The organism is Bradyrhizobium sp. SZCCHNS1022, from assembly GCF_032484835.1.
Classification (GTDB): Bacteria; Pseudomonadota; Alphaproteobacteria; order Rhizobiales; family Xanthobacteraceae; genus Bradyrhizobium.
Window position 1 is genome coordinate 227906 of the sequence record NZ_JAUETT010000007.1, and the last position, 115343, is coordinate 343248.

General features: G+C 63.0%; 99 protein-coding genes, 1 tRNA gene, 2 pseudogenes and 1 riboswitch. Of the genes and pseudogenes, 60 read left to right on the top strand and 42 right to left on the bottom strand.

The annotated features are described in order from the left end of the window. Positions 1 to 947 precede the first annotated feature (947 nt). The 4 genes from QX071_RS31365 to QX071_RS31380 all read right to left on the bottom strand — a co-directional run bounded on the left by QX071_RS31365 (position 948) and on the right by QX071_RS31380 (position 5664). Complete coding sequence (locus QX071_RS31365; RefSeq protein WP_315707334.1) at positions 948 to 1334, bottom strand: hypothetical protein; 387 nt, start codon at positions 1332 to 1334, stop codon at positions 948 to 950. Between the two features lie 486 nt (positions 1335 to 1820). After that, on the bottom strand, positions 1821 to 2429 hold the full coding sequence (locus QX071_RS31370; RefSeq protein ID WP_315707333.1) for a restriction endonuclease: 609 nt from the start codon (positions 2427 to 2429) through the stop codon (positions 1821 to 1823). A 1569-nt stretch (positions 2430 to 3998) separates the two neighbouring features. Beyond that, on the bottom strand, positions 3999 to 5537 hold the full coding sequence (locus QX071_RS31375) for a tyrosine-type recombinase/integrase (protein ID WP_315706494.1): 1539 nt from the start codon (positions 5535 to 5537) through the stop codon (positions 3999 to 4001). A gap of 42 nt (positions 5538 to 5579) precedes the next feature. Beyond that, positions 5580 to 5664 (bottom strand) — tRNA-Leu (locus QX071_RS31380). 202 nt (positions 5665 to 5866) lie between these two features. Here QX071_RS31380 and QX071_RS31385 point away from each other — a divergent pair. Further along, positions 5867 to 6361 carry a disulfide bond formation protein B gene (locus tag QX071_RS31385; protein WP_409977563.1) on the top strand — a complete coding sequence of 165 codons (495 nt, stop codon included), beginning with the start codon at positions 5867 to 5869 and terminating at the stop codon, positions 6359 to 6361. Here the strand turns inward: QX071_RS31385 and QX071_RS31390 are convergent. Next, positions 6358 to 7443, bottom strand: coding sequence for an AbrB family transcriptional regulator (locus QX071_RS31390; protein WP_315706492.1), 1086 nt, complete (start codon positions 7441 to 7443; stop codon positions 6358 to 6360). The two genes, QX071_RS31385 and QX071_RS31390, sit on opposite strands and share 4 nt — an antisense overlap. Positions 7444 to 7643: 200 nt before the next feature. Beyond that, positions 7644 to 7934 (bottom strand): PsiF family protein, encoded by a 291-nt coding sequence (locus QX071_RS31395; protein ID WP_315706491.1) that lies wholly within the window; start codon positions 7932 to 7934, stop codon positions 7644 to 7646. A gap of 192 nt (positions 7935 to 8126) precedes the next feature. On the opposite strand from QX071_RS31395, the gene QX071_RS31400 reads away from it, so the two are divergent. The 5 genes from QX071_RS31400 (at position 8127) to QX071_RS31420 (ending at position 11381) form a co-directional block, all read left to right on the top strand. After that, a complete protein-coding gene (locus tag QX071_RS31400) occupies positions 8127 to 8630 on the top strand; it encodes a hypothetical protein (protein ID WP_315706490.1) in 504 nt (167 codons plus the stop codon). Positions 8631 to 8745: 115 nt separating this feature from the next. Continuing rightward, positions 8746 to 9150: a CidA/LrgA family protein gene (locus QX071_RS31405; RefSeq protein ID WP_315706522.1), complete on the top strand. Its 405-nt coding sequence runs from the start codon at positions 8746 to 8748 to the stop codon at positions 9148 to 9150. After that, the gene (locus QX071_RS31410; protein WP_315706489.1) at positions 9147 to 9872 is read left to right on the top strand and encodes an LrgB family protein; all 726 of its coding nucleotides are present in this window, start codon (positions 9147 to 9149) and stop codon (positions 9870 to 9872) included. The genes QX071_RS31405 and QX071_RS31410 overlap by 4 nt, the downstream gene beginning before the upstream one ends. 43 nt (positions 9873 to 9915) lie before the next feature. Next, positions 9916 to 10701 carry a sulfite exporter TauE/SafE family protein gene (locus tag QX071_RS31415; RefSeq protein ID WP_315706488.1) on the top strand — a complete coding sequence of 262 codons (786 nt, stop codon included), beginning with the start codon at positions 9916 to 9918 and terminating at the stop codon, positions 10699 to 10701. 17 nt (positions 10702 to 10718) lie between these two features. After that, the gene (locus QX071_RS31420) at positions 10719 to 11381 is read left to right on the top strand and encodes a DsbA family protein (protein WP_315706487.1); all 663 of its coding nucleotides are present in this window, start codon (positions 10719 to 10721) and stop codon (positions 11379 to 11381) included. 121 nt (positions 11382 to 11502) lie between these two features. Here QX071_RS31420 and QX071_RS31425 read toward each other — a convergent pair whose 3' ends face one another. The 4 genes from QX071_RS31425 to QX071_RS31440 all read right to left on the bottom strand — a co-directional run bounded on the left by QX071_RS31425 (position 11503) and on the right by QX071_RS31440 (position 15177). Beyond that, complete coding sequence (locus QX071_RS31425) at positions 11503 to 11709, bottom strand: hypothetical protein (protein ID WP_315706486.1); 207 nt, start codon at positions 11707 to 11709, stop codon at positions 11503 to 11505. Positions 11710 to 11793: 84 nt separating this feature from the next. After that, positions 11794 to 12612, bottom strand: coding sequence for a hypothetical protein (locus tag QX071_RS31430; RefSeq protein WP_315706485.1), 819 nt, complete (start codon positions 12610 to 12612; stop codon positions 11794 to 11796). Positions 12613 to 12615: 3 nt separating this feature from the next. Beyond that, complete coding sequence (locus QX071_RS31435; RefSeq protein ID WP_315706484.1) at positions 12616 to 13965, bottom strand: hypothetical protein; 1350 nt, start codon at positions 13963 to 13965, stop codon at positions 12616 to 12618. A gap of 141 nt (positions 13966 to 14106) precedes the next feature. Further along, complete coding sequence (locus QX071_RS31440) at positions 14107 to 15177, bottom strand: phospholipase (protein WP_315706483.1); 1071 nt, start codon at positions 15175 to 15177, stop codon at positions 14107 to 14109. A 341-nt stretch (positions 15178 to 15518) separates the two neighbouring features. Between QX071_RS31440 and QX071_RS31445 the strand changes: the two genes are divergently transcribed. After that, positions 15519 to 17462 (top strand): Mbeg1-like protein, encoded by a 1944-nt coding sequence (locus tag QX071_RS31445; RefSeq protein WP_315706482.1) that lies wholly within the window; start codon positions 15519 to 15521, stop codon positions 17460 to 17462. Positions 17463 to 17515: 53 nt separating this feature from the next. On the opposite strand, the gene QX071_RS31450 is transcribed toward QX071_RS31445, so the two are convergent. After that, the gene (locus tag QX071_RS31450; protein ID WP_315706481.1) at positions 17516 to 18487 is read right to left on the bottom strand and encodes a S1C family serine protease; all 972 of its coding nucleotides are present in this window, start codon (positions 18485 to 18487) and stop codon (positions 17516 to 17518) included. A gap of 78 nt (positions 18488 to 18565) precedes the next feature. Further along, positions 18566 to 18796, bottom strand: a complete 231-nt coding sequence (locus tag QX071_RS31455; protein WP_315706480.1) for a hypothetical protein — start codon at positions 18794 to 18796, stop codon at positions 18566 to 18568. A 200-nt stretch (positions 18797 to 18996) separates the two neighbouring features. Here QX071_RS31455 and QX071_RS31460 point away from each other — a divergent pair, with 200 nt between their 5' ends. After that, entirely contained in the window at positions 18997 to 19293 is a 297-nt protein-coding gene (locus tag QX071_RS31460) for a hypothetical protein (protein ID WP_315706479.1), read from the top strand. After that, entirely contained in the window at positions 19269 to 20717 is a 1449-nt protein-coding gene (locus tag QX071_RS31465; protein WP_315706478.1) for an ABC transporter ATP-binding protein, read from the top strand. Before QX071_RS31460 ends, QX071_RS31465 begins: the two co-directional genes overlap by 25 nt. A 2-nt stretch (positions 20718 to 20719) precedes the next feature. On the opposite strand, the gene QX071_RS31470 is transcribed toward QX071_RS31465, so the two are convergent. Beyond that, a complete protein-coding gene (locus tag QX071_RS31470; protein WP_315706477.1) occupies positions 20720 to 22237 on the bottom strand; it encodes an AMP-binding protein in 1518 nt (505 codons plus the stop codon). A gap of 253 nt (positions 22238 to 22490) precedes the next feature. On the opposite strand from QX071_RS31470, the gene QX071_RS31475 reads away from it, so the two are divergent. Further along, the gene (locus QX071_RS31475) at positions 22491 to 22895 is read left to right on the top strand and encodes a four-helix bundle copper-binding protein (protein WP_315706476.1); all 405 of its coding nucleotides are present in this window, start codon (positions 22491 to 22493) and stop codon (positions 22893 to 22895) included. A 71-nt stretch (positions 22896 to 22966) separates the two neighbouring features. On the opposite strand, the gene QX071_RS31480 is transcribed toward QX071_RS31475, so the two are convergent. After that, the gene (locus QX071_RS31480) at positions 22967 to 23143 is read right to left on the bottom strand and encodes a Flp family type IVb pilin (protein ID WP_315706475.1); all 177 of its coding nucleotides are present in this window, start codon (positions 23141 to 23143) and stop codon (positions 22967 to 22969) included. Between the two features lie 146 nt (positions 23144 to 23289). Then, positions 23290 to 24840: a winged helix-turn-helix domain-containing tetratricopeptide repeat protein gene (locus QX071_RS31485; protein WP_315706474.1), complete on the bottom strand. Its 1551-nt coding sequence runs from the start codon at positions 24838 to 24840 to the stop codon at positions 23290 to 23292. 168 nt (positions 24841 to 25008) lie between these two features. On the opposite strand from QX071_RS31485, the gene QX071_RS31490 reads away from it, so the two are divergent. Next, the gene (locus QX071_RS31490; protein ID WP_315706473.1) at positions 25009 to 26058 is read left to right on the top strand and encodes an alpha/beta hydrolase; all 1050 of its coding nucleotides are present in this window, start codon (positions 25009 to 25011) and stop codon (positions 26056 to 26058) included. Positions 26059 to 26219: 161 nt separating this feature from the next. Further along, positions 26220 to 26720 (top strand): cytochrome P460 family protein, encoded by a 501-nt coding sequence (locus QX071_RS31495; RefSeq protein ID WP_315706472.1) that lies wholly within the window; start codon positions 26220 to 26222, stop codon positions 26718 to 26720. 391 nt (positions 26721 to 27111) lie between these two features. Here the strand turns inward: QX071_RS31495 and prfH are convergent, their stop codons facing one another. The 3 genes from prfH to QX071_RS31510 all read right to left on the bottom strand — a co-directional run bounded on the left by prfH (position 27112) and on the right by QX071_RS31510 (position 30409). Continuing rightward, complete coding sequence (gene prfH, locus QX071_RS31500; protein WP_315706471.1) at positions 27112 to 27738, bottom strand: peptide chain release factor H; 627 nt, start codon at positions 27736 to 27738, stop codon at positions 27112 to 27114. After that, positions 27735 to 28874, bottom strand: coding sequence for an RNA ligase RtcB family protein (locus QX071_RS31505; RefSeq protein WP_315706470.1), 1140 nt, complete (start codon positions 28872 to 28874; stop codon positions 27735 to 27737). The genes prfH and QX071_RS31505 overlap by 4 nt, the downstream gene beginning before the upstream one ends. 278 nt (positions 28875 to 29152) lie before the next feature. Beyond that, a complete protein-coding gene (locus QX071_RS31510) occupies positions 29153 to 30409 on the bottom strand; it encodes an Hsp70 family protein (RefSeq protein WP_315706469.1) in 1257 nt (418 codons plus the stop codon). Positions 30410 to 31434: 1025 nt separating this feature from the next. Here QX071_RS31510 and QX071_RS31515 point away from each other — a divergent pair. From QX071_RS31515 to QX071_RS31530, 4 genes are all read left to right on the top strand, one after another. After that, positions 31435 to 32748 (top strand): hypothetical protein, encoded by a 1314-nt coding sequence (locus tag QX071_RS31515; RefSeq protein WP_315706468.1) that lies wholly within the window; start codon positions 31435 to 31437, stop codon positions 32746 to 32748. 112 nt (positions 32749 to 32860) lie between these two features. Further along, the gene (locus QX071_RS31520; protein WP_315706467.1) at positions 32861 to 33403 is read left to right on the top strand and encodes a GDSL-type esterase/lipase family protein; all 543 of its coding nucleotides are present in this window, start codon (positions 32861 to 32863) and stop codon (positions 33401 to 33403) included. A 210-nt stretch (positions 33404 to 33613) separates the two neighbouring features. Beyond that, a complete protein-coding gene (locus QX071_RS31525; RefSeq protein WP_315706466.1) occupies positions 33614 to 34606 on the top strand; it encodes a phosphatase PAP2 family protein in 993 nt (330 codons plus the stop codon). Positions 34607 to 34835: 229 nt separating this feature from the next. Next, positions 34836 to 36638, top strand: coding sequence for a hypothetical protein (locus tag QX071_RS31530; RefSeq protein WP_315706465.1), 1803 nt, complete (start codon positions 34836 to 34838; stop codon positions 36636 to 36638). 478 nt (positions 36639 to 37116) lie between these two features. Here QX071_RS31530 and QX071_RS31535 read toward each other — a convergent pair whose 3' ends face one another. Next, positions 37117 to 37350, bottom strand: a complete 234-nt coding sequence (locus tag QX071_RS31535) for a hypothetical protein (RefSeq protein WP_315706464.1) — start codon at positions 37348 to 37350, stop codon at positions 37117 to 37119. A gap of 1559 nt (positions 37351 to 38909) precedes the next feature. Between QX071_RS31535 and QX071_RS31540 the strand changes: the two genes are divergently transcribed. From QX071_RS31540 to QX071_RS31605, 15 genes and pseudogenes are all read left to right on the top strand, one after another. Next, positions 38910 to 39935 carry a phosphate/phosphite/phosphonate ABC transporter substrate-binding protein gene (locus tag QX071_RS31540; RefSeq protein WP_315706463.1) on the top strand — a complete coding sequence of 342 codons (1026 nt, stop codon included), beginning with the start codon at positions 38910 to 38912 and terminating at the stop codon, positions 39933 to 39935. A 71-nt stretch (positions 39936 to 40006) separates the two neighbouring features. Continuing rightward, a complete protein-coding gene (locus QX071_RS31545; protein WP_315706462.1) occupies positions 40007 to 42589 on the top strand; it encodes a PAS domain S-box protein in 2583 nt (860 codons plus the stop codon). A gap of 78 nt (positions 42590 to 42667) precedes the next feature. Continuing rightward, the gene (locus QX071_RS31550) at positions 42668 to 42919 is read left to right on the top strand and encodes a hypothetical protein (protein WP_315706461.1); all 252 of its coding nucleotides are present in this window, start codon (positions 42668 to 42670) and stop codon (positions 42917 to 42919) included. Beyond that, the gene (locus tag QX071_RS31555; protein ID WP_315706460.1) at positions 42916 to 44493 is read left to right on the top strand and encodes a sensor histidine kinase; all 1578 of its coding nucleotides are present in this window, start codon (positions 42916 to 42918) and stop codon (positions 44491 to 44493) included. The genes QX071_RS31550 and QX071_RS31555 overlap by 4 nt, the downstream gene beginning before the upstream one ends. Continuing rightward, on the top strand, positions 44486 to 44950 hold the full coding sequence (locus QX071_RS31560; protein WP_315706459.1) for a response regulator: 465 nt from the start codon (positions 44486 to 44488) through the stop codon (positions 44948 to 44950). Before QX071_RS31555 ends, QX071_RS31560 begins: the two co-directional genes overlap by 8 nt. Before the next feature lie 15 nt (positions 44951 to 44965). Beyond that, positions 44966 to 45310 (top strand): annotated as a pseudogene (locus QX071_RS34160) (response regulator); the annotation flags it as partial. 27 nt (positions 45311 to 45337) lie between these two features. Continuing rightward, the gene (locus QX071_RS31565; RefSeq protein ID WP_315706458.1) at positions 45338 to 46936 is read left to right on the top strand and encodes an HD domain-containing phosphohydrolase; all 1599 of its coding nucleotides are present in this window, start codon (positions 45338 to 45340) and stop codon (positions 46934 to 46936) included. Positions 46937 to 47161: 225 nt separating this feature from the next. Beyond that, positions 47162 to 48112 carry a Flp pilus assembly protein CpaB gene (gene cpaB, locus QX071_RS31570; RefSeq protein WP_315706457.1) on the top strand — a complete coding sequence of 317 codons (951 nt, stop codon included), beginning with the start codon at positions 47162 to 47164 and terminating at the stop codon, positions 48110 to 48112. After that, positions 48112 to 49311: a CpaE family protein gene (locus QX071_RS31575; RefSeq protein WP_315706456.1), complete on the top strand. Its 1200-nt coding sequence runs from the start codon at positions 48112 to 48114 to the stop codon at positions 49309 to 49311. The genes cpaB and QX071_RS31575 overlap by 1 nt, the downstream gene beginning before the upstream one ends. Position 49312: 1 nt before the next feature. Further along, complete coding sequence (locus tag QX071_RS31580) at positions 49313 to 50713, top strand: CpaF family protein (protein WP_315706455.1); 1401 nt, start codon at positions 49313 to 49315, stop codon at positions 50711 to 50713. A 3-nt stretch (positions 50714 to 50716) separates the two neighbouring features. Next, complete coding sequence (locus tag QX071_RS31585) at positions 50717 to 51676, top strand: type II secretion system F family protein (protein ID WP_315706454.1); 960 nt, start codon at positions 50717 to 50719, stop codon at positions 51674 to 51676. Positions 51677 to 51695: 19 nt separating this feature from the next. Beyond that, positions 51696 to 52658, top strand: coding sequence for a type II secretion system F family protein (locus tag QX071_RS31590; RefSeq protein ID WP_315727531.1), 963 nt, complete (start codon positions 51696 to 51698; stop codon positions 52656 to 52658). A gap of 467 nt (positions 52659 to 53125) precedes the next feature. Then, positions 53126 to 54634 (top strand): type II and III secretion system protein family protein, encoded by a 1509-nt coding sequence (locus tag QX071_RS31595; RefSeq protein WP_315706452.1) that lies wholly within the window; start codon positions 53126 to 53128, stop codon positions 54632 to 54634. Positions 54635 to 54663: 29 nt separating this feature from the next. Continuing rightward, entirely contained in the window at positions 54664 to 55023 is a 360-nt protein-coding gene (locus QX071_RS31600; protein ID WP_315706451.1) for a hypothetical protein, read from the top strand. Between the two features lie 271 nt (positions 55024 to 55294). Further along, positions 55295 to 55822 (top strand): tetratricopeptide repeat protein, encoded by a 528-nt coding sequence (locus tag QX071_RS31605; protein ID WP_315706450.1) that lies wholly within the window; start codon positions 55295 to 55297, stop codon positions 55820 to 55822. A gap of 95 nt (positions 55823 to 55917) precedes the next feature. On the opposite strand, the gene QX071_RS31610 is transcribed toward QX071_RS31605, so the two are convergent. The 4 genes from QX071_RS31610 to QX071_RS31625 form a co-directional block, all read right to left on the bottom strand. After that, positions 55918 to 58740: an EAL domain-containing protein gene (locus QX071_RS31610; protein WP_315706449.1), complete on the bottom strand. Its 2823-nt coding sequence runs from the start codon at positions 58738 to 58740 to the stop codon at positions 55918 to 55920. Positions 58741 to 58979: 239 nt separating this feature from the next. Continuing rightward, a complete protein-coding gene (locus tag QX071_RS31615) occupies positions 58980 to 59399 on the bottom strand; it encodes a pilus assembly protein (RefSeq protein WP_315706448.1) in 420 nt (139 codons plus the stop codon). A gap of 3 nt (positions 59400 to 59402) precedes the next feature. Beyond that, on the bottom strand, positions 59403 to 59912 hold the full coding sequence (locus QX071_RS31620) for a TadE/TadG family type IV pilus assembly protein (RefSeq protein ID WP_315706447.1): 510 nt from the start codon (positions 59910 to 59912) through the stop codon (positions 59403 to 59405). A gap of 13 nt (positions 59913 to 59925) precedes the next feature. Next, on the bottom strand, positions 59926 to 61215 hold the full coding sequence (locus QX071_RS31625) for a TadE/TadG family type IV pilus assembly protein (RefSeq protein WP_315706446.1): 1290 nt from the start codon (positions 61213 to 61215) through the stop codon (positions 59926 to 59928). Positions 61216 to 61657: 442 nt separating this feature from the next. Here QX071_RS31625 and QX071_RS31630 point away from each other — a divergent pair, with 442 nt between their 5' ends. The 4 genes from QX071_RS31630 to QX071_RS31645 all read left to right on the top strand — a co-directional run bounded on the left by QX071_RS31630 (position 61658) and on the right by QX071_RS31645 (position 63865). Further along, positions 61658 to 61846 (top strand): Flp family type IVb pilin, encoded by a 189-nt coding sequence (locus QX071_RS31630; RefSeq protein WP_315706445.1) that lies wholly within the window; start codon positions 61658 to 61660, stop codon positions 61844 to 61846. A gap of 149 nt (positions 61847 to 61995) precedes the next feature. Beyond that, positions 61996 to 62256, top strand: a complete 261-nt coding sequence (locus tag QX071_RS34165; protein WP_409977553.1) for a Flp family type IVb pilin — start codon at positions 61996 to 61998, stop codon at positions 62254 to 62256. A gap of 9 nt (positions 62257 to 62265) precedes the next feature. Continuing rightward, positions 62266 to 62820, top strand: a complete 555-nt coding sequence (locus QX071_RS31640; RefSeq protein WP_315706444.1) for an A24 family peptidase — start codon at positions 62266 to 62268, stop codon at positions 62818 to 62820. A 124-nt stretch (positions 62821 to 62944) separates the two neighbouring features. After that, on the top strand, positions 62945 to 63865 hold the full coding sequence (locus QX071_RS31645; RefSeq protein WP_315706443.1) for a diguanylate cyclase: 921 nt from the start codon (positions 62945 to 62947) through the stop codon (positions 63863 to 63865). Positions 63866 to 64064: 199 nt separating this feature from the next. Here QX071_RS31645 and QX071_RS31650 read toward each other — a convergent pair whose 3' ends face one another. From QX071_RS31650 to QX071_RS31670, 5 genes are all read right to left on the bottom strand, one after another. After that, on the bottom strand, positions 64065 to 65345 hold the full coding sequence (locus tag QX071_RS31650) for a sensor histidine kinase (RefSeq protein WP_315706442.1): 1281 nt from the start codon (positions 65343 to 65345) through the stop codon (positions 64065 to 64067). Then, positions 65323 to 66489 carry an alcohol dehydrogenase-like regulatory protein ErcA gene (gene ercA, locus QX071_RS31655; protein ID WP_315706441.1) on the bottom strand — a complete coding sequence of 389 codons (1167 nt, stop codon included), beginning with the start codon at positions 66487 to 66489 and terminating at the stop codon, positions 65323 to 65325. The genes QX071_RS31650 and ercA overlap by 23 nt, the downstream gene beginning before the upstream one ends. Before the next feature lie 155 nt (positions 66490 to 66644). Then, positions 66645 to 67202, bottom strand: a complete 558-nt coding sequence (locus QX071_RS31660) for an HNH endonuclease (protein ID WP_315706440.1) — start codon at positions 67200 to 67202, stop codon at positions 66645 to 66647. Between the two features lie 246 nt (positions 67203 to 67448). Further along, complete coding sequence (locus tag QX071_RS31665; protein ID WP_315706439.1) at positions 67449 to 68540, bottom strand: DUF2855 family protein; 1092 nt, start codon at positions 68538 to 68540, stop codon at positions 67449 to 67451. Positions 68541 to 68557: 17 nt separating this feature from the next. Then, positions 68558 to 69304 carry a DNA-3-methyladenine glycosylase 2 family protein gene (locus QX071_RS31670; protein ID WP_315706438.1) on the bottom strand — a complete coding sequence of 249 codons (747 nt, stop codon included), beginning with the start codon at positions 69302 to 69304 and terminating at the stop codon, positions 68558 to 68560. Positions 69305 to 69418: 114 nt separating this feature from the next. Here QX071_RS31670 and gluQRS point away from each other — a divergent pair, with 114 nt between their 5' ends. Beyond that, positions 69419 to 70288, top strand: a complete 870-nt coding sequence (gene gluQRS, locus QX071_RS31675) for a tRNA glutamyl-Q(34) synthetase GluQRS (protein ID WP_315706437.1) — start codon at positions 69419 to 69421, stop codon at positions 70286 to 70288. A 517-nt stretch (positions 70289 to 70805) separates the two neighbouring features. Then, on the top strand, positions 70806 to 71954 hold the full coding sequence (locus QX071_RS31680) for an ATP-binding protein (protein WP_409977561.1): 1149 nt from the start codon (positions 70806 to 70808) through the stop codon (positions 71952 to 71954). Here QX071_RS31680 and QX071_RS31685 read toward each other — a convergent pair. Next, entirely contained in the window at positions 71881 to 72774 is an 894-nt protein-coding gene (locus tag QX071_RS31685; RefSeq protein ID WP_315706435.1) for a YihY/virulence factor BrkB family protein, read from the bottom strand. The genes QX071_RS31680 and QX071_RS31685 overlap by 74 nt on opposite strands. Before the next feature lie 134 nt (positions 72775 to 72908). Here QX071_RS31685 and QX071_RS31690 point away from each other — a divergent pair, with 134 nt between their 5' ends. The 6 genes from QX071_RS31690 to QX071_RS31715 all read left to right on the top strand — a co-directional run bounded on the left by QX071_RS31690 (position 72909) and on the right by QX071_RS31715 (position 76943). After that, a complete protein-coding gene (locus QX071_RS31690) occupies positions 72909 to 73103 on the top strand; it encodes a twin transmembrane helix small protein (protein WP_315706434.1) in 195 nt (64 codons plus the stop codon). Between the two features lie 58 nt (positions 73104 to 73161). After that, positions 73162 to 73734, top strand: a complete 573-nt coding sequence (locus QX071_RS31695; protein WP_315706433.1) for a cob(I)yrinic acid a,c-diamide adenosyltransferase — start codon at positions 73162 to 73164, stop codon at positions 73732 to 73734. Between the two features lie 268 nt (positions 73735 to 74002). Further along, positions 74003 to 74752: an electron transfer flavoprotein subunit beta/FixA family protein gene (locus tag QX071_RS31700; protein WP_315706432.1), complete on the top strand. Its 750-nt coding sequence runs from the start codon at positions 74003 to 74005 to the stop codon at positions 74750 to 74752. Further along, complete coding sequence (locus tag QX071_RS31705) at positions 74752 to 75696, top strand: electron transfer flavoprotein subunit alpha/FixB family protein (protein WP_315706431.1); 945 nt, start codon at positions 74752 to 74754, stop codon at positions 75694 to 75696. Before QX071_RS31700 ends, QX071_RS31705 begins: the two co-directional genes overlap by 1 nt. Before the next feature lie 100 nt (positions 75697 to 75796). Further along, on the top strand, positions 75797 to 76675 hold the full coding sequence (locus QX071_RS31710; RefSeq protein ID WP_315706430.1) for a 3-hydroxybutyryl-CoA dehydrogenase: 879 nt from the start codon (positions 75797 to 75799) through the stop codon (positions 76673 to 76675). A gap of 70 nt (positions 76676 to 76745) precedes the next feature. Beyond that, positions 76746 to 76943: a putative motility protein gene (locus QX071_RS31715; protein ID WP_315706429.1), complete on the top strand. Its 198-nt coding sequence runs from the start codon at positions 76746 to 76748 to the stop codon at positions 76941 to 76943. A 34-nt stretch (positions 76944 to 76977) separates the two neighbouring features. Here QX071_RS31715 and tlpA read toward each other — a convergent pair whose 3' ends face one another. Further along, positions 76978 to 77679, bottom strand: coding sequence for a thiol:disulfide interchange protein TlpA (gene tlpA / locus QX071_RS31720; protein ID WP_315706428.1), 702 nt, complete (start codon positions 77677 to 77679; stop codon positions 76978 to 76980). 98 nt (positions 77680 to 77777) lie between these two features. Between tlpA and argH the strand changes: the two genes are divergently transcribed. The 3 genes from argH (at position 77778) to lysA (ending at position 81094) form a co-directional block, all read left to right on the top strand. Then, on the top strand, positions 77778 to 79169 hold the full coding sequence (argH, locus tag QX071_RS31725; RefSeq protein WP_315706427.1) for an argininosuccinate lyase: 1392 nt from the start codon (positions 77778 to 77780) through the stop codon (positions 79167 to 79169). 100 nt (positions 79170 to 79269) lie between these two features. Then, the gene (gene lptM / locus QX071_RS31730) at positions 79270 to 79551 is read left to right on the top strand and encodes an LPS translocon maturation chaperone LptM (RefSeq protein ID WP_315706426.1); all 282 of its coding nucleotides are present in this window, start codon (positions 79270 to 79272) and stop codon (positions 79549 to 79551) included. Positions 79552 to 79828: 277 nt separating this feature from the next. Beyond that, positions 79829 to 81094: a diaminopimelate decarboxylase gene (lysA, locus tag QX071_RS31735; RefSeq protein WP_315706425.1), complete on the top strand. Its 1266-nt coding sequence runs from the start codon at positions 79829 to 79831 to the stop codon at positions 81092 to 81094. A 316-nt stretch (positions 81095 to 81410) separates the two neighbouring features. On the opposite strand, the gene QX071_RS31740 is transcribed toward lysA, so the two are convergent. Then, on the bottom strand, positions 81411 to 81950 hold the full coding sequence (locus QX071_RS31740; protein ID WP_315727534.1) for a hypothetical protein: 540 nt from the start codon (positions 81948 to 81950) through the stop codon (positions 81411 to 81413). Between the two features lie 1093 nt (positions 81951 to 83043). Here QX071_RS31740 and QX071_RS31745 point away from each other — a divergent pair. From QX071_RS31745 to QX071_RS31765, 5 genes are all read left to right on the top strand, one after another. Then, entirely contained in the window at positions 83044 to 83304 is a 261-nt protein-coding gene (locus tag QX071_RS31745; protein WP_315730361.1) for a hypothetical protein, read from the top strand. Between the two features lie 1659 nt (positions 83305 to 84963). Beyond that, complete coding sequence (locus QX071_RS31750) at positions 84964 to 86064, top strand: IS4 family transposase (RefSeq protein ID WP_315701243.1); 1101 nt, start codon at positions 84964 to 84966, stop codon at positions 86062 to 86064. 455 nt (positions 86065 to 86519) lie between these two features. Next, positions 86520 to 89150 carry a TIGR02302 family protein gene (locus tag QX071_RS31755; protein WP_315706422.1) on the top strand — a complete coding sequence of 877 codons (2631 nt, stop codon included), beginning with the start codon at positions 86520 to 86522 and terminating at the stop codon, positions 89148 to 89150. 178 nt (positions 89151 to 89328) lie between these two features. Then, positions 89329 to 90366 carry an efflux RND transporter periplasmic adaptor subunit gene (locus tag QX071_RS31760; protein ID WP_315706521.1) on the top strand — a complete coding sequence of 346 codons (1038 nt, stop codon included), beginning with the start codon at positions 89329 to 89331 and terminating at the stop codon, positions 90364 to 90366. After that, entirely contained in the window at positions 90359 to 93523 is a 3165-nt protein-coding gene (locus tag QX071_RS31765) for an efflux RND transporter permease subunit (protein ID WP_315706421.1), read from the top strand. Before QX071_RS31760 ends, QX071_RS31765 begins: the two co-directional genes overlap by 8 nt. A 1-nt stretch (position 93524) precedes the next feature. Here QX071_RS31765 and chrA read toward each other — a convergent pair whose 3' ends face one another. After that, positions 93525 to 94772 (bottom strand): chromate efflux transporter, encoded by a 1248-nt coding sequence (gene chrA / locus QX071_RS31770; protein ID WP_315706420.1) that lies wholly within the window; start codon positions 94770 to 94772, stop codon positions 93525 to 93527. A 275-nt stretch (positions 94773 to 95047) separates the two neighbouring features. On the opposite strand from chrA, the gene QX071_RS31775 reads away from it, so the two are divergent. Next, positions 95048 to 96367 carry a multicopper oxidase family protein gene (locus QX071_RS31775; protein WP_315706419.1) on the top strand — a complete coding sequence of 440 codons (1320 nt, stop codon included), beginning with the start codon at positions 95048 to 95050 and terminating at the stop codon, positions 96365 to 96367. 370 nt (positions 96368 to 96737) lie between these two features. Here the strand turns inward: QX071_RS31775 and QX071_RS31780 are convergent, their stop codons facing one another. Beyond that, positions 96738 to 97562: a helix-turn-helix transcriptional regulator gene (locus QX071_RS31780; RefSeq protein ID WP_315706418.1), complete on the bottom strand. Its 825-nt coding sequence runs from the start codon at positions 97560 to 97562 to the stop codon at positions 96738 to 96740. Positions 97563 to 97652: 90 nt separating this feature from the next. Here QX071_RS31780 and QX071_RS31785 point away from each other — a divergent pair, with 90 nt between their 5' ends. Beyond that, positions 97653 to 98543, top strand: a complete 891-nt coding sequence (locus tag QX071_RS31785) for an SDR family oxidoreductase (protein ID WP_315706417.1) — start codon at positions 97653 to 97655, stop codon at positions 98541 to 98543. Positions 98544 to 98722: 179 nt separating this feature from the next. Here QX071_RS31785 and QX071_RS31790 read toward each other — a convergent pair whose 3' ends face one another. The 3 genes from QX071_RS31790 to QX071_RS31800 form a co-directional block, all read right to left on the bottom strand. Next, positions 98723 to 98953 carry a cysteine rich repeat-containing protein gene (locus QX071_RS31790; RefSeq protein WP_315706416.1) on the bottom strand — a complete coding sequence of 77 codons (231 nt, stop codon included), beginning with the start codon at positions 98951 to 98953 and terminating at the stop codon, positions 98723 to 98725. Positions 98954 to 99744: 791 nt separating this feature from the next. Next, a complete protein-coding gene (locus tag QX071_RS31795) occupies positions 99745 to 100119 on the bottom strand; it encodes a response regulator (protein ID WP_315706520.1) in 375 nt (124 codons plus the stop codon). A gap of 51 nt (positions 100120 to 100170) precedes the next feature. After that, positions 100171 to 101022 carry an MJ0042-type zinc finger domain-containing protein gene (locus QX071_RS31800; protein WP_315706415.1) on the bottom strand — a complete coding sequence of 284 codons (852 nt, stop codon included), beginning with the start codon at positions 101020 to 101022 and terminating at the stop codon, positions 100171 to 100173. Between the two features lie 370 nt (positions 101023 to 101392). Between QX071_RS31800 and ftsE the strand changes: the two genes are divergently transcribed. The 4 genes from ftsE (at position 101393) to QX071_RS31820 (ending at position 104670) form a co-directional block, all read left to right on the top strand. Continuing rightward, positions 101393 to 102052 (top strand): cell division ATP-binding protein FtsE, encoded by a 660-nt coding sequence (gene ftsE / locus QX071_RS31805; protein WP_315706414.1) that lies wholly within the window; start codon positions 101393 to 101395, stop codon positions 102050 to 102052. After that, complete coding sequence (locus tag QX071_RS31810; protein WP_315706413.1) at positions 102045 to 103013, top strand: ABC transporter permease; 969 nt, start codon at positions 102045 to 102047, stop codon at positions 103011 to 103013. Before ftsE ends, QX071_RS31810 begins: the two co-directional genes overlap by 8 nt. Positions 103014 to 103176: 163 nt before the next feature. Further along, on the top strand, positions 103177 to 103890 hold the full coding sequence (locus tag QX071_RS31815; RefSeq protein ID WP_315706412.1) for a YdcF family protein: 714 nt from the start codon (positions 103177 to 103179) through the stop codon (positions 103888 to 103890). Positions 103891 to 103902: 12 nt separating this feature from the next. Then, the gene (locus QX071_RS31820; RefSeq protein ID WP_315706411.1) at positions 103903 to 104670 is read left to right on the top strand and encodes a lysophospholipid acyltransferase family protein; all 768 of its coding nucleotides are present in this window, start codon (positions 103903 to 103905) and stop codon (positions 104668 to 104670) included. A gap of 2 nt (positions 104671 to 104672) precedes the next feature. On the opposite strand, the gene QX071_RS31825 is transcribed toward QX071_RS31820, so the two are convergent. Further along, positions 104673 to 105272: a gamma-glutamylcyclotransferase gene (locus tag QX071_RS31825; RefSeq protein WP_409977552.1), complete on the bottom strand. Its 600-nt coding sequence runs from the start codon at positions 105270 to 105272 to the stop codon at positions 104673 to 104675. 99 nt (positions 105273 to 105371) lie between these two features. On the opposite strand from QX071_RS31825, the gene QX071_RS31830 reads away from it, so the two are divergent. Next, positions 105372 to 106556: a DUF2125 domain-containing protein gene (locus QX071_RS31830; RefSeq protein WP_315706409.1), complete on the top strand. Its 1185-nt coding sequence runs from the start codon at positions 105372 to 105374 to the stop codon at positions 106554 to 106556. 18 nt (positions 106557 to 106574) lie between these two features. Here the strand turns inward: QX071_RS31830 and QX071_RS31835 are convergent, their stop codons facing one another. From QX071_RS31835 to QX071_RS31845, 3 genes are read right to left on the bottom strand one after another with little or no spacing between them, the layout of a single operon-like run. Continuing rightward, positions 106575 to 107510 (bottom strand): prephenate/arogenate dehydrogenase family protein, encoded by a 936-nt coding sequence (locus tag QX071_RS31835; RefSeq protein ID WP_315706408.1) that lies wholly within the window; start codon positions 107508 to 107510, stop codon positions 106575 to 106577. Further along, positions 107507 to 108604, bottom strand: a complete 1098-nt coding sequence (gene hisC / locus QX071_RS31840) for a histidinol-phosphate transaminase (protein ID WP_315706407.1) — start codon at positions 108602 to 108604, stop codon at positions 107507 to 107509. The genes QX071_RS31835 and hisC overlap by 4 nt, the downstream gene beginning before the upstream one ends. A 45-nt stretch (positions 108605 to 108649) precedes the next feature. Further along, the gene (locus QX071_RS31845; RefSeq protein ID WP_315706406.1) at positions 108650 to 109483 is read right to left on the bottom strand and encodes a chorismate mutase; all 834 of its coding nucleotides are present in this window, start codon (positions 109481 to 109483) and stop codon (positions 108650 to 108652) included. Positions 109484 to 109661: 178 nt separating this feature from the next. After that, positions 109662 to 109741: riboswitch (SAM riboswitch) on the top strand. 91 nt (positions 109742 to 109832) lie between these two features. Here QX071_RS31845 and QX071_RS31850 point away from each other — a divergent pair. Next, positions 109833 to 111050, top strand: a complete 1218-nt coding sequence (locus QX071_RS31850) for a homoserine O-acetyltransferase (RefSeq protein WP_315706405.1) — start codon at positions 109833 to 109835, stop codon at positions 111048 to 111050. 2 nt (positions 111051 to 111052) lie between these two features. Next, complete coding sequence (metW, locus tag QX071_RS31855; RefSeq protein WP_315706404.1) at positions 111053 to 111718, top strand: methionine biosynthesis protein MetW; 666 nt, start codon at positions 111053 to 111055, stop codon at positions 111716 to 111718. A gap of 947 nt (positions 111719 to 112665) precedes the next feature. On the opposite strand, the pseudogene QX071_RS31860 reads toward metW, so the two are convergent. Both QX071_RS31860 and QX071_RS31865 read right to left on the bottom strand, forming a co-directional pair. Then, a pseudogene (locus tag QX071_RS31860) lies at positions 112666 to 113706 on the bottom strand (acyltransferase family protein); the annotation flags it as partial. 504 nt (positions 113707 to 114210) lie between these two features. After that, positions 114211 to 115077, bottom strand: a complete 867-nt coding sequence (locus QX071_RS31865; protein ID WP_315706402.1) for an alpha/beta hydrolase — start codon at positions 115075 to 115077, stop codon at positions 114211 to 114213. Positions 115078 to 115343 lie beyond the last annotated feature (266 nt).

The following is a 115343-nucleotide window of genomic DNA, read 5'->3' on the forward strand; positions in this document are numbered from 1 at the left end:
GATCTCGCTCATCATATGATTGTTAGGATGTTTCGACCGCCTCAACTGGTAAACAGAGGCGGTGCACATGTTGCTGCCATCGCCCGTTCGGCTAAGTTCTGACGTTTCTTACATTCGTTATCGTGTCCCGGTGAACCTAGTTTCCAAGGCTCGCGGCAGGAGGCTGCGCGTGCCTATTTGCGATGATTTCGCGCCGGTGACCACGAAGACGCAGCGTTGGTCACACCGGAGACTTCGTCAGGTGGAAGGATAGGCGGTTCGCTGTCGGATGGGCGACGGAGAGCCGGCGCTTGACTGCAAACCCAGTGCCGAAACCGAAGCTGGGTCGCAAGATCCGCGAGCGGCCAGCCGGCTTCCTCTTGCGCGAGGCCTTGGCCATCCTGAAGGCGTGCAACTCGCACGTCGGCGCTTCCCAAGAGCTACCTCAGACGGTCTCAGCCAAGCGATGGGTCCCGAGGCTCTACGCCTATACGGGCGCCCGTGTCGGCGAAATGGTGCAGCTACGCCGCGAGGACGTGGAGCGGCGGGGCCGTACTTCGTTGCGACCGTCACACTCGAAGCGGGTCCAGTTAAGGACAAGCAGGTCCGGCGCGTGGTGCAGCATCCGCATCTGATCGAGTTCGGCTCGTGGAAGTAGGGAATGCGGTTGGCCTCGCACAAGGCGAGCATGGTCAGCTCGTTGTCGCGGTACGCGGCCTCCGCGTCGGTCAGCAGCTCGAAGGGTTCGTCCATCTCGTACCACCAATCCCGGATGGTCAGGAGCCGCGATGGATCACCTCCGATGCCTCAGGACGGTTGTTGAGTGCAGCGGTGATGTTGTCTTGGTGACTTGTGCATGGTGCCCCAGCGTCATAGTGTTGATGATTGCCATTTGGCAGATGTCTGCGAATGGCAGGGGCGCACCTCTCACAGGAAGCGGCGCCGCAATCCCTGGAACGCGTAGGAAGTTATGACGCGCGCGACGGGTCATGTTGACGCTCCTCGGTATGTGGACATTTGTCGCATCTCATCGTCCTGAGCTGCACGCCCATTACCCCGAATACGGGGTGTTTCCTTGATTGGACGACCTTCATCCGACCTTCGCGGCAAATTGGGCAGACATCGCCTGATGTGAGTGCCGCGATCTGATCCTCAAGGTCTTTGATCCGCTTGTCTTTCTCATGGATCGTCTCCCGTGCATCGGAGAGCGCGATTTTTAGGTCGGCCAGCTTGCCATATAGGTCGGCCATCGACGATTTGAGCTCGCCTTCACTAACGCCTTTTTCGATCTCGCGTAGTTGTTTGACGATGTTGAGCGCCTGCGAAGCCGAGGCGAGAGCAACTGCGAAATCCATGTTCATCCCCGATGGTTTTTCACACAATACTAGAGCGCGGAGAATTGTTGGATGGGCTGGATTTGGCTCAGAAACGACATGCCGTGGGCTGCGGGCCAGATTAGACAGCAGCAATTCAACGTAAATCAGTAATCCGTAACTCGACCTTACGTTCTCTGTATGTTCAAATTTGCGTCAAACTTGGGAGGTGGATCCATGGCGGACATGGAGCCGTCCGTGCGGGAATCGATCGCGCGCGAAAGCTCGTTAATCGGCAGCGTCGGGACATTCTCAAGCTTCAGCGGGCTGGCCGGTCGGCAGCGAACGCGGAGCTGATCCTTGTGCCGCAGCGATCGCTGCAACCAGGGCAAACGCAGACAGTCGCTCGCTTCGTGGCTGTACAGGCTCCTCAAAGCCGGCGATCTGCGGGCGGCGATCGTGCGCTCTTGATTGACTGAGTAACGGCGCGGGGAGTTCAGTCCCACGCTCTCTCGCAACGAGGAGCCGTCAGCCATCAGAGCTTTGAAGCGGCCTCGCAGCGCTTAACTCTGACAACCATTTCTGAAGTTCCATCCCGTTCATCAACTGGATCCGAGTAGGCAGGAAAGGTGCGATGGACGGATCCGTCGGAATTTTGGGCGCGAAATCCGAAGTCGTGGTAAGGATGCCTTTCGAGGCCGCTTGGTCAGCGGTCACTACGCCGATCAGCGATCTGACCGCCTCAGCCGTGACAAGATGACCTGGCGCATAGGCCTTCACCGATCCTAGAATTTTAACGCAGCCAAAACCCGCTCGCGTCGCAATGATGTCGCGGCCGCCATCACCAGACCGTGGAGTCAGGATGACCTTGTATCCAGCTCGATCATAAGCCCCGGCGATCATTTCCTCCCATTGAGTCGGCGTAAGTTCGCCGGCTCGCGACCAGTCCGCGCCAAGCTTTGAGGCGATCTCAACCCAAATCGCCGATGTCGACCTAACCAGAATACCTTCCTGAAGCTTTTGTTCGGGGACGATTAGCGCGGAAACAGTGAGTGTCGCTTGATTAATTCCCGAGCCGATAGCGCGCCGCGGAAGCTCACCGACCGCAAGCTCGCCTGTAGCACCGAAGCCTAACATCTTGGACGTTCTCCTTGAGAACCGACCGGGTGGGATTCACGTCTTGGTATCATATATCATGACTAGACCGCGGCATCTGCGTGAAGCTCTCTCGGGTTTAACGAACCGCGCAGCCGCTGCCGTCGGGAGCGTCAATTGCTGTTTAGGGCCGACCGCAACCGGCGAGCAGTATCGAGCTGCGATCCGGACGGCCAGGCTGCTCGAGCACCGCGGCGGCCAGGCGACCGGAGCAGCGAGGGCGATCAGCACCAGCGTTTAAAGTTACGTCCTCAAGCTGGTTAGACCTTTCCGCGGAGCTAAGCAGATCCTCGGAGCTGACAATCGCCGTCCGATTGGCGGATGAGCTGGCCACTGGTTGACCACCGAAACCCCGTGAACAAACCGGGGTGAAGATGGTCAATAGTAAATAAACGTCGTTGTTTTGTTGATCGTTTCGCAAGCTATTTACGTTCGGGACGCAGGGTCGCAGGACTGTTGCGAGCCCGTGATTTAAACCTAGAACTACTGCCAGCCTGCCGATCGGCAATGGCCTTTGGTCGCAAACACTGAAAACGGCAGGGATTTGCCTGGCAGCTTTGATGGAAACGCTCCAGCGACTCGAACCCCCGACAATCTGAGGGTGTCCGGAAAGGGCCGCAACCGGCTCGTTCCGATAAAAGGAAGATCCTTTGCGCGCTCAATGTAGGTTTGAGGACGCGTTGGTCGGAATGACCGTTCATTTTCGAGGTGATCCTGTGGCTCTTAATTGGCCGCTCTGTCGGAGCAGATCCAACCGATGAGTAGGCGACTGTTACATTCGCCATCGCCTACGTCGATCCAGCGGGATCGAGCGGATGCGCGAACTCGCGCACGAACGAAAAGTGGACGTATCTGGTGCGGTTTCTGGTGCGGTCGTCGTGAACAGGGCAACGAAGACCAAGCAAGATACTGATATTCTTGGTGGGCCCGGCAGGACTCGAACCTGCAACCAGACCGTTATGAGCGCTCGACTGATGCGACCGAGCAATATCCTTGTGCGGCACTCTTCTCTCGTTCTTTCGCGGCAGGTAGTTTATATCGCTTGGATAGCTCACGCCTTGTTGAGCAGTTTCATCACATGTGCCGAAACTTGCCAGAGCTTGATGTGCATATGGCGTAACTCGATTGAAATTCCCGCAGCTCAGTTCTCGAAGTTTCAAAGCTGTTGAAGTGCCTTCATTGTTGCGTTTTGTATAATCCGATCGGTCTCCGGCTCGCTGCAACCAAGCGACTACTTTCGTGACAAGGAGAGACTATGACGGATGACCCACCGGAAGAGGATGGGCGGAGATCGGCTAGAAGCCTGTTTTCACCGACGAACGATCACGACGGGAAAGTAGTTCCGTTTCGCGAACGACTCAGCTGCACGGTGGACGAAGCTTGCATGGTAACGGGCTTGGGACGCACAAAGCTTTATGAGTTGATAGGATCCGGTCAACTTATCACGACGACGGTCGGGCGTCGACGCTTGGTGATAGTGCGGTCGCTTCTGGAGCTTGTGGACACAACTATTTCGGTGTAACCAAGCCTCAGTCAGCCTGATCGGCTCGCTCAGCGCTGCGCGCCCCCCTTGATCGGAATGACCCTCTTGGGATCGAGCCAGTGGTCAATCCGATCAGCCCAATGCTGCATCAGCTTTGTGCGCGAGCCGATCAGCGCGAGTGGCCCGTGCTTCTTGTAGAGACCTTCGACGGTAGAGTTATCGAGATGCGCGAGCTGCAGCTCGACGACATCGCCATCCCATGCCTTGACGTCCTTGATCTCTTCGTGGTGAGACAGGGTCGAGAAGGTGGTCCGGAATCCGTGGGCACAATGATCAGTCTTGGTATTGATGCCAAGCAGCCGCAAGCGCTTGTTGAGCGTGTTGTTCGATAGCGGCGCGTCCTTTGAGCAGGAAAACGCGTATCGGCGATGGCCGGTTAGCTTCTGAACGCTGCGCAGGATTGCGAGTGCCTGCCGTGACAAAGGCACGACATGGTCCCAGCCGGTCTTCATCTTGGCGGCTGGAACAGTCCAGCGCTCGGAATCCCAATCGACCTCGCTCCACTCCATTTCATTGACCATGCCTGGGCGCGGAATGGTCAGCGCATCGAAGCGCAAGGCGAGGCCTACAACGTCACCAAATCTCGCTCTCGTCCACGGTGCGCTGATGAGCTTGAAGACGCGCGTAACGTCACGTGGTTCGGTGACGCCGGGACGTGGCGTCGATATATTCGCAATCATCTGCCCATTCAGGTTACGGAATGGATTGTAGCCGTCTCCTTCGACATCGGCATAGTCGCAGATTTGCTCACCGATGCTGCGCACGCGGTCGCGGGTTTCCAGCTTCCCGTCGGCTTCATATGAACGCATGAAAGCGAGCACGTCCGGACGCTTGATGTCCTGCCTGCACAGCTTGCCGAAGCGATTCTTGACGTAGCCGACGCGCAACTCGAGCACCTCGATGGTCTTAGGGTCGCGCACCGCAACGATCCTGCCGCGTTTGACCTTCTCGACCTTCTTCTTCGCGAGCCACTCGTCGGCCCATTGCCCGAAAGGTCGGGTGGCCGCCTGCCTGTGCTTGTCGAGTTGCTTCTCGGTGCTCGGGTCTTTGCCATCCTTGAGCAGCTCTTTGGCCTTGTTGCGCTCGCGCCGCGCGTCGGCGAGCGAGAACGTGCCATCGCTGCCATTGCCGTAAGGGCCGATGGAGTAGGTTTTCTGACGGCCGTGGAAGCGGTATGCCATCCGCCAGAGTTTGGAAGCAGCGTTGCCGGGCCTGCTTACGTCCGGCGTGACGAATAGATAGAGGCCACCGCCGGTCACGTCGGAAATCTTGGCCGGGCCCCACGCGCCCTTGGTGAAATTCGGTCGGGCGGCGCGGCAGTCGACGTCGGTCCTGATCTGCTTTGGATTTGCGTGCGCGCCGTCCTTCTTGCGGGCCATCTGCTCAATTCCTTCGTTCGGAATAGCGGAAGTCACCGTGAACGTCTGTTCCCCCGATACCAACAAAAATACCAACAAATCGAGCGGCTGGGATCGGATAAGAACAAACGGTGACGAACACCGATCTATGCAGAAGTGCCTGTTTTTCAAGGGCTTGGAGCGTTGCACGGTCGGCTGCGGACGCTTACGAACGGGCCCGAACAACCTAGTTGGTGCCCCTGGCCGGAATCGAACCAGCACTCCTTGCGGAACTCGATTTTGAGTCGAGCGCGTCTACCAGTTCCGCCACAGGGGCATTCGCGGCTCCCCGTGGCCGGGGGTGGCGAAGCGGGCGGACTATAGCGGGCGGCCGGGCAGGGTCAACCCGCGCGGACGTGATTGTTCCCGATCTCGACAGGATCGCGCCGCAGAGTTAGGACGCGGGCAATGGACCGCAGCCGAAGGAGACGAAGGTGGTGACCGAGACCTCAGCGCTGGCGCGCCCGGCCTCCCGTGTGCTGAACCCGGCCGTAACCGCGGCGCTGCTCGCCGCCGGCATTGCCGCCGCGGCCCTGGCCGGCGCCTGGTACATGCAGCTGGTCTGGGGCCTGCAGCCCTGCGAACTCTGCCTGAAGCAGCGCTATGCCTATTACGCGATCGTGCCGCTCGGGCTGCTGCTGGCGCTGGCGGGAAGCGTCGCGCCGCGCGGACTGCTGGTGGCGGGGATCGTGCTCATCGCGCTGGCTGCGCTCGGCAATGCCGGGCTCGGCGTGTACCACGCCGGCGTCGAATGGGGCTTCTGGCCGGGCCCGACCGAATGCACCGGGCCGGTCGGCAATCTCGGCAGCGCCAGCAGCCTGTTGGAGCGGCTCGATAGCGTGAAAGTGGTGCGCTGCGACGAGGTGCAGTTTCGCTTCCTCGGCCTGTCGCTCGCCGGCTACAGCGTGCTGATCTCGCTGCTGATCGCCGCGATCGCGGCCTGGGGCATTCGCGGCACCGCGCTCAGGGCTTAGTCGTCCACATCGTCCTGCGGCCGTCCGAACAGATGGACGATGCCGGGGGTGGCGATGGTGACGAACACGAAGCGCGACAGATGGTGCGCGCCGACGAAGATCGGGTCGATGTGCAAGGTCAGCGCCAGCGCCATCATGGCGTCCATGGCGCCGGGCGCGAAGGCGACGATGGCGTCGGAGAACCGCACATGCGTGGTCAGCACGATCAGGACCACGAATAGCGCCGAGATCATCACGGCGACGGCGAACGAGCCGAGCGCGGCATGGACGTGGCCGAGCAGCGTCTTGACCCGCATGCGGGCGAAGCGGCTGCCGATCAGGGCGCCGATGCCGATCAGTGCCACGCCGCGCATCCAGGGCGGCAGGCCGCCGTCGACCCAGCCAAGGCCGTGCAGGAGGCCGGCGCCGAGCATCGCGCCGAACAGCCAGCTGGCCGGAAATTTGATCAGCTGCAGCAGCACCGAGACGGCAAGCGAGCCGACCAGCATGGCGGCGAGCCCGAGCGCCGACGCAACCGGCATGGCCATGGCCGGCGAGGACGAGGGCGTGACGCCGGCGATCGCCAAGACCAGCGGCAGCGCGGCGGTCAGGATGATGACGCGCAGGGTCTGCACCACCGCGATCGCCGGCAGGTCGGCGCCGCGCTCCACCGCGAGGATGGTGATCTGCGACAGCGCTCCCGGGCTGCCGGCGAGGAAGGCCGAGGTGCGGTCCCAGCCGTGAATGCGCTGCAGATACAGGCTGGAAGCGAAGGTCGAGCAGAACGTCGCGAGCGCGAGCAGGCCGATGGTGACGGGATAGGCGCTGACATGATTGATCAGGTCGCGCGACACGACCGAGCCGATGGAGATGCCGAGCAGGAGGAGCAAGGTCTGGGTGACGATCGCCGGCACCGCGAGCGGCCGGCCGGCAATCGCTGCGATTCCCGTCGCGACCATCGCGCCCGAGATCAGGCCGCCCGGCAGGTGGGCAAAGAGAAAAACAAGGCCGCCGGCGGTGCCGATGGCGAGCGTCTCGATCGCGCTCAAGGTCTTGGCGCGGCTGGGCAGATCGATCGGGAGGGAGGAGATGATTTGGCGCACGCCGCCTTATGCCAAATCCCGCGTTTGCGAACAATTATCGCGGCTGCGGAGCAGCAATGCAGGCCGTTGCAGCCGGCAACATGAATCCGCCCCGGAGACGGGTGGCCGCGCTCCGGGATCGTGCTTGGAGGACGCTCGGGCGGCGGGGTCATCAGTGGAGAACGTCAGATCCGCCGCCCCAGGCTCACTTGATCAGCTGATCACTTGGATTTGGCGTCGGTCTTGGTCTCGGCGGCGCCGCCCGCGGCCTTTTCTTTCTTGCAGGCGGAGCGGAATTTCCGGCGCTCCTTGCCCTTCAGGCCCTTCTCGTCGGCTTCCTTCGAGCATTCGAGCGAGGCGGCGCTGCGCGCCTTCTTCTCCACTGGCGCAGCCTTGTCCGAGGCGGGAGCCTCGGTCTTGGCCGGAGCCGTCGTGGTCGATTGCGCCAAGACGGGGCCGGCGAGCAGGAGCGAGGCAAAAGCGGCGATAGCCAGACGGGTGGTGAGAGTCATGTCGAAACCCTTGTGTGGCGAAAGCGTGAAGGCTCAGCTTTCGATACTGAACGGTACATGAATGACGCAATGCGGGATATGGATTCCGCCCGACTATATTTTCGCCGCGGGATACCGCCGCGGCTTGGTCACCCCCCTTGCCCGTGGCTACAATCGGGATCTCATTCGTCATGCCCTTCAGGGAGACCAAGGATGACCTTTCAAGCCAAATTATTGATTGCCGCCGTTTCGAGCTTGGCGGCTTTCGCCGTCGTCGCGCCAGCACAGGCGCTCACGATGCAGGAATGCAGCGCCAAGTATAAGCAGGCCAAGGAGGCGGGCACGCTCAACGGCCAGAAATGGAATGACTTCCGCAAGGCGCAGTGCGGTGCCGATGCCGCGGCGGCGGCTCCCGCAGCTGCGCCTGCTGCCGCTCCGGCGGCGGCGCCTGCCGCCGAGGCCAAGCCGGCGAAGCAAGCGAAGGAGGCCGCCCCTGCCGCTGCTCCTGCGGCGCCGGCTGCAGTCGGCAACGCCGTATTCCCCTCGGCTGTCGATCCGAAATATGCCAAGGAGACTCCTGGCAAAGCGCGCATGCATACCTGCGTCGACCAGTACAACGCCAACAAGGCCAGCAACGGCAATGGCGGGCTGAAGTGGATCCAGAAGGGCGGCGGCTACTACAGCGAATGCACCAAGCGCCTGAAAGGAGCGGCCTGATCGGCCCATTGACCAAGCGGCCGGATCGTGACAGCCGGCTGCGGTCATGTGAACGTCTTGAGTGAATTTCTTGAGCGGGCGCGCTGCGATCGGCGGCGCGTCCGACAGATCGACGATGATTGCGAGTCTCAGTCTTATTCTGCTGTGCCAGCTGATTGGCGAAGCCGTGGTCCGCTCCGTCGCGCTGCCACTGCCGGGACCGGTGCTCGGGCTGGCGTTGCTGCTCGGGTTGTTGTTGCTGCGCGACCGCAGCAAGTGGCTGGCGATCGGGCCGCTCGTCCGGGACCCCACGAGCGCCAAGGACGGCGTCGAGGACGTTAGCCGGGTGCTGCTTGCCAATCTGTCGCTGCTGTTCGTGCCGGCCGGGGTCGGCGTGGTGCAGAGGCTCGATATCATCGCGGCCCATGGCCTCGCGATCGCGGCGGTGCTCCTGCTGTCGGTCGTGATTACGCTGCTCGCCACCGTCGCGGTGTTCGTGGCGACGAGCCGGTGGCTGGCGCGGGGCCGAGCCAAGCCATGACGAGCAGCAGCCCGTTCTCGCTCTGGGTCTATCTTTCGCAGTCGCCTCTGCTCTGGCTGACGGTGACGCTCGTCGTCTACGCGTTCACGGATGCGATTTCGCTGCGCACGCGGCGGCATCCGCTCGCCAATCCCGTGCTGCATGCGATGTGGATCATCGCCGCATTCCTGCTGCTGACCGGCACGCCCTATACGGCCTATTTCGCCGGTGCGCAGTTCGTCCACTTCCTGCTCGGGCCTGCGACCGTGGCGTTGGCCGTGCCGCTCTACCAGAACCGCAAACTGGTCGCGCAGGCGATTCTGCCGATGCTGGCCGCATTGATCGTCGGCGCGATCACCGCGATCGTCTCGGCGGTGTGGCTGGCCGAAGCCTTCGGCCTGCCGCGCGAGGTGGTGCTGTCGCTGGCGCCGAAATCGGTAACGGCGGGCGTCGCGATGGGCATCAGCGAATCGCTGCATGCCGACCCGTCGCTGACAGCGGTGGCGGTGGTGTTCACCGGTATCATCGGCGCGATCATCGTCACGCCGTTGATGAACCGGACCGGCATCACCGATTTCCGGGCCCGCGGCTTCGCGGCCGGTCTCGCCGCGCACGGCATCGGCACCGCACGCGCCTTTCAGGTCGATCAACTGGCCGGCACCTTTTCCGGCATCGCCATGGCCCTCAACGCGCTGGTCACCTCCTTTCTCGCTCCGCTCGCGGTCACATTGCTGCTCCGCTGATGCAGACTTGCCTTTCATTTCAAGACATGAGCCTGCTGCTGCGATGATCTCGACGACACAAGGCATCCTGGGACTCATCTGCGGCGCGATGGTCGGCTTCTCGCTCGGGCTGGTCGGCGGCGGCGGCTCCGTGCTGGCCGTGCCGCTGATGGTCTATGTGGTCGGCGTGCCCGAGCCGCACATCGCGATCGGCTCGAGCGCAATTGCGGTCGCGACCAATGCGGCGGTCAACCTGTTCAATCACGCCCGCGGTGGCACCGTGATCTGGCCGATTGCTGCGGTCTTTGCCGTGGCCGGCATCATCGGCGCGTTCTTCGGCTCGTTGCTCGGCAAGATGATCGACGGCCAGAAGCTGCTCGCGCTGTTCGCGCTGGTGATGCTCGTGATCTCGATGCTGATGCTGAAGACCCGCGCCCGGGTCGGCATCCCCGACGTCAAGATGAGCATGGCCAACCTTCCGGCCGTGATCGGTTTCGGTCTCGCGACCGGTTCGCTGTCCGGATTTTTCGGTATCGGTGGCGGCTTTCTGATTGTGCCGGCGCTGATGGCGGCAACCGGCATGCCGATCATGAACGCGGTCAGCTCTTCGCTGGTCGCGGTGACCACGTTCGGGCTGACCACCGCGGCGAGCTATGCCTGGTCGGGCTTGGTCGCCTGGGATCTCGCCGGGCTGTTCATTGCGGGCGGCATTCTCGGCGGCATAGCCGGCACGTGGTCGGCGCGCCGGCTGTCGGAGCGGCGCGGCGCCTTGAACATCGTCTTTTCTGTCGTGATCACGGCCGTTGCGCTCTATATGCTGACGCACAGCCTGCTGCAGATCTGGGGCTAGGCGAAATGGAGACGGCTGTGAGACAGGTTTCCGATCGCATCGTCCCTGCCACCAGCCGGCGCAGCGTGCTGGCCTTGCTGGCGGCCGGTACTTTCACCCTGCCGTTCAGACCGCGCATCGCCATGGCGCAGGACGCTGACGAGCCGGACGAAGCCTCGGTGCTGCGCGATCCCGAGGCCCCGGTGGTGGGCAATCCCGATGGCGACATCGCCATCGTCGAATGGTTCGACTACAACTGCCCGTATTGCCGCAAGCTGGAGCCGGAACTGCAGCAGGTGGTGCACGATGACGGCAAGGTGCGTTGGGTGTTGAAGGAGTGGCCGATTCTGGGGCCGGCTTCGGTGGCGGCTGCGCGCATGGCGCTCGCCTGCAAATATCAGGACAAGTATGTCCAGGCGCACGATGCGCTGATCGGCACCAATTCGAAGCTGACGGAATCCAGGATCGACGAGATCCTCGCCGGTGCCGGGATCGACATCGATCGCGCGAAGCGCGATCTTGCCGACAAGGCCAAGGCGATCGACGCCATGCTGGCGCGCAACGACGCACAAGCTCGCGGCTTGCGCTTCCGCGGGACGCCGTCCTTCATTGTCGGGAAATTCAGGGTGCCGGGCGTTCTCACCATGGCGCAGTTCGAGCAGGTGATCGCCGATGCGCGTCAGGCAAAGGGCGCAAAGTGAGGATTGCACATAACGAAGGCGCCATCGCATTCCGCGATGGCGCCTTGCGTCTTGAGAAGCCTTGCAACGTTACTTCGCTAATTTACGCTGCCAAGTTGCCCTGCTGAGTTACTCTGCCGAGCTATTTGGACGAGATGCGAACCCAGTCATCGTGCGCGCGCTCTTTGAGTGCATGCCAGTTCGCAGCGGCGACGTCCCAGTTTACGATCGTGCGATGCGTCTCCGCGGTCTGACCGTTGGCGACCCCCGACGTCTGCATGGAATCGTAGATATAGACGCCAAAGCCCAAGAGCAGCGCACCCAGGATCATCCCCAAGAAGGTCTGCATGACGGAACTCCTCCAGTGACGGCCAATAACGCCGACATCGGATGATGGTTCCGCGCCGCGTCGACCTCGTCCTCAGCTAAGGCGCTAAGTGCGCGCTTTTTCGGGTGCCGAATTCGGCCCTGACGTGACCAGATTGAGCGCTTTCAGCTCCTCCGGCTTGAAGATGAACAGCTTGTCATGCGGCGTCTCCATCGCGTGCATCCATACGTCGAGCTTCACGCCCATATCGGCCAGATAGCGCTCGACTCGCGCGGAAATATTTTGCGCCACGCTCATCTCGTCGCGTGTCGCTGCGTTCGCGGACCGCACAGCGGCGACCTGTTGCACGCCGATCACGGCGCGTTCGCCCGCCCGACGCTCGGTCCCGCCGGCAAGCACGAGCGGGCAGGACGAGGCGCAATACTTTCCGGCTTCGACCTCGGTTGCGAAATTTCGCCCGCGGATCAGCCGTCCCATCGCCAGCGCATCGGCGACCGAGCCGCCGGGCGAGTTCAGGACCACCGTCTTGATGTATTCGCCGTGCCGTTCGACTTCAGCGGCGAAGGCCTGCGAACTGCCGGCGGTGATCGTGCCGGTGGCCAGCAGCCGCCCGCCGCCGCCCAGCTCGAACGTAATCGGTCGCGCCAGCGCGGGATCAGGCTGCGGTAGCGGGATCAGCCGCTTGATCAGCGGCGCCAAAATCGACGGTGAATCGGACGGCGAGCCCGTGATGGGCGTATCCTCTCGGACCTCCGTCTGCGACAATGGATCTGAGCTGGCGACCCAGCCGGCGCGTTCGGCGAGATCAGCTGCGAGCGCGCTGATGGCGACAACGAGCACCAAACGAAAGATCCAGCGCAGGATGCTCTCGTCCAGATTGCCTGCAAGCCAGGTCTGAACCCGGTCTGAGACGGCCGCACGCATCGCCTATTTCCCGCCGCGCGCCGATGACAAGGAGGTCACGTTCTCGTCCGCGGCCGGCGTGGCTGGAGATGCCTCCGCGCCAGGCTCCGCCTGCGATGCGGCCGCCGGGCTGCGTGGTGCAGCCGCGCGCCGCGCATCCTCGACCTCGCGCGCTACCTGCAGCGCTGCCAGCAGATCTCCGGCGGTAAGGTTGGAGGCGTTGACGGCCGGCAATCCCTCGCGGCGGATGGCGGCATGTACAACACAGAGGATGAGCACCAGCACCGCCGGCATCAGGTCGATCGAGATCGCGCCGGCCCAACTCGGGATGAAATCGCCGGCATAGCGGAGCACGGCTTCGGCCGGAGACAACGTCTGGAATCTCGCCGTCTCGACCCGCGGCATCGCCAGGATCTTGTCGGCGGCGCCGGCCAGCGAGGCGGCTTGGCTGGCGATCGAGCTCTCGACCTTGCCGACGACGGCGGTCTGGCGCTCGGCGAGATCGCCGCTGCGGCCGCCGGCAGCCGGCGCAATGAAGCCCGATGACAGCGATGTCGCTGCGCGTTTGACCGCCGGTGCCACTGAGGTCTGTTGCAGGTTGGCGATCACGCCCATCAGGTTCAGCGACTCCGCCGAGAATGCGTCACTGCGTGCGGCGATCGGTCCGCGATCCGAGATCAGCTCGCGCATCTTGGCGAGGCTCTTGCTGCCCTGGTCATAAAGCGCTGAGACGCGCTTGGCCGAATCCTGGACCTGCTGGCCGAGGCCATCGAGCTGGGTCGACATCTGGGTCAGGAGCTGCACCACCGTTCCCGACCCGGCGGTGCCCGTCAGCGATCCCGCGCGCTCGGCCTCCGCGAGCTTGGCGAACCGGGAGGAGGCGAGCTGAATGTCCGGCAACAGCCCTTGCGCCGCGATCGCATTGGTGTTGGCCTGATCGAGGTCGCGCGTGTAGTTCTGCACGGTGATCGAAAGATGCTGCTGGATCGCGGCGGCGCCGGCGAGTGCGGACGCATTCAGCCACGACGACATTGCGACGATCATCAGCGCGCCGAGCAGCATGCAGCCCGCCATCAGCCCGCGGCCGATCCCGTTGGTCACGTGCGGCATGAACTGCATCATGAACACCCAGAACGCGTAGATGCCGACCGAGACGGCAACTGAATAGATCACGGCCGCGAAGAAGACCGTCGTCGGGCTGCCGTTCAACAGCTCGCGGACGCCGAGATAGGTGTAAACGCCGGCCGCAAGCGCCAGAATGGCGGTGGTGAGTTTGAGGGTGACTTCGAGGCGCTGCACCCCGCTGACGAGCACGACGGAGGTGGGCGAGCGGGCCAGCGAGAGCTGGGAAACGGGTGCGGACGGCGAGGGCATAGGCGTTCCTTGGCGGCATCGTGGCCGCGTCAAGCGGCGCCCCCGCTGTTCGGCTCAATGGTCATCAATGCGGAAAAAATCCGCCGAGATTATGTCGCTATTGACTGTCGATCGGCCAAGTGAGCGGGCACTACGTGAAGATCACCCTTTGGTGAGCCACGCCAGAAGCTCACTGTTGATCTCGCGCGGATAGCAATGGCTGAGATCGTCGATCTCGCGATAGCTGACGTCGGCGCCGGCCTTGGCCAACGCAGCGCTGGTATGCCGCGCGACCTCGACCGGAAACATCCAATCGAGCCGGCCGTGGGTGATGCGAATGGGCAGTCCGCGCAGGCGATCATGATCGGCGAGTTCGGCCATCAGCGGATGAAACGTGGTGGCGATCGGCGCCAGATGCGTGAAGGGAGATGCGCGTTCCAGCCCACTGACATAGCAGAAGGTGCCGCCATCGCTCATGCCGGTCAGCAGCATGCGGCTGAAATCGACATTGAAGCGGCTGCGGACGAGATCGAGAATGCGCGCGAGGTTGGGGCTGTCGGTGTCTTCGCCCATCAAGGCCCAGGTTCGCCCTGTAGCGGTTGGAGCCGCTACGATGGCGCCCAGGCTCCTGGCGTCGCGCAGCCAGGTCCAGAGGAAGTCCCGTCCATGGCCGCTGCCGCCATGCAGCGCCATCACCAGCGGCCAGCGTCGATCGGGCGTGTAGTATTCCGGGACGTAGAGCGAGAAGCCGGCGCGTTCGCCACGGTCATTATGATCGTGAAAGACGCCGGTGTTCTTGGCCGCCGGACCGCTCAAGCGCTCCTTCAGCGTGTCATCGTCGCGCGCAGCTTGGGCGAGGAAGAACTCGCTCACGGGCGGCAGCTTGCCAGCGAGCGGATAAAGTGCCTCCAACGCGCGCGGGCCGTGCCGAAGTGCGCGGAAGACATCGACCAGATCCCCGTCTCCGTGCTGGACAGTGCGCAGGCCGGCGAAGGCCGCAAGTGCGGCTTCGCTCGCGCCATCGAACGCAACGCGCGCGTCGGAAAACTCCTCAGGCCAAGCCGTGAGCTGCGCACACGCCGCCTGCAGGGCCTGATCCGGCGTGCCGACATCGGACATGATACGGTCGAAGTCCGGCGGATTCAGATAACGCGCGACGTAGGACAGCGCCTCGAGCGACTGCAGCAGCGGCGGCAGCACGGCCATGATATCGTCCACCACTGCATCGGTCATGGCGCCTTCCTCGCATTTCTATGAAGCTGTCTGGATCGAAGCGCACGCATGCGGCGAGCGGAACGCTAACTTTTCAGTGTCATCGGTGCTGCGGAACGACCATACGATCGCGCGACCAGCCAGGTGGATGATGGTTTGCAATCGTCGCGTGTGGCCGTGTTTGCAACGATGTCACGCAGTCTCGTTCTCTGCCGTTGGCTCGGGTCATTCCGATTGACAAAGAATAGACGAGATAGGCTGCTTAGAGAAGCAGCCGCAGGGCGAGGTTCCGGCAAGGAGCGCCATGCCTCGAGGGCATAAGCCTTGCGGAAAAACCTGCCGCCAAAAGGGGGGATCGGATCATGACGCAGCAGCCATCGGCCGCATTGATCAACGCAGTCCTGGCCATGGACGTGTACAACAGGGGCGTCAACCCTGCGCTGGTCGTCAACTTCGAACGGATCGGTAACTACGAGCTGATTGCGGGAAGCGTGACGTCCACTGCCGACAATTTCGAGGCCGCAACCTACCAACTCGCCGGCGATCCCTCCACTCGGATCATCTCCTTTCGCGGCACCGACAGCGTAGCCGATGTTCCGGCGTGGCTTGGCGGCGCCGGTCTCACCGGCTGGCCGACGCAATTTCCGGACGCGGAGGCCTACTACAAGACCTGGGCGACCACGTCGAACGTGTCGCTGACCGGACATTCTCTGGGTGGAGGTCTTGCGGGCTACATCGCCGCCCTCAACGACAAGCCGGCCTATGCGTTCGATGCGATGCCGTTCGAATTCGCCGCCGAAGTCCGCTACGATCAGCTTCACGGTTTTTGGGGCGCGCTCACCTCGAACCCGATTCCCCGCTATTCCGATATTCACATGGTGTCGGTCTCCGGCGAGGTGCTGCAATATGTGCGCGATGCCGCGCCCATCGTAGAGGCGCCGCTGGCGCTGCTGCAGCTCGGCCCGGTCGACGGTGCTATCGCGATCGCCCACGCGGCGGTCGGCATCGCCTCTGAAAGCGACAGCGTGCTCGGCTCTGGAACCAATCTCGGCCTCGATCCGGTCAGCCTCCACTCGATCGCGCTGCTGACCATGATGCAGTGGGCGAGCGACAACGGCCTTTCAGACTGGAAGCAGGCGGCCGCCGCGCTGTTGGCGCCGCTCCAGGACGATGCCATCGCGTCCGCGGTCGGCATTCCCGGAGCCAGCGCCACCGCCGGCGAAGGCTCGCCGTCGGCCAAGATGAAGGACATGATCGCCTATTCGACGGTGACCGATGCCAGCGGCTACGGCAACAGCGCGGTGCAGGCCCTGTTCCATGGCGGCGATGTGCTCGGTGACGCGGTCGGGGCGAGCTCGGCCGCCGGCTATCTGAAAGCCAGCGGTGTGCAAGCGGCCTTTGCCGATGTCGTCGTCGAATATTCGGCGCTGCTCGCGCAGAACCATGACGAGGTGCCGGGTGCAACGCCGGGCGTCATCGGCCACGAACATGGCGTGATCTATAACGATACCGCGGCGAATCTGCTGGTCGCGGATTTTTCGCCGGATCTCTGGCTGCGCGCCGACACCGGAACGACCGTCGATGTCATCGGCAAGATGGCACTGATCGACGCCATCGCGACCGGAGATGGCGAGAACGCAGGTCTGATCGACAGCGCGATCACGACGCTGTGGGGCGGGCAGACCGGCAATCTCGACTGGCTCAGCGCGGCATTGAGCGATGCGGCCACCACCGTTGCGCTCGATGCGCTGCCGGGCGTCACGGTCGCGGCGTCCGCCGGGGCGCTGCTGGTGGCCGGTGCCGGCAACGATACGCTGCTCGGCACCGGCAACAACGATCTGCTGATCGGGGGCGGCGGGAGCGACAAGCTCGATGGCGGCGCCGGCAACAACATCCTGGTGGGCGGCGCCAACGCCTTCTATTTCTACCAGAGCGGCGACGGCAGCGATGTCATCATCAATGGCACCGCGTCGGTCTCGACTCCGACCGGTACCCTGGACTTCAGCAATGCCGCCACGGCCGGCTCGCTCTGGTTCGTCAAATCGGGCAATGACCTGCAGATCGATCTCCTGGGTACCCATCAGCAGGTGACGGTGGCCGATTGGTTCCTGGGCGGCTCCTATCAGTTGCAGGAGATCAAGGCCGGCGGTCTCGAAATCGATGCCAATGCTGCTGCGCAGCTGGCGCAGGCGATGTCGGCCTATGCGCAGAGCCATCCAGGCTTCGATCCGACGGTTGCCTCGCAGATGCCTTCGGATGCACAGTTGCACGAGATCATCGCTGGCGCCTGGCATATCAACGCCTGACGCAAAGCTGGTGCGGCGCGGATGTGACGTGCCGCCGTCTTCGACTGCCGGCTTCAGTGCAGGCGTGGACCCTTCAACAGCTTGGCGCGGTCGGTCGAAGCCACCGTGACGTCAAAGGTCACGCCCTCGTGGTGCACCGTCAGCGGCACGTCGACGCCGGCGGAACCGAGCGCCCAGAGCTTGCGGTAAAAGTCGCTCTGCCCGGTCACCTTGTCGCCGTTGATGCCGAGGATCACGTCACCGGCCTTCAGCTCGGCGCGCGCGGCCGGGCCGTTGCTGGAGACGCCGATGATGACCACGCGGTCGTCGATCTCGGTCGAATACATGCCAAGCCAAGGACGCGCCGGCTTGTTGACGCGCCCGAAGCGGCGCAGGTCGTCCATGACAGGCTTCAACAGATCGATCGGCACCACCATGTTGACATGCTCGGACCGGCCATCGCGCTCACGTTCGAGTTGCAGCGAGCCGATGCCGATCAACTCGCCTTTGGCCGAGATCAAGCCGGTGCCGCCCCAATTGGGATGAGCCGGAAGGGTGAAAATGGCTTCGTCCAGGAGATATTCCCAATAGCCCGCGAATTCCTGCTTGGCGACGATCTGGCTCGCCACCGAGCGGGTGCGGCCGCCGGCGCCTCCGAGCACGACCTGCTCGCCGACCCGGGTCGCGGCGGAGGAGCCCAACGGCAGCGGCTCGAGGTCGAGGCGGCCCAGCGCCTGCACCAGTCCGAAGCCGGTGGCGAAGTCGAAGCCGAGAACATGGCCCTCGATGACGCGGCCATCGTTGAGGTGCAGCCATACGCTTTCTGCTTCGGTGATCAGATAGCCGATCGTCAGCACCAGCCCGTCATCGATCACGACCGCATTGCCGGCGCGTTCGGTGCCGAGCGTCTCCGCGCTGAAGGCATCTGAGGGAATGATTGCATGCAGGCCGACCACCGAGGCCAGCACGTGGTCGAGATCGAATTTGTAATCGCTCGGACGAGGCTGGAATGCGAACGGCACCTTCCATTCGGTCAAAGAGGGCATTCTTCAATCTCCCACTCCGTCGGCGCGCGGCTTGCGCCGATACGTCTGCGATCCACGGCTTCGATGGGCGCGGCCGAGCTACGACTTCAGTTTAACACCATTGCTGCCAGTCGTTCCAGTTCTGAGCCGTGGTGTCTTGGCGATGACGGCTTGATCGCCGGCCACGTGGAACGTGACGGATATGCTCGCTCGAGCGGTGTCCGCAGAATGGAAACGCTCGTCGTCGGATATGGCTCCGTGAGAAGCCGCACCGGCCAACGCCAGGGCCGCAATGTCATCGGTACCGGGATTCAGCGCCATGATGGCCATCGGCGCGACCGTCTCCGCCCAGTGCGTTCCCCTGGAACCGCTCTTTTAACTTGCGATTGTCGCAATGGCGCGCGCACTGGGAGACGGACGTTGCAGCGGCGGGCAGGCTGAGATCTGCCGCCGGTGAGACGGCATCGGCGCGGCACGATCGCGCGTGCCGCGCCTGAGCGGTGACCGGCGCATCAGGCGAGGTGGCATTGATGGCCCAGGCAAGGACCTCCAACTCCAACTCCGAGGCCGCCGGCGAGATGCTGGCGCGGCTACGGCGGCTGCACGCGGCGGTGCGGTTTGCGCTGCCGCAGCGACATGCGATTCTGGTGATCGTGTTGTTGGTGCTGGCGGTTGCGGCCATCAATGCGTTCGAGCCCTTGGTGCTCAAGGGTGTGTTCGACCAGCTCACCGACCGGAACATGCCGGGGCCATCCTCGCCGGCATCCTGTTGCTGCTCGGCTTCGCGCTGGCCCGCGAGACGATGGCTGGCTTTTCCAACTGGCTGACCTGGCGCACCCGCATCGGCCTGCAATATGCGCTTCTCGAAGCGACCATCGGCAAGCTGCACCGGATGCCGCTGCGCATCCAGCGCAGCGAAGGGATCGGCGCCATCATGACCCGGCTCGATCGCAGCATCCAGGGCTTTACCAGCGCGGTCACCGCGATCCTGTTCAGCATCATGCCATCCGTCATCTTCCTGGTGATCGCGGTCGTGATCATGCTGCGGCTGGAATGGCGGCTCGCTTTGCTGGTGCTGCTGTTTGCGCCGTTGCCGGCGCTGATTGCCGCGCGCGCCGGCCCCGAACAGATGCAGCGCGAGCGCACGCTGCTCGACCGCTGGGCGAAGATCTATTCGCGCTTCAACGAGGTGCTCTCGGGCATCATGATCGTCCGCAGCTTCGCGATGGAAGATACCGAGAAGGCGCGCTTCCTGCGCGATGTCGCTGCGGCGAACAAGGTCGTGATCCATGGCGTTGGGATCGACGCCGGCTATTCCTCTGCAAGCAACCTGGCGGTGGCGCTGGCGCTACTCGGCGGTCTCGCATTCGGTGCGTACCTCGTCCTGCAAAGCGACATCACAGTCGGGACCGTGGTTGCGTTTCTCGGCTATATCGGCGGCCTGTTCGGCCCGGTGCAAGGCTTGAGCGGCGTCTACTCCAGCCTGCGCAAGGCCTCGGTCTCGCTCGACGAGATCTTCGGTATCCTCAATGTGCAGGAGCATCTCGGCGACAGCCCGGATGCCGTCGAGCTCACCGACGTCAATGGCGATGTCAGTTTCGAGAACGTGCATTTCCGTTACGAGCAGCCGCAGCGTCCGCGGCTCGATGGCGTGACCCTGCATGCCGCCCCCGGTGAGACCATCGCGATCGTCGGCCCGAGCGGCTCCGGCAAGAGCTCGCTGGTGCGTGCCATCGCCGGCTGCTGGCCATGGGGCAGAGGCCGGATCGCGATCGCGGGCGGCCAGCGCGTGCTGGTGATCCCGCAGCGGCCTTATGTGCCGGCCGGGAGCCTGCGCGACGCCGTGAGCTATCCGCGCGCGAGCAGCGATCTCGACCGTGAGCAGGTCGTCGCCGCCCTCGCAGCGGCTGGCCTCGGTCCATTCCTGCCCAAGCTCGACGAGGTCGCGGCCTGGGACAGGATGCTGTCCGAAGGCGAGAAGCAGTGGCTGGCGATCGCGCGGCTGCTGCTGCACCGCCCCGACATCGTCGCGCTCGACGAGGCGACTTCGGCGCTGCATGTCGAGGGCCAGGCGGAGTTGACGGCCACCCTCGCGCGCGAGTTGCCGGAGGCCACTATCATTACCGTCGGGCATCGGCCGGAGCTCGAGGCCTTTCATGACCGCAAGCTCACGATCGCGCGGCGGGTCGGCGGCGCCGTCATCGTCGCGGATACCCCGCTCCCGGTGGCCGGCGAACGGCGCGTGGGTTGAAGCTACCCGGCCTCCACTTGGGCACGCACCGGCAGGATACGGAAATCGCGTCCTTCCTTCAGCCAGGCAGCACGCTCGTCGCGCAGCAGCGTCCGGCGGACTTTGCCCGAATCGTCGCGCAGCATCGTGTTCACGATCTCGTAGCTTTCCGGATGTTTGTAGCGGATGAGCCGATCGGCGAGGAAATCGCTCATGCCATCGACGATCGCACGAACATCCTTGCGCTCGTCGATCTCGACGATCGCATGCACGCGCTGGCCGAGTTCGGGATCGGGCAGCCCGACCACGACGCAGGAGCGGATCTCCGGATGCGCCATCAGCGCCGCCTCGACCTCGGCCGGATAGATGTTGGCCCCGCCGCGCAGCACCATGTCGGCGAGCCGATCACCGAGATAGAGGTAACCGTCTTGGTCGAACCGGCCGATGTCGCCGAGCGACTCCCAGCCGTCCGGCCGCCGTTTGGGCTCGGCGCCAAGATAATGATAGGTCGTGCCTGGGCCGTCCTCGGGCAGGAAATAGATCTCGCCGCTCTCGCCGGGCGCGACGTCGTTGCCGTCAGGACCGATGATCCGCAGCTTGCAGGACTCGTCGATCTTGCCGACCGACCCTTTGTGCTCGAGCCATTCGGTGCCCGAGATCACCGTGCGCCCTTGCCGCTCGGTGCCGCCATAGAGTTCGTAGATTTTCTCCGGACCGAGCCACTCGATCCACTTCTCCTTCAGCCATGGCGGCATCGGCGCCGCCATGTGGAAGACGATTTTGAGGCTGGAGACATCGTAGGAATTGCGCACCTCTTCCGGCAACGCCCAGATCCGATGCATCATGGTCGGCACGAAATTGACCCATTGGATGCGCTCCGCCTCGATCAGGCGCAAGGTCTCCTCGGCGTCGAACTTCACCATGCCGGTGACCCGGCCGCCGGCGAACAGCGCGAAATGCGACACGATGAAGGGCGCGTTGTGATAGAGCGGCCCTGGGTTGAGCAGCGACGCGCCTTTCGGCATCCCGAGCGGCGGCTCGGCCGCGGTGTCGGTCACGGCGGGAAGATGGTCGAGGATCACCTTGGGCCGCCCCGTCGAGCCGCCCGAGGTCATGGCCTTCCAATAGCGCGCGACCGGTGCCGTCAGCGGCTCGTCGGAGAAGCCTTCGGGCACGAAATTCGCGGGCAACGAATTCGGTGCGTTCCAATCGGCCTCGCCGCCGACCACGAGCGAGGGTTTCAGGATATCGAGCACCGCAGCCGCTTCGCCGCGCGGCAGCCGCCAGGACAGCGACGTCGGCGTGGCGCCGCACTTCCACACGGCGAAGCTGGTCTCGAAAAAGGCATTGCCGTTGGGCAGGCCGATGGCGACGAAATCGCCGGGCTTGACGCCCTTGGCCATGAAGGCGTGGGCGCGGCGGTTGGCTGCGTGCTCAAGCTGCTCCCACGTCAAGGTGTCGTTGCCGTGACGGATCGCGATCGTGTCCTTCGGCTTGCGCTCGGCATACCAGCGCGGCACATCCGCCAAGGGAATCAGCATAGGTTCCTCCGCATTGTCAGGCGTTCAGATCGCCATCTCGTTGTCGTCGCGGCAGGTCGAGCCGGCCGCGCGTCCCGTGATGAGAGACGTTGTGCCTCAACTCATGTTGGTTCGTCCATATGCACACTGCTCATGATTGGAAATGCCGCGTCGCGAAATAGAGCTGCATGTTGCGGCCTATTGCGAGATCAGCTCGAACCTTTAGCGTCAGCAATCATTGAGGCGGAAGGGGGCGAACTGATGGGAGTTCCCTATGCACGCTCAAGAAATGATCTCCAGCCATCCGCAGGTCCGCGGCCAGACCAATGACGCGCTCATCCGCTGCATCGAGGAGTGCTATTCCTGCGCCCAGACCTGCACGTCCTGTGCTGACGCCTGCCTCGCGGAGGACAAGGTCAAGTCGCTCACGCAATGCATCCGGCTCGACCTCGACTGCGCCGACATCTGCAACATTACCGGGCGCATCGCGACGCGACGGACCGGGTCGGATCAGGAGGTGATCCGGCGCATGCTCGACACTTGCGCCGCGGCCTGCCGCCTCTGCGCCGCGGAATGCGAGAAGCACGCGCGGATGCACGAGCATTGCCGGATCTGCGCCGAGGCTTGCCGGCGCTGCATGAGCGCTTGCGAGGAGGCCGGGCGCGGCATGGCACATTGATAACGCGGTGGCCGGACCGGGTGTCAGCCCCGGCCCGGCCGCTCAGGATGCTTTCCAGATTATTTGACCGGTCAGCCGAGCAGGTTGGTCAGCGACGTGAAAATGCCGAGCAGCGTCAGGCCAAGCTTGTTCATGATGGTAATGAGCGCGAGCGCAATTCCACAGGCAATCAGGCCGTATTCGATCGCCGTTGCGCCGGACTCGTCCTTCAGCAGCTTCAGCGCCAGTCTTTTCAGAATCTTTTTCATTCCGCACCCGGACGAACGTCGTTGTCCATCTCACGGGCCGGGAAACTACGGGTGATAACCTAAGGTCGTATAAAGATGATGCCGCCAACTTTCCGCACTCGCCGGGATTTCCTGAAGACAGATGGTCGGCGCAAGCCGCGCAGGCCTCAGTCGGGCACGCCCGCGGCCTTGAGGGCCTCAGCATAGGTCGCCGCCATCGTGCCCACCGGGAACGGAATTCGGGACAGGAAGCCCGAGACCGTCAGGTCGGGCTCTACGATCAGCAGCTGCTGCGCGATTTGGGCGGCGCGGTCGCGGCGGTTCGTGTTCACCAGCGCCACCAGGAGTGCACGCAAGGCGACCGCGAAGCGCCGGTTCTGCGCCAGCGCCTTCTCCGCCCAAGCGATCGCTTGGGCAAAATCGCGGTCAGCCAACGCGCAGATCGCCATGGCGCCGGATGCGAACCAGCCGCGCGGATCGCGCGGGTTCAGCCGCATCGCGCGTTCGATCATGGTGCGGCCGGCGACCTGATGGCCGCTCATGGCTTCGATCCAGCCGCCAAGCGTCAGCGCCATCGCGGAATTTGGATTGATCGCTAGCGAGCGGCTGAAGAGCTCGCGGGCCGGCTCGATCTCGTCGGCCATGTTCCAGATTGCAAAGGCCGCCATCCACAGCACCTGCGGATCGTTCGGCGCGAGCTCGGTCGCGCGCCAGGCGCGTGCGACGGCCTCGTCGCGATAGGTCTCGTCTGGCTTGATCCAGCCCTGGAAGTGACGCAGCGCGTGGCAATAGGCGGCTGCCGCCATCGCCGGCGCGTAGAGAGGATCGATCGTCAGGGCCTGTTCGAGGCAGTCGATCGCAGCCGCCATGCTGTCGGCCGTGAACGCGTCGCGAAGGCTGGCGGCGCGCAGGAGCAGGTCGTAGGCGTGAAGGGCGTTCGCCGGTAGCGATCGACGCCGCTCAGCCTCCGCCAATTCCAATGTCGGCTCGATCGCCGCCACCACGCATTCCGTGATGGAGTCCTGCAGCGCGAACACGTCGCTGGCATCGCCATCGAACCGGTCGGCCCAGAGATGAGCTCCGGTCGCGGTGTCGATCAGCTGACCGGTGATGCGCAGGCGGGACCTGTCACGGCGAACGCTGCCTTCCAGCACATAGCCGACGCCGAGATCGCGTCCGACCTGGCGGATGTCGACTGGCTTGTTCTTGTAGGTGAAGGATGTGTTGCGCGCGATCACGGCAAGCCCACCGCAGCGGGACAGCGCCGTGATGATGTCTTCGACCATGCCGTCGGCGAAATAGTCCTGCTCGGGATCGCCGCTCATATTGGCGAAGGGGAGGACGGCGATGGACGGGCCTTCGAACGGCGGAGCTGCGATCTCGCCTTGGTCGTTCGGTTCTGCCGCCGCCGGCTCCCGCACCTCGCCGACGAAGCGAAAGCCCTTGCGAGGGATGGTCCGGATCAGGCGCTGCGCCTCGCCATCGTCGCCGATCGCGGCGCGCGCAGCACTGATCCGGCTGCTCAGGGTAGCCTCCGAGACGATGCGGCCGCCCCAGACCGCCGCCAGCAGATCGTCCCGGCTCACCACGCGGTCGCGGTTGCGGATCAGGAACTCCAAGAGATCGAAGACCTGCGGCTCCATGGCGACGAGAGCGTCGTCATGGCGGAGCTCGCGCCGCTCTGGATCCAGGGCGAAATCGTTGAAATGATAGGACAAACGTCAATACCCGCCGACTTGCTGTTGGGGCGGAGCCAGATCTAGCACGCTTCGGGGACGCTGAAATCAGGACGATCTCAAGGAAAACTCCAAGGCGTCTCCAAGCCATCTCCAAGCAGAGTGATCGGGGTTCGGGCACAAGGTGGCCAACAGATCAAGGAGATCGTCATGTCAGAGACCATCGACAATCGTCGCCGTCGTTTCCTCGGCGTTGCCGCCGCGGGCGTCGCAGCCGCCCAGTTCGGTGTGATCAACCCGGCCAGGGCCGAGACCTTCAAGGCCAAGGCCGCGCTGCCGGCGATCAGGCCGGGAATGACGACCACGTTTGGCCCGCTCAAGCAGATCGACGCCGGCGTGCTCAACACCGGCTATGCCGAAGCCGGGCCCGCCGACGGCCCCGCGGTGATCCTGCTGCATGGCTGGCCCTATGACATCCACAGCTATGCCGACGTGGCTCCGGCACTCGCCTCCGCAGGCTATCGCGTCATCGTTCCGTATCTGCGCGGCTACGGCTCAACGCGCTTCCTGTCGCCTGCGACGATGCGGAGCGGTCAGCCGGTGGCGGTCGCGGCCGACATCGTCGCGCTGATGGATGCGTTGAAGATCCAGAGCGCGACGCTCGCCGGCTATGATTGGGGCGCGCGCACCGCCAACATCATCGCCGCGCTGTGGCCGGAGCGCTGCAAGGCGATGGTCTCGGTGTCGGGCTATCTGATCGGCAGCCAGGACGCCGGCAGAATGCCGCTGCCGCCCAAGGCCGAGCTGCAATGGTGGTACCAGTTCTACTTCGCGACCGAGCGCGGCCGCGAGGGCTATGCGAAGTATCGGCACGACTTTTCCAAGCTGATCTGGCAGATCGCCTCGCCGCAATGGAAATTCGACGACGCCACTTTCGACCGCAGCGCAGCCGCTTTCGATAACCCCGACCATGTCGACATCGTCGTGCACAATTATCGCTGGCGGCTCGCCCTTGCAGAGGGGGAAGCGAAATATGACGCGCTGGAGAAGAAGCTCGCGACATTCCCGATCATCGCGGTGCCGACCATCACCCTGGAGGGCGATGCCAACGGCGCGCCGCATCCGGAGCCAGAGGCCTACGCCACGAAGTTTGCAGGTCGCTACGAGCACCGGCTGATCAAGGGCGGCATCGGCCACAATCTGCCGCAGGAAGCGCCGCAGGCCTTTGCGCAGGCCGTACTCGACGTGGCGGCTGGCTGAGAATGGTGTTGTCTCAGTTCTTGCAGCCGTCATTGCGAGGAGCGTGAGCTCCGAAGCAATCCAGAGCGACAGGCGAGACTCTGGATTGCTTCGCTATCGCTCGCAATGACGGTGAGAGACCGAAGGATCCAAGGTGAAGTGACGGATGTCAGGCTAAGCAAATGAATGAACTCGCCAAGATGGCCATCGCCGCCGCGGTGGCAACAGCAGCCGTGCTGCTTCTGCCTCTGGCGGGAGTAGCCGATGACGGCGCCTCGCCGATCTTCGGCGTCACGATTCCGCAAGGTTATCGCGACTGGCCGTTGATCGGGGTAGGGCGCGAGGACAGTCTCGGAGAATTGCGCGGCGTGGTTGGCAATGCCATCGCGCTCCAGGCTTATCGGAACGGCAAGCTGCCGTTTCCCGATGGCAGCGTGCTGGTCAAGCTGGCCTGGAAGCAGGTGCCGATCGCAGGCCTCGAGGGCGCCTTCACCTCTGACACGCCGACCACGATCCAGGTGATGGTCAAGGACGCCGCGAAATATGGATCGACGGGCGGTTGGGGCTTCGGCCGGTTCGTCGGCGGCAGGCCGGCCGACGAGGCGCAGCATCGGACCTGCTTCGCCTGTCATCAGGCGCATGCGAAGGATCACGACTTCGTCTTCACGCGGTACGGTCGATGACGGGCGCCTCTTAATGCAGGTCATCATCGCAGCTTCAATGGTTGGCGGCCCCAACCCATTGGCGCGCGTCACGATCCATTGTTCGGATCTGGCCTCGCCGTTGTGTGATGTGGGAGGTCGATAAAGCCGACGAATTCCGCGCCAGTTTTCAAATGATGCTCCAGTCGTTGAAATGACGCTGAATGGCGGTGCGTCCGCACAGCAACGGTTGCAGAAACATGCGCGCGGTTTGCAGCAGGGCGTGCGCATGCTGCAGAGCTTGTCTGTGGCTCAAGCGCAAAGCGAGGCGATTGGACCTGCTTCATATGACATGGCGCGGCACACTGGACGCGTTATGAGGAATGTCGGCGACCAGGGACCGTGAGGAGCCTGGTCGCCGCCTGTTACCGCTTCAACGCCCAGCAGGCTCGAAGTCAGGGCCCTCGAAGCGAAGGCCGCCGGAGCCACGTTCCACCCCGTGATGTGCAGCCTGGATCAAGCGCTCCTCTCCGTCGCGGACGAGACGCGCCTGCGCATCAAGCAGTGCTTCGAGGCGCCTGAGGGCGAGCGCTTTGTTGCGATGTTGGGAGCGGCCGTCGCGCGCGATTGCAGTGAGCCCGGTCAGCGCATGCACCGCGCGTACCGCGCTTTCGGTCGTGTTCTGGTGCTGGCCGCCCGGACCACCTGCGCGGAAGCTTTCGAACCGGATGTCCGCGTGTGCAGGAACGCCGAGAGCCTCGGGTGCCGGCAGTGTGACCACGCCGATGAACCAGTTCTTGCGGCCGTGGTTCGGCCGCAACGGGCTTTTGCACACCCATAGCACGGTGCCGGACGTCCATCGCGCCGCAAGCGCGGGGGCCGGCTCGCCATCGAGCACGACGATGGCGCAGGCCGGACCGTGCTGGTCGGCATGCTGCTCGGCAATGGTGCAGCCGCAGTCGAGTGTCGCGGCCTCGCGTGCCAGCCGCCGCAACGCATGCGCGACAGCGATCCGGCACTCGGCTGGACCGCGTCCTGAAGTGAACAGCAGGCGGATCATCGCCGGTCCTCGCTGCGCGGGCGCTCGGCTGCGATCTTCTTGACGGTCACCAGCGGTCGGAACGAGGCAACCACCCGGGCGAGGCTAAACGCTTCGAGATCGGCGATCACGCCTCCGATCGGCTTGTAGGCTTCGGGCGCTTCCTCGGCGAGGAGAGCGCGATCCTCGCAGATCACGCGGCCCCCGAACGGGTTGCGTGCCAGTCGCTCACGCTCCGATTTCGTTGCGCCAACACGTCCGATCATCGACGAACGGTCGTACTTGCGGCCGGCGCCATGGGCGAGCGAGGACAGCGCCTCGGGCGGAGCCGTGGCAAGCGGCTCGACCAGATAGGACAGCGCGCCGCGTGATCCCGGGACGACGACCAGGCCCTTGTCGGCAGGCGCTGCCCCTTTGCGGTGGAGCAGACCGTCGCTGCGATGCTCGACGCAATTGTGCGAACACTCGCAAACCGGTGCTGGCTCGCAGCGCAGCGCCCCGGCGGCGCGCCTTGCGATCAGCCGGCGGTTGAGTGCGGCCCAGCGCAGCGCGTGGTCGTGCGCCTGCAAGTACGCACGGCCGCTTTCGCTCTCGGGATCGAGCGGTCGCAGTCCGTCCACGATGTGCGTTTCGAGCAGCGCGTGGCCGAGACCGCGTGAGCCCGAATGCACCAGCAGATGCGCGCGATCGCGATCGATGCCGAAAGAGGTATCAAACACCTCCTCGACCGCCTGCAGCTCGCAGAAATGATTGCCGCCGCCGATGGTGCCGAGCGATTCGTCGAAATCGCAGGATGCCAACTCCTCCGCTGCGAGTTCGCCGGCAATATCGCCGTCATAGGGCCGGGCAACGTCGCGCAGCCGTTCGGCGGCCTTGTCCAGGCGGATTCTCCGCACGGCGAGGTCGAGCGCAAATAGCGCCATGCCGCAACCGGCGTCGGAGCCGACGAAGGCCGGGTGGATCTTGTCCGCGAGGATCGCGCAGCCGACCGGACCGAACTTGCCGGGATGCAGATCCGGCATGCCGGCGACAGCGATGATGCCTTCGATGTCCGCAACCGACTGGAGTTGGCGCACGGCGGCGCCCTCGATCCAGGAACTGGACGAGTAGAAACCGTGGACTGGCACGCGGCCGTCCACGAGATGGGAATTGCCCATGTGAGAAACCTTGGAAGAAACAGAGAGAGCCGCGCGCTCTAAGCGCGCGAAGAGTCCGGCTCAGCCCCCCCGCCTCACGCGAGGATCAGGCTCGGTGGCTCCGGATGGAGCAACGAACGATCGCGATCATCGTCTGTCTCCTCGGTCTTGAATGCGGAGCGGAAGTGCTCGACGCAGAGCGCTACTAATCACATCGGTGACGGCATGGCAATTCCCACGTCTGGGTATGCCGATCGGATCGGACTGACCTGTTGCAGGAAACGCACGTTCGACGGCCGTCAGCCGAACTTCCGTCGCGCGTCGAGCGCGAGCCCGATGCCGACGCTGCCGAGCAGGTCGGTTTCGGCGACGCGTGCACCGGGGAAGGGGGCCAGAATTGCCTGGCGCAGCAACGGCACCATGCTCGATCCGCCGGTTAGGAAGATCGTGGTGACATCGGTCGCCGCGACGCGTGCGTCTTTCAACAGCCGCTGCACCGTTGCGACGATGCGTTCGACGGCGTCAGCGATGGCGGCGTCGAACGCGGGCCGCGTGAAGGAGAACTTCGCCCATGCGCCATGATCGGCGAGCGCCGAGACCGCCGTCTCCGCGCGCGTCAGGGCAATCTTGGCCTCCTCGACCCCGATGGCGACCGCATGGCCCTGGCGCGCCTCGACCAGCGCGATGAAGCGATCGACGAGGTCGCGTCGCGCGGCCTCGTAGCGGATTTGCCGCAGCTCCGGCATCACGTTCTTCTTGTAGAGCTGGTTGATGCGGTGCCAGGTCGCGAGCTCATGATAATAGAGCGAGGGCAGGCTGCGCTTGCCGTCGGCGGTCGGGCTGCCGTAGCCGAGCTCGGGCATCACGCTTTTAAGGCTCAGCAGCCGGTCGAAATCGGTGCCGCCGATATGGATGCCGCCATTGGCCAGGATGTCGCCGGCGCGCTCGGCCCGCTTGCGCCGCTCGGGCGAGACGCGCACGATCGAGAAGTCGGAGGTGCCGCCGCCGATGTCCGCGATCAGGACCAGTTCTTCGCCACGGACATGCTGCTCATAATCGAGCGCGGCGGCGATCGGCTCGTATTGGAAGGCGATGGTCCGGAAGCCCTGCGCACGGGCGATGTTCTCCAGCGCATGTTGCGCCTCAGCGTCGGCCGCATCGTCCTTGTCGACGAAGCGCACCGGGCGGCCGAGCACGACCTCCGTGATCTCTCGGTCGAGCTGGCGTTCCATCTGCGACTTCAGATGCGCGAAATAGAGTCCGAGAATCCCTGAGAACGGCACCGCCTTCTGGCGAATATAGGTCTTCTCGTGGATCAGCGCCGTGCCCAGGATGCTCTTCAGCGCGCGCATGAAGCGCCCGTCATGGCCCTTCAGGTAATGATCGACCGCGCTGCGTCCGAAATGGGTGCGGTGATCCTCGAAATCGAAGAACATCGCGCTCGGGAGCGTCAGGTGGCGGTCTTCGAGCGGGAGCAGGCGGGCTTTCTCTGGATCGCTGATGCCGATGGTGGTGTTCGAAGTGCCGAAGTCTATGCCGCAATAGGCCGCAACCATGCTCGTCTTGCTCGTGTCAGTCCGGGGCGACGGCTTACCCGCTCGGCGGCGTCGTGTCATCCGGCGAATGCCAGGGCTACTGCATATGGGGAAAAACTCGGCCGACGGATCTCTTCCGCGGCCGTCCTTCGAGACGCTCGCCTCCGGCGAGCTCCTCGGGACGAGGGCTGGTTTGCGGCAAAATGGCAGACCCTCATGGTGAGGAGCGCCGCATGCGGCGCGTCTCCGGACGATGCTACGCATTGCCGGGAGAACCATGAGGCCCGATCCAGTTTGCGCCATATGCGATCGCCCTGCGGCGAATGCGGTTCGCGCCATGCGGCTTTACGAACGATCGTGCGATGTCGGCGTCGGCCGCGGCAAGCACCGGCAGAACGCGCATCGGACGGCGGCGGCAGGCCCGTCGAATGAGAGGCCGACGTTTGGCGCCATCCCGGGATCAGCTTGGGCGCCTTACGACGGACTTCCGTCGCGCCGCGCTCTTCGCGCCGAATGTCGGCACGTCACGGTCTATCAATGTCTGTTAACCATCATATCAAGGGCGCGGACCGGCGTCGCCCTGGTGCTGGCTGCTCGAGCCCGGCGGGGGCGAGCTACACACACAGGTTGTAAAATTAACGATCGGTGCATTTTCCGAACGCATTTTTCTCAATCTGGAACCGGATACTTCCAGGTCGCGGCAAATTTGAGACATTCTTGACGCGTCAGTTGGTGCGGCTGTCGTGCTCGATGCTCGTCGCCGTAGCCAGCTGGTGCTGAGGTCGACCCGGATCGGGTGCAGCTCGGCGTCATCGGCGTGATGCAGTGTGTGGCGTTGTGAGTTGAGTAACCGGATGGAAGATTTCCATTCTCTCCCTGAAGAAGTGCCGCGGACCTTTGACCCCCGGTCGTGGCGGGAGGTGAACGGCCCCACGATCCATCCCGGCGGCGCCGGGAACGCGCTGCAGCTCTGCTGCCCGCCGGTCGCTTCCTTCGTGGGGGCTTTCCTGGGCTGCCTTCTTACCCTGGATCTGAGCAGTTCCGGGGTGCCTCCCGCAATTGCATCGGCAACCGTCACGATCCTCTTGTGCGCCTCACTGATCTTGTCGGGGTGGGCCGAACTGGTGCCGAGCGCTTTCTTTTCCTCGGCCTATGGAGGAAGCTTCGGCGGGATGACGCCGGTTGCGGTCCTCAGCGAGAGCGTGGCCCGATCGGGCCTGCCGGTCAGTGCGTCGTTCTCTTTGCTGTCGATCTTTTGCGGGCTGGTGTTCTGTCTCGCCTGCGCAATGGACCTGCGGCGGAGGGGGATCTTGCGCGGCTATGGCGGGCGGCTCGGTGGGCTCGCGGCCATCGCGTCCTTTCTCTTCGTCGGCCTCGGGCCCTTGCTCGGTTCGGATGGCGAGTTGTTTCGCGTTGCTCGTGTCGACGCCTTCGACAGCGATCCCGGCGCGGTGGCACGGATCTTCGCGGTGTGCGCGACCGGCATGCTCGCCACCCTGTTGGTGCTGCGGCAACCGCGGGTGGCCGCGTCGCGCCGCGTGATCAGGATCTTCGCCGCCGCGACCGTTGCGTTCGTCGGCCTCGTCGCGCTCCATGAAATGCAGCCGAATGATCCATGTCTGCAAGACGCATTCTATGCGGGGTGCTTTCTCGGCATGTCGTCGCCGGAGCGGTTGGCAGGTCCGATCCGGCCGGTGTTGGTGTCGTTGGTATTGACCGTCCTTCTTGCCGAGACCTGTCCGATCCTGCCCGCCGTCGGCGGCAGCCTCGGCTTTCTCGCATGCCTGACTGTGCTGGTGTTGGACACCTCGCGCCGCGTCCTCCGCTCGGCGACCTCTGCGATCGTTGCGGGAGAGTGCGATAGCGGCGTTCGGGGACCCGGCGCTGGCCGAGGCTCGTCGGCGGGGATGCCGGCTTGGCGCGCGATACGGTCCTTCGCGACGCTCGCAATGTCGCCTCGCGCTGCGCCTCCGCTTGCGAAAGGGCTGGCGGCAACGCTGCTGTTTGGCGCCGCGCTGGTGCCGTTCGGTTCTGTGCCGGAGCAAGAGGAGCTGTGGACCACCGGATCGATCCGGGGCGTCGAGACCCAGCTCCCGGCGGCCCAGCCGAGATCGGCAGGCATGGTGCCTATGCTGATGAATCCCGGCGCTCTCAGCGAAGCACGAATCGTTGGCACCGCGGATGCCGCCCTTGCGACTGATGGTCCGGCGCAGAGCCGCGCCGAACTCGCGCTGCGGCCGAGCGCGGATGTTCGCAGGGTCGGCTCATCCGATGGGCGTTCGGGTCAGGTCCGGTCGCCGCACACCAAACGCGCTCACGTCGTGGCGCAGCCGGTCTCTCGCAGGAGCAACGCACACTAAACTTTTCGATTGAAATGGGTGATCGAATTTAGGTTACGTTAGCTACTGAACCGGGGCTTGGGCGAGCAAAGAGCCGGAATACAAGCGGACATAAAACCGAAGGGGATTTTATATGATTTTGAACCGAAGACTTGCCGCCTTTTCTGCGGCGTTGCTCTTGTTGACGATGGAAGCGGGCCGACCGGCCTCGGCCGCCCAAGTCGTCGCTATCGGTGCGAGCAATACGATCGGCGCAGGACGGGGTAGCCACCATGGCGGGGTGGTGCCTTCGGACGCTTGGCCCGCTCAACTTGAACAGCTGCTCCATGCCCGCGGCATCGGCGTCGAGGTGAAGAACGCCGGTATTGCCGGAGACACGACTTGCAACATGCTATCTCGATTGGACAGCGAAATCGGGTCCGACACGAAGGTGGTCATCATTCAACCCGGCGGCAACGACGCCTGGAAAGGCACTTGCAGGTTCGACACAGCGAAGAATGTGGCTGAGATGCAGCAACAACTTCGGGCACGCGGCATCAAGTCGATCTTGCTCGTTCGCCTGGGAAGCATTGCCGGCAAGAGCAATCTTGAGGTCGACGGTCAGCACTTCAACAAAGCGGGCCATGCGGCGATCGCAGCCTGGTTGCTTCCGAAGGTCGCTGCTGGGTTGCGATAGCCTGCCATTGCAGCAGCAATTCATTGGCCGGTCCTGGCGCCAAGCGTGCGTCTCGGGATACAAAAGAGCGTCAAGCCGACCGGAAACGTAAAGGCAGCCCCCGACGAGGACTGCCGGACGATCGGAATACAATGTAGGGGGGCGTCTTTAGTCTACATTAGCAAATGCCGATAATAGTCGCCGCCAAGAGCAATTGCAATTTGGTCGGAAATGAACAGCGACGAGGCCGGTCTTGCTTGGCGCACATTCAACTTGAATTGGATACCCGTCGCGATTCTCGGGGCTGTGCTGTTCTGCGTCACACTGTGTACGAACTTTTCCCTGGAACCGATGGCCTTCGGCGTTGCCGTTGCAATTGCTCTTCTACTTGCGGCTGTCGCCTATGGTTCCGCGCTCATAAAGCCGGATGTTGCAGATCCTAAGCTCGTCTTCTGGTTTGGCGCGACGGCCCAGATCATAGTGGTCACGGCGATTGTTGGACCGCTGAGCTACGTCGCAAACGCGTTGAACTGGCCGCTGCAGGACCAGACGCTATTGGTAATTGACCGTGCCATCGGGATGGACCCTCAACCGATCGCAGCCTTTTTCAACGAGCACAGTTGGCTCGTGAAGTACCTGAACGTCGGTTATGGCTTCATCAAATGGCCGCTGCTGGGCATCCCCATCATTTTGACGATGACGCTGCGATTCACGAGGCTTCAGCAGTTCGTACTTGCGTTGAACCTTGCGCTCGCCGTGACGATCGTCATTTCAGTGTTCGTTCCGGCCGTCGGGACCTACTATGGTCTTGGCTTGTCGCCGGCAGAGCAATTTCCGTTGATTGATTCGACCAATTATGCGGCGCAGCTTCGTGATATCCTGGCGCTACGCGATGGGTCGCTCCGTCATCTTGAACTGCTCAGGTTGTCGGGCATCGTCTCCTTTCCAAGTTTCCATACGGCGTCGGCGGTTCTCTATATGTGGGCGGTGTGGCCGGTCCGAGCTTTCCGGTGGGCAACGATTGCGCTCAACACATGGATGATTGCGGCAACGCCCTTGATCGGCGCGCACTATATCATCGACGTCGTGGGCGGCGCCGTCGTGGCTGCCGGAGCCGTTCTTCTGACCAAACATCTCTTCAGATCCTTGCTTCTCGGATCCAGGCGTCGAAAAGCGTCCCTGGTGGACGTGAATCAGCCCGAGCTCCGCTTCAGCCTCAAGTAGTCGCCAAATCGCTTCGTGCGATCTCTCCGCTTGTCATGACGGATCGACGCGAATCCAGGACGAGCAGTCCGTGCATAGTAGTTTCTTTAACATGTGATGATAACTTGGAGCGCTCGGGCGATCTGAGGCGCTCCGGCCGCCGGCGTGTGGGAGGGATCGCAGGCGCCTCGCGTTCTTGATTTTGATGTGGAAACCGGTCGTTGTCGCGGCTGGTATTGATGGACGACCGATGTCGGATCTCGTTTCAATCTCGAGCCTTTCTCCGACGGAGCCGCGAAGGGTGAGTGCCGGGGTCCTGATAACGGGGCTCGGACTCGCGGTTGTGCTCGCGATCAAACTGTTGTCGATCAAGACCGGCGTCTTCGATGCCATGTCCACCGACGATGCCATGCGTTTGGTCGAAGTGCGCGACCTGATCAACGGGCAAGGGTGGTTTGACCTCCGGCAATATCGACTGGACCCGCCTGGCGTGCCGATGCACTGGTCGCGCCTTATCGATCTGCCCTTGGCCGTCTCGATCCTGCTGTTGAAGCCTCTGATCGGAATGCACCACGCCGAGGCGGTGACGCTGTTTATCTGGCCTCTGCTGCTGTTCGCCATTGCTATCGCGCTTGCCGTCGCGATTGCCCGGCAGATGAGCGACGGCGCCGTAACGTCACAGATCGGCGCCGCCGTGCTGGCTATGCTGGCGGTGCCGGCGCTCGTTCATTTCCGGCCAGGCGGGATCGATCATCACAACGCCCAGATCGATCTGTTGCTTTCCATGGTCCTGTTCACGTTGCAGATCGAGCGGAGTGCGATCAAGGCCGCGTTGGCGGGCCTCGCTGCGTCGTTATCGCTGGCCATCGGCGTCGAGATGCTGCCTGCGATCGCCACGATAAGCGTTGCTGTGGTCGGGCTATTCATATGGCGGGGCGCTCCCGTCGCGCGCCAAGTTGCAGCCTTTGCGATCGCGCTGGCGGCCTCGTCGCTGCTACTCGCATTGGCTTTGCTTTCGCCGCAAGCGCTGGCGGCGCCCGTCTGTGACGCGTTGGGCGGTCCGCTACTGCTGCTGACCGTCGGCGGTGGCGTCGGCTTGGTCTTCATGGTCGGAATTGATCATGTCCGCTCTGCTCTATGGCTCCGCGTTGTCACTGCAAGCGCAGTGGCGGTTGGCTTGATGGGCGCGTTGATCGTGCTGTTTGCGGGATCACTTGCGTTGCCTTACGCACAGCTTGATCCGCTTGTGGTGTCGATATGGCTCGATAACGTTCAAGAGACTGTCTCACTTGCGAGGATGCTCCGGCTTGGTGCGGAGGTGGTTCTCGGCTTTTACGCCTTTCCTTTCGTTGCGTTGGGGATAGCTGTTGCGGCGCTTCTCCGGTCGAATCCGCAGGATCGCTTCCGTTGGGTGCTTGGCGTCGTGACGCTCGCCTCGTTGATCGGAATTAGCGCTTGGGAGGTGCGAGGCGCAGCCGGCGCAAACATGGTGGCAGCCCCGATTTTCGCCGCGGGCGCCGTGACGCTCTGGCCGTCGCTCGCCATTGGAAGCAACCTGGTGCTGCTGGCATTCGCCGTTTCACCGATGATGTTTGCAATATTGGGGCCTTCCGCGAAGCCGCTGATCGAGCTGATCTTCAAGTCGCAGCCGATGATCTTCGACCCCGATGCGTTGAGGTGCCAGAGCGTTTCGGACGCCGCTTCCATGAGACAGCTTCCCAAGGGGCGCGTGATGGCGCCGATCGATTTTGGACCGGCCATACTGGCGGAAACGGACCACGACGTGTTCGCCGCGCCGTACCATCGCAACAATGACGGCAATCTCGCAATGCTCCAGCTGATGATGGCGCCAGCGCCGGTTGCGCATCGAATGCTGTTGGATCGCCAGATCGATTACGTGGTGATCTGCCGCACGTCCCCAGATCGAAGCGTCATTGAACGCGCCCCAGATGGTTTGGAGGCAGCCCTGGTCCGCGGCGAAACGCCTGAATTTCTTGAGCCGATAGGCCTCGGATCCACAAACAAAATCGCGGCGTGGCGGCTGCGAAAGTGAAGCCTCGGTCGCGAGCGGCCGACCTCCTCCTATCCGGCCCTGAGAGACCGTCAAAGGTCACACACTGTGTGCCGCACCGCATAAAGCGGTGAAATTAACCAAAAATCCAATGATTCCGTTGGCGGTGCGACGCATAAGATTGTCGCACGCGACACATAAGAGCGTATCGAAAAATTTGCGAAACCGCGCGGACCGCCTGCGACAGAGCGCATGCTGGTAGGGTGGTTGCGGCGAGCGTGGCGGATCGGAAATATCCGGCGACCGACTTTTCGCGCCGTTTACAGGGGGATCCGTTTGCCAAACGGTCTGGTTGGATGTGACCTAAGGCCCGTTCGATGGTGAAACCGCCGCACGGCGCTGGGCAATAGAATTACAACAATATATTGTGATTTTCATTATTTGCAGCCGGTTGGGTGTGCCAACTTTTCGGAAGCCGCTCCTCTCGGCTTTTGATGGTGTGAGGCAGTCAGATGTCGTGCTAGAGCGGGTCGTTGTCGGCGACCGCTTCCCAGACCGGCTCCTCGGCTGGCTGCTTGGCCCACGACCCCGTCGGGTTCGCGCGGTCCAACAACTCGCCGGCAACGGCGCCCAGTCCGGCGGTCTGCAACGCGGCCATCTGGAATGCGTCGCGAGCGGCGAAGTCATCCTCCGAGAGGTCGTCATCGAGCAGGCTGAGCGGCTCTTCGAGGTCGCGCCGAAGGTAGTTGTGCAAATCTTTGAAGCCACACGATCGGGCGGCGAGATCGAGGCAGAATGCATGCTTGAGCTTGACACCCTGCGCAGCCGTTGCGTCATGCCCTTCATGCGGTCGTCGGCCGTCACGATGATCATCGTGTACTGCTCGTTGACGTTGGGGATGGTGCGGGCGGCTCCGGCGTAGGACTGGCGCCAGCGTTCGATGTCGTCGCAGAGCTCCGTCAGCGTCGTGAAACGCTTGTTGCGGAGGAGTTCGCTCAGCTCGCGCAGAGGCCTTTCGGTGAGTGCCCTCGTCCGCAGCATGGGGCCATAGATGATCGAGATGTCATGTCGCTCAGCCCAAGAGCGAAGCGCCGAATGGCGGCGGTATTCGAAGTTGTTGTCGATCCAGACCTCTTCAGGAAGTCCCGACCGAAGGACTCGCCGGTCCAGCGTCGCGGCGATATCAATGGCGGCCGTGAGCGATACGGTCGCGCTCAGGGGACAACGCGCGTGGACGTCGATCACCGTCGTCACGAACGGCCTGAGGTCCAGGTCGAGCATCGCGGAATCGATGATCTATGCCTGATTTCTGAGCGGGACCGGGTAGGCGGTCATGTTCGCCATGAGCTACGTAGTTCTGAACTTCATCTCGACTTCCTTTCTGCTCGAAGGTTTCGGCTTATCCACGGCTCGCCGGCCGCCGAGCGCGATGTTGAACCGCCGCGTCGGAGCGCCCCATACATTGTAGACACGACATTGCTCAGATGGCATCTGGGACATTGTGGGCGCGTCTTATTTGTCGCGGCCTTGTCGCTCTGAAAGAGAATCTGACGCAAACATCTTCCAGAGGTTGATCTGCATCAACGAAGCGACGCCGCATGCATGCAGCGTTAGCCGTTGGTCAGCAAGTGGAGCCGTTCGGCTCTCAGCCGTATGCCTTCTGGGAAGTCATAAGTACAAGCTTTGTCGAGCGGGCATTTTCTGTCGAATGTCCGACATGAACGGGCCCAAGGAAACAATGAAGAAATACTCTCAAAGAAAGAGCTGTGGGGGAGTGCATGAGTCCTCTCTGGCTTCATCGACACGTTCGACTTTGGCGGAGCAGTCTCGCATCGGGCAACTCGATCTGTCGGATCAGCTCATCGCTGAACAGCACGCTCAGATACGCAAGCGTTCCGGACGTCGCAAAGAATTGGAAGATCAAGATCGGCGTCTCGACCGGGCGCTGCAAACACGTGCGTTGCAATTAGCAACCACGGAAACGCGGTACCGCACGGCTTCCGCCGAACGTCGGGTCTGTCGAAGGCGTCACCAGGACGGCGAAGAACGCCTCGTAGAGATACAGGTGCCGTTTGAGCGGCTTTCTCTATTGCAGCGGCATTGCGACTCCAAAGTAATGGCTCTTGTCCCTTGTGCGCCAGCAAATTGTTCGGCGTGTTCCGGCGGGCGCATGGTTCCGAGTTAGCCGGCACGGGCATCGGGCTAGCTATCGGCCGGTGCATCGTGGCGCGGTATGATGGGCGGGTGTGGGCCGAAGGTAAGGTGAACGAGGGGCGACGCTCTATTTTACCTTTTCGGTACGGGAGGACTCTCATGTCTGAAGCGCACGCCGGGCTCGAAATCCAAAATGGAGCGATGTCCCCGGCGGTATTGTGTCGGCGGATTGTAGCCTTCTGCCACCTGGTTTTCGAACCGCCTCGTATGAGTGAGGCGAGGAGAATCCTGTTGCTTGGAGTTGTTGCGCTCGTGCTTGTGGGATGCGGTCAGAGCGAGGAGGACAAAGCGGCCGAACCCAAGTTCACGCAGCAGGCGCCGGCGGCGGCCGGCAAGGAATATGCTTTCGCCATCCATCCCCTGCACAATCCGGTACGCATGTTCGAAATCTATGGCCCGTTGATCGATTATCTCAATCGCAACATTCAGGGCGCCTCGTTCCGGTTGGAAGCCTCGCGCAATTACGAGGCCTTCGAGAAAAAGCTGTACGCACGGGAGCTTGAGTTCGCTCTCCCCAATCCATACCAGACGCTGATTTCGCTGAGCCACGGCTACCACGTCATCGCCAAGATGGGGGACGACTACAAGTTCACCGGCGTCGTTCTTGTCAGGCGCGACAGTGGCATCAAGAACCTGTCAGACCTCAAGGGCAAGAAGGTGTCGTATCCCGCCAGCACTGCGCTCGCCGCCGCCATGATGCCGCAATACTATTTCCAGTCCCACGGCCTGGACGTGAACCGCGACATTGAGAACATTTATGTCGGTTCGCAGGAATCATCCATCATGAACGTGTATCTCGGCAATGTCGCCGCCGGTGTGACCTGGCCGTTGCCGTGGGAGGCGTTTCAGAAAGAACACCCTGACAAGGCAAGCGAGCTGGAACTCAAATGGGAAACCGAACCGCTCATCAACAACGGGGTCGTGGCCAGGGATGATCTCCCCGAACAACTCGTGAAGCGCGTAGCGCAACTGCTCGACACCTTGCACACCAGTGAGGAAGGGAAGAAGATCCTGGCGCGCATGCCGTTATCCCGCTTCGAACTTGCGGATGACCGGCGCTACCGCGTGATCGACGATTTTCTGAAAAAATTCAGCCAGACCGTGCGTCCGCTCGATAACCAATAGCGAGAGAGCAAATGGGTCCTTCGGAAATTGCATCGCGAAGGTCGTTCAGGCGGCAGATCATTCTGACTTTCGTGGTCGGCTTCTTTTTCCTGATTTCGGCCTTTTCGATCTATTTGGTGGAGTCCGAAAGGACCCAGCGTCATCTCAACAGCATCAATGAAACGACAGGCTTGGCGCAGTCACTTGCGGCCAACTCCGTTCCCTGGGTGCTGGCAAACGACGTGGAGGGCTTGGAGGAAGTCGTTCTTTCCTTGCAGAGGTATCCGGAGTTTCGTTATGCCATGGTCATTTCTCCCTCGGGCCGTGTGCTGGCGCACAGCGACCTGGCGAAGGTGGGGCAGTTCCTCTCCGACGAGAAGAGCCTGGCTCTCCTCGAGGCGCCACCCGAGAACCGGGTCATGAGAGACGACGCGTCCGTAGCCGAGGTCGCCGTGCCCGTCAGTGTCGGTCAAAGGCATGTCGGCTGGGCAAGGATCGGGCTGGGGCGAGAGAAAAATTCCGGCGAGCTGCGACGCTTGACGTTGGGAAGTGCGCTCTTCGTGCTGCTTGCCACGATCTCAGCGTTGCTCGCAGCCCTCCTTATCGCGAACCGGCTTGGGCATCGGATCGGATTGCTGGTGAGGGTGGCTGAGGAAGTGCAGGCCGGGAATTACGCGACGCGAGCGAACATTCCGGGTGGCGAGGACGAAATCACCAGGCTGGCTTCCAGCTTGAATCACATGCTGGATGCGCTGGCGAGGAATGAAGGGAGCCTACGGGCGGCCGCGCGCTATACCCGCAGTCTGATCGAGGCGAGCCTCGATCCATTGGTGACCATCAACCCGGATGGCAAGATCACCGACGTGAACGAAGCCACGATCCGGGCCACCGGGGTCGCGCGCGAAGTGTTGGTTGGAAGCGATTTCTCCAATTACTTCACCGAGCCGGATAGGGCACGCGCCGGCTACCGGGAAGTCTACGCGAAGGGTTTCGTGACCGAGTATCCCCTGGCGATTCGTCACGTCTCTGGCGCTGCAATCGACGTTCTCTATAATGCGAGCCTTTACCGCGACGAGAGGGGCGACGTGGCCGGAGTCTTTGCCGCGGCGCGCGACATCACGGAGCGCAAGCGGAGCGAGGAGCGGAACGCGCAGCTCGCGGCGATCGTGGAGTCCAGCGACGATGCGATCTTCGGCAAGACGCTGGAGGGCGTCATCACCAGCTGGAACAAGGGCGCAGAGCTGATTTACGGCTACACCGCGCAGGAAGTGGTCGGCAGGTCGGTCTCGGTCCTGATGCCGCCCGGGCGCAGGCAGGAGATGTCAAGCAATCTCGCCTTGATCCGGGAAGGACGCCATATCGTGCATTTCGAGACACCGCGGCGCAGGAAAGACGGGAAGGAAATTTACGTGTCGCTGACGATGTCTCCGGTGAAGGATGACGCGGGGCACATCATCGGCGCATCGGCGATCGAGCGCGACGTCACCGAGCTGAAGCAGGCGGGGGACGCGCTGCGGCAACGAGAGGCGGACCTGCGTGTGGCCTCGCTCTACACCCGCAGTCTGATCGAGGCTAGCCTCGATCCGCTTATGACGATCGACCCGGACGGGAGGATCACCGACGTGAATGAAGCGACGATCCTGGCTACCGGGATCGCGCGCGAGGCGCTCATCGGGAGTGATGTCTCCGCCTATTTCACCGAGCCGGACAAGGCGCGCGCCGGATACCAGGAGGTCTACGCGAAGGGGTTCGTGACCGATTATCCGCTCGCGATTCGTCACGTCTCGGGCAATGTGACCGACGTTCTCTTTAATGCGAGCGTCTACCGCGACGAGAAAGGAAACGTGGCCGGCGTCTTCGCCGCGGCGCGCAACGTCACCGCGCTGAGGCGGACGGAAAGGGAATTGCGCAAAGAGCGCGAACATCTCGAAGAACTGGTTGCGATGCGCACGGCGGAACTGACCACGGCGAACGGTGATCTCGAAGCGACCAACGGGGAGCTGGAGGCATTTGCCTATTCGGTCTCGCACGACCTCAGAGTGCCGCTCCGGGCGATCGACGGGTTCTCCCGCATCCTGCTGGAGGATTATTCCGGCAAGCTCGACGCCGAGGGCCAGCGGGTGCTGAACGTCGTGCGCGACAACGCGATCAAGATGGCCCGGCTGATCGACGACATCCTAGCGTTTTCGCGGGCAGGCCGCAGCGAGATCGCGCCGGCGCGGATCGATATGGATGAGGCGGTCCGCGCCGTGATCGAGGAATTGGCGCCGGCCGTCGCGGGGCGCAAACTGACCTTCGACATCAAGCCGCTGGCGCCGGCGCAAGGCGACGCCGCCATGATTAGGCGGGTTTGGACCAATCTGATCGATAACGCCGTCAAGTTCACCGCGCCCAAGCCCGACGCCGTCATCGAGATCGGGTCGACCGCCGGCAAGGACGAAACCACCTACTACGTCAAGGACAACGGCGCGGGCTTCGACATGCAATACGCCACAAAACTGTTCGGCGTGTTCCAGCGGCTGCATGGTTCCGAATTCGCCGGCACCGGCATCGGGCTCGCTATCGTCAAGCGCATCGTCGTGCGGCATGGCGGGCGGGTGTGGGCCGAAGGCAAGGTGAACGAGGGCGCGACGTTTTACTTTACCCTGCCGGTTCGGGAGGACTCTCATGCCTGAAGCGCACGCCGTGGTCGAAATCTTTCTGGTCGTCGGGGATAAGGCAATCGATGCGGAGCCTTGCATCCGGAGAGACGAGTGAAACAGCCGGAGAACAAGCAAATAATCGCAGTCTTTGTCGGTCATGGACTGGCGATCTTTCTGGCTGTGATATTGATCGCATTCTCCGTTCACGCATTGACGGCACTGCAGCAAATTTCGCGCAACGCGAGCGTCTACCAAGAGGAGAGGGGCAAAGTAGCCGGCGTCTTCGCCGCGGCGCGCGACGTCACCGAGTACGTTTGCAGTGCCATTTCACGCTTGGCCGACCCTAAACGATGGCGGCTATGAGAATTCGAATCACGATTTCACGCGCCATTTTTGCATTTGGCATGCTCACGGTGGTCGGTCTCGTTGTGGTGATCGTCGCGAGCAATTATGCGCTCTCCCAACTCAAGGTCGGCGGCCCTATTTACAACAGGATCGTACTTGGGAACGATCTTGTCTCGGACATTCTGCCTCCGCCAGAATACGTCATCGAGGCCTATCTCGAAGCGACACTAGCCCTCCATGATCCCCCATCGTTCGCGATGCACCGCGATCGGCTGGTTCAGTTGAAGAAGGACTATGATGAGAGACACAGCTTCTGGTCGAATTCCGGCCTTGATCCCGCGATCAAGAAGAAGCTGCTCGAAAAATCGCACCGTGATGTCCAGCGCTTCTGGACCTTGGTTGAACAGTCTTTTTTGCCCGCGCTGGCCACGGCCGATACCGCTGCGGCGGCCAAATCATATGCGGACATAACGGCGGCCTATACTGCGCATCGCGCAGTGATCGAAGAGATCGTCAAACAGACCAAGGATGATAATGCTGCCACTGAAGCCGAAGCCGCCAGGCGAGTTAGATTTTTCACTTGGGTTCCCTCGGGCATTTTCGCACTCGTCCTTGTTATTGTTGGTGCCGGAATCGCCGGTGTCGTAAAGGGCGTTATCCATCCGATCGTCAAGATGACCGATGTCATGCAGCGCCTCGCCAGTGGAGAATTGGAAAGCGAAATTCCTTCCCTCGGCCGAAAGGACGAGGTCGGCGCGATGGCTGGCGCGGTTCAGGTCTTCAAGGAAAACGCCTTGCGTGTTCGGGCCATTGAAGAGGAACTGCGCAGGGAACATCAACACCTCGAAGAGCTGGTGACACTCCGGACAGCGGATCTGACGAAGGCCAACGCAAGGCTCGAAGCGTCCAACAAGGAGTTGGAGGCATTTTCCTATTCGATCTCGCACGACCTCAGAGTGCCGCTCCGGGCGATCGACGGCTTCTCCCGTCTCCTGCTGGAAGATTATTCCAGCAAGCTCGACGCCGAGGGCCAGCGGGTGCTGAACGTCGTGCGCGACAGCACGCTCAAAATGGCCGAGCTGATCGACGACATCCTTGCGTTTTCGGGGGTCGGCCGCAGTGAGTTGATTTCGGTGCAGATCGACATGGATGGATTGGTCCGCCACCTGCTCAGGGTATTCGAGCCGACGGTCGCGGGGCGCAAGCTGACCTTCGACATCAAGCCGCTGGCGCCGGCGCAGGGCGACGCGGCCATGATCCGGCAGGTCTGGACCAATCTGATCGAGAACGCCATCAAGTTCACCGGACCCAAGCCCGACGCCGTCATCGAGATCGGCTCGACCACTGGCGAAAAGGAAACAATCTACTATGTCAAGGACAATGGCGTGGGCTTCGACATGCAATATGCCAGTAAACTGTTCGACGCGTTCCAGCGGCTGCATGGCGCCGAATTCACCGGCGCCGGCATCGGGCTCGCTATCGTCAAGCGCATCGTCGCGCGGCACGATGGGCGGGTGTGGGCCGATGGCAAGGTGAACGAGGGCGCGACGATTTATTTTGCCCTGCCTGTCCAGGAGGACTCTCATGTCTGACGCAAACGCAGTGGTCGAAATTCTTCTGGTCGAGGACAATGCAACCGATGCGGAACTTTGTATCCGCGCGCTCAAGAAGCACAATCTGGCCAACCGGCTTGTATGGGTGAAGGACGGCGCCGAGGCGCTCGACTTCCTGTTCGCCAGGGGCGCCTTCGCCGACCGCGCGGCCTCCGCCGGCCATGCGGCCTCGATCCAGCCGAAGGTCGTCCTGCTCGATCTCAGGCTGCCCAAGGTCGATGGGCTCGAGGTCATCCGCAAGGTCCGGGCCGACGCTGTGTTGAAGGTACTTCCTATCGTCGTTCTGACATCGTCGAAGGAGGATCGCGACGTTGTGGAAGCCTACAAGCTCGGCGCCAACGCCTTCGTCAGCAAACCGGTGGAGTTCGATGAGTTCGCCACCAAGGTCGCGCAGCTCGGCCTCTTTTGGCTGCTTGTCAACAAGCCGCCGCTTTAGATCGGACGCACGCGCATGGATCCGGCACCGGATAGATCTCTCAAGATCCTGATCCTGGAGGACGAGCCGACCGACGCGGAGCTGGTCGAGCGCACGCTGCGCAAGGCCGGCCTCAAAATCGTCGTGGAGCGGACCGCGACCGGGCGAGGCTTTGCCGAGGCGCTAGACAAGTTCAAGCCGGACATCATATTGGCGGATTACAAGTTGCCCGATTTCGATGGGCTTGCAGCGGTCAAGCTCGTTCGAAAGAAGGATCCGGAGCTGCCTGTGATCGCGGTCTCGGGTTTCATTGGCGACCAGGCTGCGGTCGAACTGATCAGGGCAGGCGCCAACGATTACGTGCTCAAGGACCGTCTGGCGCGGTTGCCCTCCGCCGTGCAGCGGGCCATGGCCGAGACGGAAGGGCGGCGCGAACGCAAACGCGCGGAAGAGGCGCTGCGTGAAAGCGAGGTGAAGCTGCGCGAGAGCGAAGCGATGTATCGTTCGCTGGTCGCGGCAATGGCCGAAGGCGTTGTGTTTCAGGCAGCCAGCGGAGACGTCATTGCAACCAACCCGGCCGCCGCGAGAATCCTTGGGGGGCCTTCCGAACGGCGGCTGTTTGGGTTGAAATCGGACACCGTCCCCTGGCCCTGCATTCGTGAAGACGGAACTCCGTTCCCCGCAGAATCTCACCCTTCCATGGTCACCTTGCGCACCGGCCAGCCGCAACAGGATGTGGTGATGGGCCTGTGCCAACCCGACAGGGCGCCGACCTGGATTTCCATCAATTCGCAGCCCTTGCTGTTCGCGGGGGAGACGGCTCCACATGCGGTCGTCACGACTTTTCACGACATCACCGGGCGGAAGCAGGCGGAACGCGCACTTCATCGACTCAACCGGACGCTCAGAACCCTCAGCGCCGCCGACGCAGCAGTCGTGCGCGCAACAACCGAGCAGGAATTGCTCGACGAAATGTGTCGGATCGGCGTGGAATTCGGTGGCTATCGCCTGGCCTGGATCGGTTTTGTCGAACACGACGAGGCCAAGTCGATACGGCCGGTGGCATGGGCTGGCGAGCATCCCGAATTTGTTCAAACGGCGAATATCACCTGGGCGGACACCGAGCGGGGACGGGGCCCGACCGGGACCGCGATCCGGACCGGTGAAGTGCAGATCAACCAGGACGTCGCGACCAATCCGAATATGCTGCCTTGGCGGGCCGACATGCTCAGATACGGTTTCAACGCCTGCATCACACTGCCTCTCAAGAATAAATCGGAAGTGTTCGGCAGCGTCGCATTCTACGCGAGCGAACAGGATGCCTTCGGCCCGGAGGAGGTCGTCCTGCTGAAGGAGCTGGCTGGAGATCTTGCGTTTGGCATTTCAGCGCGGCGCGACCGTGCCGGGCACGAGGCGGCGCTCTCGGTCGTGCAGGAAAACCTGAAATCGACCGTCCAGGCGATCGCCGCCGCAGTCGAAATGCGCGACGTTTACACGGCAGGCCATCAGCGCCGGGTGGCCGATCTCGCGGTCGCAATCGCGCGCGCGATCGGTCTGACAGAGGAGCAGATCGAGGGCGTCTTCCTTGCAGGCCTGATTCACGATGTCGGCAAGATCAATGTGCCGGCCGAGATCCTGAGCAAGCCCGGCAAGTTGACGCCGCTCGAATTCCAGATGGTCCAGACCCACGCGCAAACCGGATATGACATCGTAAAGGGCATCAAGTTTCCCTGGCCCGTCGCCCAAGCCATCCTGCAGCATCACGAGCGGCTCGACGGTTCGGGCTACCCGAACCACCTCAAAGGCGAGGACATCCTGATCGAGGCCAAGATCCTGGCGGTCGCCGATGTAGTTGACGCGATGGTGTCGCATCGCCCCTATCGGGCCGGGCTTGGTCTCGATGCGGCTCTGGCCGAGATCGAGGCTGGGAAAAACCGTATTTACGATCCGGCGGCTGTCGACGCCTGCGTTGCCCTCTTCCGCCAGAAGGGCTTCAAGTTCAGTTGATTCAAGTTCGACTGAACTGCACGCTGCAATCGGCATTGGCGGAGGCCGGGACGAACCGTCTCGTTGTTCTCGCGAGGCGGTCGTCGAGGGGCTGGAACCATTGATTCAAATCAAAATCATCAGCTTAGCAGCAAGTATGAGTACAACAAGCTGGATTCCGGTTTGACCGCCGGGTTGCATTGATACTGGGCGGCGTACCGACATCGCCGCCAGAAAGTCCTTTCAATGTTTTTGCGCAACATCCTGCTCGCCATAGGCGGTGTTTTCGTGCTCGTCGGAGTTGGCCTCTTCATCGTGTGGTTCGGCCAGATGAGAAACCGCCCTGTCGCTGTAGTCGAAAAACCGGTCGAAAGCCGACCGGCGGTCCTGGCGGCGGCCCGTACAATCGACCTCGGCACATTATTGCGAAAAGAGGATATTGCCTGGAAGGACGTGGGGCCGGGTGAGGTTCGCCCAGGATATCTCATGCGTGGCCAGATTTCGGAAGCGGAATTCTTGGGCGCGATCAGTCGGCGCAATTTCGCCGAGGGCGAGCCGCTGATCGCGAGCGAGTTCGTCAAGCCCGGCGATCGGCAATTTCTCGCCGCAGTGCTCAAGCCGGGGAACCGTGCCGTATCGATTTTCGTTGATGCGGCACAAAGCGCGGCAGGGATGGTTTTGCCCGGCGATCGTGTGGATGTGATTTTGACGCAAAGCTTCGGCGAACAAGCAACTGATCCCGGGCGCAGGACAGTCAGCGAGACTATGCTGCGCGACGTGCGAGTGATCGCCATCGATCAGTCACTGACTCAGTCGACCAAAGTAGCGACTGCGATGAGCGCCGAGGCCCGTATTCCGAAGACGGTCACGCTTGAGCTGCTTGAACGGCAAGCGGAGGCGCTCATGGTTGCCGCGCAGCTGGGTAAGTTTCAGCTTGCGGTTCGGCCTCTCGAGCGCGTAGCCGTCGAGCGACCTGAAGGACAGACGGAGGCCGGGCCGGTCTGGGCGTCGGATGTTTCGCCAGCTCTCAGGGAGATCGGGGCACAGGTACTGCGGAAATGCAATCCGGACGAGTCGCTTTCCGGGAGTTCGCTCGAATGTCTGGTCCGCCGTCCGCCCAACTCGTCTGGCGGCAGCGCGCCCTTTTTGTCCCGGCAAGTCATCGCGCCCGGTAACGTCGAGAGAGGCCCAAAGTGATGGATACGCCCGGACATGATCCCGGCCGGACCCGCGCCCAGGAAGCGGCGCCGGTTGCGACGGTCTTTGTATCCGATCAGGACTCCGAGGGAGTCATCCGTCAATCGCTCAGCGATCTCGGCGTCGACGACGCCGAGTTCAAGAAAGGTACGGTCGAAACCGCAACAGCCTACCTCGCCATGCAGCCGTCGCCGCGTCTTCTCTTTGTGGACCTGAGCGGCGTCGATGACCCGCTCGCACGTATTTATGAGCTTGCGGAACGATGCGAACCGAGCGTCAGCGTCGTGGCGATCGGCGACAGGAACGACATCGTTCTCTACCGCGACCTGAAAAACGCCGGTGTCAGCGAATATTTCTTCAAGCCTTTGATCATTGACGTGGTTAAAGCGATCTGCCGCGGGATTCTGCGTGACGGAGGCGAACATTCGCCGAATCAACGCACCGGCAAGCTCGTCTTCGTGATCGGCGTGCGCGGCGGCGTCGGAGCCACCACGATCGCGGCCAACGCGGCCTGGTATTTGGCCGAGAAAAGGCAACGCTGGGTCATGGTTGTCGATCTCGACCTGCACAACGGCGACGCCGCGCTGCAATTTGATTCGACGCCGGGCCATGCGCTCCGCGAAGCGTTCGAAAAGCCCGAGCGCGTCGACAGGCTCTTTCTCGAACGCGGAACGATACATGTGCGCGAGCGTCTCGATTTGCTGGCGGCTCTTGAACCGCTGAGCGAGAGCACGACGCTGGCCGAAGACGCCGTGCTCTCGCTACTGGGAAAATTGCTGCATCGGTATCGTTTCGTCTTTGTCGACTTGCCGTCGATCGTTGCGTTGGGGCTGGCTCAAGTGCTGCACCAGCCGAGCGTCTGTGTCCTGGTCAGTGATGCCAGTCTGGCGTCGGCGCGAGAACTGTCGCGCTGGCGCGAATGGATCGGGCCCAATTCTGCCGAGCGCAGGACGCTGCATGTTCTCAACATGAACGGGGCCGACGGAGCGCTGCCGGAATCCGAGTTCATTCGTGCGGTTGGCCGGGCCCCCGATATCATCATCCCCTATGATCGGGACATCGCGATGGCCTCAAAATTTGGTGTGAAGGCCACACGGAAATGCGCTGTGCTCAACCGTGGTTTGACGCAGTTGCTCCGCGACTTGACGGGAGAGACTGACGCGCCGACGCGTTCGATATTCAGTCGGGTCTTTGGTTGACATGGGCCAGTTCGGCAGAAAAACCGCCAGCGAGACGCCTGCCGCGGAGCAGGCTCCGACGAACCTGCGGCAAGCCGGGGGGACGGCGGTCGGCGATGCTCTGATGAAGGCCTCGACAACGTCGACGGTCTCCGTGGCGAAGGACTACATCCGCGACCAGATCTTTCTGCGTATCGAGCCATTGGTTGCGGTGCGGATCAGCCAGCAGGACCTGATGGTCTCCGTCAATAAACTGGTGGCCGAGATCGCGAATGAGCGAAAAATTCTCCTGAATCAGGATGAACAGCGCGTTCTCAGCACCAGCATCGTCGACGAAATGGTCGGACTCGGACCGATCGAGCCGCTGCTACGGGATTCGTCGGTAGCCGATATCCTCGTCAACGGACCGCGCATGATCTATGTAGAGCGGCGGGGCAAGCTGGAGCTGACCAAGCTGCAGTTCCGCAGCGATGCGCACGTCCTGCATGTGGCGCAACGCATCGCATCATCGATCGGCAGGCGCATCGATGAATCAAGTCCCATGCTGGACGCAAGATTGGCGGATGGCAGTCGTGTTAACGTGATCATTCCGCCGCTCAGCCTCAGAGGACCTTGTATTTCGATCCGCAAATTTTCCAAGTCCATGATGGATTTCGCAAGCTTTGTCACAGGCGGCACGCTTTCGCCGCAGCTCGCAAGCGCGCTCGAGATCGCCGCGCGTTGTCGTCTGAATATTATCATCTCCGGTGGCACCGGCTCCGGTAAAACGACCCTACTCAACTCTCTTTCGCGCATGATCGATCCGGGCGAGCGCATCGTCACGATCGAAGATGCCGCCGAACTCCAGCTTCAGCAGGCTCACGTCATTCAACTGGAGACGCGTCCGCCCAATGTCGAAGGGCACGGCGAAATCAGCCAGCGTGATTTGATGCGCAACGCCCTTCGAATGCGGCCGGACCGGATCATCGTGGGGGAGGTTCGTGGAGCAGAGGCCTTCGACATGATGCAGGCGATGAACACGGGGCATAACGGCTCCATGTCGACGGTTCATGCCAACTCCGCGCGCGACGCGTTGGGACGTATCGAGAACATGATCTTGATGGGGACCGGCAACTTGCCGATGCGGGCGATTCGCACCCAGATCGTCAGCGCACTCGACCTTGTGGTGCATACCGAGCGCATGCGCGACGGTGTTCGTCGGGTGACCGAAGTTGCGGAGATTGTCGGGCTGGAAGGAGAGGTCATCACCCTTGGTTCGTTGTTCACCTACAAATACCAGGGCGAAAACCCGGATGGCACCCTCCGCGGAGGTTTCGAACCGACACAGGTCCGACCACAATTTATTCCGCGGCTGGAGTATTTCGGATTAGCCCGTGCGTTCTTGCGGTCGCTTGGCGTTCCGGAGAAAGAAACCGAGGAATAACTCATGTCGTCCGTCATCGGGCTGGCGCTTGTTCTGCTGCTGATCGGCATGGTCGCACTGACGGCGGCGCTGCTGATGGGTCGAAGAACACGCCTGGAGACGGAGAGGCGCGTGAACCTTATCACCGGCGAAAGGGAGACGTCCGGGGGGGGCAGCGCGCTCGGCGAACTGCTGAAGGTCCGAACCAGAAAATTTGATGCGCAGGTGCGCCGCATATTCACGATCGGAATCAAATACACCTGGGCAATGCGGTCCGGCTCGCTCAAGCTCCTGCTGATAGCCGCGCTATCGGCCGGCGGGATGTGGCTCCTGACTCGCCAGCTCCTCGGTTTCTCGCCATTGCTCGCGGTGGCGGTGAGCGCGGCTGCGTCGTTCTTTGCGCCGCGCTTTCTTCTTTCCCGGGAGCAGAAGCAGACCGAACGCAAGTTCGTCGACCTGTTTCCGGACGCGGTCGACACCGTCGCTCGCACGCTCCGGGCCGGCCTGCCGATCACTGCGGCGATGCGGACTGTCGCCGTCGATGGATCGCCACCCGTCAGCACCGTATTCGGCTTGATCGCTGATGACCTGCGAATTGGCGTTCCGCTCGAGGAAACCCTGGAGACAAGCAGCCGGGAAATAGGGCTGCCGGAGTTTCGCTTTTTCACCGTAGCCATGACGCTGCAGTATGTGACCGGAGGCAACCTCACGGCGACGCTGGAAATTCTTTCCGACATCATACGCAAGCGCCGCGCGGCCCGCCTCAAGGCCAAGGCCGCCACCGGCGAAATTCGCATCACCGCTTATACTCTCGGTGCGATACCGATTCTGACCACCGGAGCGTTGCTCGTCGTTCAACCGCGCTATCTCATCCCCTTATGGACGGACCCGCGCGGCCATTTGATTCTCGCGCTGGCTGGCGCTCTGCTTCTGCTATCGTTCCTTACGATGCGGAGGATGATGCGCAGTGTGACCGACGCGTGACGGAAATAGAGGCGAAGCCATGAATGCGTGGCAGCTCTGGAATGCCCTGACTTTCGCCGACTTGATGGGGCTGTTTGGCATAATTGCGCTGGTCGCAGGTGGCACGGTTCTGATTGCTTCCAGCATTCTGGTGCATGCCGACGCGCTGGCGCGGCGCGTCAATCTGGCCCTGCCGCGACCCGCGATGGCAGGGGCTGGAGCGCCGGGAGAGGCGCATCCAACGATCGTGCAGCAGCTTCCTTCGCTCGCGGTCGGCATCTCGAAGGCGGAGCAGCAGCAGATCATCCGGCTGCTATCGTACCTCCGTGTGCCGGCCGATCGGGCAGTGTCATATTTTGTCGTCGCCAGGGTTGTTGTGGCCTTGAGCTTTGCCGCATTGGCGTTGGGGGCGGCCATGCGTTTTGCCCTCTTTGCGGCGCACTGGTGGCTGCCGATCATGGCTGCGATCGTGGCCGCGATCGTGGGCTGGATTTCACCGCTCTTCTATATCGATCGCGTCGTGAAGCAGCAGGCCGAGGCCGTCGCGTCAGGGCTGCCTGATGCACTCGAATTGCTGGTGGTCTGCGTCGAGGCCGGTTTGTCTCTCGAGGACGGGCTTCAAAGGGTCGCTCGCGAACTCAGGGAGGCGCAACCGGCGCTCGCCGATGAACTCGTTCTGACCTGGGCTGAAATCAATGTCCTGCCCAGTCGCGCGCAGGCGCTCGCCAACTTGGCTGATCGGATCGACGTTCCGAGCGTGCGGTCAGTCGTGAGCATGCTGTCCCAGAGTCTACAATTCGGAACGCCACTTGCCCAATCGCTGCGGGTGGGGGCAGTGGAAATGCGCAATGACCAGATGGCGCTGTTGGAAGAGCGGGCAAGCCGGTTGCCGGCGATGCTAACCATTCCGGTGATGCTGTTCATCATGCCTACGGTCTTTCTGCTCGTTGGTGGACCGGCCGCCCTAAGATTGATCGATATGTTCCGATCTGGATTGCACTGAAGCGGCTGTTGCAATGCAAAGCCGGAGCGTCGGACCATGCTGCCGAGATCGAATCGCCGCTCGATGCGCGACCGCGCTTTTGGACAACAGTCGGGCGGTTTCATGTGATCATGTCAAGCAAGCCCCTGTCCGCCATTGACATTCGCGAGTTAAAACAATCAAATAATCACCGGTGGTTGTGTTGGCAGGCTTTGATTCGTCTCGATGGTTGGGGCGAATGAGTTTCACTTGAATTCGATGACAGCTGAGGGCGGGCATGGCTGTTGTTTGGGTGCGCTTCAATCAAATTGAAGGTGTGCTGGTTACGAGTTCCATGAAGCCGCCAATCGCCGCGACGCATGGAGCCTAGCTGGCCGCGCCAAAAAAATGATGGCTTGGTTCCAGATGGGGCGGGCATGTTCCTTAGGTTGGCAGGCGGCATCAGCCAGTCCCTACAAAGTGGGACAGCATCGGCAATTCGAGGACAGTTGCTGGGCCGCCTCGTGATGGGCCGCATGGGAGCGGCCGTGGCACTGATGGCTGCGGCCATCAGCGTCGGAATCTACGGCACCGGCCCGGCGAGGTCGCAGGTGCACGTGGTTCAGGATGACCCCATACCAGCGCGGCAGATTTCGGTGACGCGCGACAAGTCGCGCACGATCAAGCTGGATAAGCCATTTGCCTCGGCGGTCGTTGGAGCTCCGGATATTGCCGATGTCCTGCCGATGTCCGATCGCATAGTTTATATTCAGGGCAAGAAAATCGGAACCACCAATGTTACCCTGTTCGATCAAGGCAAGAATGTGATCGGCGTGATCGGACTGGAAGTCACGATCGATGTCCAGAATATCGCGAGCAAGATTCGCTCCGGAACGAACAGCCCCGGCATCCGCGTCTCCAGCAGCAACAACCAGATTGTGTTGAGCGGCGAGGCGAGGGATGCCGTGGATGCGGAAAAGGCGGTCGCGATCGCGAGGGGAATGGCGACGCCGCCGGAAGGAAAGGACCCCGAAAAATACGTCATCAACGCGATGCGCGTTGCCGCGTCGCAGCAGGTGATGCTGAGAGTCCGTTTCATCGAAGTGAGCCGCCAAGCGGAGCGGGAAATCGGTGTGAACTGGTTTGGTGCCAATGCCAGCGGAACGCGTGGCATCAATACCGGAACGGGCGCCATCACCCAGGCTGGCCCCACGGCCACGAGCGCTGGAGTTCCCGTGTTCAACACGATCGGAACATTCGCTGGAAGCACCTTGAGTGCGCCCTTCGGCGTTGGGCTTTTCAACCTTGCCAACAAGGGCGGCAGCGTCGACGTTCTGATCACTGCGCTGGAGAAGAAGGGACTCGCACGGCGGCTCGCGGAGCCGGATCTCGTCGCTCTTTCCGGCGACACGGCGAGCTTTCTCGCGGGTGGAGAATATCCTGTGCCTTCCGTGCAGTCCTCGTCGGGCACCACCCCTGTCATTACCGTGTTGTACAAGCCATTCGGCGTGCAATTGACGTTCGTTCCGACCGTCCTCGCCAGCGGAATCATCAATCTGCGCCTGACGCCTTCGGTCAGCGAACTCGATTACACCAACGCCGTTTCGATCTCCGGTACTCTTGTTCCGGCGCTGAGCAAACGGGAGGCGCGGACGGCGATCGAACTGCGCGACGGGCAGAGCTTCGCGATTGCCGGTCTTCTTCAGTCGGATAATTTGCGGGATGTCGGACAACTGCCCTGGCTTGGTTCGGTGCCCGTTCTCGGGGCGCTGTTCCGCAGCACGTCGTACCAGCAGAAAGAGACCGATCTCGTGGTGATCGTCACGCCTCATCTTGTCGCGCCCGCGGCTCCTGGCCAGGCCCTGGCGACGCCATTTGACAAACAGCTTCCCGGCAACGATGTCGACCTGTTCCTGATGGGCCGGCCGGAAGTCCGCAAGCAATATACCGACTACCTGACCTCGGGTGGAGCGCATGAAGGACCCTATGGTCACATGATGCCCCTCGAACCGAAATGATGGCGCGACCGATGGGAAGGAAGGTTCGAATGACGAAAATGACCGGCTTGGTCGCACTCCTGATCCTGATCGCCTCTGGCGATGCGCGGGCGGCGGACTACCCGTTTTGGGATGAAATGGCGCGGTATTTTCAGCGGATCGATACGATCTCGGTGACCTCCGGCGACGCCAGAGAGGTGAATGCGGTCACCCACATCATCGACCCTTGGCCGCGCCATGTCCGCAACCGGCGCATTCCCGCAAATGGCGAGCGCATGGTCGGTGCAATCACACGCTACAGGAATCCAGGTGGGCTGGGTAAGACCACGGCTGCGCCGACCCTCGCCCCGATCATTATTCCAACCGCGAGCAGTAGTGGCGGTGGGGAAGGCTATGGCGGCGGGCAATAAGGGCGCGCGGGGCGATCACCTGGATACAACTCGTGCCGGGAATCTCCCGACTTGAAGCGCCAGAGCATCAGTTACAGACTCTAGCACCCACTTTCCGAAGTTCGTGAGTCACTGCTGCTATATTCTTGCACGAGCTTCGGAAAGTCATGGGTATTAGCAAGCTTATGATTCTAGTACCGCTTTTCGATCTGAAGTCCCTGAGACGAATTCGCGGCAGGTGATGCAGGGACTTCACTTCGGGTCGGCGGTACTAGGGGCATTTCGAATCGAAATGGCGCGCATTTTTCATTTGTTGTCGGCCGGACTGCTCACAATCGCGCTGGGAGGGTGCGAAACCGTAGCGGGCCCGGTTGCGGCCGTCGACGATGCAGGAACCACCGTGACGATCTCAGAGCCCGGGGACGTCAAATATTATCCTTCAGATGAACCCTTGCGGTTGGGCGAGGAATATTTCAATCGCGGGATTTACGGAACAGCCGAGCAGTATTTCCAGAGTGCGGTCGAAAAGGCTCCGAAGGACGTGAGTGCATGGATCGGGCTCGCCGCCAGCTACGACCGCCTTGGGCGTTTCGACCTGGCAGACCGCGCGTATGGCAAAGCCATCAAGCTGGGTGGAGAAACCACGCAAATTCTCAATAACCTTGGTTATTCCTACATGCTGCGCGGAAAACTGACCGCGGCTCGGGCAAAATTCATGGAAGCTTACCGGCGTGAACCTGACAACCCGACGATCCTCAACAACATCAATCTGCTGAATTCAAGCTATCGATTCATCGAGCGAGAGCTGCCTCCGCAGTAGAGTGCATTCCGTATTGAGCCGGGGTTGGCGTCGCGGGGCATCGTTGCGTTGCATCGAACACGATCATCTTGCCATGACGGACGCTTCGATCGGAGTCAGCAGGCAGCCGGTTCGATGACACCCCGGCGCAGGAATTCGGTGGCGCGTTCGGCTGGCACGGCCTTGCTGAAGTAAAAGCCTTGCCCCACCAGGCAGCCGGCAGACACAAGGAAATCGAGCTGGGCCTTGGTCTGAACGCCCTCCGCAATGACCTTGATGCCGAGTTCTCGCGCCAGACTCAGCGTCACCTTGGTAATCGCGATATCGTCGGCGTTTTCCGGGATGCCGAGGATGAAGCGCTGCGCCAGCTTGAGACGGCCCACCGGGTAGGCGCTCAAATAGGCGAGAGAGGAGTACCCGGTTCCGAAGTCGTCGATCGCAATAGTCGCTCCGAGTCGCTCGATCCGTGCCAGGGCGTCGCTATGCATCTGCGTGGTTTCCATCAAGACGGACTCGGTAAGCTCGATTTCGATTTCGCCGGGAGCAATGCTCCACCGTTTCAGGTTCTCGGCCAAATCCTCCTCGAAGTCCGTGCAAACGCACAACTCCGCCGCGGAGACGTTGACCGCCAGGCGAGGCGGCGCGATTCCCTGGTCCCGCCAAGCCTTGAACTGCCGGCATGTCTGATCCAACACCCAGCGACCGAGGGGGCAGATGGTCCCAGTCTTCTCCGCAAGGGGAATAAAGAGGTCGGGCAGTAGCAGTCCGCGTCGGGGGTGGTTCCAGCGAACCAGCGCTTCCATCCCGACGATCCGGCCTGAAGTAAGCTCGACCTGTGGCTGGTAGTAGAGTTCGAGCTCATGGTTATCGAACGCGGCGCGCAGCTCATTGGTCAGCACGACGCGTTCACGCACTTCCCGGTCGAGTTCTTCGGCGTGGAAGCAATAGCGGTCGCGGCCTTCTTCCTTTGCCCGATAGAGTGCGAGATCGGCCTGGGTCAGCATCGTTTCAGGTTCCGTAATTGTCGGATCGCAGAATGAGATTCCGATGCTTACCGTGATGTGAATCTCGTTGCCGTCTAGTCGATATGGAGCTGCCATCGATTTCGTCAGCTTTGCGGCTAACACCCCGGCGTCCGACGCTTCGTCCATGTCGGTTTGGAGAACCGCAAACTCGTCACCGCCGAACCGCGCGATGAAATCGCTTTCGCGCACTTCATCCTTGAGACGGATCGCGACCGCCTGCAACAGGCGATCGCCCTCCATATGGCCCAGCGTATCGTTGATGTCCTTGAAGCGATCCAGATCAAGGTAGTGGACCGCAAAGGCTCCGCCTCCGCGCCTGTTCGATGCGAGAGCTTCGTGGAGCCGACGTATGAACGCTGGGCGATTGGGCAGGCCTGTGAGCGGGTCATGCAGCGCTTGCGCGAGTAACGCGGCTTCCGCCGCTTTGCGCGCCGTGATGTCCTGCACCTGGGTGATATGGTGAAAGGGCGCACCTGATGCGTCGAAGACCACGGCGGCGTTGAGCTGGACCCAGACAACTTTGCCGTCCTTGCGGATATAGCGCTTTTCCGTTTCGTAAACGGGGATTTCACCGGCATGCAATCGACGGGCGTTTTTGACGTTTTCGGCGCGATCGTCCGGGTGAGTGATATCCGCGAAGCTGCGGGTCAGCAATTCGTCCTCGCTGTAGCCCGTGATTCGGCAATACGCGGCATTGACCTTGATGAAGCGGCCATTCAGGTCGACCAATGCCATCCCGTGCCCGGCGGACTCGAAGGCGCTGCGGAAGCGCGCCTCACTCAAGTATATCGCCTGTTCCGCCGCCTTGCGGCCGGTGATGTCGCGGGCCGAGGCGATACCCTGGACAGGCTTTCCCGTACTGTCGAGAACCACGAATACCCGCCCCTCAACAAGCACATGGCTCCCGTCCTTCCGTCGCATTTTGAATTCGGATTCGCTTATAAGGCTGGGCTTTTCGAGGCTTTGGATGCGTTTAACCGCGGCCTGGCGCTCTTCCGGCGCCAGAAAATCTTGCCAGTTCCTGCCGATCAACTCCTCGGCCTTCTCATATCCGAGAAGCTTTGCGGCGGACTTGTTGGCTGCGTCGACAGTGCCGTCCGCGTTCCAGACGAGGATGGCGTCGGGTGAAAGATCGAACAGAGCGCGATAGTCCCTCTCGCTTTTCTGTAGCGATTTTTCGAGCAGCGCCTCCTTGGTCCAATCGCGATTGAAGGACTTCCCGAGCTCTCCATACGGGATCTTTTTTGGCTGCTTCGGAGCATGCCCGAGATGGCGCGCCAAATGCGCCTCGATCCGGGCCGGCGGTGCCATGATGAAGCGGCAAGCCGCGTCGCCTCTGGCCCGGCAGGAAACCTCCGTGGCGACCAGGGGCAGTCCGAAACTTTCCTCGCACCACCCCGAGGAATACCCAGCGTTCATGTGGCAGACTGGGAAATCGCTGTGCTTGCCGGCACGCATCCAGGCATCCGCCTCGAATGAGTAAGGGTGGTCGTAGAGAAGGAAATAGTCTTCGCTGGGCTCGGGTTTCGATTCTTCCGATATGTCCACGAAAGCCCAGCCGGCATGAGAAAAGAAAATGGGACCGGGGGCGAGTTTGCTGATCGGATCGCTCAATCCCATCGCTTTGTGGAAGTGGCGGGCGTCCGCTTTCCCAAGTGCATGAGCAATGTCGAACAGCATTTGGCTGGCAATGCCGGCGGCCTCATGCTCCGAATGCGCGAAGAGGCGTTTGAGGACATCAAAGAATTCGACGGACAGCGACGCTCCTCGAACAAGGACGAACCGCTCATCCGAGATTTCAATGGTGCCCTTGGTGGGGTCATCCCGCCGGTCCCGAAAAAATCTGCTGACCTGTTCTTCCGCCTTGTCGAAGAGGGCCTCGATCGGCGGCGGGGCCTTGACCGTTCGCGACATTGCAGAACCTCAGCTTCAAGATCTCGATCGAACGCTCGTCCCGGTAACTTTCGACGTGTCGACTTCCGCTTCGAAAGCACAACGCCGCGAAACGACGATGCCGCGCCTGCATCCTGCCATGATACGATATGCTAGACGTACGTTTTCGGGCGCTGATCGGCTTGATCCAGATCAACCTGCCGATCCCGGCCTGGAAAGGGCGAGATACGCCGCTGGTGCTCGATCTTGCGCAACGCCCGCTACGGATATTGCGGCGGATAGCACGCCGTCGCGCTTAGCGTCATGGTGTTGGCGCCGCCAAGCGTTGAAGTCCCATAAAACCACGGGATGACAAACTGGAACGTATAGGTTGCGCTCACCTGCTTGCCGCAGGCAGGTTGCGTGACCGTGAACGCCGCAGCCGTGACATCGAGCCCCCATGCCTCGCCTACGGCATAGTTTTGGATCAGGCCGGTGTTGGCGCACGCCGTGCTGTTGACGGCGGCGCATCGCGCGGCGGCTTCGGTCGCCCGGCTCAGGGTCGTAAATGTCCACAGCAGGCGGCCGATGTCGATGATTCCGAAAGTGAACAGCAGCAGCACCGGCAGGACGAAGCCATATTCAATGGCGACGGCACCGCGAAGCCGAAACCGGGTTTGCGATTTCCGGATCGGCGCCATCGCCTAGTTCACCCTCACCACCGCTTTTGCGGTAAATGTGGACGGCACCGGCAGTCCCGGAAGGGACAGAATAATTAGGTGATTGAGCGCCGCGTTGACCTGAACATATACGCCCGCCGTGGTGATCCCGTCGGCGCAGGTGGGTGGGGGGTTGGGGGGGATGGGGAAGAGGCACGCCATCTCCGTGATGCCGGTTGCCTGCGGACAGCCGCAAAACCGCCGTGGAGCGGGGGTGGCTGTCAGGGCCGGCGTGCCGTCCGGATAGACGCTGCTGGCATTGAGCACCGAGTTGGTAATGCCCGCAGAATCCCAGCCGTTCTTGGCCGCATACAGCATGCCGGCTTCGACCGCATTGCTCACCTGCATCGCCTCATACATGGCGAACCCGAGATCGACCGTTCCCACCAGCAGAATGAACAGGAACGGGAGAAACAGCGCGAACTCGATGGCCGCCGTGCCCGATTCACTCCGGCGTCCGGACCGCTTTCCAGATTTCGTCTTGGCCATGGACATGAATGCGCCTCGTCTACTCGACAAGCTGGGACGCGCTGCTGCTACCGATCGGAAGAACCGGTACGCCGGAGCAATTGAGCTGCAAGGTTGAACTTCCGCTAAAATTTATCGTCAAAGCGATAAGCTGCATGCACGTCGTTACGGTTCCGCTGCCACCGGTGTAGTTGACCGCACCGTTCGGAAAATATGCTGCGCCGGTGATCGTCATCGTTGAGCCGCCCAAGAGCTTGTTGTCGTTGCCTGTGCTGGCCTTCGGGTCCTGGAACAAGGCAATTCCTGCCATCGGCCCGGCGGTCGGTGCAGAGATGTTCAGAGTCGAGCCGCCGGAAATTTGGGCCGTCCCGACCAGTTTGCTCGTGGCGCCCGTGAGCACGATGGAGACGCCGTTCTTCCCGTTCAGCGTGGCGCCGCGGCCCAACGTGAGATCGCCGCCATTGATGATGTAGACCCCCGGCATTAGCGTGAGTTCGCCGCTGCTCTTGTCGGAAATCCCGCCGCAATAGGTTCCGGGGATCAGCGTGTCGCTATCGGCTCCGGTCAGTTTGTAGTTGGTCTTCAAGCACGTTCCAGGCGTCGGCACGGTGTGACCGCTGTAGGGGTCGGTTGGCAGGTTGGTCGCGTTCGTATTGATAGGCGGCTGGACAGGATTAATCGAGCCACCGCCGCTCGTCCTGTAGTCGCCGGCAGTTGATACCGTTTGTGCATTGATTCGAGTGCCGCCGCCGGACACGTCGATCGATGAATCGGACGTTGAGTAGACCGCAAGCCCACACTTGGTAAGGTCCACGATTGCGCCGCCGGATGCCGATACTGCTTTGTTGGCGCTACGTGAAAGGGCCAGCACGCACGAACTGCCCTGGAGCGCCACCGCGCTCACGCCCAGAGTGAAGAGGTCCGAGCCGAATAATCCGACAAGAGTGAGGGTCTGAGGCTGGGTAATGATCACCTGGACCGCGGCTGGATCCGCGGCATGCGCGGCGCTGGCCGGCGGACTGACCGGCGGACGATTGACGGTGATCACGACGCCATCGACGCCGTTGACATAGCCGACGGCGGCCGCGAGCGCATACGCCTCGGTCCTGAAATCGGCAGGATGGCCTGTTGCCAGTGCGGTTGCGGCGCCGAACGCCGCCGCGTCTGCGGCCGACTGCATTTGACGATGCTTGTAGATGGCGAAACCGATGTCGACAGCCAACGCGGCCATGCCGATCAACACGGCCGCTACGAGGCCCATCTGTATGGCGACGCTGCCCTGCCGGGACCGGCGAAGTTTTCGCGCCAGGGCGCCGATCCAAATACGCATCCCAATATACCCCCTGCAGATGCTGTCCGGCGATGCGGCCACAAGACGGAGCCGCAAAACGGGTCAGCTGCAGAATGGCTCAATGCCGGCTCGCCTCGTGCACGCTCATCTGACATGGCCCAGCCCGAAATTAGAACGGTCCGTGATGCAAAATGTTCCGCCGCCGAGCGGCGATCGATAACGTGCAACATCATGAACCATAACGCCGGAACTCCCGGATTCCTCCGGAGCAAAATCGAAAGGTCGCTCGGGGGGGATGCGGGGCATGCCCTTGCTCCCGGGCATGCCGTTGTTCATGCCTCTTGGTGCATCGCAGCATGTGCTGCCCGAAAAAGACACGCAGGCTCGAGAATCATATTCGTTTGCGATTATTGAGCTATGTCAATAACTTATTGCCGTTAGCTGGTCATGGTACTATTTGTTTTGAACAACGAGGCATGCGATGCGCAGGTTCGCTACAAAAGTCGCCGGCTGGCTTTCGATCGAATCTGAGTCGGGTGTCACCGCGATCGAATATGGGCTTCTCGCCGCACTGATCGCTGTCGTGATTATCACGAGCGTGACGCTCGTCGGCACCAACCTCGAGGCTGTATTCAACTACATCGCCAGCAAGCTAAAGGTACCCACCTAGTAGTCTCCGTCAGCGACGCGGGCGCCATCGCCATGCGTCGCTTGCCAGGATGCGGATCGGCTCTCGATTGAAGCTCGCTGCGGCGTTGGGCCGCATCAGGACGTTATGAGCGTATTCTGATCTCGTCGGTTTCGGTGGAGGAGCGTACGATGCGCAAGTTCGCTACAAAGGTGGCCGGCTGGCTTTCGGTCAAATCTGAGTCGGGTGTCACCGCGATCGAATATGGGCTTCTCGCCGCACTGATCGCCGTCGTGATCATCGTGGGTGTGACGCTCATCGGCACCAACCTCGAAGCCATATTTAACTACATCGGAGGCAAGACAAAAGCACCCTGTACCGAAAAATTTCCGCCGGCGACGCTGGAGCCATCGCGATGCGTCGCTTACCAGGACGCAAAGCAATTGGGGTGAACAGAAAACATGAGCCTCTCGTTTTTCATCCACGCTATCTGTCAGCCGGCGAGTCTGATTATGCTCGGAGTCGGTGCCGCCATCGATCTGAAGGACAGGGTCATTCCTAATGAGCTTGTTGTCGCGATCGCCGTGATCGGAGTCATTCAGGGCTTGGCTTTGAGACCCGGGGCGTTTTGGCTTAGCCTGCTCGTCGCCATCATTGTATTTTTTGGGCTCTGGATCTTTGCTCACTTCAAGATCATCGGGGGCGGCGACCTGAAGCTCATTAGCGCCGCAACACTTCTTGTTCCGCCCGATCGCGTTGGACAGCTCTTGATCGACATCGTCCTGGCCGGCGGGGGGCTCAGCTGCGTCTATCTCGCGGCGCGTTACGGGCTTAAGCGTCTGCCCGCGCCCCGACCCGCCGCGGCGGAAGCTGCTCCGTCGGCGAGGACGAGCGGATTTGTCCGGGCGATCAAGGCGGAGCGCATCAGGATCGGTGGAGGATATCCCATGCCTTACGCCGTGGCCGTGCTGGGCGGCGTCATCATTTACTCCGCCATGGAGTTCTTTCAACGTTAGAGCACGATCCGGAACGGTGAAAACCGGATTTCCGAAAAGACCGTGCTAAACAGATGAGATCATGATCCAGTGTGCCGTTGCGCGATAACAAGTCAATCATCGGCAAGACATGAGGACTCGTGACATGCCCATTCCCACCATGCCCGACGAGAAAATGCGCAAGGCGCTGAAGGAACTGGAGCAGGCCGCTTACAATCACGAGCAATGGGCCGAGATGATTTACGGCACCTTGATCTGTCGCCTGACGCCGGATCAACGGGATATCAGCGACGATGCTCATCGCATGTGCCGGTTTGGCCAATGGTACTACAAGGATGGGATGACCGAGCTTGAACACCATCCCGGCGTCGCAGAGATCGGACTTGAGCATGAGCGGATGCATCAGCATGCGGCGAGACTCCTGCGGGCGTCCGTGAGCGGCGACCGGATCGAGATCGGAGATTTCGAACGTTTCGTGACCGCAGTGAAACGCCTGCGCCTGGAACTCGCGACCGTCCAGCGTGAACTCGCGGATGCGCTCTTTAACCTTGATCCGTTGACGGGGACGCGGAGCCGAACATCGATGCTGACCAGCCTCCGCGAGCAACGGGAGCTGGTAAAGCGCGGCGTGCAACCGTGCGCCCTGGCGATGATGGATCTGGATCACTTCAAGGCCATCAACGACAAATATGGACACGCCACCGGGGACAAGGTGCTGATTGGTTTTGCGCGCCACATCATCATGCACCTGCGCCCCTACGACAAGATATTTCGATTTGGCGGCGAGGAGTTTCTGATTTTTATGCCAGACGCCGACCTGAAGGCGGGCCACGACATCGTTGACCGGTTGCGGGAGGAGCTCGGGTCGTTGCGATTTGACGCGAATGGCAAGGAAATATTTCAAGTCACCGTCTCGTTCGGGTTGACCCTTTTGGACCCGGATATACCAGTAGAGCAATCCATCGATCGCGCCGACAACGCTCTTTACGTCGCCAAGGCGATGGGAAGGAATCGCGTCATCGCCTGGAATGATTCAATGAGTGCATCCCCGGCGGCCTCCGTCTAAATGCTGGCGTGCCAGTAATGAAGCGCCCGCGTCTTGTGCCGTAGCGCCCCGACAAACCGCACAAGCCAGAGGTCGAGGTCGGCTTGCCAGTCCACGTCCATTGATCGGTCCTCCAAAAGCCGACCTCACGTGAATCACGCAAACCCTCTCTTACGAATACCCAAAGCTCGCCCGCCACTAAAAATATGTCAGAGTAGCGCTAGGGAGTATTCTGTGGCGTTTCAGCGGAAAGAGCCGCAGGCAGCGTGAAGTAGAAGCTCGCGCCTTCGTCCACTTTACCCTCGGCCCACACCCGCCCGCCATGGCGCACGACGACGTTCTTGACGATGGCCAGGCCAACGCCGGTGCCCTCGAATTCATCGGCTCGGTGGAGCCGCTGGAAGACGCCAAACAGTTTGTCCACGTATCGCATGTCGAAGCCGGTGCCATTGTCTTTCATCCGGTAGACGACTTCGTCGCCCTCGACAGCGCCGTCCACCTCGATCACTGCCTCGGCGCGTCGAGCCGTGAATTTGATGGCGTTCGAAAACAGGTTTGCCAGCACTTGGCGGATCATGGTGCAATCCCCCCTGGCCGGAGGGACTGCTCCCAGCAGCAGGACGATCTTGCGCTGCGGCGCTGCGCTCCGCGCTTCCTCGAAGACCTCGCGTACCAATGCTGCCATATCCACTGGTGCCGTTGCCAACTCCCGGCGGGAGACGCGAGAAAATTCGAGGACGTCGTCAATCAGACGGGCCATTCGGGCAGAACTGCTACGAATGACCTCCAAATTGTGCAGACCTTCCTTGTCGAGCCGGTCGTGGTAATCTTCCATTAGAATTCCCGAGAATCCATCGATGGCCCGCAGCGGCGTCCGAAGGTCGTGGGAGAGGGAATAGGAGAACGCCTCCAGATTCTTGTTGGAGCGTTCCAGGTCGGCCGTACGCTCGGCTACTCGCCGCTCCAGCTCTTCGTTGAGCTTGTGCAGAGCATCCTCGGCCAGCTTGCTCTCGGTGATGTCGCTCAAGATGCAGGTCAGACCGACCGCGCGCCCCTGTTCCATGAGCGGTCGACTGGATATGCGCATATAGCGAGGAACGCCCTCCTTGCCGAGCAATCGAAACTCAACGAATTTCTGCCGCCCGGCCAAGGCGCTTTCGAGGCTGTTCGTTAGAACGGGCTGATCATCGGAGTGGATGAATTGTGTGAGCTTTTGGCCGACAATCTGTTCGGGTGCCAGCCCATACGAATTCTGTAAGACGGGGCTGGCATAAGTAACTCTCCCCTCGCTGTCCAAACTGATGATGACTTCGTTGATGTTTTCTACGAGCGAACGGTAGCGAGCCTCACTCTCGGTCAGTTTCTTGCGCGCCGTCTCCAGCTCCTCCAATTGCTGTCGAAGCTGCGGATAATAGCTTTTTCGGATCGAGCGCTCTCCCAGCCCGATGATCTTCTCGCGTAGGGGCGGTCCAACAGACTCAGATCGAGAGCGCTCGTTCATATAACTTCTCTATTTCCTGAATGCTCGCCTGCCGGGGATTGGTGGCGGAACAAGGATCGTTGAAGGCATTGATGGAAAGCTGGGGAATATCGGCCGCAGTGACGCCCAACGCGCCGATCGTCGTGGTGATGCCGGCATTCTCGCGCAGCTTCGCGATGCATTTCAACAGCGCAGCCTTGCGGCCGGGCGCGCCCGCGGTCTCGCCGCCGATCGCCGATAGAATTCTGTCGTAGCGCTCAGGTGCTGCAGGGTAGTTGAAGTCGATGACATGATCCAGCAACAGCGCGTTGCACAATCCATGCGGCGCGTCGAGCAGTCCACCCATGCTGTGGGCCATGGAATGGACCAGGCCGAGGCCGGCGTTGGAAAACGCCAAGCCCGCCAACAGGCTGCCCAACATCATATTGTTTCGGTATTCCAGGTTTTTTGGCGAGGCGATTGCTGGAGCCAGATTTTGCGCGAGCAGCGGTATGGCCGCCAGAGCGTTAATGTCGGTAACGGGCGAACTGGCGTTGGACGCATAGGCCTCAATGGCGTGGACCAATGCGTCCAGACCCGTGGCGGCGGTCAGATCGGCCGGCATGGTCGTGGTGGTTTCCGGATCTATCAGCGAAACGTCGGGCACCACCGTCTTGCTGACGATGGAAATCTTCAGCTTGCGGAGCGTGTCGAGTATGATCGCAAACTGAGAGATATCCGCCGAGGTCCCGGCGGTGGTTGGAACGCAAATCAGGGGTGGGCCGGGCGTTGGCACCTCGTCCACCCCTTCGAATTCCAGAACGTCTTTGTTGTTGGCGGACGCGATCCCGATCCCCTTGGCGCAATCCATCGGGCTGCCGCCCCCCACCGCTACGATGACGTCGCATCCCTGCTCCCGATAGAACCTCACTCCGGCGGCCACCTCATGATCTTTGGGATTGGGCGTGATGCTTTGGAACGTAGCCCAGGGAATGTGCTCGGCGTCGAGCGAGGCGAACGCTTTGTCTACCCATCCGGGGCGGATCACACCGGGATCAGTCACCACCAGCGCCTTCCCGGCGCCGAAATTCTTCGCGTAGCGTCCGATCAGCGTCAGGGCTCCGACGCCGTAGACGAACTCCGGCGCAACGAATTTGCGCAAATCGAACGCGACATGCGGGTCCATTTTGTTCCCCTTTTCGGGTCGTTTTCAAAGTGTCCGCACCGCAATCTAAGATTGCGGACCGTGGCCGACTAAGCGTCAACAGGCGTTGGAAAACGTGACACTCTTTTGTGTCTTTTGGCGCTCTTATGAGTCGCAGCACAACACTCGCCGCACCGCTACGGATCGAGCTCGGTGTCCCAATAGAGATAGTCCAGCCAGCTTTCGTGCAGATAGTTCGGTGGGAAGAGGCGACCGTTGCGGTGCAGCTGGTGCACCGTCGGGGCATAGGGCGTCTGTCTCGGGAACATCTTGGCCTGCTGCGTGGTCATGTTGCCCTTCTTCAGATTGCAGGGCGAGCAGGCGGCGACGACGTTTTCCCAGGTGGTCTGGCCACCCTTGCTGCGCGGGATGATGTGATCGAAGGTCAAGTCGTCGCCGGAGAGGCAATATTGGCAGACGAAACGGTCGCGAAGGAAAACGTTGAAGCGGGTGAAGGCAGGATGCGTGGTCGGTTTGACGAACGATTTCAGCGAGACCACGCTGGGCAATCGGATCTCGAAGGAAGGACTTCGGATCGCCCGGTCGTAATATTCGACGATGTTCACACGATCGAGGAACACCGCCTTAATCGCGTCCTGCCAGGACCAAAGCGACAGCGGGTAATAACTCAGCGGCCGGAAGTCCGCGTTCAGCACCAACACCGGCCAACCGCCTTGTGAGACATGTGCGTTCAAGTAACGCTCCTGGCCTCCATACGGCTGCAAAGCAGCATGCACCCACATACTACATGCAGCGTGACGGGATTGTGAAGCCCCGAGAACAGCTTATCCTGCATGCCAGTCCGGGCCGAAAGTGGGCCGGAACCATGGACAATGACCTTTTGGCGCGTCTGCTGCAACCCGCTTGCATCAGCCACGATCACCTTTGCGAGAAGAGCCCGCGGCTGATTCGCCGTTCCGGGCAGGTCCGCAGCGGGCCGCCTACTCCGCCACCGCCAGCATGTGTCCGTGATGCGGCGGAACCCGCCCGCCGAGCGTATCGAGATAGACCCGCTGTATCGCCGCGGGTCCGCAGCCCTCGACGACGGTGAGCCATCCGTCGAGCTTCGGCGCGAAGCCGCGCCACGCTGCGCCCAATCGGCTTTCGACGCCGCCCGGACCCCAGTCCTTGGCCCGCTTCCGGATCTGGTCGGGTGCGAAGAACCAGTTCGGCCTGGCGCCGGGCAGATCGGCGGGGCCGTCGTTGCCGTCCTGATGGGTCAGGCCGACGCGGCCGGAATATTTGAGGTTGTCGCTGAGGTGCTGATGCAGCCTCGCCCGCAAGGCCGCATTGCCGGCCATGTCGACGAAGACCGCGGGCGCGGCGGCATCGAGCCGCTCCACCTCGTCGTAGCTGACGACCTCGTGATAGCAGCCAAGCGACTGGACGAAGGCCGCGTTGGCCGGCGAGGTGAGGCCGATCACGCGGATGCCAGGCCGCTGCGTGTGCAAGAGATGCGCAAGCCCGAAGGCCGTTTTGCTGGACGCGGAGGACAGGATCACCTGCGATGCGCCGAACAGCGCGTTTTCGGCGAGATAGTCATCGACCAGGAACGACAGCATGAACAGCGGGCGCAGCAAGGCCTGGTAGTCGCCCTGGCGCCCGCCGAAGGCCGGATCGTCGCTGACGCGCGCATAGGCGTTGTAGACCGCCGCCGCGCCTTGCCGATGCGCTGCCGCATCGCGTAGGCCCCACTTGCTGACATGGCTCGCCTCGATGACGAGGTGGCTCGCCATCGGAAAGTAGCCGAACAGCCGTTCGCCTTCGGCGATGGACGGATTGATGGAGGCGATCACCTCGCCGAAGCCCCACACCGGAACGATGCCGAAGCCTGCGGGGGCCGGGAACAGCTGCCAATATTTCAGCTGATCGCCGAGCAGCGCGTAGGTGATGTTGTTGGCGGTGAAGGCGAAGCGATCGACCTTGACCAGCAATGCTTCGGGCGGCAGCGCATCCACATCGGGCAGTTCGGTCTCGATCGTCTTGCACTGCGTGAGATCGTGGCGCGCGACGACGAAGTCGGTGGATCTCATGGCGTGACCTCCTCAAGCTACTTTGCTGGCTTGTCTCCCGCGATTGTCTTCGACGACGATGACCGTTTTGCAACCGCAACTTTGTTTGAAACGCCGTTCGCTTTCGCTGCTGCTTGGTCTGCGCCGATGACGCCCTCGCGCTTCTTGATCGCGCGGTAATAGCTCCACCACAGATGCGCCGCCGCGCCGCGCAGCGGGCGCCATGCTTCCGCCAGCGGCATCATCTCCTTCGCGGTGGGGCGCTTGCTCAAGCCCAGCCCGGCCCTGATCGCCTCCTGCACCGCGAGGTCGCCCGCGGGCCAGGCATCGCCATGGCCGAGGCAGAACAGGAGGTAGACGTCTGCGGTCCATGGCCCGATGCCGGGCAGGGCGGTGAGCGTGTTGTGCGCGGCATCGGCGTCTTCGTTGGCGAGCACGTCGAGGTTCAACCGCTCGGCGGATAGTTCGCGTGCGATGTGCTTCAGCGTCTTGATCTTCGCGGCCGATAGCCCGAGCCGGCCCAAGCGGTCGGCGCGGGCGCGACGGATCGCGTCGTGATCGAACGGATCGAATGCGGCGGAAAGGCGGCCCCAGATCGCGGCCGCGCTTGCGGTCGAGAGCTGCTGGCCGCAGACGATATGCGCGAGCCCCACAAAGCCCGGCTCGCGGCGGCGCAGGCCCGGCATGCCCGCGGCTTCGAGAACGGGCTTCAGTCGCGGGTCCTGCTTGACCAAGGCGTGGATCGCGTCGTCGAGAATGTCCTGGTTGTCGAGGTGGAGGGTCATGTCGGACTGCCCTTGTGATCGTCGTGAGCGGGCTTGACCCGCGCATCCATCTCCTATGGAAACAAGCTTCCAAAGGATGGATCGCCGGATCAAGTCCGGCAATGATGCGATCATATGCCACCCGTTTTCCGATTTGCGCCGAGTCCGAACGGCTATCTGCATCTCGGTCACGCCTATTCGGCGCTGCTCAATTTCGACCTGGCGCAGGCGTGCGGCGGACGTTTCCTGCTGCGGATCGAGGACATCGATCCGACCCGCTGCAGGCCCGAATTCGAGCAGGCGATCTATGAGGACCTCGCTTGGCTCGGTCTCGCCTGGGAGGAGCCGGTGCGGCGGCAGTCGGTGCATCTGGATGAGTATCGCGCCGCGCTGGCGCGGCTGACCGCGTGCGGGCTGGTCTATCCGAGCTTCGAGAGCCGCGCCGAGATCGCGAGGCTGGTCGCCCAGCGCGAGGCGGAGGGCCGGTGGCCGCGCGATCCCGATGGCGCGCCTCTCTATCCAGGCACGGCCAAGCAGCTCGAGGCCGGCGAACGGGCCGAGCGCATCGCGCGCGGTCTGCCGCATGCGCTGCGATTGGACATGGCGGCTGCGATCGCCGAGGTCGGCGCGCTGACCTGGGTGGAGCAAGGCGAAGGGCCGGCGGGAGAGACGGGGGGCATCGGCGCGCGGCCGGGCCTCTGGGGCGACGTGATCCTGGCGCGCAAGGAAACGCCGACCAGCTATCACCTGTCGGTGGTCGTCGACGATGCGCTGCAGGGCGTCACCGAGGTGGTGCGTGGCCAGGACCTGTTCCAGGCCACCAGCGTCCACCGCCTGCTGCAAACCCTGCTCGGTCTGCCTGAGCCGCGCTACCGCCATCATCGGCTGATTCGCGATGACAGGGGCGACAAGCTCTCCAAATCCAGTCGGGCGGTTGGACTGCGGGCGCTGCGCGCCCAAGGCGCGTCGCCATCGGACATTCGCCGGCTTGTTGGGCTGCTGTGACCTCCGGATCGTTTCCGGGTGTTTTCGATCGTTTTTCCTGCGGGGACAACCCAAAGCCTGTCGTGACACCCGGGGGGCAGCCGTGCCATGCTGCTAATAGCGCGGGTTAATCAGGAGCTTCAATCGAAAGCGGCACGAGACGACATGACCATGCAAGTGCCCCTTCGTTTCCGGAGTTCATGTCAGAAGGGCCATGATGAAACGCGTTCGGAAGCGGGGTGCGGGGCGCCAAGCCCGGTCGGCCAAGCCTGGTAAGTCGAGGTCGGGTTCGCCCAGAGCGAATGCGACGGCCGCGACCTCGGCCAGCCTGAAGGTTGCCGCAGCGGGGTTGGCCAAGAGAAGTTCGACCAGCACGAATTCGAGCAAGGCGAGTTCGACCAAGCCCAATTCGCCCAATTCGACCAAAACCAATTCGACCAAGCGCACCCCTCGGGTGACCTCGGTGGCGCGAGGCGTGCCGCGTGCAGCTCGCGAGCCGGTTGCGCGAACGTCCACCCGTGGGGTCGTCGAGGCGGCCTTGGCGGTGTTCGCCCACGAGGTCCGCACGCCGCTGACCGGCATCCTGGCCATCAGCGACCTCCTGGCGACCTCCGAGCTTGGCGAGCGCGAGCGTCGCTGGGTCGAGACGATCAAGGCAGGCGCCGAGCACCTCTCCAGCCTCGCGACCTTGTTCGTCGACGCCGCCAAGAACGGGACCAGGAACGGGACCACGGGGGCCGCGCCGCGGACCGACCTGTTCGATCTGGGCGTGCTGGCCCGCGCAGCCGGTGATTCCCTGGCCGGGCGCGCCGCCGCCAAGGGACTGGCCGCCAAGGTCGATCTCTCCGACGAATTGCCGGCGCTGGTGGTCGGCGATCCCGTTCGCCTGCGCGCTGCGCTGGAAAATCTGATCGACAATGCGGTCAAGTTCACCGAGCAGGGCGGGGTTGCGCTCAAGGTCACAGTGGCACGGCGGGCCGGACGCGCCAGAGGCAAGGTGGCAAAGGGCAAAGTCACGATCGCCTTCGAGGTGTCGGACAGCGGCATCGGGCTGACCTTGCAGGAGATCAAGCGGCTGTTCCGTCCGTTCACGCAGGCCAACGTATCGATCGCCTCCCGTTTCGGGGGCGCCGGGCTCGGGCTTTCGTCGGTCCGGCAGCTGGCACGTGCGATGGGTGGGGACGTGTCGGTTGCGCCGCGCCCGAATGGCGGCACCAGCTTCACCCTGACGGTCGGCGTTACGATCGCCGAGGCGCCTCAATCCCAAGCCGGCGGGCCGGAGGGGGCAATCTTCCTTGCGCCGACACGGTCGCTGCGGCTGCTCGGGGTCGAGGACAATCCGTTCGGGCGTGTCGTGCTCAACACCATCCTGAACGAGCTTGGCCATCAGGCCGAGTTTATCGGCAGCGGCGAAGCGGCGCCGGATAGGATCCAAAAAGGCGGATTGGACGCGGTGTTGATGGACATGGTGCTGCCCGGCATCAACGGCGTCGAGGCGATCGCGCGCATCCGCAAGCTCGAGCCGCCTTACGGCAGCATACCGATTATAGGCGTGTCAGGCCGCGGCGAAGACGAGGCGGCTGCCCGCGCGGCCGGGGCCGACGCTTTCCTGCTCAAGCCTGTCGCTCCGCGGGCGCTCGCGAGTGCGCTGCTCGAAGTGACGAGCCGCGCGGCAGCCGCGACTTGATGATCGCGGCGTTCAGCTCGCCGCCGTAGATGAAGATCGCGGCGATGAAATACAGAAACACCAGCGCGATGATCACCGAGGCCAGCCCCGCATACATCGTGACGTAGTTGTTGGCGAAGCGCGCCAGGTATTGGCCGAACACGATGCCGGAGACCAGCGAGGCGACCAAGGTGAAGACGATGCCGGGCAGGATCTGCAGGAAGCTGCGGCGGCCGAACGGCACCCAGGCATGAAGGACGAACAGCGCGACGGTCAGGGCCGTGATCGTGATGCCGTAGCGCGACAGGTGGACGAAGCGCTCATTGGCCTCCACCGCAACCGGAAGGTAGGGGCGCGCGGTCGCCATGATCAAGGGTCCGAGCACGATCAGGAACGACATGGCAAGCGCGGTGAAGGCGGCGAGCAGCGTGTAGGCGATCGATTCGAGCCGCAGCCAGTACCAGCGCCGCTGCTCGACGACGTTATAGGCCCGGTTGAGCCCGACACGGAGCGCCTCGACGCCGTTGGAGGCGAAATAGACCGAGAGCACGGCGCCGATGGTCAGCGCATCGGTGCGGGTGGTGGTGAGCACGTCGTGGATCTGGGTGGCGAGCGCGTCGGCGACCTGGGTCGGCCAGGTCTGCAGCAGCAATGTGGCCGCTTGGTCGGCAAGGTCCTTGGAGCCGATAAAGCCGGCCAGCGACGTCAGCACGATCAGGAACGGAAACAGCGCCATCAGGGTCGACAGCGCGATGTGGCTTGCGATCGCCCAGCCGTCATCGGCAAGGAACGTGTAGAACGCATCCAGGCTGACGTGGATGATATAGCGAAGCAGCTTCACCTTGCACCTGCACCCGCGACGCTCGCCCGGTCCCGGCGAACATCGGACATTCTTCCGCGAAAAGCCAGATCGTGGATCGCCGCAGCGCCTGATCCGCCATGGCGCCCACCGTATTCCAATGTTATCTAACGCCGATGACGTCCGTTTTGAGCATATTCCTTCTTCCCATCGCAGTCGGCGCCGTCGCGTTCGTTCTGTTCCTCGGCCTCGTCAACATGATGCGTGGCGGTTCGCCGAACCTGTCGCAGAAGCTGATGCGCTGGCGCGTCATCCTGCAGTTCGTCGCCATCGTCATTGCGATGGCCGCGATCTGGGCGATGGGCCGCTAACTCGACCGCCAACTTGGCGCCAATTTGGGCCACTCATTTGCGGCACTAAGGAGCACATATGGTCGTCCTCAATCGCATCTATACGCGCACCGGCGACGACGGTACGACGGCGCTGGGCAATGGTGAGCGACGGCCGAAATTCGATCTGCGTGTCGCGGCTTATGGGACCGTCGATGAGACCAATGCGGCGATCGGCGTCGCGCGGCTGCACCTTGCAGATCGCGCCGATGTCGATGCGATGCTCTCGCTGATCCAGAACGATCTGTTCGATCTCGGCGCCGATCTCGCGGTTCCCCAGCGCGAGGGCAAGGCGGAGCGCTTGCGCGTCGTCGCAAGCCAGGTCGAGCGTCTCGAGCACGACATCGACACGCTGAATGCGCAGCTCGCGCCGCTGACCTCGTTCGTGCTGCCCGGCGGCACGCCGGCCGCCGCCCATCTGCATGTGGCCCGCACGATTTGCCGCAGGGCGGAACGGCTGATGGCGGAACTGGCCGTCAAGCCGGATGAGCCGGTCAGCGAGGCGGCCCTGCGCTACATGAACCGGCTTTCGGATTTCCTGTTCGTCGCCAGCCGGGCTGTGAACGGAAACGGGGCGGGCGATGTCTTGTGGGTGCCGGGGCAGAACCGCTGAGGCGCTGCGTGTGCCGAACGACGTCCTTTCGCGCCCGTTCAGCGGATTGACGCAAGATCGAAAAGCGATAGCAAATCATGGATTTGCCAGTACCGGAGCGGGGCGGAAGCGGCTAAGATGATGGTCGCGGCGAGACGCGCGTCGGGAGCAAAGACCCTGCCGTTGCGATGCGTGATTTTTCGCTTCTCGCGCGTTGACCGGGGGGTACGGCCGCTTTAGGTTCCGCGCCCGAACAGTCAACCCGAAAGATTTACACGAAAGAGGATCGATGAAGGTTCTGGTGCCGGTCAAGCGGGTGGTCGATTACAACGTCAAGGTCCGCGTTAAGAGCGACGGGTCGGGCGTTGAACTCGCCAACGTCAAGATGTCGATGAATCCGTTCGATGAGATCGCGGTCGAGGAAGCGCTGCGGCTGAAGGAAGCCGGCAAGGCCACCGAGGTCGTGATCGTCTCGATCGGGCCCGCCCAGGCGTCAGAAACGATCCGCACCGCGCTGGCGATGGGCGCCGACCGCGGCATCCTGGTCAAGGCCGAAGGCAATGTCGAGCCGCTGGCGGTGGCCAAGATCCTCAAGGTCGTCGCCCAGGAGGAGCAGCCGGGCCTGATCATCCTCGGCAAGCAGGCGATCGATGACGACAGCAATCAGACCGGCCAGATGCTGGCCGCCTTGCTTGGCTGGTCGCAGGCGACCTTCGCCTCCAAGCTCGAGGTGGACGGGGCCGACTTCAAGGTCACGCGCGAGGTCGATGGCGGCCTGCAGACCGTCAAGCTGAAGGGGCCGGCGATCGTCACCACCGACCTGCGCCTCAACGAGCCGCGCTATGCGTCGCTGCCGAACATCATGAAGGCGAAGAAGAAACCGATCGCCGAGAAGAACGCTGCCGACACCGGCGTCGATATCACCCCGCGTCTCGATGTGCTCAAGACCGCGGAACCGGCGGGACGCAAGGCCGGCGTCAAGGTCAAGGACGTCGCCGAGCTCGTCTCCAAACTCAAGACCGAAGCCGGGGTGCTCTGATGGCCACGCTGCTGATTGCCGAACACGACAACGCCTCCGTCAAGGATGCGACCAACAAGACGCTGACTGCAGCGAGCGCGCTGGGCGCCGAGGTCGACGTGCTGGTCGCCGGCCAGAACGCCAAGGCTGCCGCGGACGCGGCGGCCAAGCTTGCGGGCGTGAGGAAGGTGCTGCTGGCCGACGACGGGTCTTACGCGCACGACCTCGCCGAGCCGCTGGCGGCGCTGATCGTCCAACTCGCTGCGGGCTATGACGCGATCGTCGCGCCCGCGACCTCGCGCTACAAGAACGTGATGCCGCGCGTCGCCGCGCTCCTCGATGTCATGCAGGTCTCCGAGATCATCAAGGTGGTCTCGCCGGATACGTTCGAGCGGCCGATCTATGCCGGCAACGCCATCCAGACCGTGAAGTCCAAGGACGCCAAGAAGGTGATCACGGTGCGCACCTCGACCTTCGCAGCTAGCGGCGAAGGCGGCAGCGCGCCGGTGGAGACGGTCGCCGCGGCCGGCGATCCCGCGCTGTCGAGCTTCGTCGGCGAGGAGGTCGCCAAGAGCGACCGTCCCGAGCTGACCTCGGCCAAGATCATCGTCTCGGGCGGCCGCGCGATGCAGAGCCGCGAGAATTTCGCCAAATATATCGAGCCGCTGGCAGACAAGCTCGGCGCCGGTGTCGGCGCCTCGCGCGCGGCGGTCGATGCCGGCTACGCCCCGAACGATTGGCAGGTCGGCCAGACCGGCAAGGTGGTGGCGCCGGAGCTCTATGTCGCGGTCGGCATTTCCGGCGCGATCCAGCATCTGGCCGGCATGAAGGACTCCAAGGTGATCGTCGCGATCAACAAGGACGAGGACGCGCCGATTTTCCAGGTTGCCGATTACGGTCTGGTCGCCGATCTTTACCAGGCGGTCCCCGAATTGACCGAGGCGCTTGGCAAGCTCGGCAAATAAACTGGTGGACACCGGCCGGAGGGGATGATCCCAGCCGGTGCTGGAACGTTGTAAGGAGCATGGACAGGCGCGACATGCGCGCCGTCCGGTGGACAAAAAGATGGCTCAGATCAACAAGGTCGGCGTGATCGGCGCGGGACAGATGGGCAACGGCATTGCGCATGTGGCCGCGCTCGCCGGGCTCGACGTGGTGCTCAACGACGTCTCCTCCGACCGGTTGAAGTCGGGCATGGCGACGATCAACGGCAATCTGTCGCGACAGATCGCCAAGAAGATGATCACCGACGAAGCCCGCAGCCAGGCCTTGGGCCGGATCACCTTGGCCGAGACGCTGGATGGGCTCGCCGATTGCGATCTCGTGATCGAGACCGCGACGGAGAAGGAGGAGGTCAAGCGCAAGATCTTCCACGATCTCTGCGCCGTCCTGAAGCCGGAGGCGCTGATCGCCTCCAACACCTCCTCGATCTCGATCACGCGGCTCGCCGCCTGCACCGACCGGCCCGAGCACTTCATCGGCATTCATTTCATGAATCCGGTTCCGCTGATGGAACTGGTGGAGCTGATCCGCGGCATCGCCACCGACGATAGGACCTTCGAGGCCTCGAAGGAGTTCGTCACGCGGCTGGGCAAGCAGGTCGCGGTCTCCGAGGATTTTCCCGCCTTCATCGTCAACCGCATCCTGCTGCCGATGATCAACGAGGCGATCTACACGCTCTATGAGGGCGTGGGGAATGTCGAGGCGATCGACGCCGCGATGAAGCTCGGCGCCCATCACCCGATGGGGCCGTTGGAGCTCGCCGATTTCATCGGCCTGGATATCTGTCTGTCCATCATGCAGGTGCTGCATGAGGGGCTGGCCGACTCCAAGTACCGGCCCTGTCCGCTGCTGGTGAAATATGTCGAGGCCGGCTGGCTCGGACGGAAGACCCAGCGCGGCTTCTACGACTATCGCGGGCCGAAGCCGGTCCCGACGCGATAAGCCACCGCCGCTTACCTCCACCCTTCGTTAAGATCTGCCGGTTAACGTCGGGTAAGAGGGGTGTTTGCGTATGGATATGAGTCTCGTCGCCGCCGTGATGGCGCAGCAGCAGGGCGCGGTGCAGCAGCAGGTCGCCACGTCGATGCTGAAGCAGAATCTCGATTCTCAGAAATCAGCGGTCCTGACCCTGCTCGGCGGCGCGCAGCAGACGCTCTCGCTCGCCAATGTCGGTCCCGGCGTCGGCGGCAATCTCAACATCGCCGCCTGATTGCATTGTCCGGGCCGAGCGCAAGCCGCCGGGGTTACAGCCCCGCCGCGGCCGACGCGGTCGCAGCCTTGATCAGCTTGACTGCATCGTCGCTGTCCCATTCAGCGGGACCGGCGATGGTCGCGATCTCGCAGCCGGTGCTGTCCACCAGCACCGACGTCGGCATGCCCAGCGCGCGGCCGATCGATTTCAGATCCTGGAACACCTTGGCCTTGGCATCGCTGAAATAATCCAGCTGCGTCAGCTTGGCGTCGGCCAGGAACGCCTTGGGCTTCTCGGGATCGCGGGTGTCGATATTGACCGCGACCACCTGGAAATTCGGGCCGCCGAGCCTGGCCTGCAGCCGGTCCAGCGCCGGCATCTCCTTGCGGCAGGGCACGCACCAGGTCGCCCACAGGTTCAGCAGCACCGTCTTGCCGCGGAAGTCGGAGAGCTTCTTCGGTGCGCCGTTCGCGTCCTCGAAGGCGAGGTCCGGCAGCTTGAGCGGCGCCGTCGCCATGGTCAGCGCCGCCACCTCGCCATGGGCGAGCGGCGCGATCTTCCTGGCGGTATCGACGGCCGGCTGGCAAGACTGGTCGCCGGCCGGACGCCCGTGCAGCCATCCGCCGGCGTAAAGGCCGACCCCGCCGAGCGCAGCGACGGCGACCACAGCGCCGAGGACGGCCGGCATCCGGCGCGAGGCGGTCGGCAAGGCGGTCGGTCGGGCGGGGGAGGGATCGGGCTTATCGTTTGTCATTTCGGGTCGGTTGCGGCTATCAGAGGCGCCAATTGGGGCACGCCCGAACATGGCGTCTCCCGGCGGTGATCAGGCAAGGTTTTTAAGAGCAACAAGGCATGAGCAACAAGATGTGGGGCGGCCGGTTCTCGGAGCGTCCCGATGAGATCATGGAGGAGATCAACGTCTCCATCGACGTCGACCGCCACCTCTACGCCCAGGACATCGCCGCGTCCAAGGCGCACGCCGCCATGCTTGCCGCGCAGGGCATCATCACCGCCAGTGATGCGAAAAATATTGGCAAGGGTCTAGACACGATTTTGTCAGAGATCACTAAGGGTTCGTTCGAATTCAAGCGCGCGCTCGAAGACATTCATATGAATGTCGAGAGCCGTTTGAGCGAATTGATCGGCCCCGCCGCCGGCCGCCTGCATACCGCACGCTCCCGCAACGACCAGGTGGCGACCGATTTCCGCCTGTTCGTCCGCGACACCATCGACGAGGTCGATGCCGTGCTTGCCGCCTATCAGCAGGCGCTGGCGGAGCGGGCGCTGGAGCATGCCGGCACGGTGATGCCCGGCTTCACCCATCTGCAGACCGCCCAGCCCGTCACCTTCGGCCATCACCTCCTGGCCTACGTCGAGATGGCGGCGCGCGACCGCGGCCGCTTCGCCGACGCCCGCAAGCGGCTGAACGAATCGCCGCTCGGCGCCGCCGCGCTCGCCGGCACCTCGTTCCCGATCGACCGCCACGCCACCGCGGAGGCGCTCGGCTTCGACCGGCCGATGGCCAATTCGCTGGATGCGGTGTCCGATCGCGATTTCGTGCTGGAGACGCTGTCGGCGGCCGCGATCTGCGCCGTGCATCTGTCGCGCTTCGCCGAGGAGATCGTGATCTGGACCTCGCCGCTGGTCGGGCTGGTCAAGCTGTCGGACAAGTTCACCACCGGCTCCTCGATCATGCCGCAGAAGCGCAACCCCGACGCCGCCGAGCTGGTGCGCGCCAAGACCGGCCGGGTGATCGGCGCGCTGAACGGGCTCTTGATCGTGATGAAGGGCCTGCCGCTCGCCTATCAAAAGGACATGCAGGAGGACAAGCAGGGCGCCATGGAGGCCTTCGCGGCGCTGTCGCTGGCGATCCGCGCCATGACCGGCATGGCGATCGATCTCGTGCCCGAGACGGATCGGATGAAGGCGGCCGCCGGCGAGGGCTATGCCACTGCGACCGATCTCGCCGACTGGTTGGTGCGGACCCTGAAGATGCCGTTCCGCGAGGCCCATCACGTCACCGGGCGCATCGTGGCGCTCGCCGCCAAGCAGGGCGTGGCGCTGCACGAGCTGCCGCTCAAGGCCATGCAGGAGGTCGAGCCGAAGATCACGGCCGAGGTGTTCGGCGTGCTCTCGGTCGAATCCTCGGTGAAGAGCCGCACGAGCTTCGGCGGCACCGCGCCCAAGAACGTGACCGCGCAGGCCAAGAGCTGGCTGAAGCGGTTGGAAAAGCAGCGAAAGTAGGGTCTCGGCGCCAAATTTCGCCGTGCTGCCGTGGCACTCCGGCACTCGCCAGGGCTGGGCTTTCTCTGTATGGTGCCGCCCGCATTGGGGATATCGAAACGTGAATCGTAGCCGTCGTCCGACCTCGTCCGGCTGGGCCATTGTGGCCGTGGGTGCTGCCGCGCTGCTGCTCGCGTCCTGCGGGCGCAAGGGCCCGCTGGACCTGCCGCCGAACTCGCCGCCGCAGCCCCAATTGTCGTCGGCCCCCACCGACACCGCCCAGGAGAACGCGGCCAAGCCGAGCGTGTTCGGCTCCAGCTACGGCGCCGACGCTGCCCCGGCTGCGCCGCGCGGCAACAAGAAGCCCTTCATCCTGGATCCGCTCCTGGACAGCAACAAATAGGCTTGAGCTCAAGCTCGACGGGTGGTCGATGCTTCACCCTCCCCTGGAGGGGGGCGCCTCATGGCGAGCGAAGCGAGCCGTGAGGTGGGGTGATCTCTCCACCCGCACCGGCTTCCTTGGCCCACCCCACCCCGCCGCCCGTCGCTGATGCGACGCGCGTCGACCCTCCCCCCTGCAGGGGAGGGTGGCAGCGCGAATTGACATTCCCTCCGGTTTCTCGGCAAGTCGCGCCGAGACACTCTAAGCCCTCTGCGAAGGGCTGCGCGGATCGTAACTCATGAACCATTTCGACTATCGCTCCGGCGTGCTGCACGCCGAGGCGGTCAATCTCGCCGAACTCGCCGCTCAGGTCGGCACGCCGTTCTATTGCTATTCGACCGCGACGCTGGAGCGGCATTACCGCGTCTTCGCCGATGCCTTCAAAGGCGAGGACGTCCTGATCTGCTACGCGATGAAGGCCAATTCCAACCAGTCGGTGCTGCGCACCCTCGCCAGGCTCGGCGCCGGCGCCGACGTGGTTTCGGGCGGCGAGCTGAAGCGCGCGCTGGCGGCCGGCATTCCCGGCAGCAAGATCGTGTTCTCCGGCGTCGGCAAGACCGAGACCGAGCTGCGCGCCGCGCTCGCGGCCGGCATCCGCTGCATCAACATCGAGTCCGAGCCGGAGCTGGAGCTGCTGTCGCAGCTTGCCGCCGAGACCGGGCATACGGCGCACATCTCGGTGCGCGTGAACCCGGACGTCGATGCCGGCACCCACGCGAAGATCTCGACCGGCAAGTCCGAGAACAAGTTCGGCATCCCGCTGGAGCACGCACGCAGGGTCTATGCCCGCGCCGCCACGCTGCCGGGAATCAAGGTCTCGGGCGTCGACGTGCATATCGGCAGCCAGATCACCGATCTCGGACCGATGGAGACGGCCTTCCGCATCCTCAGCGAATTCGTGCAGACGCTGCGTGCCGACGGCCACACCATCAGCCACGTCGATTTCGGCGGTGGCCTCGGCATTCCCTATCACATGGACCGCGGCGCGCCGCCGGAGCCGGATGCCTATGCCGCGATGGTCAAGCGCGTCAGCCACAATCTCGGCTGCACCCTGCTGTTCGAGCCGGGGCGCCTGATCGTCGGCAATGCCGGCATCCTGGTCGCGCGCGTGATCTATGTGAAGCATGGCGAAGCCAAGAACTTCGTCATCATCGATGCCGCGATGAACGACCTGATCCGCCCGACGCTGTACGAAGCCCATCACGACATCCTGCCGGTCGTTAAGCCCGCGCCCGGCACGCCGCAGATGATCGCCGACGTTGTCGGCCCGGTCTGCGAGAGCGGCGATTATCTCGCGCTCGACCGCGCTCTGCCGGAGCCGAAGCCGGGCGACCTCTTGGCGATCATGACGTCCGGCGCCTATGGCGCGGTGCAGGCCGGCACCTACAACACAAGGCCGCTGGTGCCGGAGGTGCTGGTGAAGGACGATCAGGCCGCAGTGATCCGCCCGCGCATCGACGTCGAGGCCCTGATCGCGATGGACACGCCGGCGCCGTGGCTGTGAGTTGACGTGGCCGGACGCTCGAATTGGTCCGACCTCTCCATGAGCCCCGTCATTCCGGGGCAGCCCGTCAGGGCTGAACCCGGAATCTCGAGCTGATGCGGCATCTACATCGCACCTGAAACGTCAACTTATTTCGACTGCCCCCTTTGAACGACTGCGGCCAGGCGAAGCCCGGATGAGCGAAAGCGACATCCGGGTCCTGCTCCCGCATGTCGCTGACGCAGGCTACGCTTGCTAAACCTGACCCTCTACTCACATCAATCGAGCGCGCTGTCTCCGCAACTGCCCTCACCGCCAGCGACGAAAGCTCCGTCCATCACCTGCCGGAGGCGTCGGCCTCCAGAACCACCTTCGCTACGGGATAGCGCCAGTCGTTCTTCGTGTTGTCGGCGGCGGCATCGATGCCTGCTACGATGACCGCACCAAGGATCCCGCCGTTGACGCCGCTGGCCAGACGAGCCTGGCGCGTGGCATCGAACGGCGCGACCGTGATCATCCGCTTTTGATAGCCGGGCTTTTGGCAGGTCACGGCAAGCGTGCTCGACTGTCCGCGATAGAGCGGGACGCGCACCTTCGCGGGGCTCGTCATGGTTGCCGTGAAGCCGCTGGCTTCCAGTGAGCAAGCGGCCCCGGACATCTCGACCTCGCCCTGGCCGGGATTGTGAAACGTCCGCACCTCCACGAGCTGGTCACCCGCGAGCTCGGGCACGCTTGCGTCGGTTCGGCGCTTCTGCTCGTAGACATCGATCCCGTGGCTGCCCGTGGTCGACCTGATTTCGGTCACATTGTTGACCGCAAGCGGCGCAGCACACCCGCCGAGACATGCCAACCCGAGGATGGCCAACCAGGTGGCCATCCAACGCGAACAGTTCATTTGAGCCCCCACAGCATCCCCATTGTCGTTGATCCAGGGGTAGCAAGGGCCGATCTGGGGAACAATAGCCGCAACCTCGGGGGGATTAGAGCGACTATCAAAAACCGATTACGTTGCGGGCAGGACACAGTCGATGTCGCCCCCCAATACAAATGAGGTCCGTAGTATTAGTAGTAGTAAATGTGTCGGACGATCGCCAGCGGCGCGACGTCATGGTCATCAACATGACGCCGTTGCTCCGCCACAACCTTTCCTTGTGATCAATGCCAGGGTGTCGTGTTCGATGCCCGCGCCGGTTGCAGTCCCGGCGGGTCTTCTCCATCGCAGCGGGGGTTATCCGTGATGTCTCGTGCGTCCATCCTTGCCCTGCTGCGCACTGCTGCTGCGGCCGCATCACGGCGACAATCACCGTAATCCGGGTCAATTTGATGCGGAATTGCGCGACAGCGCACTAGGCTGTCGCGTGGCGAGCTCTATTCGTCGCGGAGGTTTGCGCCAGCTGGGCGGTTTTGTGCAGCGTCACCGTAATTCGACATGGGTGCCGTGACCGTCTCAGGCACGTAGTTTCATACCGCGTCACCGTATTGCCGGTACAATGATTGAGACGCGGTCGTCAGGTGCCAAGGTGTTCTTCAATCCAGCGTTAATACGTTTGGCGCTCGGGCCGCTGATGGTTCTCCACGAACTATGTTCAGACCCAGTCCAGCGAATCATGGATTTCCTACAAATTCGGGCTATTTCCATGCGCAATGATTCGAAATACCGATGCCGAGTGTGCGGCTTTAGATCGGAAGATCCTCTTTGGGGCCAAGATGAGGGCACTCCGCTTTACGACTTTTGTATCTGTTGTGGTGTCGAGCATGGCTATCAAGACTCGTCGATAGTCGGCGCGAGAAGATATAGAGCTACCTGGATTGAAGGAGGGGCGAAGTGGGAAATCCCGGGTGCTAAGCCGGACGGCTGGAATTTGGACGAGCAGCTTCGGCATATCCCAACCGAATTCCAATAATTGGGGTGATTTCGGTGACAGTGCACTAAACTGTCGTGTGGTCAGCTTTTATTCGTCGCGGGGAGGTTGCGCCAGCAGCTAGTTTTATGCAGCGTCACCGTAATTCCGATCGACTATCGCGGTCGGGTTCTGACGGTGGTCAGCCGGTCCGATGTCGCCCGCGCCGACGCGCAGGCGACGGGTCCGACCTCCTTCACGACGATCATCCTCTCGGGGCCGCTGGGTCGGCTGACATGGACGGCCGAGACATGGCGCGAGTCTCTGCAGAACCACGAGACCGCCGTCAGCAAGCTCATCCGCTCGATGACATCGGAGTGCGGCGTCTGAGTGGTGGTGTTGTCGGGCTGACAGTCTGTCAGCGGGGGTATCCGTGATGTCTCGTGCGTCCATCCTTGCCCTGCTAGCTCCCGCTCGGCACTGCTGCTGCAACAGCATCACGGTGACAATCACCGTAATCCGGGTCAATTTGATGCGGCTAGGCGCCCCGTGACGCAGTGTGGTTACTCTGACGTCAGACGGGCGAAATCAAACCAAGTCTCGCGCCTATACCTTGAGAGAGATCCATACGGTCGAGAGCCTTCCGCGCGGCTTGGTTGTTGATGACACGCCAGTCATGATCGATCTCGGCCGCAACGTCTCGAAGCAGTCTGCCTTTGGCTTCAGCTATGTCAAAAGTTCCTATGGTTTGACGTCATCGTCGGGTACCGCAATCTGCTCTCGATCCGGCTGCGGTCCACGACGGCGCTCTTTCGTGTCGGCAAAATGAGCAGCGGTCATTCCGCAGACGGCGCATCTCGATCCGTCAAACGGCCAACGGTGTCCGCCGGCTCGCTGATCCATCTTAGTGTTCACCATCATGGGGCGATATCCCAGCTCTACGCACATACACGGTCCAGATCTATTTTTGTTCGATACGGTACAACACCCTATCAACTTCGAATTTTTCGAAATCGCGAAAATCCCTGCATGAGCAGAACAAGGGCGATTGCAGCGATTAGGGATTTCCAGTCGTGAACGGCCGCAACGATCGCAGCAATGCCGTATAAATAAGTAGAGCGCATGGGGCGGGTTCCCTGATCGCGATCGTGCACGATCATTCAAGATGGGATCGTCCCTGCGCCGATGATGTCGACGCGGATGCCCAGCGCGGGCATCAGGAGGACCGTTACGGAAGCCGTCCGCCGCTCGATTTGCAATATAGCTCACCGCAGTTCCAATTTCAATGAACTCGGAACTGCCCGTCGAGGCATACGCCAGCGGACACCCTGTAAAGAACTGTTTGAAGCGTCCGTAAGGCAGTTACAGTGACGGTTGCACTTAACTAATCAAGGGACGTATTTAAATTGCTCTGTAGACCTTGTATGTGGTCGCAATCTGTTTCGACACAGCGTGTGAACAGCCTGGCTCGTCGACGCGTCACGGCTTAAGGGAACCGACGATCCGCTACTGAAAAGGATCAACAGGGAACGGCTGCTTGGATAAAACAGTTTGCGTTGCGTCCTGGCCCGCCCTCGTGTAGAAATATTTCGATTTCGTTTTTTCCGAAATCGTGGTTTGATCCGCGCATCCCGTCCCAACGAGGGGGCGCTTCGCGATCGTCACGGACGTCGGGTGCGGGATGCGGTGGGCGCGTCGGGGCGCAGCATGATCTTCATGCGGACGAACGATCCCGATGCGACGATGAAGTCGCGTGGTTCTGGCATCCCGGTGCTGATGCCTGCGCAATGCGCTGACAGCGCATTGTCGCAACGCGATGATGCCAAAGGCATCACGCGGACGGGGGCAACCAAGCCGGTCCCCGGGAAGAGCGCGTATAAATCGTAACACCATCGCGCAGGGAAGGCCGGGCGATCTCGGCTGAGCCTGTGGTTCTGCCGCGTGCTTTCTTGCTGCACGCGGACCATGGGCGCCGGCCGGCGCCCGGTCTTCCCCATAGGCGTTAAGTTTATGCTTGAGTGTTGGAATCCGCCGTGATTCGAACAGGGGATGGCAGACGAATCGCTCCTGAACGAGGACTGGACGAGAGTGGTTGCGCAGCTGGGCGGGGCTGCGCAGCTCGAGAAAACTGCGCGCCAGACGAAGGCCTTCGCGCGTCGGCGGCAGATTCCAGATGCGGTGACGTTACTTCGGCTGATGCTGGCCTATTGTTTGGGTGAAAGAGGGCTGAGATCGACAGCCGCATGGGCGGCTTCTGTTGGCCTTGCCGACCTCACCAGCGTGGCGTTGTTCTATCGGCTGCGTCAATGTGGTGATTGGTTTGCGGTGCTGGTGGAGGGCTTGCTCGCTGCGGCAGCTCCGAAGGCGAGCCAAGGCCGCCTGATCCGCATCATCGATGCGACGACAGTGCCTCAGGCGGGACCGGCTGCGCGCAAGAACAGTGAGCTTTGGCGCGTTCATAGCGCATTTGATCTGCCCTATGAGCGCTTTGGTCACTTCGAGCTGACAGATCAGCAAGAGGGCGAAACGTTTGACCGGATACCAGTGGTCAAGAACGAGATCCGCATTGCTGACCGCGCTTATCTGCAACCTGACCGCATTGCGGCCGTCCGCGAAGCCGGGGCCGACGTTTTGATCCGAGCGGGCTGGAAGAACGCACGTTGGCTTGACGCCAAAGGCCTTCCGTTCGATCTGATGGCCCAATTGCGTGCCGCGAAGGCGCGCGGACTGGTCGATCGGGAGATTTGGATCAAGCGCAAGGGCGGCGCGCCTCTGGCTATGCGTCTGGTCGCAATCAAGAAGCCCACCGGTGCGGCTGCTGCTTCTCGGCGTAAAGCCCGGCAAGACGCAAAAGATGAAAACCGCATCATCTCCAAAGAAACTTTGGAGGCTGCGGATTGGGTCATTCTGATCACGTCGCTCGCGCGGGACGAGTTCTCCACCAAAGATGTGCTTGCGCTCTATCGATTGCGATGGCGGATCGAGCTTGGGTTCAAGCGACTGAAGAGTCTGATTGGCCTCAAGACGCCGCCAGGAACCGATCCGCGCTCTGCCAAGCCCTACCTGCTGGCCCACCTCCTGATCATCCTGTTGCTCGAGCCGCTTGCCAGCGACTTCGAGGACTCTCCCCACTGGACGCAGGCCGCTTAACGACGCCTGGCGCTTGGCGGGTCCTGCAGCAGCTCGTTGCATCCTTGCTGCAAGCAATCATTCCACAACCAACCATCCGTTGCTTGCGCCGCAGAAAACGCGCGTTGGGGCGCCACCTTCGCGAGCCTCCTCGAAAACGCAAGTATCAATCGATGCTCGCGCTACCTTAACGCCTATGCGGTCTTCCCTGCGCCCTCACTTTCCAGAGGGTGACGCGTTCTCGGAAAACTCGGGCGAAAACACGCCGCGAGAACGGATTTCCATGCGACATACAAAAGAGCAGTGCCGGGATCACGGCGATAGGCGAGGGCGCGGGGTTTCTGGAAATGGTCTGGAACCCGCCCGGTCACAGTCGCGTGTGATCGACGACCGGCGGAGGGCCCGGCCCTCAGGAACGGATGCCTCACTGCCGCCTTTTGTGCTAGCTTGTGTGCCTGGGCAACCTGGAGAGTTTGTTGAGCGGTGCCATTCCTGACCCGGCCCAGCCGGGAAACACCCCCGATGCGCTCGCACGGCTGAAGCTGACGCAGGCGCTGCAACAGGCGCGTCTCGCGATCGCCTGGGAGCGCGGCTGGCCGCATCTGGCCCGAGTTCTCCTCGTCATCGGCCTGTTCCTGGTGGTGTCATGGGCCGGCCTGTGGCTGTCGCTGCCGTTTGCCGCGCGCGCCATCGGGGTCGGACTGTTCGCTCTGTTCGCGCTCGGGGCGCTGGTGCCGGCGCTCCGGTTCCGCTGGCCGAGCCGCGAAGAGGGCTTGGCCCGGCTCGATCGCAGCTCCGGAATCGCGCATCGTCCCGCCACGGCGCTCACCGATACCCTGGCGACGCAGGACCCGATCGCGCGGGCCCTGTGGCAGGCTCAGCGCGAGCGCACGCTCGCCTCGATCAACCGGATCCGCGCCGGGCGTCCGCACCCGCGGCTGTCGCTGCATGATCCCTGGGCGTTGCGCGCGCTGGTCGTGGTGCTGATGGTCGCGACCTATGTCGCGGCCGGCGACGAGCGCGCCATGCGCGTGTCCTCGGCCTTCGACTGGAACGGCGTGCTGGCGCCGGCCACGGTCCGGGTCGATGCCTGGGTGAACCCGCCGGTCTATACGGGCCGGCCGCCGGTCATCCTGTCGGCGGCGAACAAGGAGGCCGCCTTGCCGCCGAGCGGGGTGCTTGCGGTGCCGGCCGGCAGCACCCTGATCGTGCGCTCCAGCGGCGCCAATCTCGACGTGGTCGCGGGCGGCGGCATCTCCGAGGCGGCCGCCACCGAGCCGGCGCCCCAACCGGTGCCTCAAGGCGCCATCGAGAAGCACTTCACCATCGCCGGCGACGGCACGGTCCATGTCCGCGCGCCATCGGGGCAGCCGCAATGGACGTTCACGGCGATGCCCGACCATCCGCCGACGATTGCCTTCGCGAAGGATCCGGAGCGGCAGGCCCGCGGCGCGCTCAAACTGTCCTACAAGCTCGAAGACGATTACGGCGTGACCGAAGCGCACGCCCATGTGGCGGTGCGTCCCGTCGACAAGGGGGCTGCCGACAAGGACGCCGGCGCGCAGGCGCCGCGGCCGCTGTTCCGGCCGCCGGAGTTTCCGCTGGTGCTGCCGAATGCCCGCACCCGCAGCGGGGTGGGCCAGACGGTCAAGGATCTCAGCGAGGATCCTTATGCCGGCGCCGACGTCACGGTGACGCTGACGGCCAAGGACGAAGCCGGCAATGAGGGCAAGAGCGAGCCGTTCGAGATGCGGCTGCCCGAGCGTCTCTTCACCAAGCCGCTGGCGCGGGCGCTGATCGAGCAGCGCCGCATCCTGGCGCTCGATGCCAATCGCAACGGCGACGTGTTCACCGCGCTCGATGCGCTCCTGATCGCGCCGGAGCTGTTCACGCCGGAGGCGGGGCAGTATCTCGGCCTGCGCTCGGTCACCAGCCAGCTCGAAGCTGCGCGCACCGACGATGCGCTGCGCGAGGTGGTCGCCAGCCTGTGGGCGCTCGCCGTCACCATCGAGGACGGCAACATCACCGACGTCGACAAGGCGCTGCGCGCCGCGCAGGACGCGCTCAAGCAGGCGCTGGAACGCGGCGCCAGCGACGAGGAGATCAAGAAGCTGACGCAGGACCTGCGCCAGGCCATGGACAATTACATGCGCCAGCTCGCCGAGCAGCTGCGCAACAATCCGCAGATGGCCCAGCGGCCGCTCGATCCCAACACCAAATTCCTGCGCCAGCAGGACCTGCAGAACATGATCGATCGCATGGAGCGGTTGTCGCGCTCCGGCGACAAGGAGGGCGCGCGCGAGCTGCTCGAGCAGCTGCAGCAGATGCTGGAAAATCTGCAGATGGCGCAGCCCGGCCAGGGCGACAACGACATGCAGCAGTCGCTGAACGAGCTCGGCGACATGATCCGCAAGCAGCAGCAATTGCGCGACAAGACCTTCAAGCAGGGTCAGGACTCCCGCCGCGACCGCATGCGCGGCCGCCAGCAGGGCGACCAGGACCAGAGCTTCGGCGATCTGCAGCAGGATCAGCAGGCGCTCCGCGATCGGCTGAAGCAGCTGCAGGAGCAGCTCGCCAAGCGCGGCATGGGCGAGGGGCAGCGCGGCCAGAAGGGGCAGCAGGGCCAAAAGGGCCAGCAAGGCCAGGGTGGCCAACAGGGCGGGCAAGGCGAGCAGGCCGATCAAGGCGACGATGGCGATCAGGGCGACGGCCTCGACCAGGCCGACAACGCGATGGGCGATGCCGGCAGCCGGCTCGGCGACGGCAATGCCGATGCCGCCGTGGAGAGCCAGGGCAAGGCGCTCGACGCGCTCCGCAAGGGCGCGCAGAAGCTTGCCGAGGCGATGCAAAAGGACGGTGACGGCGAGCAGCAGGGCGATGGTCCGGGGTCGCGGGCCGGCCGTCGGCAGGGCAACGGCCAGACCGATCCGCTCGGACGGCCGATGCACCCCAGCACCGATATCGACGATTTCTCGCAGAAGGTCCCCGGCGAGATCGACGTGCAGCGGGTTCGCCGCATCCTCGAAGAGCTGCGCCGCCGGCTGGCCGATCCGTCCCGTCCGCAGATCGAGCTCGACTACATCGAGCGGCTGTTGAAGGATTATTAGTCCGGCCGTCGCGGCCGCCTGCCTCGGAGGTTGAAAGCCACGGGATACCTTCCCGCTCGTTTGGGGGGGCGGCCATCGGGCCGGTGCTGATGTCGCCCCTTGAAGCCCGGGGTTCAGGACGATAATCGTTGAGGACTGACAAGCTTCAGGTGTCCTCTTGCCCAGAGATGGCGGATTGCTGCGAGTGCTCGCCGCTGCTGTTTGTATGCTGGCGGCGGGTTCTCCGATCTGGGGCGCCGCCCCAGCGGCCGCTGCGCCGTTGCAGGCGAGCGATGACGGTCCGGACAGTCCGGCGTCATCTTCCGCCGGACATGCTGCGCCCGGCACCGTGACGCTTTCCGCCGCGCAGCAGCGGCAGATCGGACTGCAGACCGCCGTCCTGGAGGCGGCGCCGCATCCCGAGCAATTCCGAGCCTATGGCGCGGTCCTGGACGTCGCCCGGGTGACCGAGCTGGCCAACAGCTACACCAACGCGCAGGCGCAGCTACAGACCGCCCAGGCCAAGCTCGACGTGGCGAAGAGCGCACTTGAGCGGGTCCAGAACCTCGTCCAGTCCGCGGCGATGCCGAAGAAAGACGTCGAGACTGCCGAGGGGACGTTCCGAACCGATCAGGCCTCCCTGGCCGCCGCGGAATCGCAGGTCAAGACCCTCGCCGCGACGGCGCGGCAGGAATGGGGCTCCGTGATCGGAAAGTGGATCGTCGAGCGCTCCCAAGAGGTGGTGCGCTTGATCGAGCGCGACCAGTTTCTCGTCCAGGTCACCTTGCCGCCGGGCGTGGTCCTCGCCGGCGAGCCGCAGGTCGCACTGGCGCAAGCGCCGACGCGGAGCGCCAACATCGATCTCTCCTACATCTCCCCGGCGACGCGAACGGACCCGCGGATCCAGGGACTGAGCTACTTTTTTGCGGCGTCCGGCGACAGCGGCTTGCTGCCGGGCATGAACACCACGGTCTATGTCCCCTCGGGCAAGACCTATCAAGGCGTGTTCGTCGAGGACACCGCGATCGTTCAATGGCAGGGCCGGTCGTGGGTGTATCTCCGCTCCGGGCCTACCAGCTTCAAGCGTCATCCGATCAGCACGGATCAGCCTGTGTCCGACGACGACTACGTCGTGCAGGACATTCCGCCCGGCTCCGAGATCGTGATGCGAGGCGCGCAGGTCCTATTGTCGGAGGAGGCGAGGAGCGAGCTTCGGGGCGACGACGACAATGATTGACGACCCCGGCCCGACGCCGACCGGGCCGCAGGCGGCGTTGGTCTCCTTCGCCATCCGCTTCCGCGGGATCGTGCTCGCGCTGGCATGCGCCGTCGCGGGTTACGGCGTGTTCGCACTGGGGAATGCGAGCTACGGGGTGTTTCCCGAATTCGCCCCGCCGCAGGTTTCGGTCCAGACCGAAGCGCCGGGCCTCGGCCCGGAGCAGGTCGAGGTGCTCGTCACCCAGCCGGTCGAAACATCGATCATCGGCCTGCCCGGCATCGAGAGCATGCGGTCGTCCTCGATTCAGGGATTGTCGGTCCTCACGGTGATCTTTCAGCCGGGCAGCGACATCTACCGGGCGCGCCAACTGGTTGCCGAGCGCCTCGCGGTCCTGGCGAGCCGCCTTCCGCAAGGCGTGCAGCCTCCGTCCATGACGCCGCTGACGTCGTCGGCCGGGACCGTGCTTGTGATCGGCCTGACCTCCGATCGCCGCTCGCTGATGGATTTGCGCACGCTTGCGGACTGGACGGTCGGAAGACGGCTGCTGGCGGTGCCTGGCGTCGCGCAAATATCGACTTACGGCGGGGACACGAGATCGCTGCAAGTGCAGGTCCGACCCGATGATCTGGTCCGCTTCAAGGTCGGCATGAACGACGTTCTGGCCGCGGCGCGGAAAGCCACGGGAGTCCGCGGCGCCGGGTTTGTCGACACGGCCAATCAGCGCGTCGTCCTGCAGACGCAGGGCCAATCGCTGACGGCCGAGCAGCTCGCGCGCACGGTTCTGTTCCACCATGACGGCGCCAGCGTGGTGCTGGGCGATGTCGCCACCGTTGCGACCGCACCCGAGCCGCCGATCGGCGCCGCGCTGATCAACGGCCGGCCCGGAATCATGCTGATGATCAGTCAGCAATATGGCGCCAACACGCGCGAGGTCGCGACGCGGGTCGAGGCGGCGCTGACGGACTTGCGGCCGGCGCTGGAGGCCGAAGCGGTCCAGCTTCATGCCGACCTGTTTCGCCCCGCGAGTTTCATCGATGCGGCGACCAGCAACGTCCTGTACGCGCTGCTGATCGGCGGCGCGCTGGTGATCGTCGTGCTGCTGCTGTTCCTGTTCGATTGGCGCACCTCCGTCATCAGTTGCACCGCGATTCCGCTATCGCTGCTCGCCGCCGTGCTTGCCCTGGAGTGGATGGGCGAAAGTCTCAATACGATGACGCTCGGTGGGCTTGCCATCGCCATCGGCGAAGTGGTCGACGATGCCGTGATCGGCGTCGAGAATGTGGTGCGGCGCTTGCGCGAGAACCGCCATTCCGCGGCACCTCGCGCCGAGACGCAAGTCGTGCTCGGCGCCATGCTCGAGGTCCGCTCCTCCGTGGTCTACGCGACCTTTGCGGCGCTCCTGGTCTTCGTGCCGATCCTGGTCCTTCCGGGCGTCGCCGGCCGCCTGTTCGGGCCTCTCGGCATCGCTTATATCCTCGCCGTGGCGGCCTCGCTCATTGTCGCGCTCACCGTCACGCCGGCCCTGTCCATGGTGCTGCTGGCCGGAAAGGCGGCTGGCAATCGAAAGTACAGACCTCCGCCCTTGGTGCGCTGGTCACGCCGTCACTATGAAAGCCTGCTCTGGCGGATCGGGAGGTTTCCTCGGCTGGTCGTCGCGACCGCGGTGCTTCTCACGATGCTGGGAGCTGGGATGTTGCCGTTCTTTGGCGGCACCTTCCTGCCCGATCTGAAGGAAGGCCATCTGATCCTGCACGTATCGGCGTTTCCCGGGACATCGCTCGATGAATCGCTGCGCATCGGCAAGCTGATCACTTCTGCGCTTCGAACCGTGCCGGGCGTGCGCAGCGTGGCCCAGCATGTCGGACGTGCCGAGGCCGGCATCGACACCGTCGGTCCGCACTCCAGCGAGTTCGAGATCGACTTCCAGCCCGAGCTTTCCGGGGCGGACCAGGAAACAACGGAGAAGCGCATTCGCGCAGCGTTGGCCGATTTCCCCGGCGTCGTCTTTTCGATCAAGACCTATTTGACCGAGCGGATCGAAGAAACGGTGTCCGGCTTCACCGCGGCAGTGGTCGTGAACGTCTTTGGTCCCGATCTCGATTCGCTGCAGCGCGCCGCGCGCGACGTTGCACGTGAGCTCGGCGAAGTTCGGGGCGCGATCGAGGTTCAGCAGCAGGCTCCGCCGGGAATGCCGCAGGTCGATGTGACGCTCCGCCCGACCGATCTGCAGCGATGGGGACTCGACGCGGTCGATGTGCTGGAGTTGATCCGGACGGCGTATCAGGGGGACGTCGTCGGTCAGGCCTATGAAGGCAACACGGTCTTCAACGTGATCGTCAAGATGGACACGCGTGCGAACGCCCGCCTGTCTCAGATCGGCGACATGCCGGTGCGGACACCGAGCGGCGCTTATGTTCTGCTGAGGCAGATCGCGGACGTCTACGGGACCTCCGGCCGTTATCAGGTCCTCCATCGCGATGGGCAGCGCGTTCAAACCGTCACCGCTGGTGTCAGCGGGCGCGACCTGGAATCCTTCGTCGCCGATGCAAGGCGAAAGATCGCCAGCGACGTCAAGCTTCCGCCCGGCGCCCATGTCGAGTTCGCGGGAGCGGCCGAGGCGCAGGCTCGGTCGCGGCGCGATCTTCTGGTCAATTCGTTGCTGGTGGCGGTGGGCATCGTCCTTCTGCTGTCGTTCGTCACGGGCCACTGGCGCAACCTGGTGCTCGTCCTCGTCAATCTGCCGTTTGCCTTCGTCGGCGGAGTGTTCGCGGTTGCACTCACGGGCAGCTTATTGTCCCTCGGCTCGATGGTCGGGTTCGTCACTCTGTTTGGGATCACGCTCCGCAACTCGATCCTGATGATCTCGCATTATGAGCATCTGGTCACGGTCGAACGCCGCGCGTGGGGAGCCGAGACGGCGATCGAGGGCGCGGCCGATCGCCTCGTTCCGATCCTGATGACCTCGCTCGTGACGGGCCTCGGCCTGCTGCCGCTGGCGCTCGGTGCCGGCGAGCCCGGCCGTGAAATCGAAGGGCCGATGGCGATCGTCATTGTCGGCGGACTCGTGACCTCGATGGCGCTGAACCTGCTGGTACTGCCGCCGCTTGCGTTGCGCTACGCGCGGTTCGACGTCTCCCCGCCAGAGACGACACGCCAGAAGGCGACTGTATCCTGATCTACGAAGCCGCCGCGGCGAGCAGGACGCCAGCAAGCGCGCTGATCGCGACGACGATGAGCGGCGGCGCGCGCCAGATGGTGAGCAGCACGAAGCCGACCAGCGCCACGCCGACATCCCGCGGGCCTTGGACAGTGCTGGTCCAGACCGGACTGTAGAGCGCCGCGCCCAGAACGCCGACCACGGCGGCGTTGACGCCGCGCATCATCGCCTGCGCGCCGGAGCGTCTGCGGAACGAATCCCAGAACGGCAGGACGCCGAGCAGGATCAGGATTCCGGGCAGAAAGATGCCGACGAGTCCTAACGCTGCCCCCGCCAGTCCGTGCGGCTCCGGAGCGACCACCGTTCCGAGATACGCCGCGAAAGTGAAGAGCGGCCCCGGCACCGCCTGGGCCGCGCCATAGCCGGCAAGAAACGCATCGTCGTTCAGCCAGCCCGGCGTGACGAAGGCCTCGCGCAGCAGCGGCAGGACCACGTGCCCGCCGCCGAACACCAGCGCGCCGGATCGGTAGAAGGCTTCAAACAAGGCCACGCCGGACGATCCGGTCAGATGATGCAGCAGCGGAAGCCCGATCAGCAGCAGGAAGAACGCGGCCAGCGCGGCGACGCCCGCGGTGCGCGACACCGGCATCTCGATAGGTCCGGACGGCGCGGCCGCCCCGCTGCGGCAGAGCCAAAGCCCGGCAATCCCGCCCAGCAGGATTGCGCCGATCTGCGCCGGCGATGACGCGCTGAACAGGATGATCAGCGCGGCCGCCACCGCGATCGATGCGCGCTCGCGATCCGGACAAAGGGTGCGCGCCATGCCCCACACCGCCTGCGCCACGATCGCCACCGCCGTGAGCTTGAGGCCGTGCAGCAATCCGGTCCCGACCGGTCCGGTGAGCGCTCCGGCCCCGTAGGCAAACAGGATCAGCGCCGCGGCGGACGGCAGCGTGAAGCCGGTCCATGCGGCGAGCGCGCCGAGATATCCGGCCCGCATCAGCCCGATCGAAAATCCGACTTGGCTACTGGCCGGTCCCGGAAGGAACTGGCAGAGCCCGACCAGATCGGCGAAGGCATGTTCGTCGATCCACCTCCGGCGCACGACGAACTCATCGCGGAAGTAGCCGATATGCGCGATCGGCCCGCCGAAACAGGTCAGCCCGAGCTTGAGGAAGATGAGGAGCACCTCCGCCGCCGATCGGGGACCATCGTCTCGCGCCTCGGCTGCCGGCTCGGCCTCGACGATGGCTCCTTCGGTCTTCATACGGATCTCCACGAATGCAGCGCCGTCACTCTATTCATTATCGGTTCCCGATAAAGCTGCTCGTTCGGCATCAAATTGTTTTGTGGCCGGCGGCCCCTTTGCCCGGCTTCTTGGCGCATCAGATCATTGCGTGCGACTGTCGAATTCGAGCGGAGCAGGCGATGACGACGTATGATCGAGACGACGGGAGACGCCGGATACAGCCGCTCCTCAGCCGGAGAGCGCTGCTTCGTGGCGCGCAGGCCGGCGCAGTGTCCGTGGCGACAGCCTGGACCATGCCTTTCCTTCGTGCTCAGACGGCGCCGGATGAGGCCGCCGATTACAGGATCACGATCGCGCCGCTCTCGCTCGAGATCGCGCCCGGCAAGGTGATCAGGACCACGGCATATAATGGGACGGTGCCTGGCCCTGTACTGCGCCTCAAGGAAGGGCGGCCGGTCCGGATCGAGGTTACTAACAATTCCGGCTATCCCAATCTGGTCCATTCGCATGGCCTGATGATCCCCTCGTCTCAGGACGGGGCGACGGAGGAAGGCTCGCCGATCATCGAACCCGGCAAGACGCTGACCTATTCCTACACGCCGAAGCCGTCCGGCACGCGCTGGTATCACAGCCATGCCATGGCGATGACCGATCTGAACAAGAGCACCTATTCCGGCGAGTTCGGCTTTCTGATCGTGGAGCCTGCTGCCAGCGATCCCGGAAGTTACGATCGCGAGGTGCTGCTCGCCGCGCATCATTGGGAGGGCCACTGGGTCAGTCTGCAGGACATCAAGAAGGGACCGCCGCCGGACAACGGCCTCGAAGTCATGTATCGCGCGGCTACGCTGGGCGAGCGGACGCTCGGCCATGGCGAGCCGATCCGGGTGCGTGAGGGCGAGCGCGTGCTGTTTCGGCTGCTCAATGCGAGCGGCAACATGGGCATCTCGCTCGCGCTGCCGGGACACAGGTTCAAGGTACTTGCGCTCGACGGCAATCCCGTGCCGACGCCCGCGACCGTCGACGTGCTGAAACTCGATGTCGCCGAGCGGGCCGATGTCATCGTGGAGATGAACAATCCCGGCGTCTGGGTGTTCGGCTCCACGGACGACGAGGACCGCAATATGGGCATGGGCGTGGTCGTCGAATATGCCAATCGTAGCGGCGAGCCCGCCTGGTCGGCGCCTGCCAAATCCAAATGGGACTACACCCTCTTCGGCCGCCAGAGTGAGGCGGCGGCAGCTGACGAGACCATCGGCCTCAAATTCGAGAAGGTTCCGGGCGGACGGGGCGGCTACAATCGCTGGACCATCAACGGCAAGTCCTGGCCCGACACCAATCCTCTGTTCAGTGTCCTCGAAGGCAGGCGTTACCGCCTGCTCCTCAACAACAACAGCGGCGACGAGCATCCGGTGCATCTGCACCGGCATTCGTTCGAGATCACCAAGGTCGGCGACAAGTCGACGTCAGGCGTTATCAAGGACACCATCAGCCTGCCACGCTTTTCGACCGCCGAAGTGGATTTCATCGCCGATGATCCGGGCGCGACTTTCTTCCATTGCCATCACCAGGACCATATGGACGAAGGCTTTGCGGGCCTGATCACGTATCGATGAAGCCGGAGAGGTCTGGTCTAGAGCATGATCCGGAAAAGTGGAAACCGGTTTTCCTCGCGACAAACGCCATAGGCGTTTGCGCGGAGATCATGCTCAATCAAAGACATGAGATCATGATGCGATTCCTTCTAATCGCATCATGATCTCAAGCCGTACTGAGCCGGTATCGGCCACCTCTTCGGGGCTTGGTCGTCGCGAGCACGCGTGCCCTGACATAAGCCCACGCATAAGTCATAACCGGCGCCGGATCCGTCCAGTATTTCGCCTGCTCGAAGTCGATCGCGACAGCGCCAAGTCTGGATCGTTGGTCCGGATCGTTTGGTCCGGAGATTCGGTCGGCGGCGACGCGCGCACCGGGGGCGTCTCTCACCTACTTCGGAAGAGCATTCAGAAGCGCCCGGATCTTGTCCGCATCGGCGGGCGTTGCAGGATTGAAGATCACCATGTTGAGGTCGGGCCGGCCATCGACGGCGAAAGCGGAGAATTCCATCGAGAGCGGGCCGGCCACGGGATGATGCAGGACCTTCACGCCATCGCCGTACCCTTGCACATCGTTGTCACGCCACATCACCGCGAATTCGGGGCTCGTCGTACAGAGCTCATCGACTAGCGATTGCACGTCGCGCGCTGCACCGGCGCGCGCCACATCCGCGCGGAAGGACGCCACCACATAGCGTGCAACGCTTTGCCAGTTGGGCTGCGCTGCGCGGACGCGACTGTCGCGGAACATCATGCGCAAGACATTACGCTGCCCTTCCGGCACTGTGCTGTAGTCGGTCAGGACCGTTGCGGCAGCGCTGTTCCACGCGATCACATCCCAGGTTGCGGTACGCACAAAGGCGGGACTGTATTCCAGCGTGTCGAGCACGCGTTGCAGACGCGGAGAGATGCCCTCGGGCGCGCGATAACGCACTTCGGGTGGCCGGCCAAGACCGAGCAGAAACAGATGTTCGCGCTCCACGTCGGTCAGCATCATGGCGCGAGCGATGCGATCCAGCACGTCTGCGGAGGGCGCGCCGCCGCGCCCTTGTTCCAGCCAAGTATACCAGGTGGCACTGACATTGGCGCGCTGCGCCACTTCTTCGCGCCGAAGTCCCGGCGTGCGCCGTCGTTTCAGCGGAAACCCGAATGCCGTAGGATCGAGCTTGGCGCGGCGATCCTTAAGATAGGTCCCGAGCGAGTTCGCGTCCGTCATCCTGTTAGCGATTATACCAGTATGATGTCACTACTTTACCTGAATGAGCAACGTACCAGTATCCCGGCGTTCTGAACAGGGAGCGTTCTCATGCGGGTATTCGTCACCGGCGCCGCGGGCTTTATCGGCACCGAAACTACAAAGGAACTCATCGCAAACGGGCATCAGGTCGCCGGCCTCGCACGCTCGGATGAGAATGTCAGGACGTTGAAGCAATTAGGCGCAGACGTTCATCGCGGTTCGCTGCAGGACCTCGAAAGCCTGAAGCGCGGTGCGAGGGAGGCGGACGGCGTGATCCATCTGGCCTTCATCCACGATTTCACGAAATTCGCGGAGAATGGTGCGATCGACAAGGCCGCCATCGAAGCAATGGGCGATGTGCTGGTCGGCACGAACAAGCCTTTCATCGTCACCTCGGGAACGGGGCTCGTCGCACCAGGTGTGGTGGTCACTGAAGATATGCGGCGCGAGGCCAGCCCGCATGTTCCGCGCATGTCGGAGCAGGCCGGTTTGGCCTATGCGTCGCGTGGCGTGCGTGCAATGGCAATACGCCTGCCGCAAGTGCATGGCGCTCCCGGAAAGGCCGGGTTGATCAGTTATCTGGTCGAGCTCGCGCGGCAAAAAGGCGCCGCGGCCTATGTCGGCGAAGGCGCGGAGCGCTGGCCTGCGGGGCACAGGCTGGATGTCGCCCGCCTATACCGACTTGCATTGGAAAAGGGCGCAGTCGACGGAATCTACCACGCCGTCGGCGAGGAAGGCGTCCCCATGCGCGAGATGATCGAAGTGGTCGGGCGCGCGCTGAATGTGCCGGTCGTTTCGATCAAGAAAGAGGAGGCGGGCGATTATTACGGGCCACTGGCGATGTTCGCCGGTTTGGATATGCCCGCTTCCAGCGCTTTGACGCAGCAGCGGTTGGGCTGGTCCCCGACGGGGATCGGTTTGATCGCCGACATTAGCCAGCCGGGTTACTTCACGGCTTGAGGCTGGCTCCGAGAGGTTGCCAAAGGCAACTTCGAACCCGGCGTGCGTTCCGGTAGGCGCTCGCTCCGCAGCGCACCGAAGATCCTCGTCAGAAGATCCTTGTCAATTGCGGTCTGTGCGGCGCTTCAACAGCCGCACAGGCCTTGCGATCGATGGCTCGATCGCTGGCACACAGTGAGCTACATCCCGTGACTCTGGAAAACGGAGGAACAGCTCCTGCTCAGCCTGCTGCGGTTCTGCATCAGGCACTGCTCGACCGCATTGTCGTCGCCGAGCTGGTGTCGACAAAAGCGCCGCGCATCGCGTGAGCAGGCCTTCTGCTCCTGCGGCGTTCCCATATGGCCTTGCGCATGGCCGAATGACGGCAGAGCCGACAGAAACGCCGCGAGCGCGAATGGCAGCTTCTTCATCGAGTGACTCCTCCTTGGGCTGGACAAACCTCTGCTGCTCGCGGGGGCCGGTCGGAGCTCGTCTAGAATCAGCTCACGGCCCTCCGGGCGTCTCGACCCGACGGGCAATTTGCGCATGACGTCATGCGCAAAATGCCCGTCGTGCCAATCGGCCGCAGCTTTGTGCGCTTGCCGTGTCGGGCAAATCGGAACGATCATCTGCGCATCCCGCCTCGAGCAGAGGGACGTTTCGGCCGATCGTCACGACACGTGAGGTGGGGATGCGATGGCCGCGAGATGTCGGAGCATGTCCTTTGGAGATGCGGACGAGCGATACTCTTGCGGACGTGAAGTCGCGTGGTCCTGGCGCCCCGACGCTGGCGCTAAGTCCGCAGGTGATGATCCTGCTGACGACGGTGGCTAACAAGCCCGGCACACCGAGGAGAGCGCGAAATAATCGTTAACACCATCGCGCAGGGAATGCCGGATGTTCGGCTGTACCTGTGGTGACTGCCGCCTGCTTTTTCTTTTGCAGGCGGGCCATGGGTTGCGGCCAGCAGCCCGGCATTCCCTGCGCCCTCGGCCTTCGAGGGTGAAGCAGATGCATAGCTCGGGTGCAAATCGCGCCGCGAGAGCGAGGATGTATGTCTCCGTCATTCCGAGGCGCGCATGTGCCGAAGCAATCCAGAGTCTTTACGGCTTCCTGGATCGCTTTTCGCCTACGCCGTCTGCGCTTCTGCGGAGAGGTCGCTTGCTCTCGCAACGCCCCCGAGGAGGCGGACGTGCATGACGAGCGTTTCCAAAGTTTGCAATCACGCTCTCTTCGCGGCCAGCGCGTCCGCCACCGCGGTGCGGATGTCGGCCACGGAGAACGGTTTGGTGATCACGTCATGCGCGATCGCGCTCAGGTTGGAGGCGCGCTCGCGCTGATGTGCAAAGCCGGTCATCAGAAGGATCGTGAGGTTCGGGAAATCGCGCGCCGCCGACAGCGCCAGCGCAATTCCATCCATGACCGGCATCTGGATGTCGGTGAGCAGGAGATCGAACGCGCCATTTTCCCGCGTGAGGATGTCCAGCGCTTCGGCGCCGTCCTGAGCCGTGACGGTGTCATGACCATCCATTGCAATCGCCCGCGCAACCAAGGTCCGCATGGACTCTTCGTCGTCGGCGATCAGCACGCGCGACATCATCTTGCCTTTTCCTCTCGTGCTCTCGCGAGAGGCCCGCGAGATCCGTTGCTACGCATTTCCAGCGGTAATATCGCGCCGGTTGAAGAATCGTATATCGATATTGCGCCCTTCGGGAGGCGGAGAAGCCAGCCGAGACTTGAATGCCGCTCGCTCGCCGGGCTTGAGCCTGGTTTGATCGAGCACTGCATTCCAGGCGTAGATTTCGGCGCCTTGGGCGTCGCGGACGCTGAAGCGCAGGCGGGGGAGATCGACGGGCTTGCGGCCGGTCGCGACGACGGCCCCTTCGATCACCAGGACCGGCTTGCCGTCGACCGTCTCGGTGACGACTTTCAGGTCTTTGAAGATGGCGCCGCGAAGGTTCACATCCAGCCCGACCAGCCTGTAGAACGCCGCGGTCTGCGGCATCAGCCGCACCACGTCGGCGCGCCAGACGACGAGCGCGATGACAAGGGCGCCCATGGCGAGCGTGAGCGCCGGCAGGTTGAAGCCTGGTTTGCCGCCCGTCTCGGCGAAGCTTGGCTTCTTCAGGACCCTGCGAAACCAGGGCCGACGCCTGCCATCGTTCTCCGTCTCGGCGTCAGCCTCCGTGGTCGGCCAGTCGGTACCGGCAGCGGCGCTTTCCTCCGGCCAGTCGGCGGCGATGGACGGGCTTGCGACAATGGGAGGATGGTCGTCCGCATCGCTGCGGGCGAGTGTCTCCCAATCGGTCTCATCGGGAAGGCCGCCGGAATGGCTGTCTTCCGCCATGGCTGGGATGGGGGCGGGAGCCTCCACAGCGTCTTCAGGATGCGCCAGCCAGACCTCCTTGCAGCGGGAGCAGCGGACGGTCCGGCCGCTTGCGCCCAATGTTGCCAGATCGATGGCGTAAGATGTCGTACAATGAGGGCAAACGATGAACATCCAGCCTGTCTCCAACCAGCGGCCTTAACCGCTCTGTCCGGAAGTTCGCGGCCAGGGACGTGGATTTCGTGTTCGGCCCCGACGGGTGAGAATCGGTTGCGAACGTCGAATCCAAAGCTTCACTGGCATCAATGTGTTATCTGGTGTTCCAATGGCGCGGACATTCGCAAACGCCCCAAAAAGGGAGTGCAAAGTCGCGCCTGGAACACCAGAAGGGCAGCATGACGAACTTCGGAACCTCAACCCGCCGGGATGGTACAAGGTGACCGTTAACGAACCGGAAACCATAACGAGAGCCATATTGATTGACGCTGCCAAAAGTCTGCTTGCGCGCGAGTTGTGCGAGCACGCCCTCGGACGGAGCTGACGCTTGGTTCGGTTCGAAAATGTCGGACTGCGCTATGGACTTGGGCCGGAGATTCTCCGCGACCTCAGCTTCCAGATTCCGGCGCATTCCTTCCAGTTCCTGACCGGACCATCCGGCGCCGGCAAGACCTCGCTCTTGAAGCTGTTGTTCCTGTCCCTGCGGCCGACCCGGGGATTGGTCAATCTGTTCGGTTATGATGTCTCGCTGCTCGGCAAGGACGAGATCGCCGATTTGCGCAAGCGGATCGGCATTGTGCTGCAGGATTTCCGCCTGCTCGATCACATGACGACCTATGAAAACGTGGCGCTGCCGTTCCGTGTCATTGGGCGCGAGGAGTCGAGCTACCGCAAGGAAGTCATCGATCTCCTGAAATGGGTGGGCCTGGGCGAGCGCATGGACGCACTTCCGCCCATTCTGTCTGGTGGTGAGAAGCAGCGTGCGGCGATCGCGCGCGCCGTGATCTCGCGGCCGCAGCTTCTGCTGGCGGACGAGCCGACCGGCAACGTCGATCCGACTTTGGGCCGCCGGCTATTGCGGCTCTTCATCGAGCTCAACCGATCGGGGACTGCGGTTATCATTGCAACCCACGACATCACGCTGATGGACCAGTATGAGGCCCGCCGGCTGGTGCTGCATCAGGGACGGCTGCACATCTATGAGTAGCGTGGACGATCGCGGCCTTCTGGTCGACCTTGGCGACGACCGCCCGCAACTGCCGGCGCAGGCGCGCATCGTATCTCCCATCGTGCCGCGGGCGTCGATCGCCGGCCGCGCATTGGTGGCGGTGGTGGCCATCATGACCTTCCTCGCCTCCATCACGACCGGAACGGTGATGCTGATCAGCGAATCGGCCGCCGAATGGCAGTCGGAGGTTGCGAGCGAGATCACCGTGCAGGTGCGCCCCAAGACCGGCCGCGATCTCGAGCGTGACACCGCGGCGGTGGCGGAGGCGATGAAGGCGCAGCCGGGCATCGTCGAGGTGAAACCGTTCACCAAGGAGGAATCCGGCAAGCTGCTGGAGCCTTGGCTCGGCAGCGGCCTTTCTTTCGACGAACTGCCGGTCCCGCGCGTGATCATCGCGCGGGTTCAGCCCGGCACGGCGTTCGACCTTGCCGGGCTGCGCGACCGCGTGACCGCGATCGCGCCGAATGCCAGCGTCGACGATCACCGCGCCTGGATCGACCGGATGCGGTCCATGACCGGTGCCACTCTGCTCGCAGGCGTCGGCATTCTCGTGCTGGTCATTGTCGCGACCTTCATCTCGGTATCCTTCGCAACGCGCGGCGCCATGTCCGCGAATCGGCCGATCGTGGAGGTGCTGCATTTCGTCGGTGCGGGCGACCGCTACATTGCCAATCATTTCCTGCGCCATTTCCTGCAACTCGGTCTCGAGGGCGGCGTGATCGGCGGCGGCATTGCCATGCTCGGCTTCGGTTTCTCCGAGTCGATTGCCAACTGGTTCTCGGGCACGCCGGTCGGCGACCAGTTCGCGGCATTGCTGGGCACCTTTTCGCTGCGGCCGCTCGGCTATGTCGTGATCGCGGTGCAGGCGGTGGTGATCGCGGCGGTCACCGGCTGGGCCGCACGTCGAACCCTGTTCACAACGCTCGCAAGTATCGACTGATCGGGGACGGAGTTCCCGCTGGCGGATTTCACTTGAACCGAAAACTGCTTAAAATCGTCTGCGCCGGAGATGCAAATCGCGCCTGTGCTCACCTGCATCGGGCAGAGGGCCGCGCGGCGGAATGGACGTCGCGGCGCTTGAAGAGAGGATTGCCAGACGTCGCATGGTGCCTGAGACCGACGATATGCGCCCCAAGCCTCCCCGCTATCGGGTGGCAGGCTGCGCTGTGGCGGGGATGGGGGTCGTGCTGGCGCTCGGCTTCCTGGTGGCCGCGTTCGGTTTCGTCGGTTTCCTTTCGCAATTGCGCGGCGCCGAGATCAAGCCGGAGCGCCAGGCCGACGGCATCGTGGTCCTCACCGGCGGTTCGTCGCGCGTGTCCGACGCCGTCGAGCTCCTGGCCGGCGGCTATGGCAGGCGGCTGTTGATCTCGGGCGTGCATCCGACCAACGATGCCAACGACATCTCGCGCTCGCTGCCGGAGGCGCGGTCCTTCATTGCCTGCTGCGTCGATCTGGATTATTCCGCGGTCAATACCCGCAGCAATGCTGCGCAGACCCGGCGCTGGGCGCATGAGCGCGGCTTCAAGTCGCTGATTGTGGTGACCTCGAATTATCACATGCCCCGCGCCATCGTGGAGCTCTCGCACGCGATGCCGGACATCGATCTCATTCCCTATGCCGTGGTCGGTGAGCGGTGGCGGGACGAGCCGTGGTGGACCAGCGGCCCGACCCTGCGGCTGCTCTTCTCCGAATATGCGAAATATGTTGCCGCCGAGCTCAGGGTACGTCTGGCCGATTTCGGCCTCGATCTCATGCCGGAGGCAGAGCCGCCGAGCGGCGCGCTATCCCGGCGTCCGGCGACGGCCCAGGCCAATTGAACAGGATCCGCGATGGTTTCGATCTTTCTGCGCTCGCTGCTGTTCAACATCCTGTTCTATCCGGTGTTCGTCTTCTGGGCGCTGGTCGCGCTGCCGACGCTTCTGATGTCCCGGAAAGCGTTGCTACGGGTCGCCAATTGGTGGGCGCAGACCAACATTCTGTTGATGCGCTTCATCTGCAACATCAGGGTCGAATATCGCGGCGTCGAAAAGATTCCGAAGGGGCCATTGATCGTCGCCGCCAAACACCAGTCGATGTGGGAGACCATCTCGCTGTTGCACTTCTTCGACGAGCCGTTCTTCGTGCTGAAGCGCGAGCTCAGGCGCATTCCGATTTTCGGCCTTTTCCTGATCAAGGCCGATATGGTCGCGATCGACCGCAGCGCCGGCACGCGCGCCTTGATGAAGATCGTGCGCCGCGCATCGGAAGAGGTGAAGCGCGGCCGCCAGTTCGTGATCTTTCCGGAAGGCACGCGCAGGCCTCCGGGCGCGCCGCCGCACTACAAGCCCGGCGTCGGCCTGATCTATGTCGATTGCGGCGTGCCCTGCCTGCCGGTCGCGCTCAACTCCGGCCTGTTCTGGCCGCGCAATTCCTTCATGCGCTATCCCGGCACGCTCGTCGTCGAGTTCCTTGATCCGCTGCCGCCGGGCCTGCCGCGGGATGAATTTCTGTCGCGTATGCAGGCCACGATCGAGGATGCGACCGATCGCCTCGTCGCCGCCGGTCAGGCTGAGCAGGCGCAGCTGTTCGGCCGTGTGCCACAGGCGGCGAAGGCCTGAGGCTATGTTCCGTCGTCTGCTACCGAATGCAGCGCATGGCCCTCGCCGTGCAGCATCAGCGCCAGCCGGTGCAGCTGCGCGTCGCGAAACCCCTGGGCTTCGATTGCTTTCACCGTCGAGAGCACGTAGTCGCGATTGGCGCCGGACTGGCCGTGGCCCTGGCTCACATGGCTCAGCTGCTCGGTCAACGACAGTCGGCCGGCATATTGCACATGACCGCGATCGACCACATAGGTGAGGGCGCTGACCCGCTGGCGCGCCTCGTCCTCCAGCCACACCGATCGCATCACCTCGCGATAGACGGACGTGACCTGCTCGCGCGCGCGCAAATAGGCGACCACCGCCGCTCGGTTCTGTTCCGCAACCCGAAACGCGATCCCGCGGCAGGCGCCGCCGCGATCAAGCCCGAGCACCAGTCCGGGCTTCTCTGGTGTGCCACGATGGACGAAGGAGTACACACAGAGCGCGCGGTGCTCCCCGATCAGGCGCGCCGGAACCTGCTCGATAAAGTCGAATCCCGGACGCCACATCAGCGAGCCGTAGCCGAAGACCCAGAGATCGCCGTGGGGAAGTTCACTGACAGACAGAGTCATTGCCGACATCGGGTTGGAGGCCATAAGGGTGGTGGTCGCGATTTGTTAACTTAAATACACATTCCGTGATCGCTTTATCGCCAAAATTGCTCCGCAAAGGGTCCCCGCATGTCCGATATGACGTCAGCGCCGCGCAGGCGCCCGCTATGGGGGCTCTTCATCGCTCCCGTCCTGCTCCTGATCGCCGCGGTGGCATGGAGCGTGTTCTGGTTCTTTGCCGCTTCGCAGGTCGATGTCCAGGCCGACGCCTGGCGTGCGCGAGAGGCGAAGTCCGGCCGCGTCTATGATTGCGCGCGGCGCTCGGTCGCCGGCTTCCCGTTCCGCCTCGAGGTTCGCTGCGGCGACCCAAGCGTTTCCCTGTTCTCGCAAGCCGCCGGCACGCCGCTGATGACGGCCAAGCTCGGCGAAATTCTGGTCGTGGCCCAGGTCTATGACCCCAAGCGTCTGATCGCGGAATTCAAGGGGCCTGCGACCATCTCGAACGGCAGCGATCCCGCCTCCTTTGCGGTGAACTGGCAGCTCGGCCAGGCCAGCGTCTATGGCCTGCCCGTGGCACCACAACGCGGCGCATTGGTGTTCGACGCTCCCACGATCGATCGAATCGACGGTGCGGCTCGCGCGCCGCTTGCGCGCGCCGATCACATCGAACTGCACGGCCGCCTCGCCGAGGGTTCGCCGACCGATCATCCCGTGATCGAAGCCGCGCTGCAGATCGCGAACGGCAGCATTCAAGGGAGTCATCCGTTGCTCTCCGAGCCGTTCAATGCCGACATCCAGACGCGCGTTTCGGGATTGAGCGATTTTCGGCCCAAGCCCTGGCCGGTGCGATTTCGTGAGATCCAGGCTGCCGGCGGCCACATCGACATCGTGCAATCGCGGATTCAGCAGGGCGAACTGCTCGCGGTCGCTTCCGGCACGCTCAGTCTGACAGCCAGCGGCAACATCGATGGCGAGTTGCAGATGACCGTCGCTGGGCTCGACAAGGTGATCCCCGCGCTTGGGATCGACAAGATGCTCGACAACGGCGTGCCGCAGTCGACGCTCGACCGCGTTGCGCCCGGGGTGAAGTCGCAGGATCTCAACAACCTTTTCGGCGCGCTCGATCGCGCGATTCCAGGGCTTGGCAAGGTGGTGAAACAGAACGCCAATGCCGGCGTCGCTGCCGGCATCAATGCACTGGGCAAGGAAGTCGTGCTGGAAGGGCGTAAGGCGCGCAGCTTTCCATTGCGCATCTCCGATGGGGCGGTCGTGCTCGGCCCGTTCAAAGTGGCGCAGATCCCGCCACTGTTCTAGCGCGCGGCCCGTCCGCCGTTACGACGGCTCGATCTGCGGTAGCGGCCGGCCGAAATCGGGCGCTGCCGAATCCTGCCCGATCTCGACGATGCCGCGGCGAATCGCGCGCGTCCGGGTGAAATGCTCGAACAACGCCTGCCCGTCGCCGCGTCGGATCGCGCGTGTCAGCTTGGCGAGATCCTCATTGAAGGTGCCGAGCATTTCCAGGACGGCATCCTTGTTGTTCAAGAACACGTCGCGCCACATCGTCGGATCCGACGCGGCGATGCGGGTGAAGTCGCGGAAGCCGCCCGCGGAAAATTTGATCACCTCGGATTCCGTCACCTGCGCCAGCTCCTCGGCGGTGCCGACGATCGTGTAGGCGATCAGATGCGGCAGATGGCTGGTGATGGCGAGCACGAGATCATGATGGTCCGGTGTCATGATCTCGACCTTGGCGCCGAGCGCAGCCCAGAACGCGCGGAGGCGCGCGACCGCATCGGCATCGGTGCCGACCGGCGGCGTCAGGATGCACCAGCGATTGATGAAGAGTTCCGCAAACCCGGAGTCGGGGCCGGAATTCTCGGTGCCGGCAACCGGATGCGCCGGCACGAAATGCACACCTGCCGGCAAATGCGGAGCCATGTCGCGCACGATGGCGCCCTTGACCGAGCCGACATCGGAGATGATCGCGCCGTCCTTCAGTGAGCCCGCGATCTCCTGCGCCACAGGCCCGCAGGCGCCGACGGGAATGCAGAGGATGACGAGGTCGGCGTCCTTCACCGCCTCCGCATTGCTCTCCACCACGCGGTCGACGATGCCGAGCTCGGCGACACGAGCCCGCGTCTCCTTCGAGCGCGCTGTGGTGACGATCTCACCGGCCAGCCCATGCAGGCGCGCGGCGCGCGCGATCGAGCCGCCGATCAGGCCGAATCCGATCAGCGCGACGCGCTCGAATTTCGCCGCGCTCGTCACTTCGTCCCCATGAATTCGCGCAAACCCTCCAACACCAGGCGATTGGCCTCTTCGGAGCCGATCGTCATCCGCAGCGCATGCGGCAGCTGATAGTTGTTGAGCGCGCGCAGCACCAGGCCGCGCCGGGTCAGGAATTCGTCGGCCTCGGCGGCCGTCTTGCCCTTCTCGGTCGGGAAGTGGATCAGGATGAAGTTCGTCACGCTCGGCGTCACCTTCAGGCCGAGCTTGCCGATCTCCTCGCTGAGCCTGTTGCGCCATTCTTCCGTGTACGTCTTGGACGTCTGCACATGCGCACTGTCCTCGATCGCAGCGACCGCGGCGAGCATGGCCGGCGTGGAGACGTTGAACGGTCCACGGATGCGGTTGACCGCATCGACGATATGGGCCGGGCCGAACATCCAGCCGACGCGTAGCGCGGCGAGCCCGTGAATCTTGGAAAAAGTGTGGGTCATCACGGTGTTCTCGGTCGTGGCGACCAGCTCGATGCCGACCTCATAGTCGTTGCGCGACACGTAGTCGGAATAGGCCGCGTCCAAAACCAGTACGACGTTGGAGGGCAGGCCGGCGCGCAGCCGCTTGACCTCGTCGAACGGGATGTAGGTGCCAGTCGGATTGTTCGGGTTGGCGAGCCAGACCAGCTTGGTGCGCGGCGTGACCGCCTGCAGGATGGCGTTGACATCCGCGGTCAGGTTCTTCTCCGGTGCGATCACGTTCTTGGCGCCGCGGCCCATGGTGGCGATCGGATAAACCAAAAAGCCGTGCGTGGTGGAGATCGCCTCGTCGCCGTGGCCGAGAAAGGTGTGTGCCAGCAGGTTGAGGATCTCGTCGGAGCCGGCGCCGCAGATGATCCGATCGGGATCGAGGCCGTAGGCGCGGCCGATCGCCTGGCGCAGCACCCGCGAGGTGCCTTCCGGGTAGTCCTCCAGATGCGTCGCCGCGTGCGTGAAGGCCGCGATCGCCTTCGGCGAGGGGCCAAACGGGGTCTCATTGGCCGAAAGCTTGAACACCTTGCGGCCCGGCTCCGGCTTCGGGCTCTTGCCGGGGGTGTAGGGCGCAATATCGAGGATGCCGGGATTCGGCACGGGGCGGGACATCATTCAACTCCGGGAAACCGCAGGATCAGGCCAGAGCCATCAACCCTAGCTCGGCACCGTATAGCGCTTTGCATGGCCGCCGACGAGGGCCGTCGAGCGTACCGAGGCGCCCGCCGCGATCAGGGCTGCCCTGATTTTTTCGAGGTTCGAGGGGGTCTCGATGGAGACCAACAGGGCCGCGCTGTCGAAGGCGGTATCCGGCACCGCTACGATGTCCGCCAGCGGCGACAGCGCTCGCGCCACCTGCGCATTCCAGCCCGACACGCGGATGCTCCAGGTCTCGACCTCCAACAGCAGGGCATCGTCGGCCACGCGGGAGATCGCAAACACCGGCAGCGCCGCCGGATGGTCGGCGCGCTCCAGGAAAGGCAGCCGGGCGATGATCTTCGGCGCGCCGGCCGGCTCGAGCGTGATCCACCACGGCGTATGCCCTGACGTCGCCGAGACCAGCGCCAGATCGCCCTTCGATTTCGCTGCCGCCTCGACGGCGGCCTGGGCGCTGAAATGCGCCACATAGGGCACGATGAAGCCGAAATGGAACCGCGCGGAATCCCGCATCGCAGCCTCGCCGACCGAGACGTCGGCGTGCGCGCAGAACGGCGCCTGCACGTAGGTGAAGCTGGAGACGATGATGCGCCAGATGCTCTCGACCGTATCGAGCGGCAGGATGCCGCGATGGCGCTGCACCAGGCGCTTCATCATGTCGGCCTCGCGCGCCGGCCGGAAGGCCGAGCCGACCTCCTGCGTCTTCTTCACCTGGATCAGGCGGTCGATGATGTCGCCGCGCTGCATCAACAACCGATGCATCTGCTCGTCGATCGCGTCGATCTCCTTGCGCAGATCGGCAAGCGAGGGCGGGGCGGGAGGCGTCTCGGGCATTTGCGGCATCTCTTGGCTGGTCCTGCGGTGCAGGCGAGCGTCGTTCTGTCCTACAGATCAGGCGCGTGCAACATCAAGTTTACCCGATCGAGCGCCCGGAAGCGCTACAGTTGCAACATGGCGGCGTGCCGTCGATTCCGGCTTGCCTTGACGTCGGCCGCCCGCCGGACTACGTTGTTGGTCATTCCGTGGTCATTTGAGCCGGCCGGCTTGCAGCCACGTTAAACAATTCGCTAAACAGGCCGGGGACAGTTCTGATCCCGGCCGAACCTAATTTCGGGCCGGGTTTTTTTATGGCCTGATATGTCACGTGGTTCGGGAGCTCCGGCGACCGCCGGGGTCTAGAGACATGACAGGCCTGACGCCCAAATCGAACTCGCCGAAGTCACGACGCGTGATCCCGCCGGAGGAGCGCTCGCACGAGGTCGATCATCCGAACTCGCCGGTTGCAAAGTTCGGCGCCGATCAGCCGCTCCGGCTCGACTGCGGGGTCGATCTCGCGCCGTTCCAGATCGCCTACCAGACCTATGGCGAGCTCAATGCCGACAGATCGAACGCCATCCTGGTCTGCCACGCCCTGACCGGCGATCAGCATGTCGCCAATCGCCATCCGATGACCGGCAAGCCGGGCTGGTGGGAGACGCTGGTCGGCCCGGGCCGTCCACTCGATACCAACCGTTACTTCATCATCTGCTCGAACGTGATCGGCGGCTGCATGGGTTCGACCGGCCCCGCCTCGCTCAATCCGGCGACGGGCAAGGCCTGGGGCCTGGATTTCCCGATCATCACCATTCCGGACATGGTGCGCGCCCAGGCGATGCTGATCGACCATCTCGGCATCGAGACGCTGTTTGCGGTGGTCGGCGGCTCCATGGGCGGCATGCAGGTGCTGCAATGGACTGTGGCCTATCCGACCCGCGTGTTCGCGGCGCTCGCGATCGCCTGCGCTACGCGTCACTCGGCGCAGAATATCGCCTTCCATGAGCTCGGCCGGCAGGCGGTGATGGCCGATCCGGATTGGGATCACGGCCGCTATGCCGACAAGGGCGTTCATCCGCATCGCGGGCTCGCGGTGGCGCGGATGGCCGCGCACATCACTTATTTGTCGGACGCGGCGCTGCATCGCAAGTTCGGTCGCCGCATGCAGGACCGCGACCTGCCGACCTTTTCCTTCGATGCCGATTTCCAGGTCGAGAGCTATCTGCGCTACCAGGGCTCGTCCTTCGTGGAGCGCTTCGATGCCAACGCCTATCTCTATCTGACCCGCGCGATGGACTACTTCGATATCGCCGCCGATCATGATGGCGTGCTGGCCGAAGCTTTCCGCGGCATTCAGACCCGTTTCTGCGTCGTGTCCTTCACCAGCGACTGGCTGTTTCCGACGCCGGAGTCGCGGGCGCTGGTGCATGCGCTCAACGCGTCGAGCGCACGGGTCTCTTTCGCGGAGATCGAAACCGACAAAGGTCATGATGCCTTCCTGCTCGATGTCCCCGAGTTCTTCGACATCGCCCGTGCCTTCCTCGAGTCCGCCGGCAAGGCACGCGGGCTGACCACACCCGGAGTCTGACCATGGCGCTGCAAGAGGTGCTGCCGCTGAACGGCGTTACGGAGCGCGAAGGGCTCGCCTATCGCCCCGACCATCTGCTGATTGCCAAGATGGTCGAGCGCGGCTCCAAGGTGCTCGACATCGGTTGTGGCGACGGCGATCTCCTGCAGTTGCTTGAGAGCCGCGGCATCGACGGTCGCGGCATCGAGCTGTCGCGCGAAGGCGTCAACCACTGCGTGGCGAAGGGGCTTGCGGTGGTGCAGGGCGACGCCGACACCGACCTCGTCGATTATCCCGACGACGCGTTCGACTACGTGATCCTGTCGCAGACCCTGCAGGCGACGCGGCAGCCGAGGACGGTGCTCGAAAATCTCCTGCGCATCGGCCGCCGCGCGATCGTGGCCTTTCCGAATTTCGGCTTCTGGCGGCTGCGCCTGCAGCTTCTGATCGGCGGTCACATGCCGCGTACCGAGAATCTGCCGTTCACCTGGTACGACACGCCGAACATCCATTTCTGCACCATCAAGGACTTCGTGCAGCTCTGCGACGAGATCAACGTCAAGATGGAGCGCGCGGTGGCGCTCGATTCCGACGGCCAGCCGCTGCGGGTCAATATGCCCTGGTGGTTCTGGAACATGTTCGGCGAGCAGGGGATCTTCCTGCTGAGCCGGGCGGGGAAGGGAAGGTAGCCTCCGGCTGCCATTCCGGGGCGAGGCCGTAGGCCCCGAACCCGGAATCTCGAAGTTGTCTGGCGCGCACACCCATTTCGAGATTCCGGGTTCGCGCATTGCATGCGCGCCCCGGAATGACCGGCCTGTTGGCACGATCTGGCTCTTCACATCTCAAACAGCGCGAGGCGTGCGCTCGCATTCTCGCAGCGCGTTACGCCCGAGCTTTGCGAAGCATTCGCCCTCGAAAAGCAAGAGGGCGCAGGAAAGGCCGGGTGTTAGCTCACACCCATGGCCCGCCTGCATCAAAAAAAGCAGGCGGCAGTCACCACAGGTACGAGCCGCACATCCGGCCTTCCCTGCGCGACGGTGTTAACGCTTATACGCGCTCTCCTCGGGGACCGGCATTCTTGCCCCCGTCCGCGTGATGCGAAGCATCATCGCGTCGCGCAACGCTTGCGCGTTGCATGGGCCTCAGCACCGGGAGGCCAGGACCACACGACTTCACGTCCGCGCCGATGTCGTTCGTCCGTGTGAGAGACACACTGCGACACGCCGCGTCCATCGCATCCCGCTTCCGACGTCCGTGACGATCGCGATACGTCCCTCTTGTGGAGGCGGGATGCGCGGAAAGGTGCTCCTAATTTGCCCGACGACACAAGCCTTGATGCCTGCGACATCCTGGCACGACGGGCAATGGCGGCATGACGACCATGCGCAAAATGCCCGCCGGGCAGCAATGTCTCGCCACGCGTCCGGGGCTGTGCGGGATGGGCGAGAGCGAGCAGTTACGGCCGTCGGCGCGCGAAAAAGGTCAGTCACGAACCACTCATGCGGCGGACGGGCAACGCCGCCCGCCATCGGGCAATGGCGGCCATCAGTTTGGTCGTCATGCGAGAGGACAACGCCAAGACCGGCTTTTTCAACCGGAGCGCAGGGAGCTCGATCAGATGCCAGGATAGCGCCGCGATCAGAATCGCAATCAGGGCAGATATGGGAAAGAGCAGCCACCATTCGCGCAGCGGCAGGAACGTCGCAACGAGCGTTTGCTGGATCGGATACGAAAACAGATAGATGCCGTAGGAATAATCTCCGCCCGTCGATGGCAGCCGCTGGGCACCGATCCAAATCATCAGGTAGGTGAGAGCAGGAATGGAGAAGAACGCGTTCTTCGGCCCCAACAGCAGCAAATAGGCAGCTGCGGCCGAGAGCAGCGCGAGTGACGCGTTCAGCTTGATGTGCTCTCGCCAATGAAAGGCGACGACGCCGGTGGCAAAGGAATAGACCAGCAGCGTTGGTCCAAGATAGCCATCGGGCACGAACGCGTCGGTAGCCTGATTCACCACGATCATCGCGACGGTTACGACCAGCCAGAGCAGCGTTGTCAGTTTCCGGCTGTAGGCCGCCCGGCTCACCATCAAGAGCGCCATGAGGGCGTAGCAGAAGAACTCCGGTTTGAGCGTCCATACATTCCCGTTGACGACGCGATCAAGCGGGAGCCCTTCGAACACGCCGGGCAATGTAAATCGAACGCGACCGATGATGTTGCCGAAATAGGAGAAGAAATCCGCATTCGTGAAGTAGTCTCGCAGCGGTCGGGTCGTCAGCAGAGGGCCGAGGATCAAGGCTGAAATCGTAACTTCGACAGCCAATGCAGGCACTATTCGCAGGCTTCGGAAGAGCAGGAAGGTGCCCGTGTCGCGCAATCGGAATGCGCTGCCGGCAACGAGAAATCCGCTCAAGGCAAAGAAGAGCGGCAGCAGCGAAAGCATGACGGCGATGTAGGGCGCGTTCAGCAGCACGCGAGAGCCGGCCATGCCGTAGGACAGCATAAACGAATGCACGAGCACGACCAGAAGCGACAGGCAAAGCCGAAGCGTATCGAACCCCGGAAATGCGCCGCCGTTGAGATCGAGAACCTCCTGCACCGATGGTCCTCGAAAGAGCCGCGCTGGCGAAGGTGGCCGTGGCGTGCTTCGAGGCAAGTCGCCGGCTGCCACGTCGACCATTCCGCATCCCCATTCCTTCCGAGATGCCGTGTTCTGCCTAGCCGCTTTGGCGATCGCTGCAACGCGTTCGCCTGGTCGCCCGATACCCAGCCCTTCGGAGTCTGGGCCTAGCGGTAGCAGGCCCAGATTAATTCAATCTGAAAAGCGTCCGCGAAAGCGCCAGCTCTCGCGGCGTTCCATCGTCGTAAGCCCATTTCAGCTGTTGGTAGCGGCTACTTCGATCAGACTCGTGTATCCCTCCTGTGTTACACAATGCGCTATGTCAGCTCGCAAGTTCCTGACGGCAGGGTATCGGGTGGGCCGCCCTGGCGCCTAATCATGCCCGGTCGAAGCTCTCAATTGAGGGGGCGCCCTCCCTGGCTGAGCTGCGGTTGAGCCTCACGACTGCGCCGGACCCGCAGTCCCCGATGTGACGATGTTTGGCTCACTAAGTCGTCCCGGCGAACCGCGCCGCCGCCCCCCGCAGGCGGTCAGATGCGTACGCCGGAACGAGTGCCCGGCGTCTTACCAACCCGCAATCGACCTTGGATCGCGCTGATTCCAGCGGCCGGCCTCGACGATGGTGATGAAGCGCTCCACCGTCGCGTTGAACAACGCGGGCTCCTCCAGATTCAGGACGTGCCCCGACTTCGGGAAGAATGTCAGTCCCGACGCTCCCAGGTGCTTCTTCAGGAACAGGCTTGGTTCGATGCAGGCGTCGTCCTCGTCGCCGCAGATGATCAGCCCCGGTGTGGCCACTTGTCTGATCGCCTCCGCCATCGTGTAGATCGAAGGACGCCCGCCCTGGAAGCTGCGCATCGTGTTGGCGGAGCCCTTGGCATCATGCCGCGCCAGCGCCGCATAGAAGTCGGCGTGGCCGCGCGGGTCCTTCACCAGGAAGGGAATCCGGCCCGGCGCCTCGCGCGTGATCTTGGCGACCTCCACTGAGCCGAGCGTGTCGAACTGCTCGGCTGTGGCCCGGCATTGCGCGCGAAAGCTCTCCAACTGTTCGAGGCTCGAGCCGGAGCCGACACCGGCGAGCGTCATCGAATGCAGTCGCTGCGGCGCATGCAGCGCGACCTGCAGGGAGGAATAGGCACCCATCGACAGCCCGACGAAATGCGCTTGCGCGATGCCGAGATGATCGAACACGGCTAAGGCATCGGTATAAAAATGTTCATAGGTGTAAGCGGCGGGCGAGGGTGGGATGTCCGACGGCGTATAGCCGCGCGCGGAAAAGACGATGCAGCGATGCGCGCGCGAGAAGTAGCGCATTTGCGGCTCCCAATTGGTGTAGTCGGCCGCGAATTCATGCAGGAACAGGATTGGCGTACCGCTCCCGGCCTCTTCGAAATAGAGACGTACGCCATCCTTGGTCGCCGCGTGGGGCATTGCCGAGCTCCTTCTTGTTTCAGCTTTCAGCGCATCGACCATCGCAGTTCATGCTGAGGGCAGCAATCTGAGGGCAGCAATGCGGATGGGTTCCCCGGTATTCACAAACGGGCTCGCCCGGAATTTCCCTCTGGTTGCCATTGCAGTGCAGCATGTCGTCATGTTTTCGTCACATCCGGCCGTTTAACGAGCCGCTGCTGCTGACTGTGCACACGGGGGCCAGTCAGGGAACAGGGGGTGTCAAGTCAGACTGCCAGGGGGACTAA

What these genes read in the sequence shown, in the direction of transcription:
- QX071_RS31365 (WP_315707334.1), bottom strand. Translation starts at nt 1,334, where the DNA reads ATGGATTTCGCAGTTGCTCTCGCCTCGGCTTCGCAGGCGCTCAACATC.
- QX071_RS31370 (WP_315707333.1), bottom strand. Translation starts at nt 2,429, where the DNA reads ATGTTAGGCTTCGGTGCTACAGGCGAGCTTGCGGTCGGTGAGCTTCCG.
- QX071_RS31395 (WP_315706491.1), bottom strand. Translation starts at nt 7,934, where the DNA reads ATGACTCTCACCACCCGTCTGGCTATCGCCGCTTTTGCCTCGCTCCTG.
- QX071_RS31400 (WP_315706490.1), top strand. Translation starts at nt 8,127, where the DNA reads ATGACCTTTCAAGCCAAATTATTGATTGCCGCCGTTTCGAGCTTGGCG.
- QX071_RS31405 (WP_315706522.1), top strand. Translation starts at nt 8,746, where the DNA reads ATGATTGCGAGTCTCAGTCTTATTCTGCTGTGCCAGCTGATTGGCGAA.
- QX071_RS31410 (WP_315706489.1), top strand. Translation starts at nt 9,147, where the DNA reads ATGACGAGCAGCAGCCCGTTCTCGCTCTGGGTCTATCTTTCGCAGTCG.
- QX071_RS31415 (WP_315706488.1), top strand. Translation starts at nt 9,916, where the DNA reads ATGATCTCGACGACACAAGGCATCCTGGGACTCATCTGCGGCGCGATG.
- QX071_RS31425 (WP_315706486.1), bottom strand. Translation starts at nt 11,709, where the DNA reads ATGCAGACCTTCTTGGGGATGATCCTGGGTGCGCTGCTCTTGGGCTTT.
- QX071_RS31430 (WP_315706485.1), bottom strand. Translation starts at nt 12,612, where the DNA reads ATGCGTGCGGCCGTCTCAGACCGGGTTCAGACCTGGCTTGCAGGCAAT.
- QX071_RS31435 (WP_315706484.1), bottom strand. Translation starts at nt 13,965, where the DNA reads ATGCCCTCGCCGTCCGCACCCGTTTCCCAGCTCTCGCTGGCCCGCTCG.
- QX071_RS31440 (WP_315706483.1), bottom strand. Translation starts at nt 15,177, where the DNA reads ATGACCGATGCAGTGGTGGACGATATCATGGCCGTGCTGCCGCCGCTG.
- QX071_RS31445 (WP_315706482.1), top strand. Translation starts at nt 15,519, where the DNA reads ATGACGCAGCAGCCATCGGCCGCATTGATCAACGCAGTCCTGGCCATG.
- QX071_RS31450 (WP_315706481.1), bottom strand. Translation starts at nt 18,487, where the DNA reads ATGCCCTCTTTGACCGAATGGAAGGTGCCGTTCGCATTCCAGCCTCGT.
- QX071_RS31455 (WP_315706480.1), bottom strand. Translation starts at nt 18,796, where the DNA reads ATGGCCATCATGGCGCTGAATCCCGGTACCGATGACATTGCGGCCCTG.
- QX071_RS31460 (WP_315706479.1), top strand. Translation starts at nt 18,997, where the DNA reads ATGGCCCAGGCAAGGACCTCCAACTCCAACTCCGAGGCCGCCGGCGAG.
- QX071_RS31465 (WP_315706478.1), top strand. Translation starts at nt 19,269, where the DNA reads ATGGCTGGCTTTTCCAACTGGCTGACCTGGCGCACCCGCATCGGCCTG.
- QX071_RS31470 (WP_315706477.1), bottom strand. Translation starts at nt 22,237, where the DNA reads ATGCTGATTCCCTTGGCGGATGTGCCGCGCTGGTATGCCGAGCGCAAG.
- QX071_RS31475 (WP_315706476.1), top strand. Translation starts at nt 22,491, where the DNA reads ATGCACGCTCAAGAAATGATCTCCAGCCATCCGCAGGTCCGCGGCCAG.
- QX071_RS31480 (WP_315706475.1), bottom strand. Translation starts at nt 23,143, where the DNA reads ATGAAAAAGATTCTGAAAAGACTGGCGCTGAAGCTGCTGAAGGACGAG.
- QX071_RS31490 (WP_315706473.1), top strand. Translation starts at nt 25,009, where the DNA reads ATGTCAGAGACCATCGACAATCGTCGCCGTCGTTTCCTCGGCGTTGCC.
- QX071_RS31495 (WP_315706472.1), top strand. Translation starts at nt 26,220, where the DNA reads ATGAATGAACTCGCCAAGATGGCCATCGCCGCCGCGGTGGCAACAGCA.
- prfH (WP_315706471.1), bottom strand. Translation starts at nt 27,738, where the DNA reads ATGATCCGCCTGCTGTTCACTTCAGGACGCGGTCCAGCCGAGTGCCGG.
- QX071_RS31505 (WP_315706470.1), bottom strand. Translation starts at nt 28,874, where the DNA reads ATGGGCAATTCCCATCTCGTGGACGGCCGCGTGCCAGTCCACGGTTTC.
- QX071_RS31510 (WP_315706469.1), bottom strand. Translation starts at nt 30,409, where the DNA reads ATGGTTGCGGCCTATTGCGGCATAGACTTCGGCACTTCGAACACCACC.
- QX071_RS31520 (WP_315706467.1), top strand. Translation starts at nt 32,861, where the DNA reads ATGATTTTGAACCGAAGACTTGCCGCCTTTTCTGCGGCGTTGCTCTTG.
- QX071_RS31525 (WP_315706466.1), top strand. Translation starts at nt 33,614, where the DNA reads ATGAACAGCGACGAGGCCGGTCTTGCTTGGCGCACATTCAACTTGAAT.
- QX071_RS31530 (WP_315706465.1), top strand. Translation starts at nt 34,836, where the DNA reads ATGTCGGATCTCGTTTCAATCTCGAGCCTTTCTCCGACGGAGCCGCGA.
- QX071_RS31540 (WP_315706463.1), top strand. Translation starts at nt 38,910, where the DNA reads ATGTCTGAAGCGCACGCCGGGCTCGAAATCCAAAATGGAGCGATGTCC.
- QX071_RS31555 (WP_315706460.1), top strand. Translation starts at nt 42,916, where the DNA reads ATGAGAATTCGAATCACGATTTCACGCGCCATTTTTGCATTTGGCATG.
- QX071_RS31560 (WP_315706459.1), top strand. Translation starts at nt 44,486, where the DNA reads ATGTCTGACGCAAACGCAGTGGTCGAAATTCTTCTGGTCGAGGACAAT.
- QX071_RS31565 (WP_315706458.1), top strand. Translation starts at nt 45,338, where the DNA reads ATGGCCGAGACGGAAGGGCGGCGCGAACGCAAACGCGCGGAAGAGGCG.
- cpaB (WP_315706457.1), top strand. Translation starts at nt 47,162, where the DNA reads ATGTTTTTGCGCAACATCCTGCTCGCCATAGGCGGTGTTTTCGTGCTC.
- QX071_RS31575 (WP_315706456.1), top strand. Translation starts at nt 48,112, where the DNA reads ATGGATACGCCCGGACATGATCCCGGCCGGACCCGCGCCCAGGAAGCG.
- QX071_RS31580 (WP_315706455.1), top strand. Translation starts at nt 49,313, where the DNA reads ATGGGCCAGTTCGGCAGAAAAACCGCCAGCGAGACGCCTGCCGCGGAG.
- QX071_RS31585 (WP_315706454.1), top strand. Translation starts at nt 50,717, where the DNA reads ATGTCGTCCGTCATCGGGCTGGCGCTTGTTCTGCTGCTGATCGGCATG.
- QX071_RS31590 (WP_315727531.1), top strand. Translation starts at nt 51,696, where the DNA reads ATGAATGCGTGGCAGCTCTGGAATGCCCTGACTTTCGCCGACTTGATG.
- QX071_RS31600 (WP_315706451.1), top strand. Translation starts at nt 54,664, where the DNA reads ATGACGAAAATGACCGGCTTGGTCGCACTCCTGATCCTGATCGCCTCT.
- QX071_RS31605 (WP_315706450.1), top strand. Translation starts at nt 55,295, where the DNA reads ATGGCGCGCATTTTTCATTTGTTGTCGGCCGGACTGCTCACAATCGCG.
- QX071_RS31610 (WP_315706449.1), bottom strand. Translation starts at nt 58,740, where the DNA reads ATGTCGCGAACGGTCAAGGCCCCGCCGCCGATCGAGGCCCTCTTCGAC.
- QX071_RS31615 (WP_315706448.1), bottom strand. Translation starts at nt 59,399, where the DNA reads ATGGCGCCGATCCGGAAATCGCAAACCCGGTTTCGGCTTCGCGGTGCC.
- QX071_RS31620 (WP_315706447.1), bottom strand. Translation starts at nt 59,912, where the DNA reads ATGTCCATGGCCAAGACGAAATCTGGAAAGCGGTCCGGACGCCGGAGT.
- QX071_RS31625 (WP_315706446.1), bottom strand. Translation starts at nt 61,215, where the DNA reads ATGCGTATTTGGATCGGCGCCCTGGCGCGAAAACTTCGCCGGTCCCGG.
- QX071_RS31630 (WP_315706445.1), top strand. Translation starts at nt 61,658, where the DNA reads ATGCGCAGGTTCGCTACAAAAGTCGCCGGCTGGCTTTCGATCGAATCT.
- QX071_RS34165 (WP_409977553.1), top strand. Translation starts at nt 61,996, where the DNA reads ATGCGCAAGTTCGCTACAAAGGTGGCCGGCTGGCTTTCGGTCAAATCT.
- QX071_RS31640 (WP_315706444.1), top strand. Translation starts at nt 62,266, where the DNA reads ATGAGCCTCTCGTTTTTCATCCACGCTATCTGTCAGCCGGCGAGTCTG.
- QX071_RS31645 (WP_315706443.1), top strand. Translation starts at nt 62,945, where the DNA reads ATGCCCATTCCCACCATGCCCGACGAGAAAATGCGCAAGGCGCTGAAG.
- QX071_RS31650 (WP_315706442.1), bottom strand. Translation starts at nt 65,345, where the DNA reads ATGAACGAGCGCTCTCGATCTGAGTCTGTTGGACCGCCCCTACGCGAG.
- ercA (WP_315706441.1), bottom strand. Translation starts at nt 66,489, where the DNA reads ATGGACCCGCATGTCGCGTTCGATTTGCGCAAATTCGTTGCGCCGGAG.
- QX071_RS31665 (WP_315706439.1), bottom strand. Translation starts at nt 68,540, where the DNA reads ATGAGATCCACCGACTTCGTCGTCGCGCGCCACGATCTCACGCAGTGC.
- QX071_RS31670 (WP_315706438.1), bottom strand. Translation starts at nt 69,304, where the DNA reads ATGACCCTCCACCTCGACAACCAGGACATTCTCGACGACGCGATCCAC.
- gluQRS (WP_315706437.1), top strand. Translation starts at nt 69,419, where the DNA reads ATGCCACCCGTTTTCCGATTTGCGCCGAGTCCGAACGGCTATCTGCAT.
- QX071_RS31690 (WP_315706434.1), top strand. Translation starts at nt 72,909, where the DNA reads ATGACGTCCGTTTTGAGCATATTCCTTCTTCCCATCGCAGTCGGCGCC.
- QX071_RS31695 (WP_315706433.1), top strand. Translation starts at nt 73,162, where the DNA reads ATGGTCGTCCTCAATCGCATCTATACGCGCACCGGCGACGACGGTACG.
- QX071_RS31700 (WP_315706432.1), top strand. Translation starts at nt 74,003, where the DNA reads ATGAAGGTTCTGGTGCCGGTCAAGCGGGTGGTCGATTACAACGTCAAG.
- QX071_RS31705 (WP_315706431.1), top strand. Translation starts at nt 74,752, where the DNA reads ATGGCCACGCTGCTGATTGCCGAACACGACAACGCCTCCGTCAAGGAT.
- QX071_RS31710 (WP_315706430.1), top strand. Translation starts at nt 75,797, where the DNA reads ATGGCTCAGATCAACAAGGTCGGCGTGATCGGCGCGGGACAGATGGGC.
- QX071_RS31715 (WP_315706429.1), top strand. Translation starts at nt 76,746, where the DNA reads ATGGATATGAGTCTCGTCGCCGCCGTGATGGCGCAGCAGCAGGGCGCG.
- tlpA (WP_315706428.1), bottom strand. Translation starts at nt 77,679, where the DNA reads ATGACAAACGATAAGCCCGATCCCTCCCCCGCCCGACCGACCGCCTTG.
- argH (WP_315706427.1), top strand. Translation starts at nt 77,778, where the DNA reads ATGAGCAACAAGATGTGGGGCGGCCGGTTCTCGGAGCGTCCCGATGAG.
- lysA (WP_315706425.1), top strand. Translation starts at nt 79,829, where the DNA reads ATGAACCATTTCGACTATCGCTCCGGCGTGCTGCACGCCGAGGCGGTC.
- QX071_RS31740 (WP_315727534.1), bottom strand. Translation starts at nt 81,950, where the DNA reads ATGGCCACCTGGTTGGCCATCCTCGGGTTGGCATGTCTCGGCGGGTGT.
- QX071_RS31750 (WP_315701243.1), top strand. Translation starts at nt 84,964, where the DNA reads ATGGCAGACGAATCGCTCCTGAACGAGGACTGGACGAGAGTGGTTGCG.
- QX071_RS31765 (WP_315706421.1), top strand. Translation starts at nt 90,359, where the DNA reads ATGATTGACGACCCCGGCCCGACGCCGACCGGGCCGCAGGCGGCGTTG.
- chrA (WP_315706420.1), bottom strand. Translation starts at nt 94,772, where the DNA reads ATGAAGACCGAAGGAGCCATCGTCGAGGCCGAGCCGGCAGCCGAGGCG.
- QX071_RS31775 (WP_315706419.1), top strand. Translation starts at nt 95,048, where the DNA reads ATGCCTTTCCTTCGTGCTCAGACGGCGCCGGATGAGGCCGCCGATTAC.
- QX071_RS31780 (WP_315706418.1), bottom strand. Translation starts at nt 97,562, where the DNA reads ATGACGGACGCGAACTCGCTCGGGACCTATCTTAAGGATCGCCGCGCC.
- QX071_RS31785 (WP_315706417.1), top strand. Translation starts at nt 97,653, where the DNA reads ATGCGGGTATTCGTCACCGGCGCCGCGGGCTTTATCGGCACCGAAACT.
- QX071_RS31790 (WP_315706416.1), bottom strand. Translation starts at nt 98,953, where the DNA reads ATGAAGAAGCTGCCATTCGCGCTCGCGGCGTTTCTGTCGGCTCTGCCG.
- QX071_RS31795 (WP_315706520.1), bottom strand. Translation starts at nt 100,119, where the DNA reads ATGTCGCGCGTGCTGATCGCCGACGACGAAGAGTCCATGCGGACCTTG.
- QX071_RS31800 (WP_315706415.1), bottom strand. Translation starts at nt 101,022, where the DNA reads ATGTTCATCGTTTGCCCTCATTGTACGACATCTTACGCCATCGATCTG.
- QX071_RS31810 (WP_315706413.1), top strand. Translation starts at nt 102,045, where the DNA reads ATGAGTAGCGTGGACGATCGCGGCCTTCTGGTCGACCTTGGCGACGAC.
- QX071_RS31815 (WP_315706412.1), top strand. Translation starts at nt 103,177, where the DNA reads ATGGTGCCTGAGACCGACGATATGCGCCCCAAGCCTCCCCGCTATCGG.
- QX071_RS31820 (WP_315706411.1), top strand. Translation starts at nt 103,903, where the DNA reads ATGGTTTCGATCTTTCTGCGCTCGCTGCTGTTCAACATCCTGTTCTAT.
- QX071_RS31825 (WP_409977552.1), bottom strand. Translation starts at nt 105,272, where the DNA reads ATGTCGGCAATGACTCTGTCTGTCAGTGAACTTCCCCACGGCGATCTC.
- QX071_RS31830 (WP_315706409.1), top strand. Translation starts at nt 105,372, where the DNA reads ATGTCCGATATGACGTCAGCGCCGCGCAGGCGCCCGCTATGGGGGCTC.
- hisC (WP_315706407.1), bottom strand. Translation starts at nt 108,604, where the DNA reads ATGTCCCGCCCCGTGCCGAATCCCGGCATCCTCGATATTGCGCCCTAC.
- QX071_RS31845 (WP_315706406.1), bottom strand. Translation starts at nt 109,483, where the DNA reads ATGCCCGAGACGCCTCCCGCCCCGCCCTCGCTTGCCGATCTGCGCAAG.
- QX071_RS31850 (WP_315706405.1), top strand. Translation starts at nt 109,833, where the DNA reads ATGACAGGCCTGACGCCCAAATCGAACTCGCCGAAGTCACGACGCGTG.
- metW (WP_315706404.1), top strand. Translation starts at nt 111,053, where the DNA reads ATGGCGCTGCAAGAGGTGCTGCCGCTGAACGGCGTTACGGAGCGCGAA.
- QX071_RS31865 (WP_315706402.1), bottom strand. Translation starts at nt 115,077, where the DNA reads ATGCCCCACGCGGCGACCAAGGATGGCGTACGTCTCTATTTCGAAGAG.